Origin of the sequence: Castellaniella sp. (assembly GCF_036379515.1) — a bacterium.
In the GTDB taxonomy this organism is placed as follows: Bacteria; Pseudomonadota; Gammaproteobacteria; order Burkholderiales; family Burkholderiaceae_B; genus Castellaniella.
Window position 1 is genome coordinate 1 of record NZ_DASVGN010000036.1, and the last position, 115343, is coordinate 115343.

A 115343-nucleotide genomic window follows, 5' to 3' on the forward strand; every position below is an offset into this window, starting at 1 on the left:
TCCAACGCCATGATGGGCGCCAGCAAACAGCCCTGGTACAACTTCATGCCCTCAACCCGTGAAGTGCTCGTGAGTATCCTGGCCACGCTGGTGAGCTTCAGTTCCGCCATGGTGGGCAGCATCATCATGGTCATCATCGTCGTCTGCAAGGTAGGCATGGCACTCGTCGTGGCCGCTGGGCCCATCTTCATTGCGGCCACACTGTTTGAACCCACCAAACCACTGTTCAACAGCTGGGTGTCTCAGGCCTTGAACTTCGTGTTCCTGGCGCTCCTGGCCGGACTCATTTTCGGACTGCTGCTGCAGATGAATATCCAGCTGATCCGCATGATCGTCGATCAGATCAATGGCGGCGCCAAGGACATCCTGGGCCTGTACGGTGCCCAACTCTTGGTCGGCATCGCCAGCCTGGTTGTCATGATCATGCTGCCCGGCCTGGCTGCAGGGCTGTCCAACGGCTTCGGTGCCCGTCTGGGCATCGGCGCAGCCGCCCACGGAGCCTTCTCGGTGCTGCGCCTGCGCAGCATGTTGCGCCCCCGCGCCAAGTAATCCCTCTGCCGAATTCCTGATCGCATCAGATCGGGGCCCCGGCCCCCTCCCCCCATCCCTGATCCACCTGCCACACCCCGGCAGGCCAGGAGCCCTGTACCCATGAAATCCCTCATCGCCGCCCTGGCATTCACAGGGCTGCTGGCTGGTTGCGCCTTTCACGCGCCCCCGCCCCCGCAGCCCGCCGATTCTCCCCGCGTGCCGGTAAACGCCACGCGACCCACGCCTGAAGGACTCTGACCCATGGCCGATACCCTCAAATCCGAAGACATCGCGGCCTACCTGGAGCGATCCCGAGGCCTGGAGCGCGACCATCTGGGCGAACTCATCACGAGCCGCAGGCGCGCCTGGCAGGTGGCGCTCGCCGCTGGCACCCTGGCCCTGGCTGCCGTCGGTGCCGTGCTGGGCCTCACGCCCCTGAAGCAGCCGCCGGAAATGTATGTGGTGCGCGTGAACGATGCGACGGGCGCCATCGAGCATGTCAGCAGCCTGGGTGAGCCGCTGGAAGACTACGGCGAGCGCATCGCCAAGTATTTCCTGAACACCTATGTGCTCAACTGCGAAGGCTACAGCTGGCAGACCATCCAGGAGCAGTTCGATACCTGCGCACTGCTCTCATCGCCCCCCATCCAGACGGCCTATGGCAAGCGCTTTGAAGGCCTGGAGGCGGTCACCACCCGCCTGGGCACCCAGGGCACAGTGGACGTGCAGGTGCATTCCATCACCCTGGGGGCGAACCAGACCGCCATCGTGCGCTTTTCCAAGACCGAGCGCGACGTGACGACCGGTGACATCACCAAGGTGCGCCATCTGATCGCCACCATGGCCTACAAGTACGTCGATGTGCCGCTCACCGAATCCATCGCCCGGCGCAATCCGCTGGGCTTTCAGGTGATGCGCTACGACCTGGCCGCCGATCTCTCGCGTTGACGCCCATCGCATCAGAAGGAACCCAAATGTCAGACCACTTCCTCAGCCGTCAGGCGCTGGCCCTGATGCTGTGCCTCGCGCTTGCAGGCCCCGCCCTGGCCCTGGAAACCCCCAGGTCCTCACGCCTGGATCATCGCGTGCGCACCGTGAACTACAACGCGGCCGACGTGATCCAGCTGGATGCCGTGATCGGTGTGGCTACCCACATCGTGCTGGCCCCGGGCGAACGCTACGTCTACCACGTCTTCGGTGACAGCCAGGCCTACGCCTTCACCTACAAGGACAATCACCTGTTCTTCAAGCCCACGGCCAAGGACGCAAACACCAACCTGATCGTGGTAACCGACCAGCGAGACTACAGCTTTAGGCTTTCCTACCACGACGACCGCAACGCCCCGGCCCTCTACAAGCTCGTCATCAGGTACCCGGAGGTCGAATCCCAACGGCGCACCGAAGCGGCCCAGAAAGCTGCCATCGAACGGTCCCTGCAAGCGGTGGTCGACCCCATCAGCTGGCTTGCCTACACCCGAAGCGGCGATGCCGACATCGCCCCGGTGCATGCCTGGGACGACGGGCGCCAGACCTGGCTGCAGTTTGCGCCGGGCGCGGGCATCCCGGCGGCCTATCGCGTGACGCCCGACGGCCAGGAAGTCATCACCAACTTCCACATGGCAGACGACCGCACCATGGTGCTGCATCGAACGGCCGCCCTGTGGCACCTGCGCCTGGGCGAGCTGGTCCTTGCCATCCACAACGAGACCTATGGCTCAACGCCGCTACCGGCACATACCGGGACCACGTCGCCCGCCGTGCAACGCCGGGTAAGGGGCACTGGCGCTCGATCCCAGCCCACGAGGCTGCAGCCTGAAACCACCTCACCCACCAGCATGCCCGTGCCCTCCATTCGCATTCGGGAAGCACCCCCTGAAAGGATCACCCCATGAACGATGAACAGCACGACACATCACGCCTTGATGTGGCGAGCCACGCAGACGACCAGCAGCACCCAAACCTGGACCGCGAACCGCTAGATCTGGAGACCACCGGACGCAGCGCCCCGCGCGGCGCCCGCGCCTTTCTGTGGCTCACCATCCTCGTGGCCCTGGCGGTTGCCGCAGGCGTATTGGTCAAGGCCTGGAGCCGGAATGCTGGCGAAAAGGCCGCAAGCAGCCTGGAAGCAGACCGAAGCGGCATCACCAATCGCCTGAAAGCCCCCACCGTCACACGGCCCGCTGCGCCTCCCAGGCATGAACCAGCCACACTGGCTCCAGCCCCCAGTCACAGCACCTATGTATTGCCTCCCGTGCCCGCCGCACCGCCACCCGTGGACGAAGTGGCACAAAGGCGCCTGGCAAGTCCCCTGACTGCTGGAGCGAGCGATAACGGCCCAAGTAGCCAGGCCGCTGGCCCAGGCGGGCCAGTGGCCGACGCTGGCCCCCTCGCAGACAAGCTGCGCCCGCTGGAGCTGGCCCCATCAGTCGCGGGGCAACTGGGGGATCGCAATTTCCTTATCACCCAGGGAACGATGATCGACTGCACGCTGCAAACCAAGCTCGTCAGCACCCAGGCGGGATTTCTGACGTGTCTTGCAACACACGATGTGATGAGTGCCAACGGCAAGGTGAAGTTGATCGACGCCGGGACAAAGTTCACCGGCTATCAGTCGGGCGGCATCATCCAGGGTCAGGCCCGGGCCTTCGTCACCTGGAACCGGCTGGAAACGCCTGCAGGCGTCATCGTGAACCTCGGGTCACCTGGCACCGGCCCCCTGGGTGAAGCGGGTCTGGATGGCCACATCGACAACCACTTCTGGGAGCGCTTTGGCAACGCCATCCTGCTCTCGCTTGTGGGAGACTTTGGCAGTTGGGCGGCCAACCAGGGGCAGTCCGGCAGCAACAACATCCGGTTCGACAACACCCGCGAAGGCGGCCAGGAAGTTGTCGCCAAGATCCTGGAAAAGTCGCTCGACATTCCTCCCACTCTCTACAAGAACCAGGGCACGCGCATCGGCATCATGGTCGCGCGCGACCTGGACTTTGGCCAAGTCTATGACCTTGAACCCATCCCCTGAGCCGCTGCCCTTTGATCGGGCCATCGCGGTGAAAACCCTTTTGCGGCCGCTCGCCCCCCATCTGGCTGATCCTGCCGTTACGGAACTCGCCATCGTGCGAGCGGGCGAACTCTACACTTGCGTGCGCGGAGCCTGGGTGCTGCATGAGTGCGCGGCACTCACCTACCCGCATCTGGAGGCCCTGGCGACAGCCCTGGCGGCCTACAACCACATGGCCCGTGCGCCGATTCTGTCGGTGCTGCTGCCTGGGGGCGAACGTGGCCAGATCGTGCAGCCGCCGGCCTGCATCGACGAGACGATGGCCATCAACATCCGCAAGCACACGCAGGTGGCCTTCACGCTCGATGAACTGCAGGCCCAGGGGGCATTCGATGCCGTCGCGGACATCAAGGTGCAACGCGAAGCGGGCGGCCTGTCTGCCACCGACCAACAGCTCATGGCGCTCAAATCCGCAGGCAATATCCCCGCCTTCCTGCACACCGCTATTCAGGCGCGCAAAAACCTCATCGTCTCCGGGGCCACGGGATCGGGCAAGACGACATTTGCCCGCTCGCTCATCGACCGGGTTCCCGTCAACGAACGCCTCATCACCATAGAGGACGTGCATGAGTTGATCCTGCCACGCCACCGAAACCGTATCCACCTCATGTACGGCGGCACGCGCGGCCGCGTGTCGGCCACTGACAGCCTCGCCGCCTGCATGCGCCTGTCCCCGGACCGGATTTTTCTGGCTGAGCTTCGCGGGCCCGAGACCTGGGATTATCTGGCGGCGCTCAACACTGGCCACCCAGGGTCGGTGACCACCACACACGCGAACAGCGCGGCCGATACGTTCGACCGCCTGGCTGTGCTCATCAAACAGTCGCCCACGGGCGGTAACCTGGACCTCGCCACCATCCAGGCGTTCCTGCGCCAGACCGTGGACATCGTGCTGTATTTCGAGCGGTTCCGGCTGAAGGAACTGTGGTTCGAGCCGCGACGGCACGCACCGCGATAGAACAGAGTTTCGCGCCTACTTCCCATCACCCACGGCCCAGCAGCCTTCCTGCGGGCCATCACCCCCCTGTACCCGTGTGTGGCGCTGCACACGATCCGGCAGGCCATGCGCGGGCCTGTCTGGAGCATCCCCATGCTGACCCACGCAACCCAACTGATCAGAACGCCCTCCGCATCCGCCAGACGCCTGGAAGAAGCCATGCGCTTTGCGCACCGCAAGGCGGCCGAGGCCACAGCCCGGTCCCCCGCTGCTGGCCTGGACATCCGACCCTTTGTTGTCCCAGGGCTGTCAGTGGCCTCGCGCGCCATCCCGAACCACATCGCCCGTTCGGGGATCTTCGCCCCAATCCGACGCGGGGCGAGCATCATGCACAAGGAGACCGTGTTCCTTGCAGCACGCAACATCCAGATCAAGGGCAGCGGCGAACAGCTCTCGGAAGACCACGCCGACATCTGGATGCACGCCATGTACCTGCAAGCCACCTGCCCAGCGGGGCAGCGCCCGGTCGTGAACCGTGCAGATTTCCTGCGCGACATTGGCCGCAATACGAGCGGAGCGAGCTACCAGTGGCTGCACGACGGGATGAAGGATCTCGCACGCTTCACCCTGTGTATTGAGGCCAGGCGCCCAGACGGGTCGGCCAAATACAGCTTTGGCATGCACCCCGCCTGCCGGGTGTTGCCCATGATGGGAGGCTTCGACTACGCCGACGGTATCTATACCCTGGTCATTGACCCGCGCTGGGCACAGATCTTCGGCAACCGGGAATACGCCCTCATCGACTGGGAGGCCCGCCAGAAACTACGCGGCAACCTCGCACGCAGCCTGCAACGGCTCATCGCAACATCCGTCGACGCCCAGCAGCGCTACAGCCTGCAATGGCTAAAGGATCGGGCGCGCCATACCGGGCACCTGAGAAACTTTCGGGCCGCGCTCCTGAAAGCACTGGAAGAGCTGGCTGATCTGAACCTGGTCGCAGACCCCAAAATCGAGATCGAAAAAAGTCGTGAAGTGGCCAGCTGGATCCGCAACGGCGGCCGCACCGCATCGTAATAAGAAGGCGCCCTAGGGCGCCAATCCGACCCTCGGATTGAGGCCTCAAATCGCCTAAAAACCGGCCTGTGGATAACTCATCCAGGCCATCGTAATAAGAAGGCGGTGGCGTCGTAATAACAAGGCGCTTTATCGTAATAAGAAGGCGCTTTCGTCGTAATAAGAAGGCGGGCACGATCACTGAAATCTAGCAACCATGCGGGTTTCGAGTCATCGAAACCACGCTCTACCTTTCTTCTACCTTATCTCTACCAGAAGCTGTCTGTGGATAAGTCTGCCTGCCATCAGGCGTGATCGCCACTCCCCCAGACCCTCTCAACGCGCCATGCTGCACAGCCGCTTTGGCGGCTGCATCGGTCAGCAACGAAACTACATCGGCCCATTCGGGCTGTACCTCACCCCATCTGCCATCACTGCCCTCAAGCCATAGGGCAAAGGAGTTCTCATGTCCCAAAATCCGCACGCAAATCTCGACACCCGGATGCTTGCCATCGCCCAACGCGCCGCCCGCGAAGGGATTGGCGCCCTGAGCCTGGGCGAAGCGCTTACCGCCGCCCTGGTGCTAGATCGCAACGACTGGCTGCAGGAGCGCGGCTACGGCATCGCCGACGCCCTGGACCGCATCGGCCCGGACTGGGCCGCACGCATCCCGGTCGTCGCCCGGCAGTTCCAGACCGATCTGGCACAGGCCCAGTTGCGATTTTCCTTTGAAATCCTGCCACGCAAGAGCGAGGGCGAAGGCTACCTGCTCCGCCTGCTCGACCAGGGCCAGGAAGTCGGCTGCGGGCACTTTCCCGCCCGTGGCCAATCCGTGCGCTTTGCCGACGACCAGTGCGCCTACGACGAAGCCCATGCAGCGGGCCTTGCCTGGCTGGAAGGCAAGCAGGCAGCCGCCCTTCCCGCCCTGCACCACTGAACCCATCAACATTGCCCATGACCGATACCCCACCCGATACCGACCCCATCGCCCGGTACCGTGCCGTGCTGGAAGCCCTGGATCCGCGTCTGCGGATTGCCTCCAAATTGCGCGCGGTATTCCCCCTCATCGAAGCCCAGATCGACTCGGGCGTGCCACACGCCGCTGTGCTGGACGACCTGAAGGCTGCAGGCCTGCCGGTGCAAACCAGCACCTACACCACGACGCTCTACCGCTGGCGCAAGGCAAAGCGGCAGGCAGCCGATGAAACCGACCAACCGCGCGCATCCGTCGCCGAGCCCAGCGGCTCCCCCACTACCAAACCTTCGTCACCCCCGCTGCCAGCCATCCAGGGGCGCCCGAACGGTATCCAGACGCCCGGAGATCTACGCAAGATCCGCGACATGCGCATCGACCTGGACGCCCTGCGCCGCGAAGGCCTGGCGAACCGCGCCAAGACCTCGCAAGACACCAAAACCCAGAACGACAAGGAATGAACCCATGAAAGTCGCAGTCCTGAACTACACCGGATCGGTCGGCAAGACCGTCGTCGCCTCGCACCTGCTGGCCCCCCGCATGAACGGAGCCCAGATCTTTGCTGTGGAGTCCACCAACGAAACCGGCGCGGACCTCGGCCTGGCCGTCGATCAGTTGCGCGGTGAACACTTCGGGAGGCTCTTTCGGGAGCTGCTCACCCGTGACGACGCCATCGTGGACGTGGGGGCCAGCAACATCGAGGATTTTCTGACCCACATGATGCGCTACGAAGGAGCCCACGAGGAAATGAGCTGCTTCGTGCTGCCCGTCATCAACACCGGCAAGGCCCAGCGCGAAACCATCAAGACCGTGGCCGCCCTGGCCGAGCTGGGTGTGAATCCGGAGCGCGTGCGCATCCTGTTCAACAGGGTCGAGTCCAGTGTCGAGGATGAATTCCCCTCGATCCTGGCCTATGCCGCGAAGACCGGCGAAGTGCAGGCGAACCCCAAGGCCGCCGTCTACGAAAACGAAGTCTTCGAGCTGCTGGCCGATCTGCGCACCACGCTCGCCGACGTGCTGGCCGACCAGACAGACTACCGGGCACTCCTGAAAGCCGCCGACCGCAGCGACCATGCGCGGATTTCTCAGCTGAGTAACCGGCACGCCCTGCGCGCCCTGGCCCAGCCGGTGGACCGGCAGATGAATGCGGCCTTTGCTGCGCTCTTTGCATGAACCTCACGTCATGGACACTACGCCACAACCAGCCGCAGGCCTGGCTGCAAGTCCTGCTCGCACGAAGCTGGATCTGCTGTACCACGATGTGCTGGGCGAAGTTGCCAGCCTCGTGGATCGGCTCGAAACGGTCAACGCAAGCCTGGAGACCGTCCAACAGCAGATCCAGGTCGTGGCCGACACCCAGCAGGTCCTGCCCCAACAACTGGCCCGGCATCTGGCCACCACCCTGGAAGCCACCGCCAAGCCGATCCACCAGCAGCATCAACAGACCATCCAGGCCATGCTGGACTCTACCAGCACCCGGCTGGATCACCTGGCCCAGGAGGCGGCCCAGTGGGCCCGCATCACGCACCAGTCGGCCCGGCGCATAGCACTCATCGCCGCCGTCATTGGCGGTGCCGCCGGTGTGCTGGGCGGGCTGCTCGCTGGCCTGGCCCTGGGCCAGTGGCTCATCCCCTGATTGCACGAAGGCCCCCATGTCTACCCTGATCTCCCCCATCACCCGGCGGCGCATTGCTGCCTTTTCCCTAGCGCTTTTTCCCATTGCGGCCTGGATGACCGCCGCCACCTACGGCAGCGGCATCGCCTGGCAAGACTGGAATCGCCAGATGGCCTGGCATTTCGTGAAGCTCACCCCTGGCTACCCCTTGCTTTACGGGGCGCTGGGCGTGGGCCTGATGCTTGCCCTGGCCTTGATCCTCTTTATCGGCCGCACCGCGAAAACCGAGGGCTTCGAAGGCGCGGCCTACAAGCGTTTCGTGCGCGGCACCCGAATGACCACGGCAAAGCACCTGGCAAAGCTCTGCACGGAACCTGGCAAACAGCAGATTGACGTGGCTGGCATCCCCATGCCCACGGCGAACGAAAATCTGCACCTGCTGGTGAGCGGTGCCACGGGGTCGGGCAAGTCGGTACTGCTGCGCAACATGGCGGCGTCCGTCCTGGCGCGCTCCCGCTGCCATCGATCTCATCTGCCGGGCCAGACACCTAAGCGAAATGACCGCATGATTGTCATCGACCCCAATGGCGATCTGCTGAGCAAATTCTGGCAACCCGGCGACGTGATCCTCAACCCCTACGACGCCAGAACCCAGGGCTGGTCCTTCTTCAACGAAGTGCGTGCCGACTACGACTGGAAACGCCTGGCGCATTCCCTGGTGCCCATGAGCCAGGACAAGAACGCCGAGGAATGGAATGATTTCGGGCGGTTGCTGCTGCGCGAAACCGCAAAGAAGCTGCACCGGCTGCAAGGAACGGAAGCCAGCATCATGGATCTGTTCCGCCTCTGCACCATCGAAGACCCGAAGGTCTTGAAACAATTCCTGGATGGCACGCTGGCTGAATCCCTGTTCGTCGGCTCCAGCGAGGCCAGCAAGGCGCTGTCGTCCGCCCGATTCGTGCTCTCCAACAAGCTGTCGGAACACACCAGCATGAAGCCTGGCACCTTCTCCATCCGTGACTGGATGGACAGGCCGGACGGCGGAAACCTGTACATCAACTGGCGCGAAGACATGATGAGTTTCATGCGGCCACTCGTGTCCTCCTGGGCCGATGTCTTCATCACCTCGATTCTGTCCATGCCCGAAGGCACCGGCCGGCGCTGGTGGCTGTTCATCGACGAGCTGGCCAGCCTGGAAGCCCTACCGTCATTGGAGGCTGGCCTGACCAAGGGCCGCAAGAATGGGCTGCGCATCGTCGCAGGCCTGCAGAGCACATCCCAGCTGGAACACCTGTACGGCAGGACGATGGCCACCACCATCCGGGCGAGCTTTCGCAATCTGGTCGTGCTGGGTGGATCCCGCACCGATCCGCAGACTGCCCGCGATATGAGCGAAAGCCTTGGCAAACACGAGGTCGAGCGGCCAAAATACAGCGTTAGCCGCAGCGTCGATCATCGGAATACGTCGGATAACATGGATCGGACGGTGGAGGATGCGGTTACGGCAGCGCAGATTCAAGCGCTGCCGGTGTTGGAAGGGTATGTGGCTCTGGCGGGGGATTTGCCGGTTGCGAGGGTTAAGGTGCCAATTCAGCAATTTGATGGGAACGCAGCGCCATTCCAGGATGGGAAATGACTGCAATCGGCCAGAAGAAGAATTCCCGCTGATTGACCTCGACTCCGGTTTCAGGCTGGTAACGCTCAATGACTGGTATTGGTGATTCCTGCTGTTCGGGCACCGAGCCGTGAATGACTCAGATCAGCCTGGTGCGGCTGGTCAAATAGGTATTGTAGCCAGCCTGCGGTTAAGGGCGATGCACAATCATATGCAGCCGTTCAGCATATGATAAAAATAGACATAAAAAAACGTGGAAGGCCATGTATGCGTCAAAAGCTTAAGCTGAGCGTCTCACCAAGATCAGAATTTCTGACAAAATTTGGTTCGAGCATCAAGCAGGTGAAAGCCGCCGAGAAAAAAAATGGGACTCCTGCCTTACGCCTAGGTATCGATGAAAACGGCACTCAGCTCCTAATCAAGACTTGGCCGCACGTGCCGGGCGCAGGTGATACGGACCTGCGTGAAATTTGGCACCATGAAATTCGTCAACTAAACCGTATCTTGGGAACACGTGGCGTGGGCGACATCATCGCTGAGCTCGAGGAGTCCCATGTTGACGAGCAGGGCTATCACCTGACGATTCGAACGGAACAGCGCCAGCCACTTGAGTCGATCTTAAGAAAAAACGAGCGGCTGCAGCACGCGACTCGCTTCAGTGTCAACGGTAGGCATCTCCTGTGGGCGAACTTTCTCCGTCTCGCCAAAGGTTTGGATTTACTGCATCTGCAAGGTTTGCTGCACCGGAACCTCAATACTTGGTCAGTGCTGACCGCAGACACCAATGAACCCGATTTTCAGCTAACCGGGTTTGAGTGGTCCATGCGCATCGTCGGGCTGAACGCATCCGATAAAAGTTACGCACCAGGCACGCAAGGCAGTCACTACTCGTTTTCACGCGATTGGCACGCCTTGGGTGAGCTAGCAGTCAAACTGTTCGACATCAATCCAGCACGGATAACGAACACCACAATTCCCATCTATGAAGTTGCTGAAAATTTGACGGCGGCAGAGGCACGCCTAATTCGACAGTTGCTCCAAATACTGCCGACACAGCAACTCTATGGAAAGGTGGTCATTGCCGCCATCGAGAAAATCATCATGTCCTTGCAGGCCGCGATACAGCGTGAAGAACTGCTGTACCACCTTGTCGTCCCGGTCGTATCGAACAACACACTCGTGGACGATATCCGGGAAGCATCTGACTACCAGATCGAAGCCGGTGACGAGAACGCCCAGCTTGAATTTATTGAAAATGATCTTACAAATCCGACAGCCTTATTGCTGTCCGACGACCGACTCGCCATTCGTGGTTCCTTGCTCACATACTACCTCCAAGATTTTCGTCGCACACGCGAAAAGATTCCGTCGAATTGGGAGGTCGCTTACTGCGCATCGACCAGCATCACCCGTAACTCCAGCCCGAACCCCGTCAATGCACGTCCGTTGCTCGCGAATGCTCTTCAGCTGACACCGCTGTCAAAGAGCAAAACGATGTTTCGCGGACGTGCACGCGGTACCTCGTGGAGGACACTGAGGGCACAACTCAAACCGACCCGTCAGGCGGATGCAAGAGCATCCAACCTCTACAGGGCTTTGGCATTGACGCAGATGCTGGACTATGCGTTGGCGGCTAGCGATGTGTTTCCAGTCAAATTGGTGGGCAATTCGCGCATCGACAATCACAGTGGGCAGCATCAGATCACGCTGGAGTCGCGACACGACGATGAACTAGACAAACTGTCGCAGGCCTTGGAGTTAAAGGATCCACCAGCGACTCGCTTGCGCGAGATGCTTACGAGCGACAAAACAGCAGATGATCGTAAGACAAACTGGTGGTTAAGTTCAGTGCCAACGATTGGAGACCGGCAAGCTAATCCTAACGAGTGGCAATTTCGGCAGGAAGCCGCCGGGCCGCGCGGCGAACAGCAGTATCTCTTCATAGGCGAGAATCCTCCACCTGCTGGCCCGGAATTTTTCCTGGTCCCGAGCGATTCCACAGGCCGGGATTCTCAACTCGAACGACGCATCAAAAGCCTCGCCGTGCTCGGCGAGCATCGCGAACTCTCACGCATGCTGATCGACCCACGCCGCCGCGTGATCGATAGCAACGAAAGTGTTAATGTAGATGATGGCTTTTCGGAGCTGGACGCTTCCAAGCAAGTCGCACTCAGAAAGATCGTCGGGACCCTCCCACTTTTCATGCTGCAAGGCCCTCCCGGCGTCGGAAAGACGCGCCTAGTACGTGAGCTGGTGCGTCAACGCCTTGAAGTGGATCAGACGACACGCATGTTGCTAACTGCGCAAAGCCATCACGCAGTCGATCACCTGTTGCACGAGGTCGTGGGTGCCTTGAGCCAGGAGGTCAGCGAGGACGCGGTGGTCATTCGCTGCACGACCCCCGACAGGATGGACACGCACAACAGGTTCGATGTCTCCAATCAGACCAAGAATTTGTTGGCCGGATTGCGTACTAGCGCACTCTGCCGTGATGCGTCTGAAGCCCTGCAAAACAAAGTTCATTCATTGTGTGCGACGTTCGAACTGGAGGGCACGGAGGGCACCCAACAGGCAGCACCGAATGCCAAGCGTGCGCTGGAAAGTTTGATGCTGCAGTCGGCCAACCTGCTTTTTGCCACCGCCAACTCTGGCGATATCCAGGGACTAATCGAAGATCGAAGTCAATTCGATTGGACAATCGTGGAGGAGGCCGGCAAAGCTACCGGAATGGAGTTAATTGCCCCAATGCTTCTATCGCCACGTAGGTTGATGATCGGGGATCACCGGCAATTACCCCCATTTGGCGAAGAACGAACGCTTTCTCTGCTTGAACGCCCCACCGCCGTTAAAAAAGCGTTAGAGATGATCGACCCGATAGTTGGCCGTGCCTTGCGCGGCAGCATTGTGGATGAGGTATTCAACGACCTGCGTGTTCAAGATGATCAGTTTGATCAGAATGAATTCGTAAAACTTTGCCAAGATGCGGGAAATCTCTTTTCATTGTTCAGTTCGAGCATCCAGCAGGAATACAGTCGACTGGAAAGGAATCCAAAAAGCAGGCCAATTGCTGCCGCTTTGACACACCAGCATCGCATGCACCCGGCGATCGCAGCAGTGGTTTCGCATGCCTTTTATGAGGATAAGCTTCTCACCGATCCACAGGCAGCGGAGCGATTCACCCAGCAACCGAGTCTGCTTGCATGGGAAGAGAGTGCGAAGTTGCCCGATCAGCCGATAATATGGGTCGACGTGCCCTGGGTGCAAAAAACAAAACTAATGAAGAACGGAGAATCATTTCCCCGATTTACAAACCAACTGGAGTTACAAGCTTGTCGAAGAATTATTGAAGCAGCCCGTACAAGCACTTTTAATATGCCGACGATGGCCGTATTGTCACCCTACAGTCGCCAAGTGCGCGGGCTGGCGGAAAGCCTGGGAGAAGGTACGGCCCACTCTGAACTGTCGAAATTTCGGCTACCGCCTGGCCACAAGGCCTATTGCAATACTGTGGACTCGTTCCAGGGCAGCGAAGCCGACCTCGTGGTGATATCGCTAGTACGAAACAACGGCTATGGTGCCGTGCGCGCTGCGCTGGGGTTTTTAGCGGACGAACGTCGCATGAACGTATTATTGAGTCGCGCGCGTTATCGCATGATAATTGTCGGAAGCCTCGATTTTCTTCGAGGGATCAGTTCCAATCCGCAAGATCGCAAGGAAGACATTGGCTTCATCAATAGGATTCTCGAGTTCTTTGACGACAAAAACCCCAATGAATTTGTTACCGTTGTACCTGTCGATCAACTGGGAGTGACGCCATGAAAACCGTGAAAGTATTTCTTCCGGTCCTCAGAGGGCGGATTTCTTTTATTGTGGATCGAGGTCGCCAGTGGAGCGTGGTAGAGCACCTACTTCTGGACGCGCTCACGCGTCGCGAATGGTCCACAAGTGCGCTGGCAGAACACGGCAATTTGCCGCGGCGAGTCGTCATTGAAGCACTTGTGCGATTGATGCGTGCGGGGTGGGTCGAACTCAGCGTGGAAAAAGGCGACGTCAATTTTCGTGCGACCGAAATTGGCAAGGTGGCCGCTACGCACAATGAATTACCGAAGCTATCGGATCTTCAGAAGCGCCCAACCAACTATATTCTCGACATGGTATGTGGCGAGATTTTTCGCAACAGGGATTTGCTGACGCAATCCAAAGAGGAAATTAAGAAAATACACGATCCCGGGAATTGCGTGTGGGTAGAACCGCGTGATTGGCACACCGAGGTGGACGTCAATGAAGCTCTGCAGGTTCTGCTGGACAATGACGAAACTTTCGTGACCGGACAACCCGGCGGGATCTTTCGACGCTGGATCATGGTGGTAGTCCGCGGAGGTCGAGTCGTATCTGGTTTACCGGAAAATCGCACCCTGGACAAACTTCGTGCGGTCGTGCTGCAAGCAGCAGATGACGCAGAGGACGAAAACGCTGTTCATGTGACACCGACGGACGAACATGAACTCGAGCGCATCCAACTGCCCCAGGCAGCTGTCTGGGACATTGGCTTTAGCCTGAAGGATCTCGTGCTGGGCGGTCCGGCGCATCGCAAGAGCCTGCTGCATATGCTGGAGACTGCTAAGACGCACCTCTATATACATTCAACATTTATTAGCGCTGAACGAGTATTAAATCTCTTGACACCCATTCAGGATGCGATCAACCGTGGAGTGCATATTCATATCTTCTGGGGACAAAACGAGGAATTTGAAGAGCTCTCCACGACACGCACCGCTATCGGCAATCTTCGCAAACACCCTCAGATTCAGGCGCTGGCTGAGCACCTGACGTTTCACCCACATTCAACAGGATCGCATGCCAAATTATTGCTGGCCGATGCCGGAACCAACGGTGAATATATAGCGGTTTTGGGCTCGTGCAATTGGCTCACCAGTGGCTTCGAGTCCTATGAGGCGTCTGTGGTTCTGCGCGACCCTAGGATGGTGGACGAAGTCGTGCGCTGCTTTGGGCGCTTGGTTTGTATGCATGACGGGTTGTGGTCAGAGCTGGCGGGGGACGTCGTCCGGATCTCAGACAGTTTGAAGAATGCTCCTTTGCCCAGGGTGACTGGACAAGGTAGCATCATCTCCGGCGCCCAGCACAACCATCTGGTGCTATGCGCACGCGATGAGGCTCGCCAGTCCATCCTTCTTGCGAGCCACCGGCTTGGTGTGGCGGCAGGTCCCGGTATTCTCGCGCCGTTGCAGAGCGCGGCTGCTGCAATGCCACAGCTTGCAGTCGAAGTCTACTATTGTAGAAAAACTGCCCCCGTTCGCAAGAAAGATGAACGGCACCTCACGGAAGCGGCTTTAAGCTCAGGCGTAAGCTTGACGCCGATCCAGTCACCACGGGTTCATGCCAAGATACTGGTTTGGGACGACAATAATGCAGTGATTACTTCCTTGAACTGGCTCTCCGCCGATCAGACTCAAAGCTCGAGCCTTTCCGAAATCGGAGTTCATCTAAGGGTCGCGGGCATTGGCCGGTATATTTCGGAGCATCTGCGGGCCGAGATTCAATTAGCCGAAACCGCTGGGTCCTAGCCTGCCGTCCACCTACTGGCTAATGCTAAGCGTGAACCGGTCTGGCGACTGCGACCGGCCCTAGCGCCGCAAAACCGACGCCTGTGGGTGAAAGTAGAACGGCAACAATGGGTCGAAAACAGCCATCCACAATTCCTGTGGACAACTCTGTGTAGTCCCGCTTCCCTTCCCTCCCAACAGCCAGCACTAGCGCGCCTTTCGCGCCTGCTGGCTGATTTTTTACCATCCCCCACTTCCCGGAGCACCCATGATCTCGCATAGCCAGATCTATCGGGCCCGCGCGGCCCTTGCGACCCATTACTATGCCGACCAGGCCGACGACTACTACAGCCGCGATGGCAGCGCCGCAACCTGGCAGGGCGATGGTGCCCGGCGTCTGGGTGCCGTCGGCGCCATCGATCCCGCCCGGTTCAAAGCCATGCTTCAGGGCGATTTTGGCTACGGCATTACGGCCAGTCAATCCGTACGCAAGGACGCCAAGGCCCGCGCGGCGCTGGACCTGACCTTCGGCGCTCCCAAAAGCATCACGCTACAGGCACTGATAGGTGGCGACGAGCGCCTGATCCAGGCGAACGATGATGCCGTAACCACGGCCCTGACTTACGTTGAGCAGCACCTGGCCATGGGTCGCAGGAAGGAAAGCGGCAAGTCGCGGGTGGAGCACACGGGCAATCTCATCATCGCCAAGTTTCGCCACGAAACGGCCCGGCCCACCGAGGATGCCGCGCCGGACCCGCATCTGCACATCCACGCGCTGCTCATGAACCTGACGCAGCGAGCTGACGGTCAGTGGGTGGCACTCTCGAACGAACAGATCTTCCAGCTGCTGCGGGTGACAGACTCCATCTACCAGGCAACGCTAGAGCGCAACGTCCGGGCGCTGGGCTACGCCGTGCGCCACGAGAAGAACCATATTGAGCTTGCCCACATCAGCCGGGAGCAGATCGAATTCTTCAGCAAGCGCAGCGCGGGCATCACAGCGGAGCTCGCCGCACGCGGCACCAGCCGCGACCAGGCTCCGCACGCACTGCGCCAGGGCATCACCCTTGCCCACCGGCAGCAGAAGACTCAAGCCTACAGCCGGGCCGGGCTTCAACAGGAATGGCAGGCATCGGCCCAAGCCATCGGCATGCGGTTTGACCAGACGGGCCTGCAGGCGACCATCCAGCCTCAGCAGGACACCAGCAAAGATTCCGATCTGGTCGCCCAGGCATCGCTGGACTGGGCGATCCAGCATTTGGCCGAGCGTGAATCCGTCATGCCGCTGGCCGATCTGCTGCAAAGCGCCGTGCGCCACGCGGGTGGCCATACGGATGTCACCGCCATCCAGTCGGCCATCCACGCACGGGTACAGGCGGGGATTCTCATCCAGGAAGCCGCGCACTATCGCAGCACCCAGGACATGAAGGCCGCGCCCATGACCCGCGACGGTTGGGCGACTGAGGTCGTGCGCCTGCGCGGGGTCTCGCATGACGCCGCCCTGCAACTGGTTGATCAGGCCATCACCCAAGGACGGCTCTTGATGGAAAGCCCGCGCTACGCCACACGCAAGGCCTATGAGGCAGAATCCCGGATCCTGACTGCTGAAGCCAGCGGCCGCAGCACCTGGCAGGCCCCCATCACCAGCACCGTGGCCGAATCCGGGCTGGATGAACGCCTGACCCCAGGCCAGCGCGAAGCCGTGATGCTGATTGCCAGCGACACCGACCAGATCGTCGGCATCCAGGGCCTGGCCGGTACGGGCAAATCCTTTGCCCTGCAAAACGCCCAGGCCATCCTGCAGCAACAGGGCCACAGCCTGGTAGCGCTCGCCCCCTATGGTGGCATGGTACGGAATCTGCGCAAGGACGGCGTGCCCGCCAATACCGTGGCCTCGGTTCTGACTGCCCGTGACAAGCGCCCCTTCACCACCCAGCTGGGCCCGCAGACCGTGGTGGTGATCGACGAAGCCGGAGTCGTGCCCGTGCGCCAGATGGACAGACTGCTGGCGCTCATCCAGCCCACCGGCGCAAAGGTGGTACTGCTGGGCGACACGGCCCAGACCAAGGCCATCGAGGCCGGCCGCGCCTTTGCCATGCTGCAGGAACACGGCATGAAGACCGTGCTCATGGGCGACATCCAGCGCCAGCGCTCTGAACGGCTGCGCCAGGCCGTGCAGTTGGCCGCCCATGGCCATGCCAGCCGCTCCCTGCCCTTGCTGGATCGGGTGCTGACCATTCCAGATCAGTTCGCCGTCGATGAACATGGTCAGAAGGCGCGCGACAGCTCGGCCCGGTATGAGGCCATCGCCCAAGCCTATGTGGGGGTGCCCACCGATCAGCAGGCCGCCACCATCGTCGTGACCGGCACCAATGCCTCGCGCCAGGCGATCAATGCCCGTATCCACGCCCTGCGCGGCCTGGAAGGCAAGGGCCAGCACTGCCAGCTACTGTCCCGCCACGACACGACACGGGCCGAACGCAGTGTCGCCCGGTATTACACCGTGGGCGACATCGTCGTGCCGGAACGCGATTACCAGTGCGGCCTGAAGCGCGGCGAAATGTACCGGGTGACCAGCATCCCCCGTCATGACCGCATCACGGTGCAGGCGGTGGACTCCAGCACGTTGAAGCCTGAACTCATTGAAATCATCCCTCGGACCATGGGCAAGCTCTCGGTCTACCACCTGAACGAATCCGAGCTGTCCATGGGCGACCAGGTACGCATCACGCGCAACGATGCCCAGCATGACCTGGTTAACGGCCAACTGGCGAAGGTCGTCGCCATCGAGGCCGCCACCGTCACCATCGAGACAGGCGATCGCCACATCACCCTGCCTACCGACCGACCACTACATCTGGACTATGCGTACACCACCACGGCACACAGCGCTCAGGGTCTGACCTGCGACCGCGTGCTGTACAACGCGGAAAGTTTCAGCCGCACCACGGCCCAGGATACCTACTACGTCAGCATCTCGCGCGAGCGGCATAAGGTCATGGTGTTCACGGATGATGCCGACAAGCTGCCCGAACGGGTGGACCGACTGGGGTTCAAGGGGCTGGCGCATGACCTGGCCCAGGCGCACGTCGAAAGCCCTGCTCCACACCTGCACCGACCTGATGTGACACTGGAACGGGAGGCAGAATCCTCAATGGAGATCAGCTGACGCCATTCCGCAGCAAAACCGTCTGCCGGACGCCCGCCGGGTGTCCCCAAACTGCATCCGTCTTGTCGCTGATTTGCCCGGCAACTGTCACCATATCGTCTTGTCTCCGTATGCTGCCCGTATCCACAGCGTACCCAGCATGTCCCCAAGGTGAAATTTCCTGTCCTGGTCTGAATGTCTACGCGCCATTCGGCCACAGTCGTGGCCGCCATTCCTCCCGTCGGATCAATGGCTTGCGCCATTCCAGTGCCCTATCTGTCCTACATTACCAGAACCAGCCCGTTCCGGGCAAGCCATTGATCCGCAACGCCTTTCCTCACCCCGCCAGGGGTGCGTCATGTGTGGGACGTTTAAGGCCACAAATGAGCGGCAGTGAATTTGGGGACTGAACGGCCCAGCCTGGCCGGAAACCGGGCAGGCGGCGTCACAGCACAGGGCCCCAGGCGAAGCCTGGGAACGAACCAGGCATCAGCACCCGGTAGGCCACAGGACAGATCCAGGATGGCCAGCATCAGGCCCACCAGCAGCAGCCCGGAAAACGCAACAAGGCCCGGACAATGCCGGGCCAATGTGCAATGCAGGATCTGGACGGGATCACCCGGCCAGGATCACGCAGTTTCTCAAAACGAAATATCCGATATTTCCAGCGCTGCAGAGCCGGCCGTCGGGGTAGTGGCCGCAGTTCGGCCGCTGCACCCCTTCGTCCTACCTACCGCTGCCTTCGCCTCCCTCGCCTAGCCGCCAGGCAGGCCCCCACAGCCCATCGGGCAGCAGTCGGGCTCCAAGCCGTGGCTGCATAGCCCTTGGGACTTCAGCTCCCGGTCCAGCTGGGCCAGGCCGTCTCTATCCAGATACCCGGCATCCTCTGCCATTGAAATGGCCTCGGCCCTGAATTCGTGCGGTACATCGCCCAGTAAAACCTCTATGTCGAAGCTGAAATTACGCTGAAAAACTTCGTAGGCGCAGCCGCAGCGGGCAATATGGCGGTTGCTGGCTGCGGTCACCTTGGCACCCCATGCGGCCCCGAACTCGTCTTTCGTCATGACTATCTCCTGAGAATTTGAAGTGGCTTTCCTGCTAACCGGATTCGAAGATTCTTGAGCCGGCTGGTAAAACCGGTGCCCGGGGATTGACCCTGGCTCCCGGTGTTGCCGCCGTCTTTCGTGAGTTCCGTCGCCGTGCCGTCGAGGACCATGGAGCGCAGGTGCGGCGCGGGAGCGTGAAATAAATGGGGGGACCCGCTTGCGGGGGGAGGCCGTTTATGCCGCGAAAGCCCGCAGAGCGCCTGCGCGTAGTGGTACATGTCGGCGTCTTGGGCGGCGGGACTCACGAAAGACGGAGATCCGGCAGCTGCGAGGCTCTATCCCCGGATACCAGCCGCGCGGCGAGCGCCCCCAGCCGCAGCCAGGCTGCGGCTCAAACTCGGTGGCCAGCTGGCCTCATAGGATTGGCCGACGGCGCCATCTCCTCTGTCGCATGACATGTGGTGACCACAGCCCGGCCAGGCCTACGCGCCTGACCGGGTTCTCTGTCAGGCGTCTGCGGCGTCGAGGTGCGCAATAACCTGCTTGGCGGCCCACGTCGCATTTTCGGTCAGCTGACGCACCCAGGCGCTGCGCATCGGACTCCAGCGAAAGCCGCAACGCTTCAGCACGTCGCGGGTGTCCTTGGCCGGTTTGCCGTCAAACAGGAACATGGCGCGGTTTTCCTGCGGATCTTCGCGATAGGTGTAGCCGTCTCCTGCCTGCTCGGTCTCGGTGCGCTCAGCCACACGCTGCAACTCCTTGATGCGGGCCATGATGCGGTGGATGTTGGCGTTGTTGTTCTGCAGCTGGAACGGGACAAAGCCGATGCGGTTCATATAGTCCGGGGTCACGAGTTCGCGGGCGCGTTCCGCGTAGGTGAGGCCGGAATCCACCAGAGCGGCCACCTGGGCATCGGCCCCAGCCTTGGCATGGCGACGCAAAATGGCGTTGATGGCCTTCATCGTTTCCTGAATGGCCTGCAGGCCGGCCAGCTTCGCCTGCAGTTTCTCGATGGCAGCTGGGTCGTCGCTGGAAATCCCGCCTTTGCCCACGGCGGCGGCCTTGTCGGCATAGTGCTCAGCCTTCTTCTGCAACTCGAAGGACTTTTCAAAGCATTGGCTGATTCGTTCCCGGTACCGGCGGTCGGATCGTTCCGAATGATGCCCCACCAGGATGGGCTGGCCCATGGGGATGGCATCGGCCATGCGGCTGGCCTGGGACGCGACCGCATCAGATTGTGCATGTGCCTGCCCTGCTCGTTCTTCATAGCGGGCCTTGCGCGCTGCCTGCTTGGCTTCGTAGGTGTTCATGGTCTGATTCTCCAAAACAAGGGTTGAACTGCTTTTCAGCTGACCGGATCCGAAGATTCTTGAGCCGGAACGTAAATCCGCTGTGTGGGGTCTACGCTGGTTTCCCGGTCTTGCCGCCGTCTTCCGTGAGTTCCGTCGCCGTGCCGATCTGGACCACGCAGCGCCGAACGGAAAGGGGCAGGCACGCAAGCCGCAGCCCGAAGCCGCAGGTGCAGGGACCGGGTGAGCACCTGGCAAAGCGCACCCCTTGCAGAGAGAAGCGAAAGTGGTACACGTCGGTGGTTTAGGCGGCGGGAGTCACGCAAGACGAAATAGCGGCCCGATCCAGGCGATGACCCTGCACGGCAGCCGCGCGGCGAGCGCCCCTAGCCCCGCACCCTGGGGCTCTGACTGGGCCATGGCCCGTATTCCAGCAGTGACCTTTGCCAGCGGCACCAGACGACAAGGCCGACTGGGGCACCCTGACCCGGTCGGCCTTGTTGCTTCATCCGTATCTGGCAAAACCGACTTCTCCCGGCTCCTGCTTCATGATCAGCCGATCATGCTCACATCCCCGCCTGCAGTCGGGCGGGGCGGATCCCCCGCCCTGCCCTGGTTCCTCCTACACTTGCCCGCGTTCGGCCAGCGATGTGGTCTCTGTTGCACTCACCACGATATGGTCCAGTATCCGGACATCGATCAGAGCCAGCGCCTGTTTCAGTTGCCGTGTCAGATGCACGTCGGCAGCGCTGGGTTCCGCGATCCCTGATGGATGGTTATGTGCCATGAAAAGCGCAGCCGCATTCAGGCGGAGTGCCGTTTTGACGATCTCGCGCGGGTAGATGTTCGCCTGGCTCAGCGTCCCCATGGCCTGTTCGATGTAGCGGATAGGCCGCAGCTGTGCATCCAGGTATAGGAAAGCGGCGCATTCGTGGCCAAGCCCGGCCAGTTTGGACTGAAAAAATGACCTTACCCGCTGGGGGTTACCCAGTGCATTGTCCATGGAAATCAGGCTAACGGCGGCTTCGCGGCCTGCCGCCAGAATCTGGCTATCCGTGGCAGGCTTGTAGCGTCCGCTGGGGCTGCGCACATACAAAGGGTGTGCGTCGTTCATGTTGTCATAGCTCAGCGCGGCGGTGCTGTTCGTGTTCATGAGTGCTTTCTCCTTTCGGGGTTAACCGGCTACCGGGGCCGAAGATTCCGAGCCTTTCGTAGGTTTTGCGGTGTCCGCAGACCTACCTCTGGCCCGGAGTGCCACCGTTGCCGTGAGTTCGTCGCCTTGCCGCGCTGGATTACGAAGGGACGACCGGAAAGGGGCGGGCACGCAAGCCGCAGCCCGAAGGAGAACGAAGAGAAACGAAGAGAAACGAAGGGACCGGGTGAGTACCCGACAACGCGCACCCCTTGCAGAAAGGAGCACAGTGATACAGTCGGCGTTTTGGGCGGCGAGATCAGGGCAATGGCTGCCCGCGCCCGTGGGAATGGACTGCGGATGCCGGCCGCGCGGCGAGCGCTGCTACCGGACGAAGGACGGTCCGACTTAATGCGCTGTGATATGTGTCCCGCCGCTCACCTGGCATCTCCGTAGGAAGGCCAAGCAAGACACGAGCGAGAAAACCGACGACGGCTGACGATGAGAGTAAAGCTGCCTTACGTTTGCGCGCAACTACAACTATTGCGACTCGCCTGTATGGGCGGACAAGGCACATCCCCCCAAGAACAGAACACACAGCAGTCGCCCGGCTTGGGCCGCAGCAACGCCTCGCATTGACTGCACCGGTAGAAGAAGAGGCACGCATCGGTAGGCATAGTTTCCTTCTGACGGTGGCCGCAACGCGGACAGGCAAGGACGGATTCGAGGATCACGTTATTCATGGTGAGATCACTTCTTCTGCACTGTGGACGGGTAGCCCACGTTGGTCGTGGCAGTAGTCAGCGCCGCGAGTTGCGCCTTGTCCGGGTCGTAGGTGACGGTAGCGGTTTTCTTCGCATAGTCGACTTTGACAACACTCACCCCCGGCACCTTTTTCAACGCCGCCTTGACCGTGATCGGGCAGGTCTCGCAGGTCATGCGCTGCACATCAAGTGTTACCGTTTCGGGGGTAGCGGCGAGTGTCGTCGCAGACAGAGCCAAGAGCGCGACCAGCAGCAACTTGCGCATAGGAATCTCCTTTCAGTAGAACAGTGGAGCGAACCACGGAACGGCCAACAGGCCAAGCAGCAACGCGGTGACAAGCCAGAACACTCGCCGCTGCCGCAAGCGCACGTTCGGACTGCAGCAGGAGGCGCCCGGTGAGCAAACCGCCGGCAGCAGATAGAGTCTGCAAAACGCAAGCGCGAGAAACAGCAGCGTGAGGCCAATGAAGACGGGCCGGTACGGCTCCATCGCCGTAAGGTTTCCCACCCAGGCTCCCCCTGCGCCAAGTGCAAGCAGTATGAGCGGGCCCACGCAGCACACCGACGCGCCAACGGCCGCCAAAGTACCTGCCATCAGAGAACCTCTGCCAGTGAATCGTGCCATGCCATTTCCTTGCACCTATCTGCTCAGGTGCTACTCTAAATCCCGTACCGAGGTACGAAGTCAAGCGAGGGAGAAACGGATGGCGGCAGCACTGACAATCGGCAAGCTGGCAAAGGCGGCTGAGGTGAACGTGGAGACGATCCGCTACTACCAGCGGCGTGGCCTGCTGGATGAGCCTCCGAAACCACCCGGTGGCCAGCGACGCTACCCGGCCGAGCAGGTCAAGCGGGTGCGTTTCATCAAGCGCGCACAGGCGCTGGGGTTCACGCTATCGGAGATTGGCACACTGCTTGCGCTGGACGCAGCCCGCGTTTGCCACGACACGCGCGCACTCGCCGCTCACAAGCTCACGTCGATCGAGCAGAAGATGGCGGACCTCGCCGCTATGCGGCGAGTGCTGGACGATCTGGTGCAGCAGTGCGATGCGGGAGGTGGCGGAGCCGAGTGTCCGATTATCGACGCGCTGGCGGAAGAATCACAGCCACTGGAAAGAACGCAGGACTCGCAGGCCCTTGTTGACCTTCCCATTGTGAAAAGGTTTAAAGTGACGAGGTTGGGGTCAAGGTGATTTTCTTGCAATAACCCAGCCTCAAAGGGTCACCCACATGCTCACGAGAACAAGTCATACGAAGCGCCTTCTTATTGCCCTCGCGGCAATGCTGAGCCTGCTGTTCGTGCAGCTGGCTTCAGCAGCGTACGGATGTCCGCCGACGTTCACGGGTGACGCTGGGTCAATGCCCAACATGCAGACGGCGTACGCAGACTGCACACAGATTGATGCGGCACTGCCAAGTCTGTGCGCAGTGCAGGTGAGTGCCAGCAGCAACGTCCCTCTCGTTCACAAACTCAAGGCCTTCCCGCACGCCGCAGGCTTGTGGAGCATTGGCCTTCTTGGTGCCCCTTCTGGCGCCTTCGCTGCAACGCCATCCGTTCAGCCTCCCCCCGGCCTGTTCAGGGCCATTTCGCCGCCGCTGTCTATCCGCGACTGTCGTTTTCTGATCTGACAATCCGCCGCAACACCTAATCGGTAAGCGGTCACCCGTAGTCCGTCTCCTGCTGCGCGCGTGCCAGCCTAATCGGCTGCGCCCGTCCATGCGCGGGCCGCAGCGGGCTGCAATCAGACAACAGACCCCGAGGGCCCGTTTCGGCTGGCGCTCCCGGATCTCCAGATCACAAGAGGAACACATGATGAAAACATCTTCGACAACTATCTTCGACACACCCCAACGGGTTGCCTTCGGCAACTGGGCCGCTCGCCACAAGTTTTGGCTGGGTGCCGCATCCGGCGCATTTGTCGCAGTGGGCCTGACGGCTGGCTGGGACCGGCTGGCAACCCTTGGAGCGCTCTCCACACTTCTCGCGGTGCTGCCCTGCGCACTCATGATGGGCCTCTGCATGAAGATGATGAAGCACACGGACTCGAACGGCGCATCGTGCTCTGGCACTCAACCAGATCGGACGGCTGAGCCCGCCAGTCCTGACCAAACTGCCCTCCAGGCACCGCAAATAGAATTCTCACCGGCGCGAGTTTTGGAACAGGACCATGCGCCCATGAAAGCTCCAACTGCCCTGGCTGAACCCGGAGCGAATCAATGATGGGCAGCAGCGTGACGTGCGGCGGCATGATGGGGTTGATGGGTATCGGCGGGCTACTGGTGCTCGTCCTCCTCGTCCTTCTGATCGCGGTACTCGTCAAATATCTGTTCAAGAAATAGGCGGGTGCGGACGGCTGCTACGCCCGGCTTCCTCGCACCGTCTGGTAGCAATAGGCATTGATATAGAGGTCATCATGACAACACATCACTTCATCACCCGCCGCACCTTCCTGGGCTACGCCGGCACGAGCGCTGCAGCGCTTCTCGCCGGCCTGCCGCAGGTTGAAGCAACTCCTGTCACGAAAGCAGGAGGCGATGCCTTTGAACCCGACGTCGCGCTGGAGTTGACGGCCAGCCCTCAAAGCGTTGCACTGCGCTCGGGGCCCGCGACGCCCGTGTGGACCTACGAGGCGCAAGTGGTAAAAGGCGACCCGGCAAGCGTGCATGCATCTCCCGGCGGGTACCTCGGGCCCACCCTGCGCGTGCGACGCGGCCAGAAACTACGCGTCGACTTCGTGAACCACACCAATCAACCCAGCATCGTCAACTGGCACGGGCTGCATGTCCCAGCCGATATGATGGGGTTGCCGCGCTACGAGGTGAAGCCAGGCGAGCACTACCGCTACGAATTCGAGGTACTCGACCGCGCAGGTACCTACTGGTATCACGCGATGGCCGCCGGCCACACACCCGAGCAGGTGTACTTCGGGCTTGCCGGGCTCCTGCTCGTGACGGACGATGAAGAACAGGCTCTGGCGTTGCCCCGCGACGAATACGACTTGCCGCTCGTCATCCAAGACCGGACTTTTGGAGACAACAACCACCTGCACTACCTGCCTGGCACGGGCCCTGAAGCTGCGCCCGCGCACGGCTCCCCACCCCAGGCGCCCGGAATGGGGAGCAGCACGATGGGCGGCTCAGGCATGATGGGTGGCATGATGTCGGGCGGCATGAGCGGCATGATGACCCGCATGATGGGGTTCTTTGGCGACACCATCCTGGTGAATGGCAAGCCCGATGCCACGCTCAAAGTCGCCACGCACGCCTACCGCCTGCGCGTGCTCAACGCGTCGAACGCCCGCACCTACAAGCTGGGCTGGGAAGACGGCCGACCGCTTACGGTGATCGCCACCGGTGGCGGCCTGCTTGAACGCCCCGTACAGAAAGACTACGTAATGCTCACCCCCGGCCAGCGCATCGAGTTGTGGGCAGACTTCAGCAAAGACGCGGTGGGCACGCAGCTTACGCTCATGAGCCTCGCCTTCGATGGCATGGCGGGCATGATGGAAAGCACGATGGGCGAGGAGATGATGGGGGGCGGCATGATGGGGAACATGATGAGCCACATGATGAGCGGCTCATCCCTGGCCGACGGCGCGCGCTTTGCGATCCTCAAAGTGGCCGTGACACAAAAGGCAGACGAAGTACTCGAGCTGCCGCAGCGCCTTGCCACACTCACGCGGCTACGGGCCGAAGACGCGGTGAATCGTGATCGCCCCCGGATCTTCCGGGTTACCATGGGCCACATGCGGTGGGGCTTCAATGGCCGCAGCTTCCAGATGAACGAGGTCGCGCCCGACGAAATCGTGAAACTCGGCACGACCGAGGTCTGGGAGTTCGTCAACAACATGATGATGGCGCACGCCATTCACCTGCACGGCCTGCAGTTCCAGGTGCTGGAGCGGCACAATAGCCCGCAGGGTGCGGGCGTGGTCGAGGGCTGTGTCGACGACGGTTGGGAAGACACCGTGCTCCTGATGCCCAACGAGCGCGTGAGGCTTCTCATGCGTTTTGCAGACTTCACCGGAAGCTATGCCTACCAGTGCCACATGCTGGAGCACGCGGCGATGGGCCTCATGCGTGATTACGAGGTCCAGCCAGCGCAAACGCCAGCATGAGGCTCTGAAATGTCTTCCTGGCTTTTCACCCAGATTCTGCTCGCCATAGGCGCAGGGCTCCTCTTGAATCTGACGCCCTGCGTGCTACCCGCCGTCCCGCTGAAAGTCCGCGCGGTGCTGAACGCCACGGGCGACCACCTGAAGGTCCGCATCGCATCTGCCGCGCTCTTCACAGCAGGGTCGGTGCTGTTCTTCGCTGCACTGGGCATCGCCACCGCCCTGTTGCAGTGGCAATGGGGAGTGCTGTTTCAATCGCGCGCCCTGCTGATCGTTCTCGGTACTGTGTTGACGGCGTTTGCTGCGATGAACTTTCTCGGACGCGGCCTACCTGTCCCAAACGCCGTCGCCACTTTACGCGGGGGAAAATTCCTTGAACCTTTTTTCTCCGGCCTCATTTCAGCGCTACTTTCGACGCCCTGCACGGGTCCCCTCTTGGGCGGCGTCCTGGTATTTGCGCTTGCTCAGCCAACGGCCAATATCGTCGCCCTCTTCGTGTCGATCGGCCTCGGGCTTGCACTCCCCTATGTCGTGCTGCTCCTTCGCCCCGGCCTTTTGAAGCACCTGCCGCGTGCGGGAGCCTGGACGGAAGTCATTCGTCAGAGCTTTGGCTGGCTGCTGCTCGCTGCAGCACTTTTTTATCTCCAAAGCGCGATCCCGGCCTCGTGGGTGGCGCCTCTCTGGGCCGCCTTGTTCGCAGGGGTGCTCGCCTGGGCGGCCTACCGATTCTGGCGTGCGGTAGATCGTGGCTCACGTGCAGTGGCGCTCTTCGTGAGCGTCATCGCCCTGGCTTCCGCCTACGCCGGGGCAGGCCCCGAGAAGTCCCCCGGCCACATGATCGCCTGGCAACCGCTACGGGCGGCCGATGTTTCCGCACTGCCTACGCTCGGGCGCCCCGCCATCGTGGAATTCACGGCGCAGTGGTGCATCAATTGCAAGGTGCTCGAGAAAACCACTTACGAGGACAGCACCGTGGTTCAGGCCGTTGCCCGCTCGGGTGTTGTTGCGTTTCAGGCAGACCTGACACACCCCGATCTGGCGCTCGAGCACCTGCTCGCTTCCTATGGCGGCGTGGGCTTGCCGTTTCTCGCTGTTCTTGACCGCGAGGGGCGCAAAGTGCGGGATTTTTCCGGCTTGTTCACGGGCGCAAGTCTGGTGAAGGCATTGAAAGCAGTAGGACCTCAGGAGGATCTTGAATGAAAAGCAGCAACAGACGCAGCGTGGCAAACCTGGGCGCAGTCGTCGTCCTTGCAGGAACAGCGATACTTTTCGGCTGGCGTCAGTTCTCGGCAACCCATACCGAACCGGCCACAGACAACGCAACGGCAGCCAGCAGCGGCATCATGGACTCGTCGGCACACGTCACCGCCTCCGTCGCCCTCAAGGGTCAAGATGGCATCGTCACCCTGCATATCGGCAAGGACTGGCACGTCAACGCCAACCCCGCCTCGCTTGAGAACCTGATCGCCTCGACGGTCATGATCGAACATAACGGCTCGCAACGTGCGGCGCAGGCAATCTACCCGCCCGGAAAGAGCAGCGGCATCACGATCGATGGCACGGACATCCTGGTCTACGAAGACGGTACGGTCATCCCTGTGAAAAACCTGGACAGTACGCCAGGCGACCATATGCTGGTGCGCGTCCAGGCCTGCAACACGCAAGGCATCTGCCTTGCGCCTGCGATGATTGTCGCCACAGGTAGTCAGATTTAAATCTTTTATCGCAATCCCCTCTACAGGAGTATTCCATGCGTCACCTCAAAACACTGGTTCTCGCACTCGCCCTGGGCTTTCCACTCTCGGCAATGGCTGCCGGCATTCCGGTCAAAATGTACAAAAGCCCCAATTGCGGCTGCTGTGACCGATGGGCCCAGCATCTTGAAGCCAACGGCTTTACGGTGGAAACCATCAATACGCCAGCCCTTGCTTCAATCAAGGAGAAGTACCACATACCGACCAACCTGGCGGGTTGTCACACCGCGCTGGTGGAGGGGTACGTGGTGGAAGGCCTCGTGCCTGCCAAGTACATCAAGCAGATGCTGGCCGAGCATCTTCCCGTCAAAGGCCTCTCCATACCGGGGATGCCTGTGGGAGCCCCCGGTATGGCGGGCACCGCCGCCGGGCCGCTGAACGTTTACACGCTGGGCGCAGGATCAGCACCCAAAGTTTTTGCCACCTTTTGAGCCGGTTACCTCACGCGGGTACAGAAGTGCCGGCGCAATCCGCCTATTAGGGTCAGGGCTTATCGTGTTCTCGGGAAAGCCGAAGAGCAACATACACAAACAAACGAAGTTACCGTGCAATTCGCACAAATCAGTGGAGCCATCATGAACCCAAAAAAATACGTAGCCGTCGCATCACTTGGTCTCGCGATCGCGTTGGGCACCACGCCATTATCTGCCGTCGCTGCAGACGTCGCAGCCAATGGCGTGGCTGAGGTCTTCAATCACGCGATTACGAATATCCCTGGCAAATCCCTGATTGCAGTCGAGGTGAACTATAAGCCTGGCGAAAAATCGCCGGCCCACTGGCATGCAAAATCGGCATTCATCATGGCCTACGTGATATCGGGTTCGATCCGCAGCCAGGTCGAAGGCGAACCGGTGCATGTCTATAAAGCGGGCCAGACCTGGTATGAGAACCCAGGGGCGCATCATGTCGTGAGCGAGAACGCCAGCAAGACCGAACCCGCCAAGATGCTAGCCGTTCTTGTGGCTGATACAAAACACGGTGCTCTGACCACATTCGATAAATGAACGCAGCGCCATTCGCCAGCGGCTTTCAATCGCGGGCTCCTCGCAGTTTCAAGCTTGACCTCGCCATAAGGTCGAGCTTGAAACTGGGGGCAACGCAAGGAGATCGGCAATGACCGCGCCAGACCTAACCGCGATGCCCACTCGGCAAGCCGCGCGCATGGTGCACACGACCAGAGCGGCGCGCATTCACACACAGAGCGCAGCGCACCCACGAAGACGACTGCCACCGGTTACACCTGCTCCAGGTTCGACGCAGCCGCCATGAGCCTGAGCGCTGTCTCCGTCATTGCCAACGCACTCAGGCTGCGCAGGGCGAAGTCGTAACCACGTGCTTTGAAAGCAGTTCAGGCTATCAACACCACCGCATCCACCAACGACGTGATTCGATGATTCATAGAGGAATGGCAACATGCAAGCAGTGAAAACAGCTGACGGAATCTGGTCCAGATGCTACCGGTGGATAAGCTGGACGATTACGGGGCTTGCCGTGATAGCGTTGGGTTTGATGTTGCGTGGCGCATTCTTCGCAAAGACGCCATCAGTGGCATTTACTATCGCTTCGCCCGAAGACGGTGTCACGGTCAGCAGCCCGGTACAACTGGCGGTAACGCTGAAGGATACAGAGCTTGGCTGGCCTTTTACCGGCCGTGATCATTTGCACATATCGGTCGATGGCGGCCCGGCACAGGCCGTGTACGAGAGTCGCGTGTTGAGTATTCCGCTTGCGCCAGGCAAGCACGTCATCGGGGTCGATCTTGCTGGTCCCATCCATGCTTCGTTGCTGCCGCCGAAGTATGTTCATTTCACAGTGCGCTGAGGCCGATATCGTGACCCGCACAACTCTGGCAAGACACAGCCTCGGCGAACGCGTGCTGCATGTGATCAACGCACTGGCGGTCGCCGTGCTCATCACTACCGGGCTCGCTTTGGATGATCTTTTGACGGAACGCTTGGGGATGCTGCTCGGCGGCCATCTGCGGGTCAACGCGATACACCAATGGTTGGGGTTAGCTTTCGTCATTGCATGGGTGTTGCTGCTGTTATCAGGCCGGATTAGCCGCCTATTGCGCGACGTGATGTATTTCCGGCGCGACGAGCTTCGCCGACTGCTCGCATTTCTGTGCTTTTATTTACGCCCAAGTCATCATCCGGTTCCGTTCCATGACGGCCGGTTCGATCCCGCACAACGCATGATTTTCATCGCCATCATCGCCACAACGGTGTTGGCTGGTATCAGCGGGGCGTATCTCTACCTGATGCCGCCATTCGGAAGAGTGCTGCTGGTTTATGCCATCCGTATCCACATTATCGCTGTATGGCTGCTGCTTGCTTGCCTGTGCATTCATATTGCGGCAGGCATCGGGCTGCTACGCACCCACCGAGGCATTGCCACCGCAATGTTCGGTAATGGTCGGGTGACCATCACCCTGGCACGTACCCTGTGGCCCGGGTGGACTCGGCGCCAAAAAGGTGGGAACTCAGATATTTCGGTAAATCAACGGAGAACGAAACCATGAACCACACCACACAAGCAAAGCGTGCCGAAGCACTGCGCCAAATGCACGACCGCCGCAACATCCTGCTGCTGCCGAACGCCTGGGATGCCGGCAGCGCACGCTTATTCGCCACACGTGATTTTCGCGCAATCGCAACGACCAGCGGTGGTGTAGCCTGGGCACTCGGTTACGCCGACGGTGAGCAGGCGCCGCTCGATGAGATCCTGGCGGTAGTGCGGCGCATCATCCGCGCAGTTGATCTCCCGGTGACCGTGGATTTCGAGAGTGGGTACGGCATTACACCCGCCGACGTAGCAACATCGACCCGCGCCGTCATTGAAGCAGGGGCTGCCGGAATCAACCTTGAAGACGGTACACCCGGGCACGGCCCGCTACGCAAGGTGCAAGACGCTGCCGCACGTATTCGTGCCGCACGCGACGCGGCGACATCGTCTGGCGTGCCACTAGTGATCAACGCGCGAGTCGACAACTGGATGCATGCAGAAAAAGATCCCGCCGCACCGCTCACCGACGCCATCACGCGGGCACGTGCTTACCTGGCCGCTGGTGCGGATTGTGTCTACCCCATTGGACTGAGCGACCCGAAGACGATCAAAGCCTTTGTCCAGGCCATCGATGCGCCAGTCAATGTGATGGCGGGAGCGGGCACAGCACCGCTGGCTGAACTCGCCAAACTCGGTGTCGCACGTGTCAGCACGGCAACCTGGTTTGCGGCACTTGCCTTGGGACAGGTTGATCATGCCGCCCGCGCGGTGCTCGAAACTGGCAGGTTCGATTCCCTGGCGACCGATTTCAACTACATGGATGCACAGCGCCTGTTCACGGCTAATTGAGCGGACCGCCCTTCAGCTCTCTCACAATACCCGGCGGTTGGTGGCAGTGATCGATGTCGCGCACGTGTTTGCGTGAGTGCCTTCACATTGCACACACAACCGTACGGGCCGAGCAAGGCCGCTGTCGCGACACGACCCTGCGTTGATTCCGCTGCGAGGAAATGCCCCGCCAGCAACTGGGAGCAAACCGCCGCTGCAATAAGCTTCCAAGACGTCTACTCACCGCTTTCCACCTCAGAGCGCCTTTTGCCGCCAGAGGTACCCGCAGCAGCGGCGCCCGTTAGCGCGAACTTGAGAGGCGAGTCCGCTTGCGGCGCAGGAGCCCGGCTGCTAGGCACAGTGCGATCCAAGTGAGGACAGGAGTGTTACGCCAGCGCACGTAGGGCGTGAGGCCCTGGGTACCCTGAACTTCGACGTCCAGGACGCCTCGGCTGCCAGGTTCCAGCGCAGCTTGAATCTCCCCATGGAGGCCGATGGCAGCCGTGATGCCCGTGTTAGTGGCGCGGATGACCGGGCGGGCGGTTTCCAGCGCCCGCATACGTGCCATCTGAAGGTGCTGGCGCAGTGCCCAAGTGTTGCCGAACCACGCAAGGTTGCTGAGGTTCAGCAATATGCTGGCCCCCGGGGCTCCATTGACAGCAGGTGCAACGCGGGCGGCAATCTCTTCACCGAAAGTGTCTTCGTAGCAGATGTTGACCGAAATCACCTGCCCCGCTAACAGGAGTGGTGCCTGGATGAGTGGTCCGCGGTTGAAGTCCCCCAACGGAATCCGCAGCGCGTGGACAAACCACTGAAGGCCCGGCGGAATGAATTCTCCGAACGGCACCAGATGGCGTTTGTCGTAATGCCACTCCCCCGGCGAACCTGGCAGCTTCAGGTCATCTGGTCGCAATGCGATGGCGCTGTTTGTGTAGCGCTCGCCCGTGATGGTCCGTGTGTGTAGTGGAACCCCCATAACGATTGTGGCTTGTTCGCGCTGCGCCACATTTTGCCATTCCCGCCAGACGGCGGCCGATACCTGGTCCTGGAAGATAGGCATCACGGTTTCAGGCAGAACGATCAGGCTCGGGTGGCTGCTCTCACCCTCAGAAGGCAGGGCTGCGAGGTTCAGTCCGCGAGCTAGTATTTGTCCAAATAGCTGTGGATCAAATTTTTCTGACTGGGGAGTGGCAGGCTGAACCAGGCGCACTAGCAGCGGAGAACCTTTCGGACGCACCCAGTCGATCTGCGTGCCCAGAACGCCTAGCAGGCCAAAGCCAAGCGCAAGGACGACAACTGCAGCAGCGCTACGATTGTACGGTGGCGAGTCCTTGGCACGTGCCATCGAAGCCACCGCAGCGGCCGAGAACGCAGCAAGCCAGGCAAGCCCGTAGACGCCCACGACGGGCGCCCAGGCGGAGAACACGCCCTCGGCGTGGGCATAGCCGATGTTAAGCCACGTAAAACCCGTAAATAGCGTACCGCGCAGCCACTCAAACAAGGTCCAGGAGGATGCCCAGATCAGCGCGTTTAGTATCTGGCGCGAGGCATGCTGCCGAGTTGTGCGCCAGGCGCTGCAGAGCCAGGCACTCAAGGCGCAGGCGGCAGCTCCATAAAGCGCCATAGTGGCCGCAAAGACCAGCAGCGCCACGATGGCAAGCGGCAACGCCAAGCCTCCATAGGTGTGCATGCTAATAACCAGCCAGTAGACACCGATAGCGAACTGTGCCACACCGAAGATCCAGCCCTGCAAAGCCGCCCGCCAGGGACTCGGGGCGCTCCAGGTATGGGCGGCCAAGACGGAGAGCGCACCAATTTGGGCGAACGGCAGCACCCAGGCTGGCAGCGGGCCGGGCGCAAAGCATAGCGCCTGCAATGCACCGGCGAGCAGAACCCGGATCCAGGACTTTCCTATTTTCTGGCGCTCAGGCGGCATAGTCGTGTCGGCTGCGACGAGAGTTCTTAGCTGAATGTTCCGCAAGCTGCACTTTCCCGTGGTCGATCATCACCGGGGGGATGCCGTACTTCTGTGCAACCTGCGCAATCGCCATTTTCTCGCGCGTCGCGTGCGTTGCTTCCCTTACTTGAACTGTGCAACATATCGTTCGCATCTCGGGCGCATGGCCAGCCCCTTCTTTCACTGGGCAGATCCGCCAGGCGTCCAGACGAGCGATGGCAGCCGTAACCCATGCTATGTTGACGCAACTCCGATGGGAAGCGACTAGGAGGGTCAGCACGGCGCTAGCGGAATTAACATTTCAAACGTCGTTGCCTCAGATGTCGAACTTGCACCGACATGTCCACCGTGCGCCTCAACAATTGATTTGACGATGGCCAGACCAAGACCCGCACCTTCCCCGCTACGCCGCCGAGAAGCATCAGGTCGATAGAACCGGTCGAATATGTGGGCAACATGCTCGGCCGGTATGACCGGTCCTGGATTCTGCACCTGCACACAAGCATCGTGAGCCGTGGCCAGAAGCGTAACGACGACGCGATGCTTCGCTGGCACATAACGAATTGCATTCGATAAAAGGTTGCTCAACGCCCGACGGATCATCAGCCTGTCTCCGAGTATGCAGACTTGCTCGCCAGCAATGTCCAAACCCACCTCTCGTTCTTCGGCCCAAGCGCCGAAATAATCGAAGAGAATGCGCACTTCGGCTTGCAGGTCGATCGTCACCAGCTCAGGCTTGAGCAGATGGTTGTCCGTCTGTGCCAGAAACAGCATGTCACCCACCATCTTCGCCATGCGCTCGTACTCTTCCAGATTGGAATACAGGACCTCACGGTACTGCTCGGCGCTACGCGCCTGAGAAAGCGCCACTTCAGTCTGGGTCTTCAGGTTGGTGATCGGTGTGCGCAGTTCATGTGCGATGTCCCCCGAAAACTCTGACAAGCCGCGAAAGACCTCTTCAAGCCGGTCCAGCATCCCGTTAAAGGAGGTGGCAAGCTCTACCAGCTCTGTGGGGACAGTGTCCGGTGTCAGCCGTATCTGCAGTTGATCAGACCCAATCTTCCGCATTTCACGGCTGATGCGCCGCAGCGGCGCATGGCCTTGGTACACCGCGAACCAAATGGCGAGAATGGCAATCAGACAGGCAATCGTTGTAACGAGGCGCAGGTAGTTGCGCATGCTCTCGAGGTAATGCACATGAAAGTCGACATCGGTGGCCACAGCGATCGTGAGCCCACCCGATCCGGGCAGCGCACTGGACGCGAAGTGCAGCACAGCACCGCGTAGCGTCAGCCCATCACTTTGCCATAAGCTAACGGTGTTGATCGTGATCTTGTCAACGGGCGCAACGGTGCGGGCAAACGGTTCGAGGTCGGGACCTGGCGCTGCGTACACCTGGGTGCCGCCATCCCATGCAATGCGGTATTGAGCGTTATGGTGACCCGAGACGGCATCAGCAAACCGTGCCCTCAGTTTCTCTGGCCCCAAGTTGGGGGGGAGGGTCGAGAGTGTATGTTCTAGCGCCTGCGCAACCGCCTGGAGCTCGTCGACGTCCTGCTGGACGAAGTGAGCATTGATCGATCGTTCGATGATCCAGCCAAAGGTAAGCAGGATAACTGTGATGACGGTTCCAATGTAGACCGTCAGCCGCAATGCCAGGGATGCAGGTCGCCGCCTCATCAGTCAATCCGTCTGATTCACGTCCAGCATATAGCCCATGCCGCGCACCGTGTGAATAAGTTTGGGCTCGAAGTCGTCATCGATCTTCGCTCGCAGCCGGCGCACTGCCACATCGATGACGTTGGTATCGCTGTCGAAATTCATGTCCCACACCTGGGAAGCAATCAACGAACGGGGTAAGACCTCGCCCCGCCGACGCACTAAAAGCTCCAGCAGCGCGAATTCCTTGTTCGTCAGGTTGATGCGCACATTTTGGCGTTCAGCCCTGCGTCGGGGGATATCGAGGACGAGATCCGCGACCTGCAAGCGATCCAGGACCAGGACAGCGCTTCGCCGCAGCAAAGTGCGTACCCGGGCGAGAAGCTCGGAAAACGCGAAGGGCTTCACCAGGTAATCGTCAGCGCCAAGCTCTAGCCCCTTAACTCGATCCTCCACGCTATCCCGCGCGGTGAGAAAGAGCACCGGCGTGAGAGATTTTGCATCTCGCAGCGCCTGGACAATCCGCCAGCCGTCCACATCTGGCAGCATCACATCCAGGATGATGAGATCGTAGGACCCCGTCAGCGCAAAATGATGACCATCCAACCCAGAGCGCACCAGATCCACGACGAATCCCGACTCGGTCAACCCCTGCTTTAGATAATCCCCTGTCTTGGTCTCGTCTTCAACCACGAGCAGCTTCATGGGGCAACTCCTCAAAACCACCGGTTTTTGCCGCGACGCGATCCCCCTTGCTGGAGACATCGCCAGCGTGAAACCTTAGCGCAACGCCGCTGTCATTCGCATGACAGTTTGATTACAAATTTGTAATGCCCTGTTCTTACGTCGGTTATGCAAGATATGGATACCTGTCGTTTGTAAAATCAGCACGTCAAACCTTGAATAATGGAATCGGTACGATGCCTATTAAAGCCTCAACTTTCCTCGTTGCCCTGTCCTCATCAGCCCTGGCGCTGCTGGCCCTGCCCGCTGCCGCCTCCACGGGCACAGCGGTAAGCACCCCACCTGCGGTGACGCTGAGTGCGGGGGGCTCGGATTCGTTCAGCTACCGAGCATCGCCGGGCCCAGAAGTCGATCATCTGCACGTCTATGTGGATGGCGAACAGGTCGGGCAAACGCGCCAATTGCAGGGACACTTCACCCTCCAGGGGCTGGACCTTCCGGCGGGCCAGCACACGGTCTGCGTCGACGCAGCCAACCGGGCACACATCCAGACGGGTGCGAAGGCCTGCGTGAATGTGCACATCGGGTAGACACGATGAACGGGCAAGATCTCTTCTACGCGCTCACCCAAGTGGCGCACAACTTCGGCGCGGTACTTGTTCTTGCCAGCCCCCTCTACCCAATCGTTTCCGGACGCCTGTTGCTACGCAACGCCCTATGGTTTGCGCTTGTCGGCTGGTCCGTCCAGATTATAAGCGGCCTGTCATTCGGGCTTGTAAGTCTGCACTTTTACGGACAGCTTCCCGCTCTCCACGGCGTCGCGATTGTGGCACTCGCCATCAAGGTCATCTCTGCCTTAGGCGCTTGCGCGTTTATCATCTTCTCGCTTCGCGAAGGGGCAATTCGTGCAGGTTCGCGCGCGATACTCATCTGGAGGGTGCTGACAGGCCTCGCAATCGTGGCACTTTCGAGCGCCGCGTTTCTGCGCTGGTACTCTTGAGCGTGAAGACGACCCCCCACTATCTTAGGCAGCAAACTTTGGCTAGGAAAAGGTGGAATTGTGGGCAGGCCGCCTTGCCACCCGCGCGAACTCTCCCCCCATCTGTCTGGTCGCCAAAGCGTGGCGGTGAGGCGGATACGCTTCATTTCTGGGTGTAGGCGGCCAGTCGTCGTTCTTCTCGAATGGGGTCTACCGGTTGATTGTCGACCCGCAGCTCATAATGCAGGTGAGGTCCACTGGATATTCCGGTGGAGCCGACATAGCCGATAATTTGCCCCTTTTTGACCTCTACTCCTTTCTTTAGGCCACTTTTAAAGCGGCTCTGGTGAGCATAAACAGTGGAGTATGTATCGCCATGCTTTATATAAATAACTTTCCCATATCCGTTTTGGACACCAATAAAAGATATCTTGCCTTGAGCCGTTGCACGGATAGGGGTGCCTTTCGGAGCAGGATAATCAAGACCCTCATGGCCTGCCCACTCGCCCGAAGAAGGATTAAGCCGGTAACCAAACGCAGAACTGATACGTGTTCGCTCGTCAAGTGGTGTACCAAAGAATATCTTCTGCAGGTTTTCCAACCGGGAGGTCGCCTTATGCGAGTGCTGACCAATTATATAAGCAGGGTCGTGAATGATGGAGGTTTGTCTAACCCCCGATGCAACGGCATTGCCTACCAAGAGACAACTAGCGACAAGGAACAGGTTTTTTAATGTCTTATGCATGTCACTCCGAGTGGGTGAAACCGTATCTCAGAACCAATATGGCCTTGACTCAAGTCGGTGTGTACAGACGGCACTGGTTCACACTTCCGAGGCGGGTCTTGACATCGGGAAAGACCAAGAGGGTCGACAAAGCATCTCTGCTTCCCATTTGGTTCATTTTTAATCACTCGCGCCGCGATAGAGTAATACCTCGTGTTGTCCACAATGGTTGGACGCGATCCATTGGCACATCAAGGAACCCGCAAGGTCGATTCGACTTACGGGTTCTCTCATTTCAGCCACCTTGATCAGGCAGGGAAACCCGGATAATAGGGCAGTTCACCCGTTTGGAGCTCACCTGCTGCTTGTGCTACCCGCAACTCGGAGAGCACTTGCGCACGAGATTTCGTGCTGCGTGCAGCTTCCATCGGATAGTATGGCTGCTGACCGGCCTGAAGTTCGCCCGCCGCGTCTGCTACGCGCAACTCGGAGAGTACCTGTGCACGGGTCACGGTGCTGCTGGTGCTTGTTGCGCTGCCCATCGGATAGTATGGCTCTTCGGCATACGCCAAGCCAGCTGAGGCAAGGCCGAGTGTGAGGGTAGCGAGGGTGATTGCAACTTTCATGTGGACTTCCTTCATTCCTGGTTGATTAAAACTTAGCAGCAGAGCCGCTTGATCAACACTTTACCGTTTGGTGGGTTACCCACCGATGACCACACCATTACCTTTTTGTCATGCAATGGTAGCAACCCACTGTTCTCAACAGTGGCCTCAAACAAGGTGACTGGATGACTACCCAAGCGGCACCAAATCGCCCCAGTGGCAATATTTTCTGACCACCCCAAACACCGGACGCATCAAGATTTTATGAAAGACGAATCTGTGCAGAACAATCGGATCTGGGGCCTACCGGCCGAATCGCGACACGCCCGAGAGGCGATCAAGAATGCGAAAGGCAGCATACCCGCTGAGGATCCCGCCGTTAATTGAAGGCCCGGTTGTGTCCAGGTTTGCCAAAGTAGGTTGCAGGGTGCAGCGTCAGCGCCCACCCTGCTCACGTTCACAGCCCGCCGTAGGAGTGCAAGCCCGAAAGGAACATATTCACGCCCAGGAAGGCAAAGCTCGTGACCAACAGGCCCGCCAGCGCCCAATAGGCCGCCATCGAGCCGCGCAGCCCCTTCATGAGCCGCATGTGCAACCAAGCCGCGTAGTTCAGCCAGACAATGAGTGCCCAGGTTTCTTTAGGGTCCCACTGCCAGTAGGTGCCCCAGGCGTCGGCCGCCCACAGGGCTCCAAGGATGGTAGCCACCGTAAAGAACGCAAAGCCCACGGCAATGGCCCGGTACATGATGTCGTCGAGGACTTCAAGTGACGGCAGCCGGGCCGCAATCGGGGCCCGCATCGCGAGAATACCGCCTACGATCAGTGCGCCAATGCCAAAGTATCCCATCCAGACGGGAGACAGTTCGGGTGAGCTGAAAATGAACGGCTCGGCACACAAGGCCGCACCCAGCACAAAGACAGGAAGGACGGGCTTCACGCTGCGCGTCTGGCCATGCGCCTTGATCAAGTAGGCAAAGCCCGTCATGGCGGCAAGGCTGAAGGTGCCATAGCCGATGAAGTTGGCAGGCACGTGTAATTTCATCCACCAGCTTTTGAGGGCCGGCACCAGTGGCGCAATCTGGTAGGCGTCGCGGGTAAATGAATACCACAGCAGGAACACGACCAACGAGGTGACCACCAGCATGGCGAATCCGCCCAAGGCGCGGGTGGCATAGCGCCGCTCGTAGTACAGATAGAAGAGCGACATAATGAGCGCCAGCAGCACGAAAACCTCGTAGAGATTGCTGACGGGAATATGCCCGATATCAGGCCCCAGCAGATGGCCTTCGCGCCACCGCACCAGCAGGCCCGTCAGGCCAGCGTACACCGCCCCCCACGTCAGCACCGTACCCAGCCAGGCTGCCGTGTCGCTGACAAAGCCGATCCAGTAGCAGATCATTGCGATGAAGAACAGCGCACACATCCAGAGAATGGCAGACTGCGACGAAATAAGGTACTTCAGCAGAAAATTGGTATCGGCCCGAGTAAGGTCGCCCTGCATGAACGAACCGGTGGGGCTGTAGAGCCAGATCGCCAGCAAGGCAGTCAGGCCGCTGGCAATCATGAGTGTGCGGATGGGTCGCCACAGCCAGCCCAGCCAGCTGAACACCACAACCGCACCCACAAGAATCATTTTCTCGTAGTAACTCATGAAGCTGCCATACTGCGTGAGCACATAAGCGCCCCCCACCGCAAGCAGCAGGAAGAAACCTATGTCTGTCCAGTCGGGTCGTCCTCGTCGGCCGCGCTTATCGCCGCTGGTATTGACCCCCAACGCCCACAGCGTCATGGAATCTTGCGTCATGGTGTCAGACGTCATGGTCGGAGCCTCCGGCGGACAGGCGACGCAAAGCCTCGCGCAGCCGCTCAAATTCGTGATTGAAATCCAGGGTGCGGCGCTGCGTCGTCATCGCAGCCAGCCAGTTGCTGCCACGATTTGAAGGCCGGATCCACACCCATATCCGGCGTTCGCGAATGTAAAACATCGAAAACACGCCCAAGATCAGCAACAAACAGCCAATGTAGACCGTGGTCTTTCCAGGACTGCGGGCAATCTGGAAGACACTTGCTTGAACCTGATCAAAGCTCGAGAGCTGCAGCGCCACAGACGCGGGATAGTCTGGAAGCGAAGCCAGCGCCAGCACGGCCGACTGCATCCATTGAGACTCGTGTTCACCCTGGGCTCCGCCACGCGCCACCGGAGGCTCGTGATTGCGCTCGTGCACCAAGTCACGCAGTTCGACCAGGCTCAACTGGATCATGGGCACCGCAAAATTGAGGATCTTCTCGCGTTCAGCGGCAGGGGCCGAATTGATGATGCCGTTGAACCCCCCGCGCGAGAACGTGCGCAGAGCACCCCGCGCCGCCTGATACATGAGATTCTGCTGCTGGCCAGGCGCGGCGTTGTGATCAGCAAAGCGACGGGCAGCCTCGTCCCGCAACGCGGGGTCATCCAGGGCAGCGCGCAGCTGCATGAATTCGGTGAGCCCACCCTGATCGTCGGCCGGGATGCGTAAATAGCGGTACGGCTTCGAGGCGTTGTCCCGCGTGCCCATGAGGAACACCGGAAAGCCGTTGAGATTGACGGGCAGCATATACTGATCGAAGTCATGCCCCTGACCATCGCGGCCAAGTACACGGTATTGCACGCTGGGGCCTACATTGTGCAGACCCTTGTTGGGCGCACGCACTGCACTACCGGTGACGGCGGCGACTTCACGCACCACGCCCTTAGGCTGCGGTAACTTGTTCGCCTCAAGGTTCTCAACATTGATGACGCGCAAACCGGTGAAGTTCACCGCAAGGCCACTGCCTGGCACCTTGCTGGCCTGTCCCACTGTCCCGTCCACGTTCGTCGGCTGAAACTGAGTGCCCTGCAGTGGCCAGGCCTTCAGTTGCAGCTTGCTGCCGCCGTCGTCGAAGCTGGACTGATAGACCGTCACGCCATCGTAACGCAGGGGGTCGTTCACCAGAATCGTGCGATCAAACGACTTGCCACTGGCCAAATCGGTGACCGTGACGTCACTGCGGAAGTCGCTGGGCTGGCCGTTGCTGTAATAATCGATATGGAATTTTTTGAGGTGAAGGGTAAACGGCAGCGGCTGCAGCAACACGCCCCGGCCCTCGGTCACAATGCCCATGCTGCTCTGCTGGCCGTCAGGCAGCAGCATGTTCGCGCGGAAACTGGGGTTGCGCGCCGATAAGCGCCCAGACGGCGGCACATCCGAAATCAGCATATTGCCGACCACGGGCTGCTTGTCGAGTAGCCAAGTCTGCAGGCGCACGGGCAGCTCGCTATCCATGAGCCCCCCCAACAGAATCACCACGATGGCCGTGTGCGCGAAGATATATCCAAGCCGGTTTGCACTGCCCTTTTTTGCCGCGACCATTAAGCTATCGCCGTCTTCACGCACACGGTAACGATAACCCTGCGCCCGCAGAAGCCCGCCTACGGTTTCACAGGCCTGCGCAGGCGCCAAGGCGCTATCCAGCTCGACACGATGATGGAACGCCCGGAGACTGCTGCCACGAACGTATTCCCGGAACGAGCGTGCATCCCGCAACATCTTGGGCGCATTGCGAAAGATGCACAGCGTCGTGGACACCACCAGAAACGCCATAACGAGCAGAAACCACCGGCTGTTGTAGATCTGCCAGATGGAAAATTCGCTGAAGACCGCGTACCAGAAGGGACCGAACTGGTCGATGTAGGTATTGGCCGCCTGATTCTGCTGGACGATGGTGCCGATGAGGCTCGCCACGCAGATGAAGACCAGCAGACTGATGGCAAAGCGCATTGAGCCCAGCAGTTCCACCACGTCTGCGCCAAGCGCGCGAAAACGGGAAAGTGGCGTCATAACATCCTGGTTCTAAAAAAAAAGAGGTCCACTTGCGCGGGCCCCTTAATAGAATTTTTTAATGATCAACTCTACAGCGAGCCGGCACCCAGTCCCACAAAAATCCTAGGCACCACATGGAAATCTAGTACGAACCCACTGTGCAGCCCGCGACAACTGCCAGATCCAAGCCCGTCACGCGGCCCGCAATCGTGTGCACAGTGCTGCTCTTGCGATCACCTGCGCGAAGCAGCTCAAGCGGTTTCAAAACGTACCGCTAATTGCCGTCACGATGAAGGACACGAACTTTTACGGCATTGATAATAGTGCAAAGAAGACCGAATCCGAGGGCGCCTGGCATCAAAACGCCTCAGATTACAAAAATGTAATTCAGCCGTCATCTAACCGACAACCACCCCTGCGTAAAGTGTGGGACGCCGTGCTTGGACAGATTAAATCCAACCGAATAAATCCAGCCGGCGAACAGAGTTACTCGAATAATTCATTACAGGATTCTCTCGCGTGAAACGTCCACCTACGCTTGCTGTCCCCTTCCCCACTCTGCCTCGCCGCCGCTTTGTCCAGGGACTTGTAGCGGGCGGTGTGCTGCTGGGCCTATCACCTCTCACCCGGGCAGCCGCGCTGCGCTCGAATGAGACGAGCAGTGGTTCGGCACCGATACTCAAAGGCACCGAATTCAACCTGGAAATCAGCGAGTCGCCGGTGAACTTCACCGGACGCCCACGCACCGCCACCACAGTCAACGGATCGCTACCGGCGCCCACGCTGCGCTGGCGCGAGGGCGACACAGTGACCATTCGTGTTCGGAACCGCCTGAAAGAAGCCACATCGATTCATTGGCACGGGATCATTCTGCCTTTTCAAATGGATGGCGTGCCGGGCATCAGCTTTGCGGGGATCCCACCAGGTGCGACGTTCACCTACCGGTTCGAGGTGCAGCAAAGCGGCACATACTGGTATCACTCGCACTCGGGCATGCAGGAGGCAACGGGCGTCTATGGCGCAATCATCATTGACCCCGCTCAAGCCGACCCAATTCGCGCAGATCGCGAGTATGTCGTCCAAATTTCAGATTGGACCGACACAGATCCGATGCGAGTGCTCGCCAATCTCAAAACTCAGGGCGACTACTACAACTACAACCAACCCACCGCCGTGGACTTCTTTCGTGACGTGTCCCACACGAGCCTGAAGGCGGCGGTGGACAAGCGCAAGATGTGGAACGAGATGCGCATGAGTCCCACGGACCTGGCCGACTTGTCCGCAAACGTGCTGACCTACCTGATGAACGGCACAACGCCTGCGGGCAACTGGACGGGGCTCTTTCGGCCCGGAGAGCGGGTGCGGCTACGCTTTATCAACGGTGCGGCCAACACCTTCTATGATGTGCGCATCCCGGGCCTTGGCCTAACTGTGGTGCAGGCCGATGGTGTGAACGTGGAGCCGGTGACGGTCGACGAGTTCCGCTTCGGTCCGGGAGAAACCTACGACGTACTGGTGCAGCCCAAGGACGACGCGTACACCGTTTTTGCCCAGGCCATGGATCGCACCGGATATGCGCGTGGGACACTTGCCACACACGCCGGCCTCAAAGCACCCGTGCCTGCGCTCGATCCTGCGGAATGGCTCACCATGGCCGACATGATGGGTGCGATGGGCGGGGGCATGGCGGGGATGAACCATGGGGCAGCTGGCCAACCTTCCATGAGCGGCATGAACCATGACGGTATGGCCGCGATGGGCGGCAATATGGCCGAGATGAATCATGGCAGCATGCCCGGCATGCAGGGCATGAATCACGCAGGTATGGCAGGTATGGCCGGAATGGCTGGTATGGACCATGGCGCGATGCCTGCGGCAGGTGCAAGCACGCAGGTCCGCCATGCGAAGACCGAATACGGCGCAAGTACCGACATGCACGTGGATATGCCACGTACCAACCTGGACGATCCCGGAATCGGGCTACGCAATAACGGGCGGCGGGTGCTTACACTGTCCGACCTGCACACCGTGGACGGTCCGCTGGACCCGCGTGGTGCCGAGCGTGAGGTCGAGCTCCATCTAACCGGGAACATGGAACGCTACGCCTGGTCATTTGACGGCGTGGAGTACGGAAAATCGACGCCAGTTCACTTCCGTTACGGCGAGCGGGTCAGAGTCATCCTGCACAACGACACCATGATGACGCACCCTATGCACCTGCACGGCATGTGGAGTGAGCTGGAAGCGCCCGACGGGCAGTTCCAGGCCCGACGCCACACGATTCCCGTACAACCGGCACAGCGCATCAGCTTTTTAGTCACCGCCGACGCGCTGGGACGCTGGGCATGGCACTGCCATCTGATGCTGCACATGGATGCGGGAATGTTTCGCGAAGTGGTGGTGGCATGAAGAGCACAAACAACCCGTCAGGTACCCACGCCATGAGCCACCCATTGAAGAAAAAACTCTTCGCCGCCGCCATCGTCACTGCCGGTGCTATGCCCATGTTTGCCTATGCGCAGGCATCTATGGACCACGGTTCGATGGACATGTCCAACATGGACCATGGGGCAGGTACGGCGCAAGCGAAAGATCATGGCGCCACCCAACCATCTCAGAAGCAAACCAGCCCAGGCAAGGCGATGCCTGCCATGCAGGGCATGACGCACGACACCTCCCCTGCCACTGTGCCAGCATCTGCCCACAATATGGGTGCGATGAGCCAGGGCGGTGGCGAAATGGATCACGGCGCTATGCAGATGCAAGGTGGTTCGGCGCCACCCGATGCCCGCGATCCCAATGGCTACTCTGACGGTTACGTGCGTAACGCAGGCAAATATGCGCTGCCGCCTTCGGAGGCACTGGTCATGTCGGACATGCACAACTTCGGCTCAGTCACCTTCGACCGGCTGGAGTATGTCAGAGCCAGAGGCAACGAGTGGGCGGCCTATGAAGGCGAAGCCTGGTATGGCGGCACCTATAACCGGGCAGCGCTGAAGGCCGAAGGCGAGGTCGCAAGCGGCAAGCTGCGAGAATCGAAGACGCAACTGCTCTGGCGTCACGCGGTCGCCACCTTCTGGGATACGGAACTAGGGGTTCGCTTTGACCACGGGCAAGGGGAGCCGAACCGGAAATGGCTGGCGTTTGGCTTCAAGGGGCTTGCGCCCTACTGGTTTGACGTGGACGCCACCGCCTACGTCGGTCCGAGCGGGCGCACCGCACTGTGGCTAAAGGCCAGCTACGACATCTTGCTAACCCAGAAACTCTACCTTCAGCCGAGTGTGGAAGCCAACGTCTACGGCAAGGACGACGAGCGCAGGGGTATCGGCAGTGGCGTGAGCGACGGAACAGCGGGCTTGCGCCTGAAATACGAAGTCACGCGCCAGTTCGTTCCTTATGTCGGCGTTGAATGGTCCGGAAAGTTTGGAAAGACGGCGGACTATGCAAGGGCGGAAGGCGAGCCCAAGCAGGAAACCCGGTTCGTAGCCGGTTTGAGTTTCCGCTTCTGATTTTGCGTTTTTACGTAGGCGAGTTTAACCAGTCGCCTCATCCAACCCACTCCAAGAGAGTATTCATGATGAAAAAGACCTTATCCATCCTCGCCCTGAGCATACTGCCCGCACTTTCGCTGGCAGCCGGCAGTCACACCGGCGGACATGCAGCGCCAGAACACGGCATGCCGGGCCACGACATGTCCACCATGACTAAAGCAGCCTCGCCCATTGGCCAGCCTGGCGATTCTGCCAAAGTCACGCGTACGATTGAGCTCACGATGGATGACTCCATGCGGTTTACGCCAAGCGATATTCAGGTCAAGGCTGGCGAGACCGTCCGCTTCTTTATCAAGAACAAGGGGAAAATTGCCCATGAGATGGTGATCGGTTCCATAGCAGACCTGAAAGCGCACGCAACCCAAATGCAAAAAATGCCAGGCATGCAGCATGCCGAACCTAATATGATCACCCTTGGCCCGGGCAAGCGCGGCGGTCTGGTGTGGCAGTTCGACCAGGCCGGCACCGTTGACTTCGCCTGCCTCGCTCCCGGTCACATGGAGGCAGGAATGGTCGGCAAGGTGAAGGTCAGCTAATTCGCTATACAGAGATGCCAAAGAAAATATTGATCTTTGGGACGATCGGCGCCGTCGCAATCGGTGCCGTCGCTGCGCTATACAGCCTGACGCAGCCGTCTGGCCCCATATTCATCGAACCAACCAACCGGGCACTTGTCGTGCAGGGTAAGGCCATCTACGCGAATAATTGCGCGGCCTGCCACGGTGCATCACTTCAAGGGCAACCCAACTGGCGCGAACGCCTGCCTAACGGCAGGCTACCTGCGCCACCGCACGACAAGACAGGTCACACCTGGCACCATCCCGACGCGATCTTGACCGACATCGTCAAAAACGGCCTAGTTCCAGGAAGGACAGCACCTCCAGGATATGAGAGCGATATGCCAGCGTTTGGCAAGTCTCTATCCGATGAGGAGATCACAGCCGTACTCGCGTACATCAAGAGCACCTGGCCTTCCAAGGTATTGCAGTTGCAAAAGGAGGTTGACCTGCAGCAAAGAAAATGAACTGTTTGGCCGCCGTTATCATTTTGATTTTGTATTGTCCAACTGCTAGCCATCCTTTCATAATTCCACCATCAATATGTGGAAGACGCAGCGGTGTATATCCTATTTCGGGGACTCCAGCATAAGCCGCATTATCCGGTACCATCAAGCTCCCGGAAACCAGCATAAAACCTCGGAAGTTGTCGAGCGAATGCCGCTTAAGAGTACCGTGAGCTTCTGGATCTTAGTATTGGGCAAAGGTTGAATTCTGATCGAGGCTGCAGCAGCAAGGCTCAAAAATATTCAGTGCTTATTCCGCATGTCGACTACGACAACCGAGCAGCACCAATGATTGCACTGAAGATGCACAAGACCGGGTGCTCTGCAAAAACCGAATGGAACCAAGCACCCGCGCCACGGTCAAACCCCGTTCATTCCACACGGAGATTGGCCCATGAAATGCCCAGTATGTCAGGACACGGATCTCGCCATGTCCTCGCGCCAGAACATCGAAATCGACTACTGCCCAAAATGCCGCGGCGTCTGGCTTGATCGCGGTGAGCTCGACAAGCTGATCGAACGCAGTACCGAAGAAGCTGCCGCCCAGACACGCACGACAGCACCGCAAACACATCCCCGGCAGCACCACGACGATTCGCGCGGATACGACAGCCGACGCAAACACAAGTCATTCTGGCACGAGATTTTTGACTGACTCGTTTATAATTGTGCAGCAACAAGGGGAGTAGCTTACTTCCGAGGCGTCGTCAATACGGTCTCCTGTCTCTGGCAGGAATCCGGCGCCCGGGCAGCGATACGCTGCAAGCCAGGCCTTGCCTGTCAGGGCAAGGCACGTCCACTCTCCGCAACTGGCCTGACCCTTGAATGGTCCAGGCCTTTTGTTTTCGTGCCAAAGGCACACACCGGAAGCGGGTTGCACGGCACGAAGCGACAGCCGCGGACCAAGACAAGGTTTTCCGACCACACCTGCATCCGGAGAAACGAATGCTCGAATTCTTTCAAACGCTCAGTTGGGCCGCCGTCTTCCAGATCATCCTGATCGACATTCTGCTAGGCGGCGATAACGCGATCGTCATCGCACTGGCCTGTCGCAATCTGCAACCCCGACAACGCCTGCAGGGCATCCTGTGGGGCACGGTCGGCGCCATCGGACTGCGCGTCGTACTCATTGCCTTTGCGCTGACACTGCTGAGCATCCCATTTCTAAAGGTCGCAGGCGCGCTGCTACTGCTGTGGATCGGCGTGAAATTGCTGCTCCCGGATCCGGGAGCACACGACAAGGTTGCAGGAGGAGCGTCGATTCTGGCTGCTGTGAAGACCATCCTCGTCGCGGACGTGGTGATGAGTCTAGACAACGTCATCGCAATCGCTGGCGCCGCGCAGAGTGCGCATGCCGACCACCAGATCGGGCTGGTCGTCTTCGGGCTGCTCGCGAGCGTCCCCATCATCATCTGGGGCAGCACCCTGGTGCTCAAACTCATCGACCGCTATCCGCCGGTCGTGACCTTCGGAGCCGGGCTACTTGGCTGGATTGCGGGCGGCATGCTGGTGACCGACGTCTTTATCGTCAAATACCTGGGCGAACCCACCACAGCAGTGAAGCTCGCGGCGGAAGTCGCAGGCGCGCTGCTTGTTGTCGGCGTCGGTCGCTACCTCGCAGGTCGGCGTGGAGCATCCAGGAAGGCGGGAGCGGGTTCCGCAGGGACGTAGACGCACGACACAAAACCTGTAGAATCCCGCCTTACCGTCATAGGGGAGTAGCCGCGCTTTCTTCAAAGCGGCTTGCGTCAACATACTTGGCCGACAGGTCATGGCGCAAGCGGTTCTCGAACTTGGCAAGACCTTTGACTACGATGCTTCCGGTTGGGCCGGAGGGCGTCGCAGTCGAATGTCTGTCATCCGGCCCGGGAACCTGTCTCATGGAAGCTCTCCTCGTATCGATCGGCGTAGTGGCCCTTGCCGAAATCGGCGATAAAACTCAACTTTTGGCCTTCGTGCTTGCGGCGCGCTTCAAAAAGCCGCTGCCCATCATCCTCGGAATTCTCGCTGCCACCCTCGTCAATCATGGCCTGGCCGGCGCTCTGGGTGCGTGGATCACCACCGCCGTAAACCCCGAGGTCCTGCGCTGGGTGCTGGGATTCTCGTTCATCGGGATGGCCGTCTGGACGCTGATTCCAGACAAGATGGATGAGGAGGAGACCGCAACGGTCAAAAAATTCGGCGTTTTCGGCGCCACCCTGATTACTTTCTTTCTTGCGGAAATGGGCGATAAAACACAGATCGCAACGGTGGCCATGGCCGCGCACTTCGGGACCCCGATCCTTGTGGTTCTCGGTACGACGATCGGCATGCTGATCGCCGACGTGCCCGCTGTCTTCCTGGGCGGGAAGTTCGCCTCGAAGATTCCGATGAAGCTTGTGCACACGGTTGCCGCAATCGTCTTCGCGGTGCTGGGCGTCGTGACCCTGCTGGGTTCGGGCTCGATACTCAAGTTCTAACGGAACGTCGGCCCGCTAGGACGCGCTGAAAGCAGCTCGCAGCCGCCTGCGACGCGTCCCGCAGCCCGGCGAAATCCTCCGTTACGGATGCCGGTGCCGGTGATGGATATCGGGATAGTGCGGGTGGCTATGCGTGATGGGCGCGTGAGTGTGCTCATGCGTGTGCGGCTCACGCCCATCCCACGGAAAATCATGCGTGTGCTGATGATGAGCGTCATGCACATGGCGGTGAGTATGGGTGATTGCCTCGTGCGTGTGCATGTGCTCATGGCGTTCCGCAAGGTGGAGCCAGACGCCGCCCGCCATGAGGACGAACACCACCCAGAAGACTCCGCCAACCTGCTCGCCAAAAAACAGAATGGCGATCGCGGCTCCGATGAAAGGAGCCGTTGAAAAATACGCCCCCGTGCGGGCTGTCCCCAGCCCTCGTAGGGCCAGCACGAACAAGACCAGACTCACCCCGTAGCCCAGCAAGCCCACTGTCATGGCTTCGCCCACAGCCACAGTACCGGGAAGCGCAGCACCCAAAGCCAAAGCAATGCCCGTGTTCACGACCCCAGCCACCATCCCCTTGAGGCCTGCGAGGAACAGGGCATCCGAGGCTGATACCTTGCGGGTGAAGTTATTGTCCAGCGCCCAGCACAAGCAGGCACCAGCGATAAAGAGGCTTCCCCTGCTCCAGCCACTGGTGCTCTGCTGCGTATCCGGCCAAGCAAGCAGCACGGCGCCGACCACAATCACGATCATGCCCAGCACAACATTGCGGTCCGTATTTTCCCGAAATACCACCCAGGCAATGACAGCCGTGAGCACGGCTTCGAGGTTAAGGAGCAGTGAGGCTGCGGCCGCCGACGTCGTTGCAAGGCCCCACATCAGCAAGAGAGGCCCCGATACGCCACCAAGCCCGATAGCAAGGGCAAGCCACCCCCACTCGGATCGCGACAGCGACGGCATACGCCAGCCACGATCGCGCAGCAGCCGGATCAACCCAAGCCCGATGCCGCTACCAAGATAAAGAAGCCCGGCAAGCAGAACAGGTGAGGTGCCCTTCAGCAGCACTTTGGCAAACGGCGTGCTGGCACCAAAGAGCGCAGCCGCGCCCAACGCTGCATAGACCGACGGCGACCAGGAGACACGGGTTTTCATAAGATCTATACTATACCCCACTATCCTATAGAGCCATCCATCATCATGAGCCATACCATCCAGGGAAAAGCCAAGCTGCTTGCCCGTGTGCGCCGCATTCGAGGCCAGGTAGAGGCCATCGAAAGGGGGCTGGACGCTGAAAAGGAATGTGCAGACATCCTGCATCAGGTGGCGGCGGTACAGGGCGCCACACGGGGCCTGATGACCGAACTCATCGAAAGCCATATCAGAGGGCATGTCGCAAGCGCGGAGATTGCCAGCCAAGCCGACCGCGAGCAGGGTGCGAGTGAGCTCATTGATGCCATCCGAACTTATTTGAAGTAGGACAGGCTCAAATGAACGATTCGTACAAAGTAGCCAGCCAGTCGCATTCAAGGCTTTCTCAGAAAGCGCCGCCTGTCGCTAAAACAGCCACCCCTCAGGTGGGCCAACAAACAGCACCTGTAGATGACAATGATGCTCACGCAGAGCACCAAAACCCGCTGAGCTTGCTGGACGCCGCCCGCATTGCCGTGGTCTCCCTGGCAGCGCTGGCAGCCTGGTTTCATATAGGAGAGACGGCAGCGGGCTTTAGTGTGATCGGTGCCGCGGGTCTCGCAATAGGCGTGTGGCCGGTACTGAAGGAAGCCTTCGAAGGTCTCTCCTCACGGCGTATGACGATGGAACTCTCCATGGCCATCGCCATTATCGCCGCCGCCGCCATCTCGGAATTCTTCACGGCGCTCATCATCACGCTGTTCGTACTGGTCGCCGAAGTGCTGGAGAACATGACGGTCGCACGCGGCCGTCTGGCCATTCGGGAGCTCCTCGACTTCCTGCCACGCACCGTGTCGGTACGCAGCGCTCGCGGTGGTATTGCCGAAATCGAGGTCAAGCAGCTCGCCATAGGTGACGCCATACTGGTGAATCCGGGTGGACGCATCCCTGTCGATGGCGCGGTCACCGCAGGCCACTCATTCGTTGACCAATCGCGCATCACCGGCGAATCCATGCCGGCAGAAAAGACGATTGGCAGTCATGTCTTCGCAGGCTCCATCAATCAGTCGGGGGCACTCGAAGTCCAGGCTGAACACATCGGTCGCGATACAAGTTTTGGCAAGATCATCGAGGCTGTCGAGCAGGCCGAACGCTCACGCGCTCCAGTGCAACGCCTCGCTGACCGGCTCGCTGGCTACCTCGTGTATTTCGCACTGGGTGCCGCCGTACTGACTTACTTCGTGACACGCGACATCCGCTCCACAATCGCCGTCGTCATCGTTGCAGGTGCCTGTGGCATTGCAGCTGGTACTCCTCTCGCCGTGCTCGGTGCCATCGGCCGCGCCGCACGGGCGGGAGCTATCATTAAAGGCGGGCTTTATCTGGAGCAGCTTGGGCAAGTAGACACCGTCGTCGTGGACAAGACCGGCACGTTGACCTACGGGGAACCCCAAGTACAGGGACTTCTGCCCGCAGAAGGCGTGGCCACGGTAACACTGCTGGATGCTGCCGCTGCCGCAGAGCTGCGATCCGAACACCCTCTGGGCAAGACCATCGTCGCCCACGCCAAAGCGCTCGGGCGCACAATCGCTGAGCCCGACCTCTTCGACTACACCCCAGGCCGCGGCATCAAAGCGATGGTTTCAGGAGAACAGGTGCTCGCCGGAAACCTGAACCTTATGCGCGAGCAAGGCGTTTCAGTACCTGGGTCTTCGCTGACGAACGAGGCTACGGCCTCGCATATCTACGTTGCACGAGCGGGCGGCCTGCTGGGCGTCATCAGCGTTTCTGACCACGTACGAACGGAAGCCCCAGCGGCCATGGCTGCGATCCACGCACTGGGCGTGCAGACAGTGCTATTGACGGGCGACACCGAAGCCGTCGCGCAGGACGTCGCTTCGCATCTTGGCATCACAAACGTCAAGGCAAACCTGCTGCCCGATGATAAGCGCACGATCGTACAGCGCCTCGTCGAATCAGGGCGCGTAGTGGCCATGGTGGGCGACGGGATCAACGATGCACCCGCGCTCATGCAGGCTCAAGTCGGGATCGCGATGGGCTCCGGTACCGATGTAGCCCGCGAAAGTGCTGATGTCGTGCTTCTTGGCAACGACCTGCTGAAATTTGCTGAAACCCTGCACATCGCGCGACGCACCCGTCGGATCATCTGGGCCAATTTCGCAGGAACCATCGGAATCGACCTGCTGGGTATCGGCCTCGCAGCCTTTGGATTGCTCAGCCCACTGCTGGCTGCGTTCATCCACGTCACCTCGGAGATGGTGTTCATCCTTAACTCAGCCCGACTCTTACCGAGCAGAACAGGCCTGCGATAACACCGTGATCTGCCCCCGGCCTTTCACCTGGCAACTCAGATTCCGTGTGCTCCTGCTGATCATCTTGACGGCGAGGAACCACACTAGGCGCTACGCACCTCGATGGGAGTGCGGCGCTCACCCTCCCCCCTCCGCAGCCTACGCTGGAACGGGAACCGGCTGTGAAAGCTCCCCTCCCATGACAATTTTGTCACCGAAATGACACGCTGTTGACAGAACGCGAGCCCTAGGATGCAAGGCACGACACGCAACAAACCACGTTGAACGCGTCACGCCCTACCATTCTCAGGAGCAAATGAACGATGACATTGAGCAATCACCACCAGTTCCCACTCGCATGCCCACGCTGGTCCGCGTCTCGCCTCGCCCTGGTCGTCGCACTCTTCGCTGCCGCCCAGTGCGCACAGGCGACGGCGCCATCCGACCTTTTCCCACAGCCCGTCTACACCACGGTCACCAAGGCCAACGCCGTTGAGAACATGGGGGCCGCCAAGAATCTTGGCGACTTGCCCACTGCTCATTACGACGCCATCTCGGCCGACGGCAAACTGCTGATGGTGAGCAGCAGGGACCAGCCTGAAGCGTATCTGGTGGACGCACAGAGTGGGAAGAAGCTCGCTACCTACACGATCGGTAAAGTGCCTCAAGGCGTCGCAATCAGCCCCGACGGACGTTGGGGCATGGCGGTGGCAGCCGGTGAAGACACGGTGTCGGTCATCGACCTGAAGACCAGGGAGCTGATCAAAACGATCATGATTGGCAAAACTCCCCATAATGTTCGATTCACCCATGACAGCCAGACCGCTTACGTCACTCTGCAAGGGGGCGGCGTCGCAGTGGTGGACATGTCATCATTGAAAAAAGTAGACGAAATCCCCGTCCCTGGCGTCAAAGGCCCCCACAACCTCGATCTCTCGCCCGATGAAAAAACGCTCTGGGTAAGAGACTTCGTCGGCAAGGTAGCGGCGGTGGACATCGCTTCACGCAAGGTAAAGGCGGTCATCCCCGTCGGGCTGGGCCATGGTGGCATTGATGTCACACCCGGCGGCAAGTACGTGGTCACCGGAGCAATCGCGGATCACGTCGTCGACGTCATTGATCCCAAAACTATGAAGATCATCAAGCGTGTCGATGTCGGCCAGGGGCCACACGGTGTTCGAGCCAGTGCAGACGGACGCTGGATATACGCGTCCGTCACCGGCACGAATCGCATCGCCGTCATTGACGCCAACACACTGGATGTCGCCGAACAAGTCCCCACTAAAGGTGAAATTCCCTTCTGGCTCTCCGTCGTGGGCAACGACTGAGCTCCTCGACTTACTGGGTTGGCGCCTCGCAGCGCCAACCCTCTACTACGGTATGAACACCTCATGAAAAAACCCCACCCACACGTCATCCCACGCCGCCAAGCCTTACGTCAGCTTACTTTGATGGCAGGCACGGCAGCGGCGCTCCCACTGATGGGACTGCTCAGCTCCCGCTCTGCCGCGGCAGAAACCGCAGACAAAGCCAGCAAGACCGCCGTGAAGTATCAGGACCACCCTGACGGCACATCGTTTTGCGCCAACTGCGCCAACTTCATCTCTGGGGCAGTTGCTGGAGCACCAGGGACCTGTCTGGTCGTGGTGGGCGAAATCAGCCCTAAAGGATGGTGCCTTGCCTACGCTGCCGGGTGATAGTGGACACCCCGGGTTGCTAAGATAGGCTCTTCGTGATGAGGCTTTACGCATGACTATTCTCGTCATTGAAGACGATATAAAAACGGGCGACTACCTTCAGAAAGGCTTGTCTGAATCGGGCTACAGTGTGGATCTGGCTCGTAACGGCATCGATGGCCTGCATCTGGCCCGCGAGCAGCGTTACGAGCTACTGATTCTCGATGTCATGCTGCCTGGAAAAGACGGCTGGCAGGTCATGGAGGAAATACGGCAGTCATCAGACGTGCCCGTCATTTTTCTCTCCGCCCGAGACCAGGTCCAGGACCGTATCCACGGCCTGCGACTCGGTGCGGATGACTATCTGGTCAAACCATTTTCCTTCACCGAGTTGATCTTGCGGGTGCATACCTTGCTGCGTCGTGGCGTCACGCATGAACCCACGACATTGCGGTTGGCCGACCTGGAGCTGGACCCCATCCGGCGCAAAGTCACACGAAATGGTCTCACCATCCCACTGACGAACAAAGAATTCACGCTCCTGCACCTGCTCATGCGTCGACAGGGAGAAGCGCTGCCACGCACCGTCATCGCTTCGCAGGTTTGGGACATGAACTTCGACAGCGACACCAACGTCGTGGATGTCGCGATCAAGCGCCTGCGTGCAAAAGTCGATACCCCCTTCGAACAGAAATTGATTCACACGGTTCGCAGTATTGGCTACATGCTTGTGGAAGATCCATGAAGCGGCCTGTATTACGATCGCTCACGGCGCGCACCGCTACCCTCTTTGCCATTGTCTCCTGCCTAGTGGTTTCCGCGCTGGGGCTGTATTTGTACACCTCTGCAAAACAGGCCTTCGAAACTCGTGCGGATTACACGCTCGTTGGTCGCGTGGAGCGCTTTCGCACCCTGCTGCAGGATCTCTACAACGTCCGACAGATGGAAGAACGCCCCGCTCTTTTCGAGAGCATGCTGGGCAACGAACAGGATGTACGCATCTTCCAGCGTGTGGGAGACAAGCCGTTCATTGATGTGAATCCAGACCACATGGCGGTGCCCCCCCTGGCGCCCGTACCGGTAGATCAGAATGTGGGTATCGGGGCACTGCGTATCGAGACACGTGACGACGGTGTCGGTGTGCGCTGGGTTTCCGCCTTGGCCAAGGTAGGAGGCCAAGCGGGCACGGTCAAAATCACAGCGGCCTATGTCATGACGCAAGAGTCGCAAATGCTTGCGGCCTATCGGCTGCGCGTCATGGGCGCCATTGTGCTTGCCGCACTGTTGAGTACGCTGCTGGGTTTCCTGCTGCTGAAGCACGGCCTGAGCCCCCTGAAGGTGATGGAACGGCGCGCCAAACAGGTCTCCCCTACCAGGCTCGCCGTGCGTCTGCCCGAGGAAGGCATGCCCTCGGAGCTGCTCCAACTCGCCCGCTCGTGCAACGCCATGCTGGATCGCATCCAGTCGGGTTACGAGCACCTGCTGCAATTCTCGGCAGATCTCGCGCACGAAATACGGACCCCCATCAATATCCTGATGGGCCAAACCCAGGTGGCGCTCGCGCAGACTCGCAGCGCGGTCAATTACGAAACACTGCTCGCATCCAATCTGGAAGAGTTGACCCGCATTGCGCATATCGTGGAGAACATTCTCTTCCTGTCCCACGCCGACCGCGATGCCGTCGCACTAGAACGACAACCCATTCCGCTCTTGTCGGAGCTTGAGAAAATCGCAGATTACTTCGAGGGCTTGGCCGACGAACGGGGCATGTCCTTTACGGTCGAAGCAAGCGGTACAGGCTGCGCGAACGCCGTCATGTGCCGGCGTGCGGTCAACAATCTGGTAATCAATGCCATCCGATACGGAATCCCAAGCACCTGTATCCGGCTGACGGCACACCCCAGCTCGCAGGGGTTCATGGTCAGCGTCGAGAACCATTGCACGCCGGTGGCACAAGCCGAAGCCGAGCGAATGTTCAGGCGCTTCTACCGCGGTGACAGCTCACGCAACCTACCCACTGAATCCAACGGTCTGGGCCTGGCCATCGTCGCTGCCATTATGGATATCCACGGCGGCCACGCGCGGGTTCAAGCGTACGAAGAAGGTCGTATTCAGTTTATTCTGGAGTTCCCCATCTCATCGCCGTCAAAAATTTCTCCGTCGGTCGAATATATGTAACCCCCCCTTCTACCGCGTTGCTCCTGCGAGCCGACCACCCCCGCTACCGACCTAGAGCGGTCTTAACCCTCCGGGAACCAATCGCGTCAGCTGCTGTGCAGTTCGAAGGTAAAGCAGCTATCAGCGCGCGCTGCATCGTCGCCACTGCCAGGACAAAATCGTAAACGAAATCTGGCAGATCAATCCGAAGCCAGACACAGAAGCCAAATAACCCATGCACCCGCTTCGCAGCAGTGCTAACTGGACCTACGCTGGCGGGCCTGATACTGCGCCTGAGACAATATGTGCATGCAACCTCTCCACTCATTACAACCTGTGCGCGACATGCAGTTATGCCACTTCCACGCCAATCACAATTGCTACACCGTGATGTCGAAAAAGATCTGACCTTGATTCTCGTGGCCGCCGCTTGAAGTTAGTGCGGGTTACGATGTCGTTTCGAGCAAGATCCAGCTGTGCTCACCGTGCCATCGTAGACGCGAAAACGACATACCAGCCCTTGGCGAGCCCTTATTCTCGTATTCGATAAGAACGTCACAACCGTACCCATGTACACCGAGAATACTTGGCCTCCAAAAGTCCTGCAGCTTTAGATGGACGCCAACTTGCAGCAGCAGAAGTAAGCTGGCTCTGCCTATCCCACGGCAACTTTCGGACTGACTCTCGTCCCTCGAACACAACTGCGTATTTCGCAAATGGCTGGTGGCTCATCTCTGCCAGCATATATATTAATTCAACAATTGTTGTATCATAGAACCATGAACGAAACTCAGGTCATTTCTGCTCTCAGCGCGCTGGCCCACACCCAGCGTCTACGCACATTCCGCGCTCTGGTTGTCGCTGGCCCCGAGGGTCTAACACCCAGTGTCCTGGCCGAGCAGCTTGATGTCGCTCGCAACACGCTGTCCTTCCACCTGAAGGAACTGGCCCGCGCGGGGCTGGTCACCATCGAGCAACAGGGCCGCAACCTGATCTATCGCGCCGATTTCGCCCAGATGAACGATCTGCTGGGCTACATGACAGAACACTGTTGCCAAGGTAATGCATGTGAAGTCACTGAATCTTCTCCCCCTTGTCCCTGTACTACATCCTGCTGAAAGGAGCCTGTCATGAAGCGCTTCCACGTCCACCTGCACGTCGATGACTTGACGCGCAGCATTAGTTTTTACTCTCAGCTCTTTGCCGCGCAGCCAGCACGCATCGAAAGCGACTACGCCAAATGGATGCTCGAGGACCCTCCTGTCAATTTTGCCATTTCCACGCGCGGCGATACGCCGGGCATCGACCACTTGGGCATCCAGACTGACAATGCCGAAGAATTGGCCTCCCTGAAAGCGCGCGCACATGCTGCCGATATGGCGTTGCTCGACGAAGGCACCACGACCTGCTGTTATGCGCGCAGTGAGAAGCACTGGGTCACCGACCCACAAGGGATTGCCTGGGAGCACTTCCACACGCTGGGCAACATCCCTGTGTTCCATGAGGCGACCTCATCTGCGACACCAGCTAGCGCAACAGCTTGCTGTGCAGCAAGCTCCCGTTCCTGCTGCAGTTGAGAAGACACTCCATGGCTACAAACGTCCCGTACAACGTGTTGTTCATCTGCACGGGTAATTCCGCCCGATCCATCTTGGCTGAGGGCATCCTGAACGAATTGGGTGAAGGCCACTTTCACGCATATTCTGCAGGCAGCCAACCCAAGGGCGAAGTGCATCCGCTTGCACTCGCCACCTTGGAGAGGTTGCGCATGAAGGCGACCGGCTATCGCAGCAAGAGCTGGGACGAATTCGTTGCCCCTGGGGAGCCGGTATTCGACTTCGTTTTTACGGTTTGCGATAACGCCGCCGGCGAGACGTGTCCGTTCTGGCCGGGTAAGCCAGTCTCGGCGCACTGGGGCGTGCCCGACCCTGCGGTGGCCGAAGGCAGCGAAGAAGAGCGGCTCAAGGCATTCAAAGATGCTGCGCTGGCCTTGCGTCGGCGTATTGAGCTTTTCCTGTCGCTGTCGATCAAGCAGCTGGATGCTATGTCCTTGCAACGCGAGTTGCGCGACATCGGGAAGAAGTGAGGATGGGAATGTCTACACAAGCTACAACAGCCTGCCGCGGGCCAGTTCCTTTCGCTATGAATGCCTTTGAGCGCTACCTGACGTTGTGGGTCTTCCTGTGCATCGTGCTGGGCGTCGCCATGGGCCAGTTCGCGCCTGATGTGTTCCAGGCAATCGGGCGCTTGGAGATTGCTCAGGTCAATCTTCCAGTCGGTGCCCTGATCTGGGTGATGATAATTCCCATGCTGCTCAAGGTGGATTTCAGTGCATTGGGCCAAGTCAAGCGGCACTGGCGCGGCATCGGCGTGACACTTTTCATCAATTGGGCCATCAAGCCGTTCTCCATGGCCTTGTTAGGCTGGCTGTTTATCCGGCATGTCTTTGCTGCGTGGCTGCCTGCCGATCAATTGGATAGCTACATTGCCGGCCTGATCCTTCTGGCCGCTGCCCCCTGCACCGCAATGGTGTTCGTCTGGAGCCGTCTGGCGGGTGGTGATCCGGCGTTCACGCTGTCGCAGGTGGCCTTGAACGACACCATCATGGTGTTCGCCTTCGCCCCCATTGTCGGCCTGCTGCTGGGCCTGTCATCCATCTCCGTGCCCTGGGACACGCTGCTGGTGTCGGTCGGGCTGTACATCGTGATTCCGGTCATCCTTGCCCAGCTCTGGCGCCGCGCCCTACTGGGCAAGGGGCAAACCGCCTTCGAGGCTGCGTTGGCCCGCATCAGCCCGCTGTCTATGGCGGCGCTACTGCTGACACTGGTGCTGCTGTTCGCGTTCCAGGGCGAGGCCATCCTGCGCCAGCCGCTTGTGATCGCCATGCTGGCCGTTCCTATCCTGATCCAGGTGCTCTTCAATTCCGGCTTGGCCTATTACCTCAATCGCCGCGCGGGCGAGCAGCATAGCGTTGCCTGCCCCTCGGCCCTGATCGGCGCGAGCAACTTTTTCGAGCTGGCCGTGGCGGCTGCCATCAGCCTGTTTGGTTTCCAGTCCGGTGCGGCGCTGGCCACCGTGGTCGGCGTGCTGATCGAGGTGCCGGTGATGCTGCTGGTCGTGTGGATCGTCAACCAAAGCAAGGGCTGGTACGAGTCTGGTGCCCGCCGAGGCTGACTCATGGCGGGGGCACCAGTCCGGGTCGTTGGTTCGTTAGGTGTTGCTCAGACGCTGGCCTGGGGGTCTTCGTACTACCTGCCAGCCATACTGGCGGTACCCATGGCCCGAGAGCTAGCCGTAACCACGCCGACGGTGTATGCGGCATTCTCAGGCGCCCTGGTGGCCTCGGCGCTAGTCGGGCCTGTGGCCGGTCATGCGATTGATTGCCGTGGCGGCCGCATCGTCCTGGTTGGCACCAGTCTCCTGTTCGCTTTGGGCCTTGCCATGCTGGGCCTCGCCCCGGGGCTCTGGATGATGGTTGCCGCCTGGATGGTCATTGGCGTAGCGATGGGTTCGGGTTTGTATGAGGCCGCGTTCTCCAGCTTGGTCCGGCTCTATGGCCGCGATGCCCGGAGCGCAATCACCGGCATTACGCTGATCGCTGGTTTTGCCAGTACGGTGGGATGGCCACTGTCTGCCTGGATGGAGGCCCGATTCGGCTGGCGAGGAGCCTGCTTCGGCTGGGCAACCATCCATCTATTGCTTGGGTTGCCGTTGAATGCCTGGCTGCCGCGTGCACCGGTTGCGGCCAAGGCTGACGGGCTACAGGCCGAAGACCAGACACCTGCGGTTTCTGCCGAGCCTGCAACGCAAATCCACTCGGGGATGGTTACTGTCATCCTGGCTTTTGTCTTTGCTGCGACCTGGTTCGTCAGTACGGCCATTGCCACGCACTTACCCCGGATGCTGGAATCCACTGGCATGACGCTGGCGGCGGCAGTCGGTATCGGCGCACTGGTCGGCCCGGCGCAGGTGGCCGCCCGGATGCTGGAGTTTGGCTTTCTGCGCAATGTCCATCCGCTGCTGTCGGCACGCCTGGCTACGCTGGCCCATCCCATCGGCGCAGCGGTCTTGCTGGCCGCAGGGCCTGTGTTGGCCTCGGTGTTCGCCGTCCTGCATGGTGCGGGTAACGGCATTCTGACTATTGCCAAGGGCACCTTGCCGCTTGCGTTGTTCGGGGCGCAGGGCTATGGCGCTCGCCAAGGCTGGCTGATGCTACCGGCACGGGTAGCCCAAGCCCTCGCTCCGCTTCTGTTTGGGCTGGCCCTCAATGCGTGGGGAGCAAATGCCCTGTGGCTGTCTAGCGCCATCAGCATGGCTGCGTTTGGCGCCTTAATGCTGCTGCGAACGTCGCCGACGCCATCGCAGGTCCGGCAATCTAGCTGAATTTCGAGTTTTGTCTCTGGAGGCTTTATGAGTTCCATCACGATTTATCACAACCCCGCTTGCGGCACTTCGCGCAACGTGCTCGCGCTAATCCGAAATTGCGGCGAAGAGCCCACTGTCATCGAGTACCTGAAGATGCCACCCGACCGCGCTACGCTGACCGCGCTGATCGCAGCGATGGGAGTGCCGGTGCGCTCGGTGCTGCGCGAGAAGGGCACGCCTTATGCAGAGCTGGGCCTGGACGACCCGAAATGGAGCGACGAGCAATTGATCGATTTCATGCTTCAGCAGCCTATCCTGATGAACCGGCCTATCGTGGTGACCCCGCTGGGCACGCGCCTGTGCCGCCCTTCGGAAACCGTGCTGGACATCTTGCCGCGGCCGCAGCGCGGGGCATTCAACAAAGAGAATGGCGAAGCGGTCGTTGACGCGGAGGGCCGACGTGTCTGAGTCTCGACTGGATCTGCCCAACATTGACACTGCGTTGTTCCAGCAGCCGGATGAGCAGCAACTGCTGATGCCTGAACGGGCAACGCATGCCCCGCGTTTTTTGTTGCTCTACGGCTCGCTGCGCGAACGCTCGTTCAGCCGCCTGGCCGCCGAGGAGGCGGCGCGCATTCTGCGAGCACTGGGCGGTGAAACGCGAATGTTTAATCCTTCGGGACTGCCGCTGGTGGACGATGCTCCAGCCGACCACCCCAAGGTTAAGGAGCTGCGCGAACTGGTGCAATGGTCCGAGGGCATGGTGTGGAGCTCGCCCGAGCGCCACGGCGCCATGACCGGCCTGATGAAAACCCAGATCGACTGGATTCCGCTGTCCGTGGGCGCCGTGCGCCCGACCCAGGGCAAGACCCTGGCGATCATGGAGGTCTCAGGCGGTTCGCAATCCTTCAACGCGCTCAACCAGATGCGCGTGCTGGGTCGCTGGATGCGCATGCTGACCATCCCCAACCAGTCTTCGGTTGCCAAGGCCTACCAGGAGTTCGATGAAGCTGGTCGCATGAAGCCGTCCGCCTATTACAACCGCATCGTGGACGTGATGGAAGAACTGATGAAATTCACGCTGCTCACGCGCGACGTGGCGCCGTACCTGGTGGACCGCTACAGCGAACGCAAGGAAAGCGCCGAGGCTCTGAGCCAACGCATGCAGCAGGCAGCGATCTGAACCTTCAAAGGACCAAGTGGCTAAATAAGACGAAGCACTGTCCCCGCCTAAACGAAGCAGCCTGTCGCACGCCGAGTCTCAATATCGCCACCCTCCCCGAATCACACACAAGACAATTTCTCGTAGTTATATCGAACAGAGTTCCACACCATACGCAGCGGCTTAGTCACATAACCGAATCGTCAGCCCTCGCCCCGCAACTCCGGCCAAATCTTCCACCAGTCATCCGGGCGCAACTGCTTCCGGGTGACCTCCCCTCCGGTCAGCTCCTCAATCTCGACGCAGCGAATGATCGGCACCGGGCGACTGCCGGCCGCCCAGCCGCTGACGACAGGCACCGGCACGCCCAATTTGTTGGCGAGCTTGGTCATCCCGCCCATCACGGCACAGGCTTCACGGACAGGCTGAAAATCGGGCATATGCATCTATAACCACGTTAAGTATGTGGATACTATAAGATAAATCCGCTATATGGGAATTTCTGGAAACAGTAATTTGTACCGATCCGCGGCCAGAAAGTTCAGTGCTGCCGCCCAAACTTGTAACTGCAAGTCAAATACCCCTACAGTCGGCATGAAACAAGCTGAACCAACCTGAACCATGACGTGGCATCCGCCCCGTAGGGCAGGGGCAGATTACAAGATCAGCCGACCGCACGCCAGTGGTCACAAGCCCAAACAAATTGCCCTTCATGCGTAGCGCCCACGCATAGGGGGATCAGCTAAGCTCGTTTACACCTCAGTAGAGCCTTGAATTGATTGTAAAGACAACCAACAAATTTCCTATTGACAAGACTTATGCTGTTGGTAAGAATCTAGCCATCTGCTCCAAGCAGAATCGCTCTTTAACAAACCACAAGCGATGAATACTGCGCCCTGCCCGATCACGTGGCACGCGATTGCGCAGCAACCTGTAAGGCATCGGGGTTGAAGCAAAACCGATGAAATCCGCAATCCGCAGTCAGCCCCTTGCGTGGGGCGTAGATGGCCGCGGACGGCGGGGACTTCCTCGAGCGGAAGCGCCCGGAGCGTTCATCAGAATGCCCACCATCAGAAATGGCGACGTAATTTCATGACGACGGCAGGAAAGACTGCAGTTTCCAACAACTCGACGAGCCGCAGCGGCGGGAACAGCGTCGGGCACTGCTGGGAATGGTCAAAGCAAACGGCCCCCATCGCGGAATCTTGGCGGGCCGTTCTCTCAACGACGCAGAACGCGTCGGCTTTGGAAAGCATCTTAAGCCGTAGTTCGCAGGGTGCTTTCCAAGGTCACACGGAGGAAGTAATGAAGGAACAGGCACTGCCGAACATCTTCGGCTACCCGGCTACCCCACACCAACCCCCAAAGCATGCCAGCGATGCACTGCTGTACCGCATTCACACAGCAGAGGCCAAACTGGGAGTATCCCGATCCACGATATACCGGCTGGTTAACGATGGCGAGCTCGTGCTGATCAAGATAGGCAAGCGCTCCAGCGGCATCACCGCATCGAGCCTGCATGCCCTCATCGAACGCAACAAGGCAGTCGCGGGATAAATCAACACGTCAGAATCTCATCAGGTCGGGAGGGAATCGAACCATGGGACGTTTTCGGCCACTTGTGTTGCTTTTTTGCACTTGTACCCTGTCTTGTACCCTGAGGTTCGCATCTAATATGTGGAAGCGCAGCATTACTGGCCTTACAGCCTACGATTCGATTCCGCCCCGGGCCACCATCGTGCTGTTTCAGCACGGTTCAAAACATGTGCCGTTAAGCATAAAGTTGCCACATGGAAAGCTTATGCTTTATTTCACGTTCGGCCGCATTATGCTTTATCGTCTTTTCGCAGTAGTCTGATGAGTTTTGCTTCGGAAGCAAAGCCACCAGGACCCAAAAAAGCCAGTCAATAGACTGGCTTTTTTCGTTTCAGCGAGTCGCGCTACCCAGGCCCCGACCCGGGCTCATCACGAATGTCACGCAAGACGTCGAAGAGATGCTTGGCACCAGCCAGGTCTTCACGCGACATCCGCGACTGGAGTTCGCGCAGGTTCAACGCCCGCCCCTCCCCACGCAGCTTGTCACACATTGCCTGCACTTCCTCCCTGGCACGGGCCCGATTTTCTTCACCACGCAACTTCACATGCTCAGCCCAGCGCGCACCCACGATCCGAGCCTCTTTGTTCGCGCGCAAATAAAGATAGCTCGGATCAATCCCAAGCCGCCGAGCTGCCTCAGCCAGGCTCAATGGTTCGGCCCGCTCGGCAAATGCGAGCAGCTTCTCTCGAACCTTCAGCCAGTCGAACACGCGCGCCGGCTGCTCCCGCCCACGTGACCCGAGTTCCAGATCCAGATTGAGCTGGGTCACTTCTTTGGGTGGCACCCAGCCTTCGAGATCGCCCAATGCCAGGCTCACAAGCGGCAACCCCATCTTCGCCGCGATGCGCAGTGCCGCCTCCAGAGTTATCGCAGTCTTTCCCTGGATCCAGCAATGCACCGTGGACTTCGCCACCCCGATGCGCGCGCCAAACGCGGCCGCATTACCACCATCCATCCGCGCCACCAACTGGGTGATCGCCGCTTGCAAAGGCGCAAGGTGTGCCGGTTGCATGAGCGCGGATTGAACTCGAAGAAGTTTCCCGATCTCACTTGCAATCCACAACGCCTCAGGGGTTGCCTCAATGGCGGCGGCGCGTTCACCCAGGAATGCACCACAACCCGTGCACCAGCCCGGCACAACGTAAGCTGCGCGATGACGCACATGCTCGCGCCCACATTCAGAGCAGGCGCAGGAAAGCGGCGTGCCGTGGCGTTCGCAGACGGCCACCACTTTCAGGTCCCACGCCAGCCGGAAGTACGGCAAACGGCCCTCATCGCGATCCTCCCTGAAGCATTCTGGGCACCACCTCGCCGCTCCCTTGCGAAAGAGGCCGCGCGGGGCAAACACCTCAGCCCACGGCAAAAGTGTAGTCGCATCCAAGCCCGCAACCCCGGTGAGCGCAGACAAACCGCCCGCCCAAGCGCGAGCCGACGCCCCCACACCGCTCAGGCTGCGGTCTCGCCAGTCAAAGGCAGCCTCGAAGTCGCTGCCCATGGACCTTGTCACGAGTCCGGCCAACGCGGTGACCGAAGTGCTGTGCGAGACGGCAACACGGCAGAGGTAGCTGATGAGGCTCTCCACCTGCGCCGTACCCATTCCCATAGGCGCCACCGCGTGCAGCACAGAACGCGGGTTCTCTACGACCGTCTTCATGCCAACCCCCCAATCGCACGGGGTTTCCGCACAAGTTTCGGCAGGGTGCGGGTGAGCCCCGGATTGATGGCCGCCTCTCCTGTGTAGGTTTCCTCCAGGATCTGCTGACGCTGCACCTCAGCAAGAAGCGAACGATGCAAGGCGTCTGGCAGGAGCGCACCCAGCTCCATGCGCCGCGCCGTGCGCGTGAGCACCGCATTGAGCGTTCCCACGCAGCCCAACGTATTCTCGTGCAGCGCCTGCGCATAAGGCATGAGCTCCCCGGCCCAAAGGTGGGGAAGTGCTCCTTCGAATGCATACACACAGCCTGCGAAAGCCCGCACATCCTCCGGCCGATCCTCTCGGTAGCGCCCAAAGTGCAGCACATGGCTGCGCCTGGCCAATTGTGCCGAGAGGGACATCAGTTGGTACAGATCGTAAGACCCCACGAGCACCATCTGCATATTGCAACGGTTGGCGAGCGACTTCAGGGTATTGAGCTGAACCTCCAATTTTTTAGGGCTTGTCTGGTGGATGATGTGAGCCGCCTCATCCACGACCACGACCCGTGTGCCGCGGGCATCCAGCGCACGCTCGACCGCCGTGCGAAGCGCGGCAAGGCTGCCACTCGCCATACGAGCGGACCTCACCATTCGACCAGACTGAGTGTCAATCCCATACGAGGAAGGTGGCAACACGTCGGCTACATCACCGTCCAACTGATCCAGAATGCGACTGTAGAAAAGCCGCCACGAGAACTCGTGCTCACCAGACGATGGTGCCTCGATGTAGATCGCCGGAATTAACCCCGCATCGGCCTGCATTGCGGCCTGCGCATTGGCCACGATCGTATCGACCATATGGCGCACGAGCGCGCTCTTACCTACCCCTGTAGGGCCGCAAATCTCGATGAGGCTATCCTGACTGCCCCGGTAGATGAGCGCATCGATCTCGGCCATGATCGTCGCCACGCGCGAGTGCTTGATGCGTAGACTCACCAACGAGGCGGCACCACCGTCCTTGCAAGCTACGTCGGCTGGTGACTTGTCTTGTGGATGGGTGGAGGTGCCCGCCCCGGGTGCCTCTTTGCAGTGAATTGCTGTATCAGTCATGTCTGAAGCTCAGAAGGTATCGAATTTAGGAAGGTCCTCCAGCTCGACGCTTGAATGCGCAGGGCGAGAGCCGGTTGTTGTGGTTCTGTCCTCAATCCGTACTCGCGGGCGAGCACCCGATATGTCCTTGGAAACAGATGTGGCATTAGCTGGGGCTACTGGTGGGACGTGCGCGGGAGCAACCGGCGCAACACTTGCCAGGCCCAGCGCGTCGTACAGAGACTTGTTCTCTTGCTGGCGTGCGTGCTCAGCAGCCATAGCGCCTTCAGGTGTAAAGACTTGGATGAATTCACGCAGGCGCTGAGCGCTTTGCGGATCGTCGGTCGTCTTGCCGCCACGGCTCGCATACTCCTCAGTCAGTGCCCGGCGCTCGTACTCCGTCATCTGGCCAAGTCCGCCCAACGCGCGGCACGTGGCAGGTAGCCACTGATCGGCGAGCCAGATATAAACGGTTGCGGCATCCCACGGGTCGTAGCGCACGGCGACCTTCTTGCGGGCGTTTCGCGCATTCTGAAACGACGGATTCCAGTACCAACGATCGTGCACCTTAACGCCACGCTGGTAATCGATCACGCGTACGCCGCCGCGATCCGCAGGCGGGCATGTGGCAATGAGGAAATCTCGCGTAAAGAGAATTTCGCGGTGCGGACGGCCGCCCGCATCCCTCAGCCCTGCCTGGAATCTTGCGCGCGGGCTGCAGCCAAGGGCCGGATGTGGTTCGCAATCGTAGTAATCGAAGGCCCAATGCGAGAGCCCGTAGTACAGCGACTCCAGCGTCCACTGCGCGAAATTCACCGGCAGGTGTTTGCCCGTGGTCATGCGCACCTGCTTGGTGGCCTTGGTGTTGCCTGCCAGGTTGTGCACATACTGGGTGTTTACAGTCCCAAAGACGCGCTCCATGATGGCACCGGCACGTGGATGGCCAGCCGGGCGCATACGTAGATGTACCCCCATCAACTGCAAAAAAACAGTGAAGGACTGGGAGATGAGGTCCCGACCGTTATCGACCACGAAAAATTCGGGCAGACGGCCGTAGCGCTTTACCATGTCGCGCACGATCATCATGACCGAGTGATACGAAGGCGGATCAAAGGTAAGGTAGAGCGCAACAATTCGCCTCGAATAGGCATCAACAGCGAAGGTCAGCCACGGGCGCCCAAGAGGCTTATCGGTGGTGGCATCCAAGAGCTCGACATCTAGCTGCGTATGATCAATGTGCACATATTGAAAGGGCCGCGAGCCGTGCACCGGCGTCTCGTAGTAGAGAACGCTTGCGAATTCCCCCTTCTGGTACGCCATGCGCTTGCCCCACCGGGTTCGCACGTCCTGTTCCGTTTGCATCGCCTTGATGCGTGCAATGACGGTTGGATAGGAGGGGGCCTTCTCGCCCACCTCGTCGAAGGCGATGCAAACGAAGCGATAGCAGGCCTTAAAGTTGATTGCCTCGTGGCTCTTCCAGCGCTTATTGATCACCTGGCAAAGGAGTGTTTCTTGCGTATCGCTTAGGCGCGCCGTGCGATTGCCTCGCGCAGCCGTTTGGGGTACGAGTGCAAGCGCCTCATTGCCACCGTTACCGGCTACAGCCTGCTGGCGTGCGCGCCAACTCCTGAGTGTGCGTGCAGAAACTGAGGCCTCTAGAGAGGGCGCGGCCAGAATCTGCTGACGCTGTAGAGCACGACTCAAATCGGCCTCTGTGTAGCGCGCCAGATCCAGGCGCGGACGATCTGTATTCCGCACTGGGGTCAACTGCCCCTTGGCAAAGGCCCGAGTCACCCAGTCACGCTCAAGGGACAGGATCCTGCCCGAGTCATCCGCACAGACGAGCTCACGCTCGCCCACCATCGAAACCGTGTACGGCCGCCCGTCATAAGTGAAGACGGCGCCCTGCGCAACATCCAGCACGAAGTGATCTTCGCCAGGCAAGCTCTCCTGCAAGCCCTGATTCGCCATGAAGTCACGCAACGTCACATCGCGATACAGGCGTGCGCGGCGCGGCTGCGTAAGTGGTTCGCGGTCAAGATCAGCAGCCACCAAACCATCTGCCACCGCCTTGAAGAGGAAGTCCGGCGAAAACCCATGAGGCTCTGTCGTCAGCTCACTGAGATAAAGCGCCCCTTCGGCGGACAGGAGTTTTTCCAGGCGTAGAAGCTCCTGCGGATCACATGGATCCGCCGCCGGGTGAAAGTAATCAGCCAAGTGCAGCAGGTTCTCCACCCGATGGCGCGGGATCAGTTGGTCAGTGCACAGGTGATAGCCGATTCCATAGGCGGCCAGCTCGGCCTCGATCAATGGCGAGATCCAGCCACCGTCCTCGTTTTGCTGATATCGGTAGGGGTACTGCTGCGCCAAGCGCGCCAGCTTCTCGGCCGACTTACACTCTTCAAGAAGAATGCCATCTCGTCGGATCACCAGGAAGTCCGGCGTGTGGTGAATGTTGTGAACCTCACCGGTTGCCGGCTCAACCAACTCGAGTGCAAGCTTGCAGGGCTGTGGATAGAACTCCAGCACTGTAGGATCGAATTCATGGTCCACAGCTGCTGGAAACTCAATGTGCCGGCTCTCGGTTCTGATTTCGCAACCCATCTTGCGACTTGCAAGAACAGTCGTGACGTTGCTGCCCCGAGACTGTACTTGGCGCACCGGAGCATGGATGCGCGCCTCAAGCACGAGCTTACGTCCGGCAACAGGCGTGCCCAGGCGGTCAAAAAGTTCGATCAATTGTTCTTTGTTCAACACGGCACACTTACCTTCTGTCGTTTGTGTCGTGTAGGTACAATGACCGCGAATAATGGGAAATGTGACGCAATTGTCACGTTCCAGCCAACTGGCACCCCGAAAGCCCGATACGGGACTGCGATTTCGCTCCAAGTAATATGAAACCCGATACCTCGCCCATCCGGCAGTCTGAGACGCTCGCCGTGCTCAAACCCTACGTTCAAGCGTTGATTCGTGACGCCATGCGCCGGCGGAAGGTCACCTTCAAGGAGCTGTCTGTACGATTGGCTGGTCTCGGAATCCAAGCCTCCGAAAACACGCTGATTCAGAAAATACGCCGCGCGGAATTCCCGGCGCATTTCCTCATTGCTTGTCTGAGAGTGCTGGAGGTGAACAGCATCGACCTGCGAGAGCTCGACATTGCGCACACCATACGGAAAAAGCGCCCACCGATACTCAGCCGGTAGATCCACACAAAGCGTTCTGGAGTGAGTGGAAAACACGAGGCTGAGCGAACGCCCACCGGCAGAGAAGGCATCGCACGCGCCAACATCGCCGCCTTGCCGGTGGAATCGATCGCTCGCCAGCACGACACCTCCTCTCAGTACCCTCTCATAAATAGGGTGCCCGCGCCAGGAGGCGGGTTAGAGGTTGGCTTGCTCGAAGTTAGGCAGCAGTGGTGTCGCAGACGAAGAATAGGCGAAAGACAGTGCGGCCCAAATGGGGGTTTATCCTCGTTTAGGTGGAAACCGGGAGATTGTCAACTGGCGGGCCCGGCTCCCTGAGGGAGGGGCCTCCACCTCCCATCGCAGTTTCGTGCCGCGCCTCTTCAGCCTGCCTGCGGGGTGCCTTGCTCAACCAATCCTCCTTTCCGTAGGAATAGCCAGGAAATTCCCGTTCAAGGGTGGCCTCGAACCGCAACAGCCGCCGCACGAGGTCTGCTGCCTGCTGGATATCCTCCGGCCGCCGGATCTCTATAGGCGCACATAGCCCCACAAAGAGGGACCAGGAGGTGCGTTCTCGCTTCATGCTGGGGATGACCGTGTAATCAATCCCGTGGGCGTAAAGCCGTTGACGTTCCGCCTCGGTCGCGTCGGAACGTGCTTGTTCGTCTGCAGTTTTATCGCGCATCTCTCTGCCTACGAGTCGTTTGCGCGAACAGCCCACCTTTTTGTAGTGGCGTTTGCCCTCGAGCACGCTGAGCCAGGAAGACTCGTCTGGCGGGTCAACGACATCCCAGGAGCGTGAGCCAAGTTCGTCTTGGTAGGCTTGGCGTGGATGATGCCACCAGGTATTAATGCGGCGCCCAGACAGAATGAACTGGAAATCGTCCCACCAGGAGAGATCGTTGTCAGCCACTTCCTCGTAGGAGTGCGGGATATAAAGCCCGCCGTTCCCGTGCCAGGGAGCGCGCTGGTGATACAGGCGCTGCGAGCGCGCGAGAGCTTCCATGCGATGGTTTTTCACCGGGTGACCTCTTTTGGTGGTTCCTCGGGGGAGCCGGTTGAAGTGGATCTCGTAGCCTACCTGGGCGTGAGACAGTCACGCAAGAGGGGCGGCGACCTGCCTGGGGGCGGAGGTTGGATGCCATGGCTAGAGGAGGATAGAGAGGGGCAGCCCCCATTCGGCGGCTACCCTCGTAAAGCGGCCTGTACCTTCCGTATGTTGCGCGCCTTCGTTTCCGTTCCTCGATCTCATCCTCCGGGCGCAGGTGGAAGGGAAGAAAGGGGAGGCGGCCTTGAGCAGTGCGAAGCAGATGAGATGAGTAGCAGTTTCTGGATAATCGGAATGATTGACTCAAGGCTGCTGGCGCACGGCACCGAGAATCGTCCCTTTTTCGCCCCAGATAATATTCTCAGTTCCCTGGGCGGCTACGCCAGCCGCGCCCCCCATTGCCCCATTAACGTTAATGCAGCCTGCCCCTGTTCCTACCCCTCCTGGCAGTCCAGATTCGCCCAGCGCGCCGCCCCTTCCACCAGATCCTGCTGTGCAATACCAAGGGGCGCTGTATTGATTTGGGTAGTATCCAGAACTAGCGCCAGTCCCCCCAACGCCCGGCGCAGCTAGATTGCCTGAGTGCCCGGCACTCCCTGCGGGGTAGTATGCTCCTGAGTAGACTAGCCCGCCCGACCCTGGCGCAGAGGTCGTAAACCCTTGTCCCCCTCCTCCGCCACCCCCACCGGCAGCAACGTTAGGTTGGGTGTTGAATGCTCCGGCCCCGCCACCTCCACCGCCGCCTGCGATAAGGCCGTGGTTTTCCACCAGTAGGGGGGTTTGCACGTTTAAGGCACCACCTCCGGGGGAACCTGCGCTGATCCCATAAGGGAACTCTCCCCGACCGCCAGAGCCACCCATGCCAATAATGGCACCATAGTTGCGGAGAGTGAGCATAGACCCGGAGGGGAGGTCCGCCCCGGTGCTGAAGGCATACAAGGAGGTAGACGCCGAGCCAACTATCGCGTTTTCTTCGATTGTCACTTGTGCCTTGAGAGGCTGCACACCATCCCATCCAGACGCGAGCGCTGCTTGCTGCAAGTCGTAATTTGTGGCTGTGCCCGAGATGCTGTCTGTGAATTCGTAATACGTCTGGGCCACAGAGATTTCGTAGTCCTGCCTGGCTTCCAACCCTCGATAACTCACCACTACTGTGAGTTTTATGGGCGAGCTGCTGAGCTCTAGCGGGGTACCAAAGATCCTTCCAGCATCAAACAAGAGTCCAGCAGGAAGCGCGCCCATTTCGAGGCTCCATGTAGCGTCGGCAGGTGATGTGCCAGCTGGCCCGTCAAGGGTGAGGAGCGCGGCTATATTGAATTCATAGGCTACGCCAGTGTGCGCTGCCGGCGGCACCGCTCCCGCAAGCGCGATCTTCACTGGGCGAATTTGCCCGACCGCACCTGATCCGGAGACAGGCACGACCGCGAAATAAGAAGGCTCCGCAGCTTGTGCGCTCAGTGTGGAGAAAGCTCCTGCACAAGCGAGCGCACCTGCGGCGAGGCGGGAGGTGATGAGGCGGCGTGTTTGCATTTCTGGTTGATCCAAAAGGGGATATTCCCCGTATAGGTCATGGGCCTGCCGGACTGCGCTCATTTTCTGTGCGTCGCATTTTTGTCCCGCTCCGTGTGGCGTACTCTGCGCGGCCCAGACACACTGAGGCCTCCCAACTACTGCGAAACGCCCCTATGCCTCTACTCGTTGCTCTCGATGAATACGAAGCGGCGCTGCGCACTGTCTCCATCCACGCGCAGCTGGGCCTTACCTCGCGCTGCGGGTGTTGACTGTAGGGGGGTACTAGAGAGGAGCGGAAGAGGATGTAGGCATTGAACCCTCTTACTAACTCCTCTACGATGACATACAGTTCATTAAGATATTTTCATTTTGTCGCGCCTTTCTGAGCGTGACGTAAGCACGATCATGAGTAAACCGCGCACGCATGAAGGGTCTGTCTGGCGACTCTGGGACTTCCATTGTCATACCCCTGCTTCCTACCACTGGAAGGGCCAAAAGTTGCGTGGTTTGGCCGACGCAGATAGAGAGCAGCTAGTTGCTCAAACCGTCAGCGCAATGGCGAAGGCTACCCCTGATGTGTTCGTAACGATGGACTACTGGACCTTTGACGGGTACCTAGCCATTACTGAGTACGAAAAGGCGCATCCAGGTGCGCTTGCCGGCAAAGTCATCTTTCCAGGCATTGAGTTGCGTGTTGAGAGTTCGTTGGATCGGCGGCTAAACGTGCACTTGGTACTTGACCCTGAGGTGTCGCCGCAAACGCTGAAGGACGTCTTAGCTGTCCTCAAGATTAATTTGAAGGACAGCGATCGCTCCCTGAGTGACGAATGCCTGATCCAACATTCCCGCGAACTCGGCCCCGACCGGCTGGCGAAGGGCAGCTTCGACGCGGAGAAGGTGGCCGCCGACGAGGAATATGCGCTGGAGGTTGGTTGGCAGACCGCCATGGTCACCCAGGAGTCACTAAGAGAAGTTCTAAAGAGGATGGGTGATCGAGGTTTGCTCCTGATGCCGTGGGATACATACGGCGGCCTCTCGGACATCGACTGGGTGGCCCACTACGCAGAGGTGCGGCGGTTTCGGGCGTCTGCGGATATCTTTGAATGCAAGAATGAGGGCAACCGCCTGGCCTTTCACGGGATCAAGGACACGTTGAACGAAAAGTATTTCGACAGCTTCTGGGACTCCTTGGACAAGAAGGCGCGTCTTTGCGTTCGCGGCACCGATGCGCACAGCTTCGCCAACTATGGCGTATTCCCCAGCAACATGAAGACGTGGATCAAAACTGAGCCCACATTCCAGGGCCTGCGCCATGCCATCAAGGAGCCGGTGTTCCGCTCGTACATCGGGGACGTGCCACCAAAAAAGGCATTTGTTGATGCCAACGGACGCCTCTTCATGGACCGCCTGCAGATCTCTACAAAAACGGACATCAAGACGGACGAAAAGTGGTTTAGCGGTACCGATCTGAAACTGAACCCGGATTTGGTAGCCATCATCGGCAATAAGGGCTCTGGCAAGAGCGGCCTGGCCGAGGTACTCGCCCTGGCGGGTAACTCTAAGGCACACGACTTCTTCACCTTCCTTGTAGACAACCGTTTCAAGAGTGGCAACGGGCATCGCGCCGGCGCCTTCGAGGCGAAGTTGACCTGGTGCAACGGCGATGTAGGCCAAGTCACGTTGGATCAGCAGGCCAAAGCGGACCAGCCGGAACGAGTCAGGTACATTTCGCAAACATACTTTGAAGAGCTTTGCGAAGATCACATCGCCGGAAAGTCGGATCGCTTCAGCACCGAGATTCGCAAGGTTTTGTTCTCGCATCTGGACCAGGCAGACCGCGGCAGCCACCAGAACTTAGACGAATACCTTGCTGCCAAGGAGCAGCCTGCCCAGGAGCGGATCGAGAGCTACCGCCAGACGCTACGCAAGGTTAATGCCCAGCTCGCCGAGTTGGAGCGTCAGTCGGGAGCCGCCCATGAGAATGAGCTTAAGGAGAAACTTGCCTCCAAGAAGCTTGAGCTTGGTGACCTCCAGGCAAAAAAGCCCACTGAAGTCCCGAAGCCAGCAGATGCTGATGCCACCGCACCCTCAGCTGAGTCTCAACGCCTAGCAGCCATTGCACAGGAACTCGCCCAGTTGGAGGCAGCTACGACTGCAGCAGACACAGCCCGGCGGGAGTTGGTCGAGCGCAGGACCACGCTATCAAGCGTTGGTCAACGGCTATCGGCATTCGAACAGCAGGCAACCAAGACCAACGAGGAACTCCTCGCTGAGTTGCAGAAGGCCAACGTGACCTTTCAGCATGTGTTGAAGGTTGAGACACAGCGGGTTGCCATACAGGAAATCCTCAGTGCCACGGAGAGTGAGCTCGGCAACTTGGCTGCCGCGCAACTGGATTACGCCGCCAAGAATCAGGCTCTAGTGGCAGAGCGCACGCAGTTGCAGGAACAACTCGACCAGCCCAATAGACTCTACCAAGAGTATATGATCCAGCTCACCGCGTGGGACAAGGCTGTCAAGACTTTGATTGGTGCGGCTGACGAAACCGAGACGATGGCGTTCTACGAGGCGCGACTTACGGAACTGGCTCAGCTGCCTGGTCGCTGCAAGGTCCTGGAAGATGAACAGGACAAATTGGTGAAAGATATCCACGCAGAGCTGATGGTCATCGCGGAATCGCGCCGGCCGCTGTTTGCGGTCGTGGAGGAGTTGGTCGGGGGCGTTCCGGGCGTTGCGACCGAGCTCAAGGTGGAGTTCCAAAGTGGCCTTTTCTTCGACCGGCAAGCCTTCGTCGAGCAGTTCTTCTCACTGGTCAAACAGAACACTGGCGGCTTCCGAGGCGACGATGAAGGTCCAGCAAAACTCGTGGCTCTGCTCCGTGGCATTGACTTCAACGATGCCGAGAGCTTAGCCAAGGGGCTCAGAGATATCCGAGCAACGATTACCGCTGGTGCGGAACAGCCGGGCGCTGCATTACTGTCAATCCTTCGAACCAAGGTCACAGCAGAGCAACTATATGAACAACTTTTTAACCTGAAGCAGGTAGAAGCCAAGTTCTCACTCAGCCTGGCAGGAACCACTATCCAGCAGATGTCGCCAGGCCAACGCGGGGCTTTGCTGCTCATTTTCTATCTGCTGGTCGACACGGACCTAACCCCGCTCATCCTGGACCAGCCGGAAGAGAATCTGGATAACCAAACTGTTTACTCCATGCTGGTCCCCATCATCCAGCGCGCCAAAGAGCGCCGGCAGATTGTCATGGTCACTCATAACGCTAATTTGGCAGTGTGCTGCGACGCTGAGCAGATCATCCACGCTGAGTTCGATCGCAGCGACCAGTTCGCACTGGCATATGCATCCGGTGCCATCGAGAGCTCGGAGCTAAATCGCTTGGTCCTGGACGTCCTGGAAGGAACGACCCCGGCGTTCGACAACCGGCGAGATAAGTATTTTCACTGAATGGCAGTAGAAGCGGTTTAAAGCCGCCAGCGGCGCTAATAGTGAGTTATCTAACTCAGCGGGGAGTTATGCTTCACCATAGGTTGGGTCCCGTCGAGTCTAATTTCCTGTGAAAGGAAAAAAAGTGACAGAACCACCGACAATAATTGGGAGCAAGGGCACACATGTATCACTTCTTTGTCACGGGCCAGACAGATGGTTGGGAGCCCGGCTTCTATGTCTATGATCGTAGCCGTTTTCTCGAATACACAAACGACAAAATAGCAGAGGCGTTCGCGGTACTAACTGAGAGTCACATTCGGACGCTTCTTTCTTGGCCTTGCCTTTTCGCCTATGAAGGTGAGGATCAAGATATACGAGTCGGTACGCTAACTTCGATCAAGGAGGTAGGGCGTTCTGGCATTAGGATTGAGTTCGAATTTAATAACGAAATTCCACCAATCCCATACGCAGCAATCAAACCAATTACCCCGTTGCTAGACATCAGAAACTGGGAGATGAACCGCACTCACTGGGCTATCAAAGACGAAGATCTTTTTGAGCGGTTACGTCAGCGCAAACTACTTGGTGCTGGCAATATGGCGAAACCAAAGCAGGCGCCTGCCTCAGTTGAGGAGTTGCCGGAGACTCCCCAGCCATCCAAGGTGTCTACAGTGGGAGAGTTCGTCCAGAAGGTTCTGCAGGTTCAACCGGGCGGCAAAGAGGTTTTTTATCGCGGGCACTCGAACCGTGCAGGATATAAGTTAGAGCCATCTCTTTTCAGAAAGGATTCCCGGGGAAACTACCTATACTTGGACACTGAGCATATGCTATACCGCGAGCTCCTGGTTTCGAACTCGATCGATTTTTACGGGGACAACTACACTCTCGATCGACTGGTACGTATGCAGCATTACTCACTGCCCACCAGGCTTCTCGACATTACATCAAATCCGCTAATTGCGTTGTATTTTGCCTGTAAAACGAATCAAAATATTGACGGAGAAGTAATCGTCCTGACGGTGGACCGGGAGCAAATCCGGTACTTCGACTCTGATACAGCAAGTTGCATCGCGAACTTGGCCAGGCTGTCAAAGACCGATAAAGATGCGATTGATCACAGTATTGAAAATATTGAAAAATTCAATCATCAAGTACCTTTACAGCGACTGATCCACTTTGTTAAGGAAGAGAAGTCGTTCTTCGAGCCCCGTATTGAGAAGAAAGACCTACGAACTATTCTCTGTGTCAAGGGCAAGCGCAGCAACAACCGCATAACCTCTCAGTCTGGAGCATTTCTGCTCTTCGGATTAGATGCAGTACTAAACGAAGACGGTACCGATGAAATAAGTGTAATGCGAATTACCGTGTCGAATAAAGCTGAAATTCTGCGCCAGTTAGATCTGCTAAACATCAACGAAAGCACCGTTTTCCCATATATCGAAAACTCAGCAAAATACGTAGCACAAAAATACTCTTTCCATGAAATCTAGGCACCCCTCTTGGTTGACAATGCCAAATAAACAGGAGTCATCTTGGGGTATCAAAAACTCCAAATGCTACGGTACATAAAGCATCGTTTATCAGCTATATCGCCTGTGGCACTACCTCCGGATGCAAGAGTACGTCTCCCACACTAGCCCCTGCCTTCTCACGTTCGGACAAGCCATACGGCATGGACTCGCTATTGATTTGCAGAGCGAAAACGACAAGCTCTTTAGCCCATGGCGCAATCGCCAGTGACCGAGCCGAATCCCGAGCTGATAAATGCGCAACGTGGTTGCTGCGAGTGCCATTCTTGGTCGCACACATAGCTTTGGGCTGATCATTCCACAAGTATCCTCGTCGCGTGCAGTTAGTCACCAATTTCATCAAACTAGTGGCGCGAAGGTTCGCGGTTCAAATGCTTTGCGAAACCAGTTGGGGCTACGACCATGAAGTTCTGCGGCTTGAGGTCACACCAGTCCAGCACTTCTTCAGCTCTATAAATCAGGCAATCTTCTGGCTCTCCTGCTTTATCATATGTCACTAGATAGAAGAAGTAGTGCTTGCCATTCTCATCATCCTGCGCTTTGCGCAACTCATTAGCTGATAAAAAGAACCGTGAGCCGGTGAAAGTCTTGACCTCAATGTAGCGAGGTTGCTCTGGGCTTGAGAACGACTCGAAATCGTAGCCATACTTTGGCTTCTTCGTTCGGTCTTGAATCCTCGGGATGAGAGCCTCCAGCCCTCGAGACCGCAGTCGGGATTCTTCACACTGCCGTGCAAATTTTTCGCTCTTCTCGCCCTTTTCCCGGGCTTTCCTTTCCAACTCTTCGAAGTTAGGCTCGTAGTCGAGATTTGGAATGATTGGCTTCCTAGGAGGCCTTGCAGGTGCGTGCGGTCCATCTCCTTCAAAATCTCCCGATACCCGTTTTCGAAGGAAATAGGCTAGCTTGAAACTGCTCCAATCATGGAAGATGGAAGCTTTTTGCTTCAGAAGTAGCGCCTCGTGCTGAATCCTACTCAGTGAATCGCCTTCGAACTCGAGCATCTCGGCCATATCATTGAGGAGATCGCTGCTGCAAATAGGCAGGTAGTGGTCCCTGAAGTAGAGGCTGAGTATTTTCGCTTTCAGCATCTGAGACAGTGGATTCGAATCAATCGCCTGGAAATCGAGAGATTGGCCCTGCCGAACCAAACTCAGAAGTTGGGCGCGAATATTACGAAAGACTCTTTTCTGCTCGCCCTGAAGTGGTAGGTCTCCAGCAAATTTTTTCGTATATCTGTAGCGAACCTCAGGACTTTTTCCCTCATGACCAAAATAAACACCAAACTTGCTGGCAGTAGCGCCTGTGATGCGAGCCCATTTGTCAGTACCATGCTCCACCCAATGGCAAAAGGTCTCGCCCTTATTCTGCCCAATGGCGTACTTGCCAAGTGTCAACGATGGTAGCGACTCTATGGGGAAGCGCTTCAAAAACTCGCCACGCAGAATATCGGCCTCATCCTCCCTTTGTTGGTCGTAAATTCGATTGAATTTTTTCGCATCAATCACGAGCGACCTCAGCGTACTTGGCTCCACTTTTACCTCCTCTTGTAGATATTTGCTTCCCAAACGCCGCAATTCTTTCGCGCCACCTCACCCATACTCTCCGTGCGAAACTCTATCGCCGAGATCGTAACTGCTTATGTAAATGAAAGCGCCTCAAGCACCGATCCAGCCATGTAGAATCGGGATAAGGATCTGGTAGGTCACGAAAACGAGCATTGCCTGGAATTTGGAGGTCATCCAGATAGGTTCTCAGCCCGGTGTTGCCAGGGCGCGGGTCAGTCTCACTGAAGATACGGCAGAAATCCGCATGATCTATCGGGTCACGACGGCCCTGTGGCCACTTCGCGAACGCGTGAACAATGATTGCCGACCGTGGCTCAATCTGCTCAGCTCGGAGATCCTCATGAACTCTTCCCCACGGATAGTAATAAGAAGGCTGGTGGTGCGCAGGATGCTGCAGCGCTAGGTAGAAGCGATGCCGCCAGTACTCTTCGTGGTCATCGGCTATCAGGAGGTGCACCCCTACGCGAATCTTTCTTTTCAGTGCCTTATACGTCTCGATGTTGCGTGCCGCAGTCAGCCAGTTGAGCCGATTCGCTGGAACCGGAGATGTTTGGCTTCCATCAATGGTTAGTGCGCCGTAAGCACGTTCAAGCGAAAGCACCGCTTGTGCAAGTACTGCGGCACTTCTCTGATAACGAAGCGGCCAAATGAGTGCAAAGTATGCAATAACAACCGTTAGCAAACCGGTCAGCGCTCCAAAGACTGGGGAGACACCGCTCCAAGCCTGAGACAGCCAGGAAATCATCGTTAATGTACCCTCATCAGCCAAGTAACCATTTTGCTAAGAAATCCACAGCACCTCTGCAATCGCCCCTTCGCCTCGCAGTCCTTGATCAAGTTCCTCGCCCAGGCAATGGCAAAAGCTCCGGAAACTGAATCACCCGGGAGCAGGCTCGCGCCGATGTCTTCGACTACATCGAGATGTTCTACAACCCGAAGAGGCGGCACGACCACGACGAAGAGTTGTCTCCAGTAGAATTTGTGAGACGTTATTTTTTGAAAATCGGGACTGTCCAGAAAACCAGGGCCGATTCATAGCGCCTTAACCCACGCCTCCGGCACTAATCCCTTACCACGCCACTCTTCAACTAGGTGAACGTTCTCCAACCCTCCCCAAACTTCTTCGTTCGCATGATCGAGGACAATGATTTGGAGGCGTCCCTCTGTCTTCTCGGCGATCTTATCGAGCAACACAAAAACCTTCCTGACAGCGGCAACATCTTCGTTCTCCCAAGTCGGATCGAGTTCCTCCTCCGCTTCCTTGCGTGCGCGACGCACCGGCGCCGGGAAATAGACCTGACTCGGCTGGTCGTAGACCAGCAGCGCCGGAACAGGATGTTGAGGGAATCGCAAGAAGTACCCCTGTAGGGCTAGGCTGAGGGCCACGTGATACGCCAACCAGTTCGCGCCGCTGCCAATCTCCCAAAGGAAGTCGTCCCGCGTTTCTCGGATAACTCTCACTGTAAGGTCTTTGATGACAAGTCGAATTGGTGCGTCAGGCCACTCACCGTCAAGCTGCGGAATTAGCCTGCTACAGATGTTCTGGATGGTGTTGAGCGCGTTCTCCAATTTCCGCCCAATCTCACGCTCAGACACCAGCTTGGCTAGATTTTCTACCTCCAACCTTAAAGCTGAAATCTCTTGGTTCAGTTCCGAGGAAGTGTCAGCGGCCTCGTATAGTCTGAGAGCCTCTTGCAACCGCCCTAGAAACCTAGAAACTTCCTCACCTCGCGTGGTGACTTTCCGTGCCTCATCAGACTGCCCCTCTAAGGTGCGAATCTCCGCCCGTACGCCAGTCAAGTCGCTAAGCAAGTTGCCCACCAACTCTCGCTGACGCAGGGTCTCCTTTCCGAGCGATTCGGTAACTTCGGGATAAGACCGAAGCCGCAACTCGATTCCTTCTAGCGCTTGGCACAATTGATCGATTCGCTCACGACCTGCTTTACTGGGCTCAAGAACCGCCGCAGGATGTTCAGAGGCAAGGTCTCGAATCCAGGTGGACAGGCCCAAACGATCACGTTGAATACGAAGGCCATCGCGGTATTCATCTCCACTTTCCTCAAGACGATGCAGTTCATGAAGACGTTGACGTGACTGATTTAACGCCATCGCCAGCTTCGACTCATCCGCCCGCAACTCGGTGATTCTGGTCATAATGACATCCATCGCCTCTAACGAGGGCGCCGCAGACCGCACGTCACTGCGTAGCGCTTCTCGTAGCAGGTCGACTGCCGAAGGCCAATCATCCGGTACAACCGTATGTGCAGGCAGAAGTCCATATTCAATCGCCAGGCGAACCCAAGCAAACCCTTCCCGCTGCCACGCTGCGCCTGTGTCCTGACGCGCCTTCAACTCCCCTTCCTTGCGACGGAGAAGACGCGATAACCGGTCGAGTTCATGCCGCGCCTGCAGCAATTCTGGGCTCACCGCGCCGAGAACATAAGGAAAAATAGTCTTCAGCTTCTCCCGATGCTCAGTAGTGTCCGCCTTGAAAAACAGCACATCAGGATTTGCAACAATGTTCTGTGGCTGGAAAAGGAAGGCCATCAAGTCGCGGAAGCTCACGCGTGACTTGAACCTCTCATCCGTTCCGGGTTCGAATTGCAGATTCGACAGACCTGCGAGCCTGTTCAAGACGGCTTTCACATAGTCAACATTCTGATTCTTTCCAGCGATCTCAGAAGGAATTTCAACAACAGGGCCCTCCAGAAGCATCATCTCACCAGACGCTTTGAGGCCGCCAGGCTCCCGTCGAGCAAGCAGTTTTTGTCCTTCAAGTGTGTCAACCAGAATGCCAAACCAGGAGCATGTATCTCTAATAACACCAACGGGAATTGCACACTTCTCCGACCCCAAGCAGTAATCAATGATCGGAATGACAGACGATTTTCCAGTCTTCGAAGCGCCGCTGATGACATTTACCTTGTTAGCCTCAAATTTGACTACCCTCGGCTCACCACCGCTGTATGGCCACAGGATGACCTTCAATAATTGGAAGTGCATTAGAACCCTACTCTCAATGTGTGAGCGACCTGTTGATCCGTCAAGCCGGAAAACCAATATCCAACCTTTTCGCAGGCTGGCAAAATACGGCGGATTCGCTCAGGAGGCGTCGGAACACGCAGCCCAGTGTGCGGGCTAAATGCCCAAACTGCTGTCGTGCTTGGTTCGATATGAATCAGCTGCGATTGCTCTGCAGCTATGAGCGATCTGAGAGTCAGCTGCCGGAGTGCTAAAGCACGACCGTGGACCGTCAACAGATCTTCGCGCTGTGCACCAAGCTTGCCGGCCAAAAGATGCAAACCAGAAGTCTTCTGTGTTCCAAGTACCACAGCCAAGGTTGGGGCATGCAGCACAAGCGGTAAGAGCAAAAACACTAGAGGTAGAGTTACCGCCCGTTCATCACGCTCCTGAAACCCAAGGCAGAATCGCCAGATAGCGTATGCGCCAAGCGATTCGTTCTGGACAATCGCTGCTTCGCTGAGGCGTCCCGTATAAACACTATCCGTCACTTCTTGTCCTCCTCACCCAGAAGAGTCTGGTACTCCGGATGCCACCCTAGCTTTCGTCTATCAGCCAAATCGTTGAATCCCCCGTGGGTGAAATGACCGGGTACTGCACGACTGTCTAACGGCACGTCCATAGCAGCACAGCGCCCGTAGACAATCCGCCCCTGCGCTTCTTTGGACTTCCCCGAATAGACTTCTTGGACCTCACTGTGCGTTGCATCATGTTTGCGTATCAAAGCATCTTCCCAATCCTCGAAGGTGCCATCGAAGACAAGGCCTTGATCCGCCCATTTCACCTTGTCACCAGACGTGCGCAACAGATCACTGACCGCCCGAAGCTGCTGCTCCTCTGACGCTCTTATTAATTGCAGTTGCCGTATGAAGACAGGACGGTTGATCAATAGCGCCTTTGCTACATCCTGAGATGGGGCCGCTGTGAACGTCGGGAGATAGCCTGCCATGTTGTTTTGCTTGATAAAGGCATGGAAGTTCTTTCGGAACTCCGCGACGCCTATCAGCGCGGGAGCCTTCCGACGGATGCACTTATCGGCAGCCTCCTTGGCTTGGCCAATTGCCGAAGCACAGATAACATCTAGTGAAGCCTCTGGGACCGTAGGCCTCAACAGTTCACGAAGAGGTTCCACTGGGTCTGCATCAGCGGCAACAAAGGTCGTTTTGCTGACAACGACCAAGCGTAGCGCGTTCGCCGCTTCGAGGAATCTCTGCACGCTCACAATGCACTTGGGTGCAGAAACCCTTTTCTTTAGCTTGTCTTTAACCTGCTTGATAAGTGCCTCGATCTCCTCAGCGTCAGTTGCAGCATGTATCGCCTCACTCAGTTTGCCAAGCTTCGGCGGCGTCACATAGATCTGAAAGGAGGTCTTCGATCCGTCAACCTTCTGAGTCTCCACCGCGTCCAGCCAATTAGCAACTGTCTTCCAAAGATCATCGGACCAATCAGAAAGCGGATTATGCGCCAAAGCACTTTTACATTGCTCCAGTAGCAGGGTGCCATCTGCATAGTGGACGGCAACATCATCAAGATATTCGAGCGACACACTTGAATCACACGGGCTGCTCAGTAAGTGATAGCACAACCTGACCGGCTGCAACGAAAATCCAAGATACGGCCCAGGGGCAGCGTGCTTGACGAGCGAAGATGCTGTCCGACTCATGCTACAGACCTCGAAATCAGCTTAGGCGACGAGCCTGCTCTACGAATAGTGGGCCACATGTCCTCTCCTATTGCTTAGCGTTGCTAATCGTAAGACATAGTTTAATTCATATTTTGTTACCAGCGAACTGCACCTGCATGCAGAAAATTTCCTGCGCTCACGATGGCCTAGCGACGAACGTTGAGCTCGAGCGGATGCCCAAAGCACAAGCTAGCTACTGATCCCACCACGAGGAGACATAAGCGGCGGCGCTTCGCTGGCCTTACCGACTGCGAGCTTCGCCCAGTACCCTCGCTCTGGTCGCGGCACCTGTAGTGCGGTGCAGATCCGGGCCAAATAGCTGCCAGATACCTGGAACTTCCCAGCGACCTTGATCATGGGCATTGCCCATACGAACTCGTAGAGTTCTTCCCGGGCTATCGACCCCGCTTCCATCGCCGTGGCTCCCTTTCCATACGAAACGCCGAATCTAAGGCAAACTACGATAACTGACTCGCAAGACTTTGCGACCAGCATCCCCCACGCCGACTGTTTCCTAAGCTCCAACCATGCGTCTTACAAAGCTTCAATCACCTATCGCGATCCGAAAGGCCATCGAAGAGTTTGACCGTGTTGGTCGCGTCTACTTTCTCGAGAAATATGGCTTCGGAAAAGCCCGCGAATACATGCTGCGAGAGCCTGCTACGGGGAAGCTCTACGACTCAAAAGCCATCGTTGGCGCGGCCTATGGCTATGCTTTTCCGGATGAGGGTCCTCTCACATCAGCAGATTTTTCAGGCGGCGAGGCAACCGTCGAGCACCTGCTGACAGAGCTTGGCTTTCAAGTCGTACGCATCGGACAGGACTGGACAACAGAAGAGGTTGAGGCAACCGTCAGCGATTATTTTGACATGCTCCGTCAAGAAGCCGCAGGCCTGCCCTACAGCAAAGTGGAGCACAACGAACACCTCCGTACCAAGCTCATTACGCGGAGCAAGGCATCGATCGAACTGAAGCACCAAAATATCTCAGCCGTTCTGGATCAGTTAGGTCTTCCCTACATCCGGGGTTACAAACCTCGATCCAATCTCCAGGAGCTATTGCGCCAAGTAGTTGTCGCCTATATTGGCCAGCATCAAACCAAGCTGGCCAGCGTCATGGACGACCTGGACGCACACACATCCGCCGGTGGGCAGAAATTCCTCGGTGCACTTGTCACGCCTCCCACGATGGAAGCGCTATCGATAAAGGGCAAGCGCCAACGCCTTGCCCGTAAATTCGATTATGCCCAGAGAGACGAGCACAACCGCCGCCTAGGCCACAATGGAGAAGCTTGGGCGCTGAGCTTTGAAAGAGAAAGGCTCATGCAAGCCACAAGGCTTGATCTTGCTGAAAAAATTGACTGGATATCGGATCGGTTGGGGGATGGCGCTGGCTACGACATCCTGTCATTCGAAGACGACGAGCAGGCACGGTTCATCGAAGTCAAAACCACCAATGGCGGTAGCTTGACTCCATTCGTGGTCACCAGGAATGAACTGGAGTTTTCAGAAGAAACTGAAGATGCCTTCTGCTTGTACCGACTCTTTGAATTTTCCAGCAAGCCGCAGTTGTTCATCCTCAGAGGGGCTCTCTCGTCGAACCTGGAGTTGGAGGCTTTGGACTATCGTGCGCGACTGAGAACTCTCAGCTAAACCGACCAGCAATCCGCTCAACTCTTGGGCGTGGAGCACCCATCGCCAGCACTACCTCAGCAGGGCATCAACTCCGTCCCTTCTATCATCCTGAATGACCGGCATCTGATCCAGGGCGGCCAGGCCCCCGAGACGTTCGAGCAAGCGTTGCGGCAGGTTGCGGCTGCCCTGTGAATCGACCTCAAGCCTCTAGTCTGCCGGGGGAGCTCGCCTGTCTCGCCGCCGCTTGACCCACTGCGCGGTAAGGTTGGCGCTACACCGCCGGAGGCGACCACCCATCGTCCCCGTGGTGAAGGTGCTTTCCCTGCTCGTGGGGCGCATCGCCATCCAAAAGGCGCCGCCCGCCAAGCAAGCGAGGAAGACATTCAAAAGCAGGAATCCCATACTGCTCCTCAAGGTTTGATCTACCGGCTGCCTCGCGCATTTGCGCCCCAGCTACCGTGTGGGGCCAGCCGTTGCCCCTGCCTCAGGCAGCTCCAGCAGCGAGATCAACCGCTGCATTACCCATTCTTGCTCGTCTGGGGTGAAATCCCACTCCCTGATGCGCACTTTTTCGGCAATCCCATCCCGGATCCGCTGCAGATTGAACTCCCTCGTCCAAGCATTTTCCCGTTCTTTCCGCCGGGCATACCCGACGAGCTGCGCGGCGAGATCCTCGGCATTTTCGTATGCCTCCTGATGCTCTTCGTCCGGCACAAGCGCCGAGAAGCCGCCGCCTTTCAACTCCCTGGCTGAGAATTTCGGGACTGCCCCGTCTAGGCCGGATGCCATTGTCCTACGGGGGAAATCTGCTGGTGGTACTGGTGGCATGGCGCTCTCCTTATCCTATGAACGCGTACAGTATGCCGTTGTGAGGATCGCTGGAATTGTGGTTTGTCCTCGTGTAGCGAAACAGGCCAAATTGTCAACAACGCAGGGCCACCTCGCGCTGCCAATCGGTAGCCGGAATAGCCTGCCTCGGGCACTGGACAGCTCACGTTACGTGACCCTGTGTCCTTCGGCCAGCCGGCCACGGGCGCAGCCATTGAAAAAGCGCCTGTAATCACTGCAACTTTTTCTTCAGCACGATTGGCAGCGTTATGCTTTATTTCGTGATGATTGGCAAAGTTATGCTTTACCGGAGGTTCCCAGTGCTTTGACCCTCCCAAGGGAGAGAACTGGCCGTGCGGCACGGTTATGCTTTATTTCGCGGCAAGGATATGCCTAACGGCACAAAACATCCCAAAACCCCAAAAAATCAATCTCTTAGGCACAATTCGCTGCCCTAGACGTGTCACTGCGCGTCGCTACATCCCGAGCTTGTCTGGCCCTACCCCATAAACGGGGGTAGGTTATGCATCCGCATGATCGGCCTGCACCAGCAACCGTACCCCTAGGGCTTTACAGACTTTTGCGATGGTATCGAACCGTGGGCTGGCGTCAGCACGCAATGCCTTATACAGGGATTCTCGACCAATACCCGCCGCCTGGGCGATCTGGGTCATGCCACGGGCACGAGCCGCAACCCCCAGGGCCTGTGCCAGCTCTCCGGCATTCCCTTCTTCGATCACTTGAGTTAGGTAAGCAGCAATATCCTGATCATCACGCAGATATCGGGCGGGATCAAAGGTCGGTAGATCGGACACATTGATTTTTTTGCTCATGGCGGATCCTCCATCCCAGTTTGCAAGGTACTCGCCAGTTCCTTTGCTCGTCTGATGTCACGGCTTTGCGTGGATTTATTGCCCCCGCCCAGCATGACGATGAGCACATCGCCCTGTTGCGTGTAGTACATCCTCCAGCCCGGGCCGAAAAACTCTCGCATATCGAAAACGCCTTCGCCAACTGGCTCGACATCCCCGAGTAAACCACGTGCCGCCTTTTCCAATCGGCGAATCAGACGCGCCCTCGTGGAGGGATCCTTCAGACTGGCAAACCAATCATCGAATTCGGGCGGGGGCTTGATCGTGTACATGTTCTATCGTATTCGATAGGATACACATGTGCAAGAAATTACCGGCCATTCTTTGCTCAAGCGCCCAAACTACGCCCATCCCGCGCGGAGAACGAGTTGTACCTGGGTTCCCGACTCCACCACCAGTTTCTCGTTCGATCTGGAGAAGCGCCACATGCGCACGATGGGCTCCAGCCACGATGTTAACGTAGCGGCCAACGCCCTGGCCGGGCTGCGCTCGAACTGGCCGATGAGCGCCAGGAATTTCGGCAGCATCTTCTTGGCCCGCTTGGCAGTAAGCGTCTTGAGCACCAGAAAGCCGTTGAGCTGCTGCCTGGCGAAGTACAGCGCCCGTAGCACGGGGAACAGCGCCAGGTACTGGTGCAGACGCGCCTGCTGCACCGTCAAGAGCTTCCAGTGGTGGCGGCGCACCAGGCTGACGAGCCCCCGGTTCTTGCGGCCCTCGGGGTCGTGGCTTTGCCAGAGCTTCATGAAGTGTCGGTTGACCAGCCGCACGACGTGGAAGCGGTCGGGACTGTCAAAGCGCTGCTGCGAGCACGCACGCAACGGCCGTGCTGGCGTTGTCCTGGTCGGAGTCGGGTCGTGCGGTCATGTGTTCCGCCTAAAAAGTGGCTTCCTCGACACCTTCGTGCACCAAAAAATCCCGGATGGTCGAACCGCTCTTTGTTTGTGATGCAAAGGCGCACTCTGGGCTGAAACCCGTGCCGCCGGTGCAGTCCCTCATCCGGGGGCACTTCTGGAACAGCTCGCTGACCCAGTCCACGAATACGCGTACCCTGGGTGAAAGGTGCCGGTTGTACAGGTATGCCACGGAGATTGGCATAGGGGCGGGTGCCCATGGCGTCAACACCTCGCGCAGCTCGCCTGTTTGCAGATAGGGTGTGACCATATAGCGCGGCAACTGGATCAAGCCGAAGCCTTGCAGCCCGCATGTCAGATATGCCTCCGAGTCATTGACCGAAATGATGCCGTTGACGCTCACTTCGACAGGCTTATCGTCCACCGAGAAGCTCCAATCCTGGACCCCCGTGCCGGTGGCCCTGGAGAAATAATGCACGGCCTGGTGCTGATCCAGATCCTGGATCGTCTTCGGTTCGCCGCGGCGCTCGATATACGAAGGGGCGGCGCAGGTCACGATCTCCAGGGTACCAATGCGCCTGCCGACCAGCGTAGGCCCCTTCAGCTCTCCGACGCGGACCACGCAGTCCACAGCGTCCTGCACAAGGTCGATCGGGCGGTCGCTCATGCCTATTGCCAGTTCGATGTCGGGGTAGCGCGTATGAAAGTCGCACAGCGCGGGAATCAGGATCAGCCGACCCATCGAGGGTAGCGTATCAATACGCAGGCGGCCGCGCGGGCTCTGCGTGGTGTCACGCAGTGAGGCCTCGGCGTCTTCAACGTCGGCCAGGATGCGCACGCAACGTTCGTAATAGGACGCGCCGTCCGGGGTCAGGCTCAGGCGCCGAGTCGTGCGGTTCAGCAGCCTGGATCGTAGCTGGCGCTCCAGGGCCTGAATCGTGGTCGTAATGGTCGAGCGCGGCAGCCCGAGCGTATCTGCGGCCATCGTGAAGCTGTTGGCTTCGACGACGCGGGTGAAAACCTGCATGGCTTGAAAGCGATCCATTATTTGCTTATTCCGAATAAGGTTGTCTGAAAACAGATATTTATCTGTCTATTCAAACAATCAATAATACGCCGACTCTTCTGTACTGCATACGGTGTGCTTTTCGACGCGCCGCCCGAGGACCATCATGTTGTCAAAAACCAATCGATACGCTGCAGCGTTCATCGCTGTGGCTCTTGCCGCTATCGGCGTTGCCGTATTCCACCTGCGGGCCGGGACGGCCCGGGCCGCGATACCCCCACCCGTCGCGGCCGTAGCGGTCGACGTCGCTACCGTTCGCAGCCGGATGATGACCGATTGGCACGATTATTCCGGTCGGCTCGAAGCGGTCCAACGCGTGGACATCCGCCCGCTCGTGTCGGGCACCTTGACCGCCGTGCACTTTACCGACGGCAGCTTCGTGCACAAGGGCGATCCGCTATTCACGATCGATCCACGCCCTTACCAGGCTGCGGTGGATCACGCGCAGGCCCAGCTGGCTGCGGCGCGCGCGCAGGCCGCCTACACGGCCTCCGACCTGGCACGGGGCAAGCGCCTGCTGGCAGACAACGCGATCGCGAAACGGGACTATGAGGAAAAGCGCAACGCGTCGAGCGAGGCAGCGGCCAATCTGCTGGCGGCGCGCGCAGTGCTCGAGTCGGCTGAACTGGATCTGGGGCACACCCGAATCGTCGCGCCCATTTCGGGCCGGGTATCGCGCGCGGCGCTGACCGTCGGGAATGTAGTGACGGCGGGAGCTGGGGCCGCGCCATTGACTTCACTGGTGTCGATGTCTCGCATGTATGCCGCCTTTGACGTGGACGAACAAAGCTTCCTGAAGGTCGTCAATCCTGCACGCCAGTCTGGAATGCAGTCAATACCGATCCGGATGGGCCTGACCGGGGAGAACGGTTATCCGCGCGAAGGCACGCTGGTGTCGATTGACAACCATCTGGACGTCTCATCGGGCACGATCCGCGTACGGGCGGTGTTCGACAACGCAGATGGCACGTTGGTGCCGGGCTTATATGCGCGTATCGAGCTCGGGAGTGGCGCGCCCCATTCGGCCCTGTTGATTGATGAGCGAGCGGTTGGCACCGACCAGGACAAGCGTTTCGTGCTGGTGGTCGACAAGCATGACAAGACGGCTTACCGCGAAGTGCGGTTGGGCGCGGACAACGGCGGCCTGAGAGTCGTCGAATCGGGATTGAAGGCCGGCGAGCGCATCGTCATCAACGGTCTGCAGCGCGTCCGGCCGGGAGACCTCGTGACACCGCAACCGGCGTCGGCCTCCAGCGAGGCGGATCTTGCGCTGTCGGAGCCTGCCGCGCCAGCGGCGGGCTCCGCGGACCACTCCTGAGCACAGGGTTGACAACTGATGAATATTTCAAAATTCTTTATTGATCGGCCGATATTCGCCGGGGTGCTGTCGGTCCTGATTCTGCTGGCCGGCGGCTTGGCGATGTTTCAATTGCCAATTTCCGAATATCCCGAAGTGGTGCCACCCTCGGTCGTCGTGCACGCCCAGTATCCCGGAGCCAACCCCAAGGTGATCGCGGAGACGGTCGCTGCGCCCCTTGAAGAATCCATCAACGGTGTAGAGCACATGCTCTACATGCAGTCGCAGGCCAATAGCGATGGCAATCTGACGCTCACGGTGAATTTCCAGCTCGGCACCGACCCGGACAAGGCCCAACAGCTGGTGCAGAACCGGGTCTCCCAGGCACTGCCCCGACTGCCTGAGGAGGTGCAGAAGCTGGGCGTGACGACGGTCAAGAGTTCACCCACGCTGACGATGGTGGTCCATCTGCTCTCGACCGACAATCGTTACGACGTCACTTATCTGCGCAATTACGCGGTCCTTAACATCAAGGACAGACTGGCACGCATCCCCGGTGTGGGCGAGGTGCAGATATGGGGGTCGGGCGACTACGCAATGCGCGTCTGGTTGAACCCACGAAAAGTCGCACAGCGCGGGCTGACTGCGAGCGACGTCGTTGCGGCCATCCGTGAGCAGAATGTACAGGTGGCGGCAGGCACTATCGGTGCATCGCCCAACTTGGCCGACGTGCCCCTGCAGCTGTCGGTCAATGCACACGGCCGCTTGCAGACCGCAGCGGAATTCTCCAACATCATCCTCAAGACCTCGGCAGACGGTGGGGTGACGCGTCTCGGAGACGTGGCACGTGTGGAGCTTGGCGCAGCCCAGTACAGTTTGCGTTCTTTGCTGAACAACAAGCCTGCTGTCGGGATGGCCATCATGCAGTCGCCAGGCGCCAATGCGCTGGCTGTCTCGGATCAGGTGCGCGCGACCATGAAGGAGCTGTCGGCTGATTTTCCGGCGTCGGTCAAGAGCAGCATCGTCTACGACCCCACGCAGTTTGTGCGCTCGAGCATCGAGGCCGTCATCGAGACTCTGTTGGAGGCAATCGCCCTGGTGGTCCTGGTGGTGATCGTTTTTCTGCAAACCTGGCGCGCATCCATTATCCCGCTTCTGGCGGTGCCCATCTCCATCGTGGGAACGTTCTCGCTGCTGCTGGCATTCGGCTATACCATCAATGCCCTGTCGCTGTTCGGGCTGGTGCTCGCTATCGGGATCGTGGTCGACGACGCCATCGTGGTGGTCGAAAACGTCGAGCGCAATATCGCCGAGGGCTTGTCCGCGCGCGATGCCACCTATCGCGCCATGCGCGAGGTCAGTGGTCCCATCATCGCGATCGCCTTGACGCTGGTCGCCGTCTTCGTACCCCTGGCTTTCATGACGGGGCTCAGCGGTCAGTTCTTCAAGCAGTTCGCCATGACGATCGCCATCTCGACGGTGATCTCGGCGTTCAACTCGCTCACGCTTTCGCCCGCGCTGGCCGCTTTGCTGCTCAAGGGGCATGGCGAGCCGCCTGACTGGCTCACGCGCACGATGAACCGGCTGCTAGGCGGTTTTTTCGGGCGGTTCAATCGCTTCTTCGGCCGTACTTCCGATCGCTATGCGGGTGGCGTGTCAGGCGTGGTGACCCGCAAGGCGTCTTTCATGGGCGTCTATGTGGTCCTGCTGGCGATGACGCTCGGGGTTGCATATATCGTGCCAGGCGGATTTGTGCCGGCTCAAGACAAACAGTACCTGATCGGTTTCACCCAGCTTCCCAACGGGGCGTCCCTGGATCGTACCGAGAAGGTGATTCGTCGCATGGGCGCGATCGCCCTGAAGCAGCCCGGTGTCGAGGACGCCATTGCGTTCCCGGGGTTGTCCATCAACGGCTTTACCAACAGTTCGAGCGCGGGGATCGTCTTCGTGACCTTGGCGCCATTCAAGAAGCGTCGCGGTGCCGCACTGTCGGCCAACGCCATCGCGGCGAGCCTGAACCGACAGTTCTCGGGAATCAAGGACGCGTTCATCGCCGTCTTTCCACCGCCGCCCGTTATGGGTCTGGGCACGGTCGGCGGGTTCAAGCTGCAGATCGAGGATCGTGCCGGGGTGGGCTACGCAAAACTTGATGCAGCCGCACAGGCGTTTCTCGCGCGGGCACGTCAGACGCCCGAGCTGGGGCCGACCTTTTCCAGCTATCAGATCAATGTGCCGCAACTCGATGTGAATCTGGACCGCGTCAGGGCCAAGCAGTTGGGTGTGCCGATCACGGATGTGTTCGACACGATGCAGATTTACCTGGGGTCGCTGTATGTAAATGATTTCAACCGGTTCGGACGTGTGTATCAGGTCAGGGCGCAGGCCGATGCACAGTACCGCTCGCGGCCTGAAGACATTCTGAACCTCAAAACGCGCAGCCGTTCAGGCGAGATGGTGCCGCTCTCGTCGCTGGTCGAGGTGACACCCAGCTTCGGGCCCGAGATGGTGGTGCGCTATAACGGCTATACCGCCGCCGACATCAACAGCGGACCCGCGCCGGGCTATTCGTCGGGTCAGGCGCAGGCCGCGGCTGAACGCATTGCTGCAGAGACGCTGCCCGCTGGCGTCAAGTTCGAGTGGACGGACCTGACGTATCAACAGATCCTGGCAGGCAATGCAGGCATCTGGGTGTTTCCTATCAGCGTGCTGCTGGTATTTCTGGTCCTGGCTGCCTTGTACGAGAGCCTGATCCTCCCGCTGGCGGTCATCCTTATCGTGCCCATGAGCATTCTGGCGGCCTTGACCGGCGTGTGGCTTACAGGGGGCGACAACAATATCTTTACGCAGATCGGCCTGATGGTTTTGGTCGGCCTGGCCTGCAAGAACGCCATCCTGATCGTGGAATTCGCACGTGAGCTGGAATTGCAGGGTGTGCCGACCCTCAAGGCTGCGATCGAAGCATGCCGCCTGCGGTTGCGTCCCATTCTGATGACCTCCATCGCATTCATCATGGGCGTCGTGCCGCTGGTGACATCGGTGGGCGCTGGCTCCGAGATGCGCCAGGCAATGGGGATCGCTGTGTTCTTCGGCATGCTGGGCGTCACCTTGTTCGGCTTGTTCCTGACACCTGTGTTTTATGTCTTGCTGCGCTCACTGGGACGCCGCCGCCTGCATTCGGCCTCGGCGCATGAGGCACCCACGCTGACCGTTCATGCGAAGTAATCGAGAGTTGGCTATGACGACATACTTACGAAGCGTTCTTGTACCCGCCCTCCTGGCGGGGCTGCTGGCGGGTTGTGCGGTGGGACCGGATTATCAACGACCATCGGTTGAGATTCCCAAGACGTTCAAAGAGGCCACACTATCGCCCGAGGCTGCTCAGCGCTGGAAGGACGCGCAGCCTTCCGACGCGATGAAGCGCGGCAAATGGTGGACGATATTCAAGGATGCCAAGCTGGACGCCTTGGAAGACCAGGCCTTGAAGGCAAATCAGAATTTGAAGGCTGCTGCCGCTCGTGTGGCGCAGGCGCGTGCCTTGCAGAGGGGTGCGAGCTCAGAGCGGATGCCCCAGGTGGATGCTGGTTTTGGCGTGACCCGCCAGCGGGCCTCGAACGTTTCGCAGGGTTTGCCTGCAGGGGCGCCCAATCCGCCAGTCACCGCATGGCGTGCGCAGGCGGGCGTTTCCTACGAAGCAGATCTGTTCGGACGTGTCGCTGCCACCGTCGATGGGGCCACCGCCGATGCGCAACAAAGCGAGGCCTTGTTCCGGTCCGTGCAGCTCGCTTTGCAAGCGGATGTCGCCCAGACTTATTTTCTGATCCGTGAGCTGGACTCTGAGCAGGCGCTCTATCGGGGTACTGTCGATTTGCGTGGCAAGTCCTTGAACCTGGTGGAGCACCGTTACGCGCAGGGTGATATAGGGGAACTGGACGTGGCGCGCGCTAAATCCGAACTGGCGGCGGCCCGCTCGGAGTCCATGGGTATCGCGCGCCAACGTTTGGTAGCTGAGCACGCCTTGGCCGTCCTGCTGGGCGAGCCGCCCGCCGACTTCAAGTTGCCGCCCCATACGCTGGATCGTGTGGCGGTCAGGATACCTGCAGGGCTTCCTTCATCTTTGCTCGAGCGCCGACCCGATATCGCGGCAGCCGAGCGTGCCATGGCGGCGGCCAATGCGCGTATCGGCGCAGCGCGCGCCGCGTTTTTCCCGCGCTTGAGTCTGACAGGTGCTCTGGGATATGAGTCCTCCGAGTTGGGTGATCTATTCCAATGGTCCAGCCGGACGTTCCTGTTAGGGCCGCTGGTCGGGACCATGCTGTCGCTTCCGATCTTCGATGGGGGCCGGCGACAGGCCGGCGTGGATTTCGCGCGGGCTCACTACAAAGAGGAAGTCGCTGCGTATCGCCAGACGGTGTTGGGCGCATTCCGGGATGTAGAGGACGGTTTGTCGAGCCTGCGCATCCTGGGCGAGCAGACCGACATGCAAGATGCCGCAGTGAAATCTGCAGCCCGGGCGGCGCGCCTGTCGCAGATTCAGTATCGCGAGGGATCGGTGAGCTATCTGGATGTGATCGACGCGGATCGTGTGGTTTTGCAGCAGCAACGCGCGGCCGTACAGCTTGATGGCGATCGCGCCCGGACTGTGGTCCAACTCATCCGTGCAATCGGCGGGGGGTGGGGTGCCTAGAGACACGGATCGATGCCCGCTACCCTCCAGCTGACGCTCATATTCGGGGTCTATGCCGTATCCATGTGGATATTTTTGACTGCAGCGGCTGTCCCGGCACTGATTGTGGCCCGGCTTTTGCAGGGCTTGGCCACGGGGATCGGGCTCACGCTGGGCAGCATCGCAGTGGGCTCGGACTTGTTGCTCTTCGTGGGCACCGTCTTGGCCGGTACTGGTTTCGGGCTGGGATTTCTGGGCGCCCTGAGGACCAGCCGCACGGCGCATTCGCGCACTTCCGGGGAAAACCTGGTCTGGCTCGCCATGACTCATTCTTCCAAGGTTTGGAGCCTCCCCAGAACTCGGTGTGATCCATCCTGGGCTTTTTAAACACCCACGACGCTGTAGCGATCTATCCGCACATCGACTATCTTTCAAATAAGATTCATGTATGTATCTTGACTAATCATGAACATCTGGTTAGGATGCGGTCCTGTTTCTTAAGATTGAGTCTCTTCCATGTCCTTCCGTTCGCACCGCTACTCTTCTCCCTCCATCCACCATCCTCTGCGCCAGGGGTTGGCCCTGGCCTTGCTGGGGCTGGCGCTCTCTGGCACTGCTCAGGCAGATAGCAGCATTACCCTGGGAGCCGGGGTCGGAGCCATCCCGCGCTACGAGGGATCCAGCGAATACAAGGGCACAGAGATCCCCATCGTCAATGCACGGATCGGACCTTTTTATGCCCGTACCGACCATGGCGTCGGCATCAATCTGATTGAAACCCCCACAGTGACACTGAGCGCCGGGGTCAACATGATGTGGGGTTATGACAGCGGCGATATGCCGCACGGCATCGACGGCCTGTCCGACGAGGTCGGCGCCCGTCTGGGCCTGTCCACACGCTTCGCCGGCGCGATTTTCCGTGTTGCGGCCACTCAGGCTCTCAAGGACAGCGACCGGGGTCTGCGCCTGGATGCCCGGATCGCCTATCCCTTCGCGCTGACCGACCGCGTCCGGCTGGTGCCCAGTGTGGCCACCAGTTGGGCCAGCGAGAAGTACATGGACAGCTACTTCGGCATCACGGCCGACGAATCCCGCCGCTCCGGCCTGGCGCAGTACCAGCCAACATCAGGGTTCAAGGATGTGTCGGCCCGCATGGCGGTGAACTTCGCGCTCACGGAACGGTTCAACCTGACCGGTACGGTCAACATCAGCCGGCTGGTCGGCGAAGCCGCCGGCAGCCCCCTGGTTGAACAGAAAAACCAGGTCAGCACGGTCGTAGGCGCCAGCTATACCTTCTGATTGGGCACCGCGCCCACCAGCGGCAGAAATATTTCGTCCACCCAGGCTGCGCACAATGTCGGGTCGGGCGGCGTGCGATGCAGCAGTACGTAGTGGCCCATCAAGTCATTGAGCAGCGGCACGACCGTGCCGGTCAGCCGGGCGGGGTTCAGTTCACCCCGCCGTGCAGCGCGCGCCATCAAGGTGGCGAATACATTCTGCCGCCCTCCCATCAGCACGTCACGCAAGGCCTGGGGCGACGTGTAGGTTTCCCGAAACGACGCGTCCAGCAGCATTGAAAAGGTCAGGTCGATCACATCGGCCAGACCGCCCAACCGCTGCAGATAATCCAGCAGTTCCGCCCGAAGATTGCCCAGATCAGGCGAACCGAATGGGCGTTGATCCAGTTCGTATTGCACGGCGGCCACCGCCAGGTCTGCCTTGCCGGCCCAGCGCCGGGCGAGGACCGTCCGGCTAGTGCCGGCTCTGGATGCCACCCCCGCCAGGGTCAGGCCCGCATAGCCATGATCCAGCAGCTCGGCCCAGGCAACGCCCAGGATGGCCTGTTCCAACGCTGCATTGCGGCGTCGGCGTTTAACGGGAGAAGCGTCCATCATCGCGCGAGGTCTTTTGTGCCATTTCCGAACGATCCCATAATCCAGACCGAACGGCAAGCGTCCGACTGCGCCGCATGACGCGCATGAAGAGGCCCCCAGAACAACGAACCCAGCCGGTTTCAGCTGGGTTTTTTGCTGTCTGAAAGCGCCATGAAATCAACGGCTGGCTTCGTCGAGCACGCTCCGTTGCTCGGCGGTCAATGTCAGTTCAGTGGCGCGCACCAGACTCTGCAATTGATCCAGGTTCGTGGCACTGGCAATGGGTGCCGTGATTCCGTCTTGTGCCATGATCCAGGCCAGGGCAACTTCGGCGGGTTTGGCACGTTGTACTCCGGCAACCTGATCCAATGCCGCCAGGATGCGCTTGCCACGCTCGTTCAGGTATTTAGCAACACCCTGGCCACGCGGGCTTTTGTTCAGATCGGCCTGCGACCGATATTTGCCCGACAGAAAGCCCGACGCCAGGCTGTAATAGGTGATGACGCCGAGGTTCTCGCGCGTGGTCAACTCGCGCAATGCACCGTCGAACTTGGACCGGTCGTACAGGTTGTATTCGGGTTGCAACACGTCATAGCGCGGCAGGCCATGCGCTTTGGCCGCGTCCAGCGCCTGCGTCAGCTGGCCCGCATCCAGATTGGAGGCGCCCACTGCGCGGATCTTTCCCGCCTTGAGCAGCATCTGGAAGGCGCTCAGCGTCTCTTCGTAGGAAGTATCCGGATCTGGCCAGTGCGATAGGTACAAGTCGATGTAGTCGGTCTGGAGCCGGCGCAGCGAGTCTTCGACAGCCGCGGTGATCCAGCGTTTCGACAAGCCCTTCCTCATCGGCCCAAGGTCCGATCCCACCTTGGTGATCAACACGAGCTGATCGCGCTTGCCCGGATGGCGTTGCAGCCAACGGCCGATGAGGGTTTCAGATTCTCCACCCTGATGGCCGTTGACCCAACGTGAATAGCTGTCGGCCGTATCCACCGCATTCAGCCCAGCGTCCGTCAGCGCATCGAGCAGCCGGAAGGAAGTGGCCTCGTCAGCCGTCCAGCCGAATACGTTTCCGCCAAACACCAGCGGCGTGATGTTCAGGCCGGTTTTTCCAAGGGCTCGTGTGTTCATTCTGAAATTCCCTGCAAAAAAGGACAGGCCGGGGGCAACCCGACAATAGAAAATGACGCGTGATGCATCCAATAGTATCCCTGACGAGTTGATGGCCGCTATTCAACACTCGGGATCCGTTGAGGGTATTCTCTGGAAGCTGAAAGTGGCCTTCCAGCGCCAGGCAGTTCACCTGGCAAACATACCCACCCATATGCTCAAGAACCTTTTTGCAGCCATCCCCGTTGACCCAAGCTGCGAGGCATTCGACGATCTGCTGAACGTCCCCGGCCTGCGCATCGAGCGCATTGTGTCTCATGGGCAAAAAAGCCCTCCTGGCTTCTGGTACGAACAGGACGAAGATGAATGGGTCATCGTTCTGCAAGGCTCAGCCACGCTCCGGGTTGAAGGCCGCGATACCCTCATACATCTGGAACTGGGCGACCATTACTGGATACCCGCAGGCCTCAGGCATCGTGTGGATTCGACGGCACCGGACGGCCCCACGATCTGGCTGGCCGTCCATCGCTGATGGTTCGAGTATCGAGCACGCGCCGGGCGCCATCCGCTGAAGCGGCCGGCCTCGGATCAGCGTTCAGTGGCGGACACGCGCACTGAGACTTCACCGCTGTAAAGAGGGGCAATCTTTCCGTCTGCCTCCACGAGCAGCGCACCCACTTCGTTGATGCCGCGCGCAATGCCCTGCTGCACGCCACGCGGCGCATCGATCTGCAAGGTCTTTCCGCGCAGGGAGTCCAACGCCGCAAACTCCTCTAGGAACGGGTCCAGCCCATCCTCCTCGAAACGCAAAAGTCCGTCGCGCAGCGCCCGGATCAGTGAGGCCGCCACCACATTACGGTCCGGCGGCACACCGCCCTCACACAACTGAGCCAGATCTGCTGCCGGCTGGTTCAGCGCATTCCGTAGTTGCGCGGGCAGCCGGATATTCAGCCCGATGCCGATGCGCGCCACGCAGGGTCCTTCGGCTTCCCCGTTTACCTCGATCAGAATGCCGCACAGCTTTCCCGCGTCCACCACGACATCGTTGGGCCACTTCAGCCGCAACCCAAGAATCCCCAGCTGGGAAAGAGCCCGGACCACGCACACCCCCACGGCTATCGACAGGCCCGACAAAGTCGCCGGGCCGCCCGGGAATCGCTTCAGGCACGACAGGCAAATGTTCAATGCAGGTGGCACCAGCCACGCGCGCCCGCGCCGCCCGCGCCCGCCGGTCTGGCGCTCGCACAACACCACGGACAGGTCCGGCCGCTCGCCTTGATGGCGCGCCAACTCGTCCTGCGTAGAGTCCAGCTGCCAGCAGACATGGACAGGCGCCTGCGGGAGAGGGCCCAGCGCCTGCGCGATAACGTCTACATCCAGCAGCTGGATGGGCCAAGGCAGGCAATAACCCACGCGAGTGCGAGCCTCGATGGGCAGCCCGGACGCGCGCAGATCCGCCACATGCTTCCACAGCGCGGCTCGTGTGACGCCGAGACACTGGGCCAACTGTGCTCCCGAGACGGGAGTTCCGGACGCCAGTGCGCCCAGCAACGCCTGATCCAGGGACACGCGGTCCAGCGACGCCTCATCCGGCGATGCTGTCGTCATGGCGCGTCAGCCGCGCCAGACAGGCACGCCTCTCTTGCCATGTCCACTATCATCGCCCTCATGGTAAACATTCTATTTTATAAAAAGTTGACAATAAAGCACCGCACCACCAGAATGAGCGGCGTATCCACGAGCCCCCAAGGAGAAGTCCATGTCGTCGAGAAGTTCTGCCATCTCATCCACCATCGCCAGCGGGCGCCTGGCACCCACACGATTGAGGCAGGCCGGCCTGGTCCTGATAGGGTCACTGCTACTGGCCGTATCGGCGCAAATCAGTATACCCATGTGGCCCGTCCCGCTGACGCTGGAGCTCTACGCCATCTTCCTGATCGGCGCCTTCTACGGATGGCGGCTGGGTGCGGTGACCATCGCCGCCTGGCTGCTGCAGGGCGCGCTGGGCTTGCCCGTCTTTGCTCACGGCACAGGGGGGCTCGCAAGCTTCACCGGCCCGACGGCGGGCTATCTGCTGTCCTTCCCCTTGGTAGGCGCCCTGGCAAGTCTCGCGGCCGTGCGCAGCGGTCAGGCATTCCGGCCGTTGCGCGTCTTCACTCTACTGTGGCTCGCCGGCGTGGTCTGCCTGCTGGCGGGCTGGGCCTGGTTAAGCACCCTCATGGGAGCCAAAGCCGCCTGGGCCGCAGGCTTCGTGCCCTTCCTGCTGTGCGATGCGATCAAGGCGGCGCTGGCTACGGCGACGCTGGCCGTCTGGCACAGCCGGAAACCTCAACGCCCCGAGCTCCGATAGCACGGGCGCGGGCAGCCACGATCTCGCAATCGCCCCCGCAGGACGACCGGTCGGGCGATCGACCTACACTGAGCGGTATGAAACACACGTTGATCGACGCAGTGTGGAGTCGGCTGCCTCACATTGCCCGCCTGGAATTCCAGGCGTCGCCAGGGACGGCATCCGACACGCAGTGGCAGGGGCACGGCATGGCCGACGTCCGGGTCGAAAGCACGGCGAGCGCCATCCGCTTCATCGAATCAGGGCAATTCTGGCCGCACGCTTCCTCCCCTGCGGTATCCATCCGCAACGCCTACCTATGGCAACGAGACGGGCAAGCGCTGCTGCTGTCGCATGAACGCCTGGGGCGGGAGTCCGAAGTATTCCTGCTGCGCTTCACGCCCATAGCCCCGGACACGATGGAAGGCGGCGAACCTCATCTGTGCGGGCAGGATCAATACCGCGCCACCCTGTGCCTGACAAGCGAGGGCATCCGCCTGGTCTGGGCCGTGACGGGCCCCCACAAGGACGAGCACCTGGTCCAGACTTACAGCGCGTAGGGCACTCGAAACGACGCATTCAAGCTGGCGAGTGTTTGAGCTGCCCTCAGGCAGTGCTGCCAAATCGGCGCCCCACGAACACCGTTGCGACCACCGCCAGCGCAAAGCCCAGCGACAGCGCGTCAATCCGCTCGCCCAGCAGCGGCACTGCAAAAAACATCGCCAGAAACGGTTGCAGCAGCAACACCTGGCTCATCCGCAGCGCGCCACCCCAATCCATGCCGCGGAACCACGCGAAGAAACCAGACCACATGGAGACGGCACCCACGTAGGCCACTCCCACCCAGGCTGATGCATGCACGTGCGCCAACTCGGCGGGATCGGGCCAGAACCAGAGCGCCAACGGCAGGGACAGCGGCAACGCCACGGCGCACATCCAGCAAATCACCTGCTCGGCACCAAGAGCGGCCGTGACTTCGGCACCTGCGGTGTAGCCAACCGCCGTGAGCAGCACTGCCAAAATCAGCAACAGGTCGGCCCAGTGAAACGCAAAGCCACCGCCATCGTACGCTCGCAGCAGGGAAAAGACGATGACCAGCGCAGCGCCCAGGATGGCACAAAGCCAGAAGCCCAGGGTTTCGCGCTCGCGCAGTATCAGCGCGGCGCAGGCCGCCGTTGCCAGTGGCACGATAGCGACGATGACCGCCGCATGAACCGCCGTGACGCTACGCATCGCCAGAGCCAGCAGCAACGGCCAACCGATTACATTGCCAGCGATGGCGAGTGAAAGCGATTTCCAGTGGCGACGCTCGGGCCAGGCTGCGCGGGTCAGCAGCAGATAGGCAGCCGACAGCAGCCCGGCCAGCGCCGCGCGAGCCGCCGTCACGAACAAGGGCGAGAGCTGCGGGTCCTGATCGGAACCGGTGGCCATGCGCGTGGCCGGCAGCGTCACCGCAAACAGCACCATGGCCAGAACACTGAGCCAGAGACCGATACGGGCGCGGCGCGCATCCCGAACCGGCATGATATGGGGTGCTCGGCTCGCGTGAGTACTGCCGGTGATATCAATGGGAGGAACCGGGTGATATTTTTGCGGAGGATCGGTCAGCATGAACGGGACTCGGGCCAGGAGCAGCAATAGTAGCAGCCATTGCTCACGGCCAGACCGGGTCGCCCGGGCCAGGTCGCTGCGCCAGCGCCCAGGCCACGTGCTCGCGCACCATCGCGCTTTCATGGTGAGCACGGCTCAACAACGCGGTACGCAATTCTGCAGCCTGAGTCTCGTCGGCATCCCGCAGGGCGTTACCCAGCGCCACCGCAATATTGCGCAGCCAGCGCACATGGTCGATGCGCCGGATCGGCCCGCCTTCCGTATTTTTCAGGAAGGTCGCCTCATCCCAGGCAAACAGATCCACCAACTGCTGTCCTACAAGCGGGGACCGCTCGTCAAAGTCGGGGATCTCGGTCTTCTGCGCGTACTTGTTCCAGGGACAGATGGTCTGACAGTCGTCGCAGCCGTAGATATGATTGCCCATGAGGGCGCGCAGCTCTACGGGGATGGGGTCATGACTTTCAATGGTCAGGTAAGAAATGCAGCGGCGCGCATCGACAACCCCTGGCGCGATGATGGCCCCGGTGGGACACACGTCGATGCAGGCCGTACAGGTACCGCAGTGCTCACTGACGGGTTCGGTGGGCTCCATCGGGAAATCGACAAAGATTTCGCCCAAAAAGAACATGGAACCCGCATCGCGCGACAAGACCATGGAGTGCTTGCCACGCCAGCCCTGTCCGCTGCGGCTGGCGAGTTCTTTTTCCCACACAGGCGCCGAATCCGAAAAGACGCGGTAGCCAAACGGTCCTACCAAGGTCTCGATGCGGTCGCACAGCTTGCGCAGGCGCCCGCGCACCACCTTGTGATAATCACGCCCCCGTGCGTAAAGCGACACCACGCCTTCGGTCGGTGCGTCCAGGCGCGCCCGTTCAAGTGCCTGCCAATCGGGCGACGTGCTGCGTGGCAGATAGGGCATGCGTGCCGTGATCACGCTGACGGTGCCAGGGAGCAATTCAGCAGGACGCGCCCGCTTGAGGCCATAGCGCTCCATGTACTGCAGATTGCCGTGATAGCCCAAGGCCAACCACTCCAGCAGTCGTGGCTCAGCCGACGACAAATCCACTCCCGAGACACCAATGTGCGAAAACCCCAGCTCGTGCGCCCAGGTGCGGATCTTCTCGAGCCACTGAGCGCTGTCGGGCTTGACGGGCAGCACCGTCGGAGAAGACGTCGACATCGTGTTTCATTTCCCCTGATTTGCTGAGCGACTCAAGTAGAGGTAGAGGTGCGGATTGCGCCACTCAGCAATCACATCTTCAAAAGTACCAAAAAAACACACACATTATCCTCTCGTGCATCTGATCAGCCAGCGAGAGAGGTCCTTGAAGAACGCACCAACAACTGCAACTTCCGCCTCGATGCTCATCGCATGTACAGCTCCGGCCATCGAGGACTCGACAATCGCATCAGGTGAAAGTACTAGCGCCGAACGCGACGTTAAAGCATAAAATTCCAAGATCGCCCGATACTTGGAGCGGCAACTCTGATGTCGGAGGATCTATGGACGCATCACTTGCGAAAACCTTGGGATCGCAGCCAGTGCTCGTTCGGTGGCACTACCTTGGGTACGTTGCGGCCGCGCTGATTGTTCTGGTGGTTGCCATTCTCGCCAGGAATGCCTGGTTTCTCAATTGGGTCCACGTAATGAGCGGCGTGCTGTGGACCGGCATCGACCTGTTCATGGGGTTTGTCATCGGGCCGATCATCCGCAGCGTGTCGGTTCCCGTGCGCAAGGAAATCATTATTCGGCTGACGCCCGTCACGCTGTTCCTGATGCCTACCTTATCCATCATGACGGGGACCGCAGGCTGGTTTCTGGCGGTTCAGCTGGGATTCACCCAGCTGCCATGGCCGCAGCTTGGCTGGATCGTTGCCGCGCTGGTGCTGGTGACCCTGATGACGATCCAGGGCCTGGGGTACCTGCTGCCGACCAGCGTGCGGGTCTGTCTCGAACTACAAAAACCCAACCCCGACGGACCCAAGATCGGGCGCATGATGAGCCGGTTCTATTACGTGGTCGCCAGCCAGGGCGTCATGCAGATCGCCATCATCGTGGTGATGGCGAAGCTGGTCACGGGGGTGTAGAGGCGGCCGCCAAGGGCGCTACATCGTTAGCGCCGGAAATCCGCATGAATACTAGTGGTGCCCGGGGCCGGAATCGAACCGGCACGCCTTGCGGCGGGGGATTTTGAGTCCCCTGCGTCTACCAATTTCACCACCCGGGCGGGGTCGGAGCTGCAGAGCACTGCTCCGGAAATGGATCGCCATTATACGGTGTTTTCTGGATCGGGCACGTCGGGCAAGACAACGGCCGACTGTTGTCGACGCCAGACCCCAGGCGGAGTGCCATGAGCAGCATGAAAGGCACGGCTCATGTGTGCCGCATCGGCAAAGCCACAATCGGAGGCAATGGCTGCCAGGCTTTTGTCGGAGTGCACGAGCATCCATCTCACCAACCGCAAACGGATCCGGCGAGCATAGGCCTGAGGGGTGGTAGCAAGGTAGCGGCTGAACAGCCGTTGCAACTGCCGAGACGACAGGCCCAGTTTGTCAGCCAAATCGTCCACAGCCAGCGTATTGCCAGCGTACTGCTCGATGAGCAGCACAGCCCGCTGCAGGGCGGCAGGACAGCCAGCCGGTAGCCCTGCGGGTGGTGGCTGAATGGGATGAGTGGATTCCGTGGCGGGCAGCTGCAAGCGGCGGAGCGCGCGTTGGACATCAGCCCGAGGCACATGGCGGCACAGCACCCTGGAGGCCAGGTCAGAGACCGCGGCACCGCCCGCGCAGGTGATGCGGCGGCGATCGAACACCATGGTTCGATCCACCACCAGCTGGTCAGGCAAGAACGACGGAAATCGCCGCTCGAATTCCCACAGCAAGTCGCCCGGCACACAGAGTCGGTACCCAGCCAACACCCCCGCTTGGGCGAGGGCAAACACGCCGTTGCACAGGCCCAGCAGGTGGCAACCGCATCGAGCGGCCTCTTTGAGCCAGGGTGACAGGGCCGCCGTATCGGCTTCACGTGGCGACAGAGGCCCACCGACGACAACCACATAATCGAAACGCTGCGGGTCGCCCAGCAAGTGAGTGGGCACGACCTGCACGCCGCTGGCAGAACGCACGGGGATGAGGGTTTGGGCGACAACTTCCCAGTCGCACGAACCTGGCGCCTCGGTCTCGACACCCAGCAAGGCCAGAAGGTCCGCAAAGCTGGAAAACGCGTTCAACGCAAATTGCGGCAGGAGGACAAATCCCAACCTGATCTTTATGTCGTCTTTATTCATTTCAACTAAAACAGTCGTTATTATTCATTTTCTACAAAAATGAAAGCCTTGAAAATAATGGAGCCGACCGTATTCAAAGCTACAAAAAGTTCATGTTCACATTGTATGTCGTATTCATTCAATCAATATTTCAGCCAATCGATAGAATTCTTCTCAAGGGGTCCGAATACGGCGCAAGGCCACGGGTCAGCAGCCCGCGCCACCTCGTCGGCGTACACCCTCACTGATACAGGAGAACGGTCATGGCTCTGTCGGTATTCGATATCTTCAAGATCGGCATCGGGCCTTCAAGCTCGCACACGGTGGGCCCCATGCGGGCAGCCCGCAACTTCGCGCGCAATCTTGACGCGCGCGGCCTGCTGCCTCAAGTGACGCGGCTGGCGGTGCATCTGTACGGCTCTCTGGCCGAGACCGGAGCCGGACACCGCACCGACATGGGCATCATGCTGGGGCTCATGGGTGAAGCCCCCGATACGGTAGACCCCGCCGCCATCGAAGGGCTCATGGAGGGCGTCAGCCGGGACCACCGCCTGATGCTCTGGCGCAAACACCGCATCGCATTCGATCCAAAACACGTTTTTTCAGGGCGCGTGCGCCCCATGCCCGAGCACCCCAACGGCATGCGGTTCATTGCCTACGACGCACAGGACGCGGTGCTGCTCGACGAGCGCTATCTTTCCATCGGTGGTGGCTTCATCCGCGCACTCGACAGCATCGAAACGGATGAAACCGTGCCTGAGCACGAACCCATGCCTTATCCGTTTTCTTCGGGTGACGAGCTCGTGGCCGCCTGCCTTGGCCACCACCTGACCATTCCGCAGCTGATGATGGCCAACGAATCCACCCTGCGCCCTGCCGCCGAGGTCCGCAAGGGGGTACTGCATATCGCTCAGGTGATGGACGATGCGATCGACCGGGGCTGCGGCCTGACCAGCACCATCACGGACCCCATCCTGCCCGGCGGGCTGAAGGTCCGCCGCCGCGCCCCCGCCCTGTATGAAGAACTCAAGGCCAAGTCCGCTCGAACGGCCCCGCCCTTCCCGGCCAATCCAGACGACGTGATGTTCGCCATGGACTGGGTCAATCTCTACGCCATGGCCGTCAACGAAGAAAACGCCGCCAGCGGGCGCGTCGTCACTGCGCCGACCAACGGCGCGTCGGGTCTGTTGCCGGCAGTTCTGCGGTATTACCGCACCTTCATCCCGGGCTGGTCCGAAGACGGTGTCGTGGATTTCCTGCTCACGGCGGCCGCGATTGGCTTCCTATACAAAGAGAACGCCTCCATTTCCGGGGCTGAAGTCGGCTGCCAGGGGGAGGTAGGCGTAGCCTGTTCCATGGCCGCGGCAGGACTCACAGCCGTCATGGGGGGCACCGTTACCCAAATCGAAAATGCAGCCGAAATCGGCATGGAGCATAACCTGGGCCTGACCTGCGACCCTGTCGGCGGCCTGGTGCAGATCCCGTGCATCGAACGCAATGCCATGGGGGGCAACAAGGCGATCAACGCCTCGCGCCTGGCACTGCACGGCGACGGCACGCACCACGTATCACTCGACACCGTCATCGAAACCATGCGCCAGACGGGGGCCGACATGAAGTCCAAGTACAAAGAAACCTCGCGCGGCGGCCTGGCAGTCAACGTCGTCGAATGCTGAGCCTGCGGCAGGCGCCCAACCCGCCGTGAAACGAGGTATGGTATGCATTGATTGACCTCGTTTGTTGATTCAGAACACCATGCCATCCGCCGCATCCCAAGCGCCTGACCCTCTCGCCGCCAGCTACGTACAACAAGACTTTGACCATTCCGGCCTCATGCAGAGGCTGGGTGCCCAGCTGACTCAAGTGCTGCCCGGAGAAGTCCACATCACACTGCCGTACTCCGAACACTTGACGCAGCATCTGGGGTACTTCCATGCAGGAGCGACCTCGGCCATTGCCGACGCGGCCGGCAGCATGGCGGCACGCAGCTTGCTGCCGGCAGACCAGACCGTCGTGTCAGTGGAATTCAAGATCAACCTGATGGCCCCTGCCGTAGGAGAAGCACTGGAAGCAGTGGGCAGAGTCGTGCGCCAAGGGCGTACGCTCACCGTGACACAAGTCGACGTCTACGCGCTGAAAGGCTCTGAGCGAAAGCCCGTCGCCCTGATGCAACAGACCTTATTCAACTTGCCGCAGCCCTGACATGCCCTCCCCCATTTCATTTTCTGTGCTGGACCTCGCCCCCATCAACGAAGACGGGAGCGCTCGAGAATCGTTTGCCCATTCCGTCGATCTCGCACAGCACGCGGAAGCCTGGGGTTTCGAGCGCTACTGGATGGCCGAGCACCATGGCATGCCGGGGATCGCGAGCGCCGCGACCTCGGTGCTGATCGGTCATGTGGCAGGTGCCACTTCACGCATTCGGGTGGGTGCCGGTGGCATCATGCTGCCCAACCACTCCCCTATGGTGATCGCCGAACAATTCGGCACTCTGGACGCGCTCTATCCCGGGCGCATCGACCTGGGGCTGGGGCGCGCTCCCGGGTCGGATCAGATCACTTCACGCGCGCTGCGTCGGTCGCTGGACTCAGACCCGGACGCCTTTCCCAGAGACGTGGCCGAGCTCATGGACTACTTCGAGGGCTGCGGGCCAGTGCCCGCAGTCCCGTGCGCCGGGGCCAAGGTGGAAGTCTGGGTGCTGGGGTCCAGCCTGTTCGGTGCACAGCTGGCGGCCTACCTGGGCCTGCCCTATGCCTTCGCTTCGCACTTTGCGCCGGCACGGATGATGGATGCCATCGCGCTCTATCGAGCACGCTTCAGGCCGTCACGCCATCTGGACAAACCGCACGTCATGCTGGGATTCAACGTCTTTGCTGCCGACACAGATGACGAAGCGTACTATCTGGCGACCTCGTGGCAGCAATCCTTCATCAACCTGCGCACGGGGCGGCCCAGTCGACTGCCACGCCCCCTGAAGGGCTACGCGGAATCCTTGCCGCCGGTGGCACGAGATCTGCTGGATCACATCCTGGCCTGCACGGCCATCGGCGGACCCGATACCGTCACGACCAAGATTCAGGCATTTCTCGACCAGACTCAGGCGGACGAGCTCATCATCACCAGCAACATGCATGACCATGCTGCTCGGGTGCATTCATACGAAATCGTGGCGCAGGTGCACGAGCGTCTTCGCGAGCCCACCCCAGCCAAGTCGTAGTTCAGGGCGCGATGGGCAGCGCACGCTTGTGGGCGCTTTTGCGCCAGGTGCGGACGATGACATCAAAGGCCTCTTGCGAGACGTCCTTGCCTTCCAGGAAGTCGTCGATCTGCGCGTATGTGACCCCGAAAGCATCTTCGTCGGGTTTGAGGGGCTTCAGCAGTTCAAGGTCCGCCGTGGGTACTTTGTAAACCAGCGCATCCGGGGCTCCCATCAGCGCTGCAAGCGCGCGGACCCGCCGCTTGTTCAACCCGGCAAGCGGCGTCGTATCGGCCGCGCCATCGCCAAATTTGGTGAAAAACCCCATGAGCGATTCAGCTGCATGGTCAGTGCCCACCACCAGACCGCCCCGGCTACCGGCCACGGCGTACTGGGCTACCATGCGGGCACGCGCCTTGATGTTGCCGTGGATGAAATCTTGCTGGGCAGCGTCCCTGAACACCTGCCCCGCCGCCTGCACCGAGGCCAGCATGGCATCGGATGCGGGCTTCACGTCGACCGTCATGAGCTCGTCGGGCTGGATCACCTGCAGACACGCCTGGGCGTCTGCTTCGTCAAGCTGAGTGCCGTAAGGCAGGCGCATGGCCACGAAGCGGGCATCGCCACCTGAGTCCCTGACCTGCTGCACGGCGCGTTGCGACAGACAGCCTGCCGTCATGGAATCGACCCCTCCGCTGATACCCAGCACCAAGGCGCGCGCGCCGCTGCTGCGCAGCAGTTCGGCCAGAAAATCCACGCGACGCGTGAGTTCAGCCTGTGCTTCGAAGGCGTCAGTCACCCCCAACGCCAACCGGATCTGCATCTGCAAGGCTTTCTGTTCGGGATTGAGCAAGAAAATCTCCTGATGAAAAGGCCCCGCCACTTCTCCACGAAGCAACGGGGCCCGACGCTGACGGATCAGCGGCGATCTTCGAAGCGATCCAGCACGGCCCCCGTGCTGGCATCGGAACAATTGAAGGCAAACTTGGCCTGCACGCCCCGGGTGTAACGGGGAGCAGGGGCCTTCCAGGCCGCACGACGTTTGGCGATGATGTCCTCGGGCACATTCAGTTGCAGCAGTTGAGTATGCGCATCGATGGTGATGGAATCACCGTCTTCCACTAGCGCGATCGTGCCGCCCGTGGCCGCTTCGGGTGCCACGTGGCCCACGACCATGCCCCAGGTGCCACCCGAGAAACGGCCATCGGTAATGAGGCCCACGGAATCGCCCAGCCCCTCACCCACCAGGGCACTGGTCGGCGCCAGCATCTCTGGCATGCCTGGCCCACCCTTGGGGCCCAGGTAGCGCAGCACCATGACGTCACCTTTGTGAATCTTGCCGCCCAGAATCGCGTCCATGGCCGATTGCTCGTCGTCGAAGACACGCGCCGGCCCTGTCATGACGGGATTCTTCAGGCCCGTAATCTTGGCGACGGCACCGCGCTCGGCCAGATTGCCCTTCAGAATCGCCAGGTGGCCCTGTTTGTACATGGGTCGGTCGATCGGGTGAATGACGTCCTGATCCGCACTGGGCGCATCCGGCACATCGGCCAGCACCTCGGCAATCGTCTGCCCGGTGATCGTGATGCAGTCGCCATGCAGCAGACCCGCCTTCAGCAGGATCTTCATGACTTGAGGAATGCCGCCTGCCTTGTGAAAATCGACCACCAGATATTTGCCGCTGGGCTTGAGGTCGCACAACACGGGCACGTTGCGACGCACACGTTCAAAATCGTCGATGGTCCATTCGACCCCTGCGGCATGGGCAATGGCGAGGAAGTGCAAGACCGCATTGGTGGAGCCACCCACTGCCATGATGACGGCCACGGCGTTTTCAATGGACCTGCGGGTCACGATGTCGCGCGGCTTGAGGTCGAGTTCGACCGCCTTGAGCAGCACACGTGCAGATTCAGCCGCAGAATCGATTTTTTCCTGGTGCACGTTGGCCATGGTCGAGGAATACGGCAGGCTCATGCCCATCGCCTCGAAGGCGGAACTCATGGTGTTGGCCGTGTACATGCCGCCACAGGAACCGCTGCAGGGGATGGCGTGCGTTTCGATTTCGTGCAGGTTTTCCATGGACATGCGCCCGGCGGCATGTTCGCCCACCGCTTCGAACACGCTGACGATGTTCAGATCCTGGCCGCAATATTGGCCCGGCAAAATAGTGCCACCATAGACATAAATGGACGGCACGTTGGCGCGCAGCATGCCCATCATCCCGCCCGGCATGTTCTTGTCGCAGCCGCCAATGACGAGCGCGCCATCCATCCATTGGCCCTGCACACAGGTTTCAACACAATCGGCGATGACTTCGCGCGAAACCAGCGAATACTTCATGCCTTCGGTGCCCATGGCCATGCCGTCGGAGATCGTGGGCACGCCAAACACCTGCGGGTTGCCGCCGCTTGCTTTCACAGCCTCGGTGGCCGCATCGGCCAGTGGCTGCAAACCACTGTTGCAGGGCGTGATCGTGCTTTGTCCGTTGGCAATGCCGATCATGGGCTTGTCAAAATCGCCTTCGGTATAGCCCAGGGCGTAATACATGGAACGATTGGGCGCACGGGCCACACCCTGCGTGATATGAGAAGAGCGCAACGGCTTCTTGGACATGGTTTCTCTCTAGGATCTCAGCAACGAATCTTTGAGTTTAAAGCCTGCTGCCGGCCAGCGAAACCAGAGCCCCTAAAAGTTGCGACGCACCGATTGTGCGAGTGTGCCCAGAAAGGTCGGGTTCAGAATGGCCCAGTCGCGGCGCGCACCCGAAATGGCCCCTCGCTCGACCCAATCGGCCAGCAAACGGCTGAGAGTTTCGGCACGCACCCCCAAATGCAGCGCAAGCTGGCGCTGAGTAAGCAGCAGGTGCACCCGCCCCCCATGTTGCGGATCAGCATGACGCAGCAGGTAATCGGCCAGCCGCTGCGCCGCCGTGCTGTCACTGAACCACTCAACCTCGTTGACACGGTGATAGACGCGATCGCTCAGGCGCACCAGCATTCTCATCGACAATTCGGGCCAGAAACGGCAGGCATCCAGCAGCCCCTGGCGCTTGAGGCACAGCACCACGGTGTTGCCACGCGCGCGGGCCTGCATGGGGTAGCGCCCATGACTCATGAACATGGCCGCCTCGGCAAGGATCTGCCCGGGCGAGAAAATATGAAAGACACGATCCTGCTGGTCGCGCGTGTGTCGCAGGACTTCGACTCCGCCCGCAAGCACGTAGAGGTATTCGATGGCATCCGCGCCTTCACGAAACAGAACCTCGCCATCTGGTCTATGCAAAATGGCAGCGTCACGCAGCAAAAGCGCCGAGACCTCGGCCGAGGCACCTGCAAACAGCGGGTGCCCCAGGACCTGCGCAGGTGAAGTCTCGTTCAATCGAGGTTTGTTCATGGCTCCATCATACAAAAAGGCCCCTTGGGAAGTCGTCTTATGATGAAGGAACACCCGTGCAAAAATGGAGCACGCCCCTGTCGCCCCTCCGAAGGAGACCTTGTGAAATCACAGCCCCAGCTGCCCCCCGAAGCCATGCCACCCTTGCGCCAGGACATCCGGCTGCTGGGGCGAACGCTGGGTCAAGTCATCCAGGCCAGCGAAGGGCGCGAGGTGTTCGACGTGATCGAGAAGCTGCGCCGCGCGGCGGTCAAGTTTCGCCGCGAAGGCCTGGAACGAGACGGCCGCATGATGGAGCGGCAGATCCGGCGCCTGGCCGATGGCGAGGCCAATTCCGTCGCCCGTGCCTTTGGCTATTTTCTGCACCTGTCGAACATTGCCGAAGACCGCGACCTGACGCGCCGCCAACACGAACAGGCGTACGAAGCGGCACCGGCGGGCACATTGCAACACGCGATTGAACAGCTCCAGGCCAACGGCATGACGGGCGCCCGTATCCGCCAGCACCTGGCCACGGCCAGCATCGTGCCCGTCTTGACGGCTCATCCCACCGAGGTGCAGCGCAAAAGCACGCTGGACCTGCATCGCGCCATCGCGCTTACGCTGCGCCAACAGGACGTGCCGGGGACCCCGCTGGGGGGGCAACGCCAGCAACTGCGGCTGACGGGCCTGATCGCCACCCTGTGGCAGACCCGCATGCTGCGCCAGACCAAATTGACGGTTCTGGACGAGATCGACAATGCACTGAGCTATTACACCAGCACCTTCTTCAGCACGCTGCCGCAGTTGCACCTGGACATGGACACGCTGTTGCGCAAGCCCGCGCGCACCGCCTTCGATACGTCCAACACCCCCCTCCCACCCTTTGCCCGCATGGGCAGCTGGATCGGAGGAGACCGGGACGGCAACCCGAACGTCAATGCCGCGACCCTGCAAGAGGCGCTGCTCAGACAATGCAGCCATGTGCTGCGCCACTATCTGGACGAAGTACAGGCCCTGGGCGCCGAATTGTCAGTCTCGCAGTCGCTCTGTGCCGTGAGTCCTGCCCTGGCCACGCTCTCGGCCCAGAGCCAGGACCCGTCGGGCCACCGCGAGGACGAACCCTACCGCCGCGCTTGCATCCACGTCTATGCGCGACTGGCCGCTACCGGTCGAACCCTGACGGGCCGGGCTCTCGCACGTCGAACCACCTACGAAGCCCCCGCCTACGCCAGCGCGCAGGACCTGGCCACAGACCTGCAGGTAATGGCCGAATCGCTGGACGCGCATCACGGGGGGCTCATTGCGCATCTTCGGCTGGCCCACCTGCGACAGGCCGTCGCCATTTTTGGCTTTCACTTGGCGACGGTCGACTTGCGGCAGAGTTCTGACGTGCACGAGCGCGTGCTCGATGAGCTCATGAGCGCCGCGCAGGTCATGCAAGACGGCAAACCCGTGCGCTACACCCGTCTGTCAGAAGAAGACCGGGTTCGAGTACTGCGCCAGGAGCTGCGAGAGCCGCGTCCGCTGGTCTCGCCATGGATCCATTATTCGGCCGAGACCACCAAAGAGCTGGAAATCCTCCGGATGGCGGCCGACTGCCGCCGGCGTTTCGGAGACGCCGCCATTGGCCAATCCATCGTCTCGCATACCGAAACGCTCAGCGACCTGCTCGAAGCCCTGCTGCTGCAGCAGGAAACCGGCCTGATCGTTCCGGAACCCGAAGGCGCCTCTTCCAGCGGCCTGATGGTGGTCCCCCTCTTCGAAACCATCCCCGACCTGGAACGCGGACCCGAAATCATGGATGCATGGCTGTCTCTTCCCGAAGTGGCCACACGAGTCCGGCAGGTGCATCAAGGAATTCAGGAAGTCATGCTCGGGTACTCGGACAGCAACAAGGATGGCGGCTATCTGACATCGAACTGGTCTCTCTACCAGGCCGAACGCCGTCTGGTACCGGTCTTCCGCGCGCACCGCACGCGCCTGCGGCTGTTTCATGGCCGCGGCGGCTCAGTGGGGCGCGGTGGCGGCCCCAGCTATGACTCCATCCTGGCCCAGCCTCCCGGAACCGTGAACAATCAGATCCGCCTCACTGAACAAGGCGAGATCATCCAAGGACGCTACAAGGATGCCGAAGTGGGCCGCTCGCATCTGGAACTTTTCGTGGCAGCCACCCTGGAAGCCAGCCTGGCGCCCGCTGAGGCCGCACGAGCAGAAGACGAACGGGCAGCGCGCTACGGGGAGGCCATGGCCTGGATGTCCGATGTGGCGCGGGCTGCCTATCGCCAGTTGATCTACGACACCCCGGGCTTCACGGACTACTTCTTTGCATCCACCCCCATCCGCGAGATCGCGGGCTTGAACATCGGTTCACGCCCCTCGTCGCGCAAGACACTGCAGCGCATTGAAGACCTGCGTGCGATCCCCTGGTCATTTTCGTGGGCCCAATGCCGCCTGCCCCTGCCGGGTTGGTACGGCATGGGAAGCGCACTGTCGCGCTACCTGGACGAAGGCGGCCCCGACCATGCGCAGACGCGGGCTCAGCGTCTGGCAAACCTGCAGGCAATGGCACACGACTGGCCTTTCTTCAAGACCTTGCTCTCGAACATGGAACAGGTGCTCGCCAAGACTGATCTTGCCATCGGTCGACGCTACGCCGGATTGGTCCGCAGCACGGCGTTGCGCCAGCGTATATTCGGCTGCATCGAGGCAGAGTTTCAGCAAACGGTTGCGCGCTTTCGCGAGATCACAGGGCACGAACTGCTGGCGCACGACGCGCCGTTGCGAGCCGCATTGGCCGAGCGCTTTGCCTACATAGACCCGCTCAACCACCTGCAAGTGGAGCTGTTGCGTCGCCTGCGTTCGGGCCAGATCTCGACACGGCCAAGCAACGAGCAGGAATCCCGCGATCAACGCGCCATTCACACCACGCTCAACGGCATCGCCGCCGGCTTGAGAAATTCGGGATGATTTCAGACACAGGACAGTCCCCGCGGACTGTCCTGTGCAGAAATCATCGGAGCGGCCTGCAGGCCGCGAGGTGGGTGCTTTGGGGAGCGGCCTGCAGGCCGCGAGGTGGGTGCCTTTGGAAACCCTTTGCAAGAGCAAGGCGGGGGCCTTTGGAACCCTCCTTGCAAGAGCAAGGCGGGTGCCTCTACCGCCTTTTGCGGTGCAGAAGCTACTCTGAATACCCAGGCTCTTCCAACCCCACCACCCCAGGCTGCAGTGCAAACACCGAACCGTCCAAGGCATCCGGGGCAGCCGTCGGCTGCCGGATCGTCGTCACAAAGAGCGTGTCCAGACGCGGGCCACCAAAGGCACACATCGAAGGTTTGGCCACCGGCACCTTCAGCGTGCGGTCGAGCCGGCCTTCAGGCGTATAGCGATGCACCACACCGGCGTCGTTGCCCGTGATCCAGTAGCAACCCTCGGCATCAACAGCCGCCCCATCGGGGCGCCCGGCGGGCAGCCTGTCGATGAACACCCGGCGGCGACTGGGCACGCCCGCATCGGGGTCGTAGTCGAAGGCCCAGACGCACTGGCGCTGTGGATGCGAATCCGACACATAGAGCGTGCGGCCATCCGGGCTGAATCCCAAGCCATTGAGCGTGAGGAAATCATCCAGGATTTTGTCGAGGCGAATGCCAGACCCTGATCCTTGCAGGCGGTACAAGGCACCCGCAGGGCTCGCAAGGCCCATGTCCATGACCATGGACCCGACCCAGAAGCGTCCCTGCCGGTCGCAACGACCGTCGTTGAAGCGCATGCCGGCCTGAGGATGGTCTACGGCAACCAGCCGCGTGGCAGACACCGGCTCGCCAGCGGCGAGCCCG

The 115343-nt window shown here is 59.6% G+C and carries 104 protein-coding genes, 1 tRNA gene, 1 pseudogene and 1 riboswitch (1 of these 107 running past the window's edge); of the genes and pseudogenes, 66 read left to right on the forward strand and 40 right to left on the reverse strand.

Translation table 11 applies throughout. The annotated features are described in order from the left end of the window. The 15 genes from VF285_RS12410 to mobF all read left to right on the forward strand — a co-directional run. The coding region (locus VF285_RS12410; RefSeq protein ID WP_346952947.1) for a type IV secretion system protein at positions 1-549 on the forward strand (549 nt) is incomplete at its 5' end. 102 nt (positions 550-651) lie between these two features. After that, the gene (locus VF285_RS12415; protein WP_346952948.1) at positions 652-789 is read left to right on the forward strand and encodes a conjugal transfer protein; all 138 of its coding nucleotides are present in this window, start codon (positions 652-654) and stop codon (positions 787-789) included. A 3-nt stretch (positions 790-792) separates the two neighbouring features. Then, positions 793-1479 (forward strand): type IV secretion system protein, encoded by a 687-nt coding sequence (locus VF285_RS12420; RefSeq protein WP_346952949.1) that lies wholly within the window; start codon positions 793-795, stop codon positions 1477-1479. A gap of 26 nt (positions 1480-1505) precedes the next feature. Continuing rightward, positions 1506-2423: a TrbG/VirB9 family P-type conjugative transfer protein gene (locus tag VF285_RS12425; RefSeq protein WP_346952950.1), complete on the forward strand. Its 918-nt coding sequence runs from the start codon at positions 1506-1508 to the stop codon at positions 2421-2423. Beyond that, positions 2420-3550, forward strand: coding sequence for a type IV secretion system protein VirB10 (gene virB10, locus VF285_RS12430; RefSeq protein WP_346952951.1), 1131 nt, complete (start codon positions 2420-2422; stop codon positions 3548-3550). The genes VF285_RS12425 and virB10 overlap by 4 nt, the downstream gene beginning before the upstream one ends. Then, complete coding sequence (virB11, locus tag VF285_RS12435; protein WP_346952952.1) at positions 3528-4547, forward strand: P-type DNA transfer ATPase VirB11; 1020 nt, start codon at positions 3528-3530, stop codon at positions 4545-4547. Before virB10 ends, virB11 begins: the two co-directional genes overlap by 23 nt. A 132-nt stretch (positions 4548-4679) precedes the next feature. Further along, the gene (locus VF285_RS12440) at positions 4680-5600 is read left to right on the forward strand and encodes a TrfA (protein ID WP_346952953.1); all 921 of its coding nucleotides are present in this window, start codon (positions 4680-4682) and stop codon (positions 5598-5600) included. A 445-nt stretch (positions 5601-6045) separates the two neighbouring features. Beyond that, on the forward strand, positions 6046-6516 hold the full coding sequence (locus tag VF285_RS12445) for a hypothetical protein (protein ID WP_346952954.1): 471 nt from the start codon (positions 6046-6048) through the stop codon (positions 6514-6516). A 17-nt stretch (positions 6517-6533) separates the two neighbouring features. Beyond that, positions 6534-7013 carry a hypothetical protein gene (locus tag VF285_RS12450; RefSeq protein ID WP_346952955.1) on the forward strand — a complete coding sequence of 160 codons (480 nt, stop codon included), beginning with the start codon at positions 6534-6536 and terminating at the stop codon, positions 7011-7013. A gap of 4 nt (positions 7014-7017) precedes the next feature. Beyond that, a complete protein-coding gene (stbB, locus tag VF285_RS12455; RefSeq protein WP_346952956.1) occupies positions 7018-7725 on the forward strand; it encodes a StbB family protein in 708 nt (235 codons plus the stop codon). Between the two features lie 10 nt (positions 7726-7735). Continuing rightward, positions 7736-8188, forward strand: coding sequence for a hypothetical protein (locus VF285_RS12460; protein WP_346952957.1), 453 nt, complete (start codon positions 7736-7738; stop codon positions 8186-8188). Between the two features lie 16 nt (positions 8189-8204). Further along, on the forward strand, positions 8205-9803 hold the full coding sequence (locus VF285_RS12465) for a type IV secretion system DNA-binding domain-containing protein (protein WP_346952958.1): 1599 nt from the start codon (positions 8205-8207) through the stop codon (positions 9801-9803). A 246-nt stretch (positions 9804-10049) separates the two neighbouring features. Then, a complete protein-coding gene (locus VF285_RS12470; protein ID WP_346952959.1) occupies positions 10050-13601 on the forward strand; it encodes a DEAD/DEAH box helicase in 3552 nt (1183 codons plus the stop codon). Beyond that, positions 13598-15367, forward strand: a complete 1770-nt coding sequence (locus tag VF285_RS12475; RefSeq protein ID WP_346952960.1) for a phospholipase D-like domain-containing protein — start codon at positions 13598-13600, stop codon at positions 15365-15367. The genes VF285_RS12470 and VF285_RS12475 overlap by 4 nt, the downstream gene beginning before the upstream one ends. A gap of 247 nt (positions 15368-15614) precedes the next feature. Next, positions 15615-18515 carry a MobF family relaxase gene (mobF, locus tag VF285_RS12480; protein WP_346952961.1) on the forward strand — a complete coding sequence of 967 codons (2901 nt, stop codon included), beginning with the start codon at positions 15615-15617 and terminating at the stop codon, positions 18513-18515. Between the two features lie 734 nt (positions 18516-19249). Here the strand turns inward: mobF and VF285_RS12485 are convergent. The 6 genes from VF285_RS12485 to VF285_RS12510 form a co-directional block, all read right to left on the reverse strand. Next, positions 19250-19558 (reverse strand): hypothetical protein, encoded by a 309-nt coding sequence (locus VF285_RS12485; RefSeq protein ID WP_346952962.1) that lies wholly within the window; start codon positions 19556-19558, stop codon positions 19250-19252. Between the two features lie 488 nt (positions 19559-20046). Then, positions 20047-20850, reverse strand: a complete 804-nt coding sequence (locus VF285_RS12490; protein WP_346952963.1) for a DUF3560 domain-containing protein — start codon at positions 20848-20850, stop codon at positions 20047-20049. Between the two features lie 601 nt (positions 20851-21451). Beyond that, complete coding sequence (locus VF285_RS12495; protein ID WP_346952964.1) at positions 21452-21982, reverse strand: JAB domain-containing protein; 531 nt, start codon at positions 21980-21982, stop codon at positions 21452-21454. Positions 21983-22479: 497 nt separating this feature from the next. Continuing rightward, positions 22480-22704 carry a GDCCVxC domain-containing (seleno)protein gene (locus tag VF285_RS12500; protein ID WP_346952965.1) on the reverse strand — a complete coding sequence of 75 codons (225 nt, stop codon included), beginning with the start codon at positions 22702-22704 and terminating at the stop codon, positions 22480-22482. 7 nt (positions 22705-22711) lie between these two features. Then, complete coding sequence (merP, locus tag VF285_RS12505) at positions 22712-22990, reverse strand: mercury resistance system periplasmic binding protein MerP (RefSeq protein ID WP_346952966.1); 279 nt, start codon at positions 22988-22990, stop codon at positions 22712-22714. Positions 22991-23002: 12 nt separating this feature from the next. Beyond that, complete coding sequence (locus tag VF285_RS12510) at positions 23003-23350, reverse strand: mercuric transporter MerT family protein (protein WP_346952967.1); 348 nt, start codon at positions 23348-23350, stop codon at positions 23003-23005. A 79-nt stretch (positions 23351-23429) separates the two neighbouring features. On the opposite strand from VF285_RS12510, the gene merR reads away from it, so the two are divergent. The 10 genes from merR to VF285_RS12560 all read left to right on the forward strand — a co-directional run bounded on the left by merR (position 23430) and on the right by VF285_RS12560 (position 31948). After that, positions 23430-23918 (forward strand): Hg(II)-responsive transcriptional regulator, encoded by a 489-nt coding sequence (gene merR, locus VF285_RS12515; RefSeq protein ID WP_346952968.1) that lies wholly within the window; start codon positions 23430-23432, stop codon positions 23916-23918. Positions 23919-24942: 1024 nt separating this feature from the next. Then, positions 24943-25065: an archaellin/type IV pilin N-terminal domain-containing protein gene (locus VF285_RS12520; protein ID WP_346952969.1), complete on the forward strand. Its 123-nt coding sequence runs from the start codon at positions 24943-24945 to the stop codon at positions 25063-25065. Positions 25066-25139: 74 nt separating this feature from the next. Continuing rightward, positions 25140-26843, forward strand: coding sequence for a multicopper oxidase family protein (locus VF285_RS12525; RefSeq protein ID WP_346952970.1), 1704 nt, complete (start codon positions 25140-25142; stop codon positions 26841-26843). A gap of 9 nt (positions 26844-26852) precedes the next feature. Further along, a complete protein-coding gene (locus VF285_RS12530) occupies positions 26853-28040 on the forward strand; it encodes a protein-disulfide reductase DsbD family protein (RefSeq protein WP_346952971.1) in 1188 nt (395 codons plus the stop codon). Beyond that, positions 28037-28555, forward strand: coding sequence for a disulfide bond formation protein DsbD (locus tag VF285_RS12535; protein WP_346952972.1), 519 nt, complete (start codon positions 28037-28039; stop codon positions 28553-28555). The genes VF285_RS12530 and VF285_RS12535 overlap by 4 nt, the downstream gene beginning before the upstream one ends. A 35-nt stretch (positions 28556-28590) precedes the next feature. Next, positions 28591-29025, forward strand: coding sequence for a DUF411 domain-containing protein (locus VF285_RS12540; protein ID WP_346952973.1), 435 nt, complete (start codon positions 28591-28593; stop codon positions 29023-29025). 144 nt (positions 29026-29169) lie between these two features. Beyond that, the gene (locus tag VF285_RS12545; protein ID WP_346952974.1) at positions 29170-29598 is read left to right on the forward strand and encodes a cupin domain-containing protein; all 429 of its coding nucleotides are present in this window, start codon (positions 29170-29172) and stop codon (positions 29596-29598) included. A 409-nt stretch (positions 29599-30007) separates the two neighbouring features. Continuing rightward, positions 30008-30415, forward strand: a complete 408-nt coding sequence (locus VF285_RS12550) for a hypothetical protein (RefSeq protein ID WP_346952975.1) — start codon at positions 30008-30010, stop codon at positions 30413-30415. Then, on the forward strand, positions 30393-31115 hold the full coding sequence (locus tag VF285_RS12555) for a cytochrome b/b6 domain-containing protein (RefSeq protein ID WP_346952976.1): 723 nt from the start codon (positions 30393-30395) through the stop codon (positions 31113-31115). The genes VF285_RS12550 and VF285_RS12555 overlap by 23 nt, the downstream gene beginning before the upstream one ends. Then, the gene (locus VF285_RS12560) at positions 31112-31948 is read left to right on the forward strand and encodes an isocitrate lyase/phosphoenolpyruvate mutase family protein (RefSeq protein WP_346952977.1); all 837 of its coding nucleotides are present in this window, start codon (positions 31112-31114) and stop codon (positions 31946-31948) included. Before VF285_RS12555 ends, VF285_RS12560 begins: the two co-directional genes overlap by 4 nt. A gap of 280 nt (positions 31949-32228) precedes the next feature. Here the strand turns inward: VF285_RS12560 and lnt are convergent, their stop codons facing one another. The 3 genes from lnt to VF285_RS12575 all read right to left on the reverse strand — a co-directional run bounded on the left by lnt (position 32229) and on the right by VF285_RS12575 (position 36248). After that, complete coding sequence (gene lnt, locus VF285_RS12565) at positions 32229-33863, reverse strand: apolipoprotein N-acyltransferase (protein WP_346952978.1); 1635 nt, start codon at positions 33861-33863, stop codon at positions 32229-32231. A gap of 294 nt (positions 33864-34157) precedes the next feature. After that, on the reverse strand, positions 34158-35564 hold the full coding sequence (locus tag VF285_RS12570) for a Cu(+)/Ag(+) sensor histidine kinase (protein ID WP_346952979.1): 1407 nt from the start codon (positions 35562-35564) through the stop codon (positions 34158-34160). Positions 35565-35567: 3 nt separating this feature from the next. Next, entirely contained in the window at positions 35568-36248 is a 681-nt protein-coding gene (locus VF285_RS12575; RefSeq protein ID WP_346952980.1) for a heavy metal response regulator transcription factor, read from the reverse strand. Between the two features lie 215 nt (positions 36249-36463). Here VF285_RS12575 and VF285_RS12580 point away from each other — a divergent pair, with 215 nt between their 5' ends. Continuing rightward, positions 36464-36817, forward strand: coding sequence for a hypothetical protein (locus tag VF285_RS12580; protein ID WP_346952981.1), 354 nt, complete (start codon positions 36464-36466; stop codon positions 36815-36817). Between the two features lie 5 nt (positions 36818-36822). Next, a complete protein-coding gene (locus tag VF285_RS12585; protein WP_346952982.1) occupies positions 36823-37227 on the forward strand; it encodes a hypothetical protein in 405 nt (134 codons plus the stop codon). A gap of 142 nt (positions 37228-37369) precedes the next feature. On the opposite strand, the gene VF285_RS12590 is transcribed toward VF285_RS12585, so the two are convergent. From VF285_RS12590 to VF285_RS12605, 4 genes are all read right to left on the reverse strand, one after another. Next, the gene (locus VF285_RS12590; protein ID WP_346952983.1) at positions 37370-37951 is read right to left on the reverse strand and encodes a M23 family metallopeptidase; all 582 of its coding nucleotides are present in this window, start codon (positions 37949-37951) and stop codon (positions 37370-37372) included. A gap of 287 nt (positions 37952-38238) precedes the next feature. Next, the gene (locus tag VF285_RS12595; protein WP_346952984.1) at positions 38239-38556 is read right to left on the reverse strand and encodes a DUF4148 domain-containing protein; all 318 of its coding nucleotides are present in this window, start codon (positions 38554-38556) and stop codon (positions 38239-38241) included. 436 nt (positions 38557-38992) lie between these two features. Beyond that, positions 38993-40339 carry a c-type cytochrome biogenesis protein CcsB gene (ccsB, locus tag VF285_RS12600; protein WP_414648149.1) on the reverse strand — a complete coding sequence of 449 codons (1347 nt, stop codon included), beginning with the start codon at positions 40337-40339 and terminating at the stop codon, positions 38993-38995. 4 nt (positions 40340-40343) lie between these two features. After that, positions 40344-42392 (reverse strand): cytochrome c biogenesis protein ResB, encoded by a 2049-nt coding sequence (locus VF285_RS12605; RefSeq protein WP_346952986.1) that lies wholly within the window; start codon positions 42390-42392, stop codon positions 40344-40346. Positions 42393-42893: 501 nt separating this feature from the next. On the opposite strand from VF285_RS12605, the gene VF285_RS12610 reads away from it, so the two are divergent. From VF285_RS12610 to VF285_RS12640, 7 genes are all read left to right on the forward strand, one after another. After that, positions 42894-44783: a copper resistance system multicopper oxidase gene (locus VF285_RS12610; protein WP_346952987.1), complete on the forward strand. Its 1890-nt coding sequence runs from the start codon at positions 42894-42896 to the stop codon at positions 44781-44783. A gap of 32 nt (positions 44784-44815) precedes the next feature. Further along, entirely contained in the window at positions 44816-45883 is a 1068-nt protein-coding gene (locus tag VF285_RS12615) for a copper resistance protein B (RefSeq protein WP_346952988.1), read from the forward strand. Positions 45884-45951: 68 nt separating this feature from the next. Further along, positions 45952-46461 (forward strand): cupredoxin family protein, encoded by a 510-nt coding sequence (locus VF285_RS12620; protein ID WP_346953056.1) that lies wholly within the window; start codon positions 45952-45954, stop codon positions 46459-46461. A gap of 14 nt (positions 46462-46475) precedes the next feature. Next, on the forward strand, positions 46476-46949 hold the full coding sequence (locus tag VF285_RS12625) for a cytochrome c (protein WP_346952989.1): 474 nt from the start codon (positions 46476-46478) through the stop codon (positions 46947-46949). A 433-nt stretch (positions 46950-47382) separates the two neighbouring features. Continuing rightward, on the forward strand, positions 47383-47643 hold the full coding sequence (locus tag VF285_RS12630; RefSeq protein ID WP_346952990.1) for a zf-TFIIB domain-containing protein: 261 nt from the start codon (positions 47383-47385) through the stop codon (positions 47641-47643). Positions 47644-47933: 290 nt separating this feature from the next. Next, positions 47934-48659 (forward strand): TerC family protein, encoded by a 726-nt coding sequence (locus tag VF285_RS12635; protein WP_346952991.1) that lies wholly within the window; start codon positions 47934-47936, stop codon positions 48657-48659. Positions 48660-48689: 30 nt separating this feature from the next. Further along, positions 48690-48863, forward strand: a riboswitch (yybP-ykoY riboswitch). A 5-nt stretch (positions 48864-48868) separates the two neighbouring features. Next, complete coding sequence (locus tag VF285_RS12640) at positions 48869-49447, forward strand: TMEM165/GDT1 family protein (RefSeq protein ID WP_346952992.1); 579 nt, start codon at positions 48869-48871, stop codon at positions 49445-49447. 81 nt (positions 49448-49528) lie between these two features. On the opposite strand, the gene VF285_RS12645 is transcribed toward VF285_RS12640, so the two are convergent. Continuing rightward, entirely contained in the window at positions 49529-50593 is a 1065-nt protein-coding gene (locus VF285_RS12645; RefSeq protein ID WP_346952993.1) for a DMT family transporter, read from the reverse strand. Between the two features lie 45 nt (positions 50594-50638). Here VF285_RS12645 and VF285_RS12650 point away from each other — a divergent pair, with 45 nt between their 5' ends. The 13 genes from VF285_RS12650 to arsH all read left to right on the forward strand — a co-directional run bounded on the left by VF285_RS12650 (position 50639) and on the right by arsH (position 62262). Continuing rightward, positions 50639-50917, forward strand: a complete 279-nt coding sequence (locus VF285_RS12650; RefSeq protein WP_346952994.1) for a metal/formaldehyde-sensitive transcriptional repressor — start codon at positions 50639-50641, stop codon at positions 50915-50917. An 11-nt stretch (positions 50918-50928) separates the two neighbouring features. Then, positions 50929-52902 carry a cation-translocating P-type ATPase gene (locus VF285_RS12655; RefSeq protein ID WP_346952995.1) on the forward strand — a complete coding sequence of 658 codons (1974 nt, stop codon included), beginning with the start codon at positions 50929-50931 and terminating at the stop codon, positions 52900-52902. 302 nt (positions 52903-53204) lie between these two features. Continuing rightward, on the forward strand, positions 53205-54209 hold the full coding sequence (locus tag VF285_RS12660) for a YncE family protein (protein ID WP_346952996.1): 1005 nt from the start codon (positions 53205-53207) through the stop codon (positions 54207-54209). 63 nt (positions 54210-54272) lie between these two features. Then, positions 54273-54578 (forward strand): high-potential iron-sulfur protein, encoded by a 306-nt coding sequence (locus VF285_RS12665; protein WP_346952997.1) that lies wholly within the window; start codon positions 54273-54275, stop codon positions 54576-54578. 52 nt (positions 54579-54630) lie between these two features. Further along, a complete protein-coding gene (locus tag VF285_RS12670) occupies positions 54631-55302 on the forward strand; it encodes a heavy metal response regulator transcription factor (protein WP_346952998.1) in 672 nt (223 codons plus the stop codon). Next, the gene (locus VF285_RS12675; RefSeq protein WP_346952999.1) at positions 55299-56735 is read left to right on the forward strand and encodes a heavy metal sensor histidine kinase; all 1437 of its coding nucleotides are present in this window, start codon (positions 55299-55301) and stop codon (positions 56733-56735) included. Before VF285_RS12670 ends, VF285_RS12675 begins: the two co-directional genes overlap by 4 nt. 758 nt (positions 56736-57493) lie before the next feature. Next, positions 57494-57832, forward strand: coding sequence for a helix-turn-helix transcriptional regulator (locus tag VF285_RS12680; protein ID WP_346953000.1), 339 nt, complete (start codon positions 57494-57496; stop codon positions 57830-57832). Between the two features lie 12 nt (positions 57833-57844). Next, the gene (locus tag VF285_RS12685) at positions 57845-58291 is read left to right on the forward strand and encodes an ArsI/CadI family heavy metal resistance metalloenzyme (RefSeq protein WP_346953001.1); all 447 of its coding nucleotides are present in this window, start codon (positions 57845-57847) and stop codon (positions 58289-58291) included. 11 nt (positions 58292-58302) lie between these two features. Continuing rightward, positions 58303-58800, forward strand: coding sequence for an arsenate reductase ArsC (locus tag VF285_RS12690; protein WP_346953002.1), 498 nt, complete (start codon positions 58303-58305; stop codon positions 58798-58800). A 56-nt stretch (positions 58801-58856) separates the two neighbouring features. Then, the gene (gene arsB, locus VF285_RS12695; protein ID WP_346953003.1) at positions 58857-59888 is read left to right on the forward strand and encodes an ACR3 family arsenite efflux transporter; all 1032 of its coding nucleotides are present in this window, start codon (positions 58857-58859) and stop codon (positions 59886-59888) included. Between the two features lie 3 nt (positions 59889-59891). Continuing rightward, positions 59892-61097: an MFS transporter gene (locus tag VF285_RS12700; protein WP_346953004.1), complete on the forward strand. Its 1206-nt coding sequence runs from the start codon at positions 59892-59894 to the stop codon at positions 61095-61097. A 27-nt stretch (positions 61098-61124) separates the two neighbouring features. Further along, the gene (gene arsC / locus VF285_RS12705) at positions 61125-61547 is read left to right on the forward strand and encodes an arsenate reductase (glutaredoxin) (RefSeq protein ID WP_346953005.1); all 423 of its coding nucleotides are present in this window, start codon (positions 61125-61127) and stop codon (positions 61545-61547) included. Then, the gene (arsH, locus tag VF285_RS12710) at positions 61540-62262 is read left to right on the forward strand and encodes an arsenical resistance protein ArsH (protein WP_346953006.1); all 723 of its coding nucleotides are present in this window, start codon (positions 61540-61542) and stop codon (positions 62260-62262) included. The genes arsC and arsH overlap by 8 nt, the downstream gene beginning before the upstream one ends. A gap of 182 nt (positions 62263-62444) precedes the next feature. Here arsH and VF285_RS12715 read toward each other — a convergent pair whose 3' ends face one another. Continuing rightward, entirely contained in the window at positions 62445-62681 is a 237-nt protein-coding gene (locus tag VF285_RS12715) for a transcriptional regulator (protein ID WP_346953007.1), read from the reverse strand. An 865-nt stretch (positions 62682-63546) separates the two neighbouring features. On the opposite strand from VF285_RS12715, the gene VF285_RS12720 reads away from it, so the two are divergent. Continuing rightward, complete coding sequence (locus tag VF285_RS12720) at positions 63547-63798, forward strand: helix-turn-helix transcriptional regulator (protein WP_346953008.1); 252 nt, start codon at positions 63547-63549, stop codon at positions 63796-63798. A gap of 383 nt (positions 63799-64181) precedes the next feature. Here VF285_RS12720 and VF285_RS12725 read toward each other — a convergent pair whose 3' ends face one another. The 3 genes from VF285_RS12725 to VF285_RS12735 are packed head-to-tail and all read right to left on the reverse strand — an operon-like array spanning position 64182 to position 69319. Beyond that, a complete protein-coding gene (locus VF285_RS12725) occupies positions 64182-65492 on the reverse strand; it encodes a helix-turn-helix domain-containing protein (protein WP_346953009.1) in 1311 nt (436 codons plus the stop codon). Beyond that, a complete protein-coding gene (locus tag VF285_RS12730) occupies positions 65489-66583 on the reverse strand; it encodes an AAA family ATPase (RefSeq protein WP_346953010.1) in 1095 nt (364 codons plus the stop codon). The genes VF285_RS12725 and VF285_RS12730 overlap by 4 nt, the downstream gene beginning before the upstream one ends. Positions 66584-66592: 9 nt before the next feature. Beyond that, entirely contained in the window at positions 66593-69319 is a 2727-nt protein-coding gene (locus VF285_RS12735) for a DDE-type integrase/transposase/recombinase (RefSeq protein WP_346953011.1), read from the reverse strand. Between the two features lie 137 nt (positions 69320-69456). On the opposite strand from VF285_RS12735, the gene VF285_RS12740 reads away from it, so the two are divergent. Next, the gene (locus tag VF285_RS12740) at positions 69457-69765 is read left to right on the forward strand and encodes a DUF6471 domain-containing protein (RefSeq protein ID WP_346953012.1); all 309 of its coding nucleotides are present in this window, start codon (positions 69457-69459) and stop codon (positions 69763-69765) included. A 271-nt stretch (positions 69766-70036) separates the two neighbouring features. Here VF285_RS12740 and VF285_RS12745 read toward each other — a convergent pair whose 3' ends face one another. Next, positions 70037-70750 (reverse strand): hypothetical protein, encoded by a 714-nt coding sequence (locus tag VF285_RS12745; RefSeq protein WP_346953013.1) that lies wholly within the window; start codon positions 70748-70750, stop codon positions 70037-70039. A 345-nt stretch (positions 70751-71095) separates the two neighbouring features. After that, positions 71096-72385, reverse strand: a complete 1290-nt coding sequence (locus VF285_RS14490; protein WP_414648148.1) for a putative Ig domain-containing protein — start codon at positions 72383-72385, stop codon at positions 71096-71098. 324 nt (positions 72386-72709) lie between these two features. Here VF285_RS14490 and VF285_RS12750 point away from each other — a divergent pair, with 324 nt between their 5' ends. Together VF285_RS12750 and VF285_RS12755 are read left to right on the forward strand one after the other, a co-directional pair. Beyond that, on the forward strand, positions 72710-75763 hold the full coding sequence (locus tag VF285_RS12750) for a TrlF family AAA-like ATPase (RefSeq protein WP_346953014.1): 3054 nt from the start codon (positions 72710-72712) through the stop codon (positions 75761-75763). A gap of 164 nt (positions 75764-75927) precedes the next feature. After that, positions 75928-77235 (forward strand): FRG domain-containing protein, encoded by a 1308-nt coding sequence (locus tag VF285_RS12755; protein WP_346953015.1) that lies wholly within the window; start codon positions 75928-75930, stop codon positions 77233-77235. Between the two features lie 383 nt (positions 77236-77618). Here the strand turns inward: VF285_RS12755 and VF285_RS12760 are convergent, their stop codons facing one another. After that, positions 77619-78779: a DUF3883 domain-containing protein gene (locus VF285_RS12760; RefSeq protein WP_346953016.1), complete on the reverse strand. Its 1161-nt coding sequence runs from the start codon at positions 78777-78779 to the stop codon at positions 77619-77621. Between the two features lie 939 nt (positions 78780-79718). Here VF285_RS12760 and VF285_RS12765 point away from each other — a divergent pair. Further along, positions 79719-79877, forward strand: a pseudogene (locus VF285_RS12765) (IS3 family transposase); the annotation flags it as partial. On the opposite strand, the gene VF285_RS12770 reads toward VF285_RS12765, so the two are convergent. Genes VF285_RS12770 through VF285_RS12780 form a run of 3 tightly spaced genes read right to left on the reverse strand, consistent with a single transcriptional unit; the run spans position 79872 to position 83406 of the window. Then, positions 79872-81827, reverse strand: coding sequence for a DUF3732 domain-containing protein (locus VF285_RS12770; RefSeq protein ID WP_346953017.1), 1956 nt, complete (start codon positions 81825-81827; stop codon positions 79872-79874). The pseudogene VF285_RS12765 and the gene VF285_RS12770 sit on opposite strands and share 6 nt — an antisense overlap. 14 nt (positions 81828-81841) lie before the next feature. Next, the gene (locus VF285_RS12775) at positions 81842-82351 is read right to left on the reverse strand and encodes a three component ABC system middle component (RefSeq protein WP_346953018.1); all 510 of its coding nucleotides are present in this window, start codon (positions 82349-82351) and stop codon (positions 81842-81844) included. After that, positions 82348-83406 (reverse strand): ABC-three component system protein, encoded by a 1059-nt coding sequence (locus VF285_RS12780; RefSeq protein ID WP_346953019.1) that lies wholly within the window; start codon positions 83404-83406, stop codon positions 82348-82350. Before VF285_RS12780 ends, VF285_RS12775 begins: the two co-directional genes overlap by 4 nt. Positions 83407-84071: 665 nt before the next feature. Between VF285_RS12780 and VF285_RS12785 the strand changes: the two genes are divergently transcribed. After that, positions 84072-85196 carry a DUF3883 domain-containing protein gene (locus VF285_RS12785; protein WP_346953020.1) on the forward strand — a complete coding sequence of 375 codons (1125 nt, stop codon included), beginning with the start codon at positions 84072-84074 and terminating at the stop codon, positions 85194-85196. Positions 85197-85631: 435 nt separating this feature from the next. On the opposite strand, the gene VF285_RS12790 is transcribed toward VF285_RS12785, so the two are convergent. The 5 genes from VF285_RS12790 to VF285_RS12810 form a co-directional block, all read right to left on the reverse strand. Continuing rightward, on the reverse strand, positions 85632-86006 hold the full coding sequence (locus tag VF285_RS12790; protein WP_346953021.1) for a hypothetical protein: 375 nt from the start codon (positions 86004-86006) through the stop codon (positions 85632-85634). Between the two features lie 521 nt (positions 86007-86527). Further along, positions 86528-86839 carry an addiction module antidote protein gene (locus tag VF285_RS12795; RefSeq protein WP_346953022.1) on the reverse strand — a complete coding sequence of 104 codons (312 nt, stop codon included), beginning with the start codon at positions 86837-86839 and terminating at the stop codon, positions 86528-86530. Beyond that, the gene (locus tag VF285_RS12800; protein ID WP_346953023.1) at positions 86836-87150 is read right to left on the reverse strand and encodes a type II toxin-antitoxin system RelE/ParE family toxin; all 315 of its coding nucleotides are present in this window, start codon (positions 87148-87150) and stop codon (positions 86836-86838) included. The genes VF285_RS12795 and VF285_RS12800 overlap by 4 nt, the downstream gene beginning before the upstream one ends. Positions 87151-87219: 69 nt before the next feature. Then, entirely contained in the window at positions 87220-87696 is a 477-nt protein-coding gene (locus VF285_RS12805; RefSeq protein ID WP_346953024.1) for a transposase, read from the reverse strand. A gap of 55 nt (positions 87697-87751) precedes the next feature. Further along, on the reverse strand, positions 87752-88774 hold the full coding sequence (locus VF285_RS12810; protein ID WP_346953025.1) for a LysR family transcriptional regulator: 1023 nt from the start codon (positions 88772-88774) through the stop codon (positions 87752-87754). A gap of 127 nt (positions 88775-88901) precedes the next feature. Between VF285_RS12810 and VF285_RS12815 the strand changes: the two genes are divergently transcribed. The 5 genes from VF285_RS12815 (at position 88902) to VF285_RS12835 (ending at position 96054) form a co-directional block, all read left to right on the forward strand. Then, entirely contained in the window at positions 88902-90113 is a 1212-nt protein-coding gene (locus VF285_RS12815; protein WP_346953026.1) for an efflux RND transporter periplasmic adaptor subunit, read from the forward strand. Between the two features lie 18 nt (positions 90114-90131). Further along, positions 90132-93314, forward strand: a complete 3183-nt coding sequence (locus VF285_RS12820; RefSeq protein ID WP_346953027.1) for a multidrug efflux RND transporter permease subunit — start codon at positions 90132-90134, stop codon at positions 93312-93314. Between the two features lie 13 nt (positions 93315-93327). Next, on the forward strand, positions 93328-94776 hold the full coding sequence (locus tag VF285_RS12825; protein ID WP_346953028.1) for an efflux transporter outer membrane subunit: 1449 nt from the start codon (positions 93328-93330) through the stop codon (positions 94774-94776). A gap of 12 nt (positions 94777-94788) precedes the next feature. Continuing rightward, the gene (locus VF285_RS12830) at positions 94789-95142 is read left to right on the forward strand and encodes a hypothetical protein (protein WP_346953029.1); all 354 of its coding nucleotides are present in this window, start codon (positions 94789-94791) and stop codon (positions 95140-95142) included. Positions 95143-95271: 129 nt separating this feature from the next. Then, the gene (locus VF285_RS12835) at positions 95272-96054 is read left to right on the forward strand and encodes a MipA/OmpV family protein (RefSeq protein ID WP_346953030.1); all 783 of its coding nucleotides are present in this window, start codon (positions 95272-95274) and stop codon (positions 96052-96054) included. On the opposite strand, the gene VF285_RS12840 is transcribed toward VF285_RS12835, so the two are convergent. Continuing rightward, positions 96042-96650 carry a TetR/AcrR family transcriptional regulator gene (locus VF285_RS12840; RefSeq protein ID WP_346953031.1) on the reverse strand — a complete coding sequence of 203 codons (609 nt, stop codon included), beginning with the start codon at positions 96648-96650 and terminating at the stop codon, positions 96042-96044. The genes VF285_RS12835 and VF285_RS12840 overlap by 13 nt on opposite strands. Before the next feature lie 156 nt (positions 96651-96806). After that, complete coding sequence (locus tag VF285_RS12845) at positions 96807-97757, reverse strand: aldo/keto reductase (RefSeq protein ID WP_346953032.1); 951 nt, start codon at positions 97755-97757, stop codon at positions 96807-96809. A 91-nt stretch (positions 97758-97848) separates the two neighbouring features. On the opposite strand from VF285_RS12845, the gene VF285_RS12850 reads away from it, so the two are divergent. After that, the gene (locus VF285_RS12850; protein ID WP_346953033.1) at positions 97849-98268 is read left to right on the forward strand and encodes a cupin domain-containing protein; all 420 of its coding nucleotides are present in this window, start codon (positions 97849-97851) and stop codon (positions 98266-98268) included. Between the two features lie 56 nt (positions 98269-98324). Here the strand turns inward: VF285_RS12850 and VF285_RS12855 are convergent, their stop codons facing one another. Continuing rightward, on the reverse strand, positions 98325-99344 hold the full coding sequence (locus VF285_RS12855) for a biotin--[acetyl-CoA-carboxylase] ligase (RefSeq protein ID WP_346953034.1): 1020 nt from the start codon (positions 99342-99344) through the stop codon (positions 98325-98327). Positions 99345-99495: 151 nt separating this feature from the next. Between VF285_RS12855 and VF285_RS12860 the strand changes: the two genes are divergently transcribed. Together VF285_RS12860 and VF285_RS12865 are read left to right on the forward strand one after the other, a co-directional pair. Further along, positions 99496-100086 (forward strand): biotin transporter BioY, encoded by a 591-nt coding sequence (locus tag VF285_RS12860; RefSeq protein WP_346953035.1) that lies wholly within the window; start codon positions 99496-99498, stop codon positions 100084-100086. Between the two features lie 77 nt (positions 100087-100163). Continuing rightward, positions 100164-100625, forward strand: a complete 462-nt coding sequence (locus VF285_RS12865; protein WP_346953036.1) for a DUF6314 family protein — start codon at positions 100164-100166, stop codon at positions 100623-100625. A 46-nt stretch (positions 100626-100671) separates the two neighbouring features. Here the strand turns inward: VF285_RS12865 and VF285_RS12870 are convergent, their stop codons facing one another. Both VF285_RS12870 and queG read right to left on the reverse strand, forming a co-directional pair. Further along, on the reverse strand, positions 100672-101799 hold the full coding sequence (locus tag VF285_RS12870; protein ID WP_346953037.1) for a DMT family transporter: 1128 nt from the start codon (positions 101797-101799) through the stop codon (positions 100672-100674). Next, positions 101720-102793, reverse strand: coding sequence for a tRNA epoxyqueuosine(34) reductase QueG (queG, locus tag VF285_RS12875; RefSeq protein ID WP_346953057.1), 1074 nt, complete (start codon positions 102791-102793; stop codon positions 101720-101722). The genes VF285_RS12870 and queG overlap by 80 nt, the downstream gene beginning before the upstream one ends. A gap of 386 nt (positions 102794-103179) precedes the next feature. Here queG and VF285_RS12880 point away from each other — a divergent pair, with 386 nt between their 5' ends. Continuing rightward, on the forward strand, positions 103180-103764 hold the full coding sequence (locus VF285_RS12880; protein ID WP_346953038.1) for a hypothetical protein: 585 nt from the start codon (positions 103180-103182) through the stop codon (positions 103762-103764). Between the two features lie 55 nt (positions 103765-103819). Here VF285_RS12880 and VF285_RS12885 read toward each other — a convergent pair. Then, positions 103820-103904: transfer RNA gene (locus VF285_RS12885), tRNA-Leu, on the reverse strand. Positions 103905-103946: 42 nt separating this feature from the next. Further along, complete coding sequence (locus tag VF285_RS12890) at positions 103947-104936, reverse strand: GlxA family transcriptional regulator (protein WP_346953039.1); 990 nt, start codon at positions 104934-104936, stop codon at positions 103947-103949. Between the two features lie 269 nt (positions 104937-105205). On the opposite strand from VF285_RS12890, the gene VF285_RS12895 reads away from it, so the two are divergent. The 3 genes from VF285_RS12895 (at position 105206) to VF285_RS12905 (ending at position 108159) form a co-directional block, all read left to right on the forward strand. Beyond that, entirely contained in the window at positions 105206-106618 is a 1413-nt protein-coding gene (locus VF285_RS12895) for an L-serine ammonia-lyase (RefSeq protein WP_346953040.1), read from the forward strand. 79 nt (positions 106619-106697) lie between these two features. Beyond that, complete coding sequence (locus tag VF285_RS12900; RefSeq protein WP_346953041.1) at positions 106698-107144, forward strand: PaaI family thioesterase; 447 nt, start codon at positions 106698-106700, stop codon at positions 107142-107144. A gap of 1 nt (position 107145) precedes the next feature. Beyond that, a complete protein-coding gene (locus VF285_RS12905; RefSeq protein WP_346953042.1) occupies positions 107146-108159 on the forward strand; it encodes an LLM class flavin-dependent oxidoreductase in 1014 nt (337 codons plus the stop codon). Position 108160: 1 nt separating this feature from the next. Here VF285_RS12905 and nadE read toward each other — a convergent pair whose 3' ends face one another. The 3 genes from nadE to VF285_RS12920 form a co-directional block, all read right to left on the reverse strand. Beyond that, positions 108161-108961, reverse strand: a complete 801-nt coding sequence (gene nadE / locus VF285_RS12910) for an ammonia-dependent NAD(+) synthetase (protein WP_346953058.1) — start codon at positions 108959-108961, stop codon at positions 108161-108163. A gap of 95 nt (positions 108962-109056) precedes the next feature. Further along, on the reverse strand, positions 109057-110751 hold the full coding sequence (gene ilvD / locus VF285_RS12915; RefSeq protein ID WP_346953043.1) for a dihydroxy-acid dehydratase: 1695 nt from the start codon (positions 110749-110751) through the stop codon (positions 109057-109059). A gap of 72 nt (positions 110752-110823) precedes the next feature. Further along, the gene (locus VF285_RS12920; RefSeq protein WP_346953044.1) at positions 110824-111531 is read right to left on the reverse strand and encodes a Crp/Fnr family transcriptional regulator; all 708 of its coding nucleotides are present in this window, start codon (positions 111529-111531) and stop codon (positions 110824-110826) included. A gap of 39 nt (positions 111532-111570) precedes the next feature. Between VF285_RS12920 and ppc the strand changes: the two genes are divergently transcribed. After that, on the forward strand, positions 111571-114480 hold the full coding sequence (gene ppc, locus VF285_RS12925) for a phosphoenolpyruvate carboxylase (protein WP_346953045.1): 2910 nt from the start codon (positions 111571-111573) through the stop codon (positions 114478-114480). A gap of 208 nt (positions 114481-114688) precedes the next feature. Here the strand turns inward: ppc and VF285_RS12930 are convergent, their stop codons facing one another. Beyond that, on the reverse strand, positions 114689-115343 hold the 3' portion of the coding sequence (locus VF285_RS12930; RefSeq protein WP_346953046.1) for an SMP-30/gluconolactonase/LRE family protein. 245 nt of this gene lie beyond the right edge of the window; the window shows 655 of its 900 coding nt (coding positions 246-900); its start codon lies off the right edge, out of view; it ends in the stop codon at positions 114689-114691.

Excerpts from the sequence above, each read along its gene's own strand:
- VF285_RS12855 (WP_346953034.1), bottom strand. The coding sequence starts at position 99,344 with ATGACGACAGCATCGCCGGATGAGGCGTCGCTGGACCGCGTGTCCCTG.
- VF285_RS12420 (WP_346952949.1), top strand. The coding sequence starts at position 793 with ATGGCCGATACCCTCAAATCCGAAGACATCGCGGCCTACCTGGAGCGA.
- VF285_RS12845 (WP_346953032.1), bottom strand. The coding sequence starts at position 97,757 with ATGAACACACGAGCCCTTGGAAAAACCGGCCTGAACATCACGCCGCTG.
- VF285_RS12635 (WP_346952991.1), top strand. The coding sequence starts at position 47,934 with ATGCTCGAATTCTTTCAAACGCTCAGTTGGGCCGCCGTCTTCCAGATC.
- VF285_RS12625 (WP_346952989.1), top strand. The coding sequence starts at position 46,476 with ATGCCAAAGAAAATATTGATCTTTGGGACGATCGGCGCCGTCGCAATC.
- VF285_RS12545 (WP_346952974.1), top strand. The coding sequence starts at position 29,170 with ATGAACCCAAAAAAATACGTAGCCGTCGCATCACTTGGTCTCGCGATC.
- VF285_RS12445 (WP_346952954.1), top strand. The coding sequence starts at position 6,046 with ATGTCCCAAAATCCGCACGCAAATCTCGACACCCGGATGCTTGCCATC.
- merR (WP_346952968.1), top strand. The coding sequence starts at position 23,430 with ATGGCGGCAGCACTGACAATCGGCAAGCTGGCAAAGGCGGCTGAGGTG.
- VF285_RS12520 (WP_346952969.1), top strand. The coding sequence starts at position 24,943 with ATGATGGGCAGCAGCGTGACGTGCGGCGGCATGATGGGGTTGATGGGT.
- VF285_RS12550 (WP_346952975.1), top strand. The coding sequence starts at position 30,008 with ATGCAAGCAGTGAAAACAGCTGACGGAATCTGGTCCAGATGCTACCGG.
- VF285_RS12715 (WP_346953007.1), bottom strand. The coding sequence starts at position 62,681 with ATGCCCGATTTTCAGCCTGTCCGTGAAGCCTGTGCCGTGATGGGCGGG.
- VF285_RS12730 (WP_346953010.1), bottom strand. The coding sequence starts at position 66,583 with ATGACTGATACAGCAATTCACTGCAAAGAGGCACCCGGGGCGGGCACC.
- VF285_RS12465 (WP_346952958.1), top strand. The coding sequence starts at position 8,205 with ATGTCTACCCTGATCTCCCCCATCACCCGGCGGCGCATTGCTGCCTTT.
- VF285_RS12725 (WP_346953009.1), bottom strand. The coding sequence starts at position 65,492 with ATGAAGACGGTCGTAGAGAACCCGCGTTCTGTGCTGCACGCGGTGGCG.
- VF285_RS12825 (WP_346953028.1), top strand. The coding sequence starts at position 93,328 with ATGACGACATACTTACGAAGCGTTCTTGTACCCGCCCTCCTGGCGGGG.
- stbB (WP_346952956.1), top strand. The coding sequence starts at position 7,018 with ATGAAAGTCGCAGTCCTGAACTACACCGGATCGGTCGGCAAGACCGTC.
- VF285_RS12620 (WP_346953056.1), top strand. The coding sequence starts at position 45,952 with ATGAAAAAGACCTTATCCATCCTCGCCCTGAGCATACTGCCCGCACTT.
- VF285_RS12475 (WP_346952960.1), top strand. The coding sequence starts at position 13,598 with ATGAAAACCGTGAAAGTATTTCTTCCGGTCCTCAGAGGGCGGATTTCT.
- VF285_RS12850 (WP_346953033.1), top strand. The coding sequence starts at position 97,849 with ATGGCCGCTATTCAACACTCGGGATCCGTTGAGGGTATTCTCTGGAAG.
- ccsB (WP_414648149.1), bottom strand. The coding sequence starts at position 40,339 with ATGACGCAAGATTCCATGACGCTGTGGGCGTTGGGGGTCAATACCAGC.
- VF285_RS12685 (WP_346953001.1), top strand. The coding sequence starts at position 57,845 with ATGAAGCGCTTCCACGTCCACCTGCACGTCGATGACTTGACGCGCAGC.
- VF285_RS12870 (WP_346953037.1), bottom strand. The coding sequence starts at position 101,799 with ATGAAAGCGCGATGGTGCGCGAGCACGTGGCCTGGGCGCTGGCGCAGC.
- VF285_RS12535 (WP_346952972.1), top strand. The coding sequence starts at position 28,037 with ATGAAAAGCAGCAACAGACGCAGCGTGGCAAACCTGGGCGCAGTCGTC.
- lnt (WP_346952978.1), bottom strand. The coding sequence starts at position 33,863 with ATGCCGCCTGAGCGCCAGAAAATAGGAAAGTCCTGGATCCGGGTTCTG.
- VF285_RS12595 (WP_346952984.1), bottom strand. The coding sequence starts at position 38,556 with ATGAAAGTTGCAATCACCCTCGCTACCCTCACACTCGGCCTTGCCTCA.
- ppc (WP_346953045.1), top strand. The coding sequence starts at position 111,571 with ATGATGAAGGAACACCCGTGCAAAAATGGAGCACGCCCCTGTCGCCCC.
- merP (WP_346952966.1), bottom strand. The coding sequence starts at position 22,990 with ATGCGCAAGTTGCTGCTGGTCGCGCTCTTGGCTCTGTCTGCGACGACA.
- VF285_RS12585 (WP_346952982.1), top strand. The coding sequence starts at position 36,823 with ATGAACGGGCAAGATCTCTTCTACGCGCTCACCCAAGTGGCGCACAAC.
- nadE (WP_346953058.1), bottom strand. The coding sequence starts at position 108,961 with ATGCAGATCCGGTTGGCGTTGGGGGTGACTGACGCCTTCGAAGCACAG.
- VF285_RS12640 (WP_346952992.1), top strand. The coding sequence starts at position 48,869 with ATGGAAGCTCTCCTCGTATCGATCGGCGTAGTGGCCCTTGCCGAAATC.
- VF285_RS12645 (WP_346952993.1), bottom strand. The coding sequence starts at position 50,593 with ATGAAAACCCGTGTCTCCTGGTCGCCGTCGGTCTATGCAGCGTTGGGC.
- VF285_RS14490 (WP_414648148.1), bottom strand. The coding sequence starts at position 72,385 with ATGAGCGCAGTCCGGCAGGCCCATGACCTATACGGGGAATATCCCCTT.
- VF285_RS12720 (WP_346953008.1), top strand. The coding sequence starts at position 63,547 with ATGAAGGAACAGGCACTGCCGAACATCTTCGGCTACCCGGCTACCCCA.
- VF285_RS12895 (WP_346953040.1), top strand. The coding sequence starts at position 105,206 with ATGGCTCTGTCGGTATTCGATATCTTCAAGATCGGCATCGGGCCTTCA.
- VF285_RS12485 (WP_346952962.1), bottom strand. The coding sequence starts at position 19,558 with ATGACGAAAGACGAGTTCGGGGCCGCATGGGGTGCCAAGGTGACCGCA.
- VF285_RS12820 (WP_346953027.1), top strand. The coding sequence starts at position 90,132 with ATGAATATTTCAAAATTCTTTATTGATCGGCCGATATTCGCCGGGGTG.
- VF285_RS12460 (WP_346952957.1), top strand. The coding sequence starts at position 7,736 with ATGGACACTACGCCACAACCAGCCGCAGGCCTGGCTGCAAGTCCTGCT.
- VF285_RS12425 (WP_346952950.1), top strand. The coding sequence starts at position 1,506 with ATGTCAGACCACTTCCTCAGCCGTCAGGCGCTGGCCCTGATGCTGTGC.
- VF285_RS12615 (WP_346952988.1), top strand. The coding sequence starts at position 44,816 with ATGAGCCACCCATTGAAGAAAAAACTCTTCGCCGCCGCCATCGTCACT.
- VF285_RS12570 (WP_346952979.1), bottom strand. The coding sequence starts at position 35,564 with ATGAGGCGGCGACCTGCATCCCTGGCATTGCGGCTGACGGTCTACATT.
- VF285_RS12440 (WP_346952953.1), top strand. The coding sequence starts at position 4,680 with ATGCTGACCCACGCAACCCAACTGATCAGAACGCCCTCCGCATCCGCC.
- VF285_RS12670 (WP_346952998.1), top strand. The coding sequence starts at position 54,631 with ATGACTATTCTCGTCATTGAAGACGATATAAAAACGGGCGACTACCTT.
- VF285_RS12815 (WP_346953026.1), top strand. The coding sequence starts at position 88,902 with ATGTTGTCAAAAACCAATCGATACGCTGCAGCGTTCATCGCTGTGGCT.
- arsC (WP_346953005.1), top strand. The coding sequence starts at position 61,125 with ATGAGTTCCATCACGATTTATCACAACCCCGCTTGCGGCACTTCGCGC.
- VF285_RS12680 (WP_346953000.1), top strand. The coding sequence starts at position 57,494 with ATGAACGAAACTCAGGTCATTTCTGCTCTCAGCGCGCTGGCCCACACC.
- VF285_RS12575 (WP_346952980.1), bottom strand. The coding sequence starts at position 36,248 with ATGAAGCTGCTCGTGGTTGAAGACGAGACCAAGACAGGGGATTATCTA.
- VF285_RS12700 (WP_346953004.1), top strand. The coding sequence starts at position 59,892 with ATGGCGGGGGCACCAGTCCGGGTCGTTGGTTCGTTAGGTGTTGCTCAG.
- VF285_RS12500 (WP_346952965.1), bottom strand. The coding sequence starts at position 22,704 with ATGAATAACGTGATCCTCGAATCCGTCCTTGCCTGTCCGCGTTGCGGC.
- VF285_RS12795 (WP_346953022.1), bottom strand. The coding sequence starts at position 86,839 with ATGAGCAAAAAAATCAATGTGTCCGATCTACCGACCTTTGATCCCGCC.
- VF285_RS12495 (WP_346952964.1), bottom strand. The coding sequence starts at position 21,982 with ATGAACACGAACAGCACCGCCGCGCTGAGCTATGACAACATGAACGAC.
- VF285_RS12750 (WP_346953014.1), top strand. The coding sequence starts at position 72,710 with ATGAGTAAACCGCGCACGCATGAAGGGTCTGTCTGGCGACTCTGGGAC.
- VF285_RS12660 (WP_346952996.1), top strand. The coding sequence starts at position 53,205 with ATGACATTGAGCAATCACCACCAGTTCCCACTCGCATGCCCACGCTGG.
- VF285_RS12630 (WP_346952990.1), top strand. The coding sequence starts at position 47,383 with ATGAAATGCCCAGTATGTCAGGACACGGATCTCGCCATGTCCTCGCGC.
- virB11 (WP_346952952.1), top strand. The coding sequence starts at position 3,528 with ATGACCTTGAACCCATCCCCTGAGCCGCTGCCCTTTGATCGGGCCATC.
- virB10 (WP_346952951.1), top strand. The coding sequence starts at position 2,420 with ATGAACGATGAACAGCACGACACATCACGCCTTGATGTGGCGAGCCAC.
- VF285_RS12580 (WP_346952981.1), top strand. The coding sequence starts at position 36,464 with ATGCCTATTAAAGCCTCAACTTTCCTCGTTGCCCTGTCCTCATCAGCC.
- VF285_RS12605 (WP_346952986.1), bottom strand. The coding sequence starts at position 42,392 with ATGACGCCACTTTCCCGTTTTCGCGCGCTTGGCGCAGACGTGGTGGAA.
- VF285_RS12800 (WP_346953023.1), bottom strand. The coding sequence starts at position 87,150 with ATGTACACGATCAAGCCCCCGCCCGAATTCGATGATTGGTTTGCCAGT.
- VF285_RS12530 (WP_346952971.1), top strand. The coding sequence starts at position 26,853 with ATGTCTTCCTGGCTTTTCACCCAGATTCTGCTCGCCATAGGCGCAGGG.
- VF285_RS12835 (WP_346953030.1), top strand. The coding sequence starts at position 95,272 with ATGTCCTTCCGTTCGCACCGCTACTCTTCTCCCTCCATCCACCATCCT.
- VF285_RS12525 (WP_346952970.1), top strand. The coding sequence starts at position 25,140 with ATGACAACACATCACTTCATCACCCGCCGCACCTTCCTGGGCTACGCC.
- arsB (WP_346953003.1), top strand. The coding sequence starts at position 58,857 with ATGAATGCCTTTGAGCGCTACCTGACGTTGTGGGTCTTCCTGTGCATC.
- VF285_RS12920 (WP_346953044.1), bottom strand. The coding sequence starts at position 111,531 with ATGAACAAACCTCGATTGAACGAGACTTCACCTGCGCAGGTCCTGGGG.
- VF285_RS12690 (WP_346953002.1), top strand. The coding sequence starts at position 58,303 with ATGGCTACAAACGTCCCGTACAACGTGTTGTTCATCTGCACGGGTAAT.
- VF285_RS12830 (WP_346953029.1), top strand. The coding sequence starts at position 94,789 with ATGCCCGCTACCCTCCAGCTGACGCTCATATTCGGGGTCTATGCCGTA.
- VF285_RS12755 (WP_346953015.1), top strand. The coding sequence starts at position 75,928 with ATGTATCACTTCTTTGTCACGGGCCAGACAGATGGTTGGGAGCCCGGC.
- VF285_RS12555 (WP_346952976.1), top strand. The coding sequence starts at position 30,393 with ATGTTCATTTCACAGTGCGCTGAGGCCGATATCGTGACCCGCACAACT.
- VF285_RS12490 (WP_346952963.1), bottom strand. The coding sequence starts at position 20,850 with ATGAACACCTACGAAGCCAAGCAGGCAGCGCGCAAGGCCCGCTATGAA.
- VF285_RS12650 (WP_346952994.1), top strand. The coding sequence starts at position 50,639 with ATGAGCCATACCATCCAGGGAAAAGCCAAGCTGCTTGCCCGTGTGCGC.
- VF285_RS12810 (WP_346953025.1), bottom strand. The coding sequence starts at position 88,774 with ATGGATCGCTTTCAAGCCATGCAGGTTTTCACCCGCGTCGTCGAAGCC.
- VF285_RS12860 (WP_346953035.1), top strand. The coding sequence starts at position 99,496 with ATGTCGTCGAGAAGTTCTGCCATCTCATCCACCATCGCCAGCGGGCGC.
- VF285_RS12470 (WP_346952959.1), top strand. The coding sequence starts at position 10,050 with ATGCGTCAAAAGCTTAAGCTGAGCGTCTCACCAAGATCAGAATTTCTG.
- VF285_RS12745 (WP_346953013.1), bottom strand. The coding sequence starts at position 70,750 with ATGGAAGCTCTCGCGCGCTCGCAGCGCCTGTATCACCAGCGCGCTCCC.
- VF285_RS12785 (WP_346953020.1), top strand. The coding sequence starts at position 84,072 with ATGCGTCTTACAAAGCTTCAATCACCTATCGCGATCCGAAAGGCCATC.
- VF285_RS12880 (WP_346953038.1), top strand. The coding sequence starts at position 103,180 with ATGGACGCATCACTTGCGAAAACCTTGGGATCGCAGCCAGTGCTCGTT.
- VF285_RS12900 (WP_346953041.1), top strand. The coding sequence starts at position 106,698 with ATGCCATCCGCCGCATCCCAAGCGCCTGACCCTCTCGCCGCCAGCTAC.
- VF285_RS12450 (WP_346952955.1), top strand. The coding sequence starts at position 6,534 with ATGACCGATACCCCACCCGATACCGACCCCATCGCCCGGTACCGTGCC.
- mobF (WP_346952961.1), top strand. The coding sequence starts at position 15,615 with ATGATCTCGCATAGCCAGATCTATCGGGCCCGCGCGGCCCTTGCGACC.
- ilvD (WP_346953043.1), bottom strand. The coding sequence starts at position 110,751 with ATGTCCAAGAAGCCGTTGCGCTCTTCTCATATCACGCAGGGTGTGGCC.
- VF285_RS12665 (WP_346952997.1), top strand. The coding sequence starts at position 54,273 with ATGAAAAAACCCCACCCACACGTCATCCCACGCCGCCAAGCCTTACGT.
- VF285_RS12590 (WP_346952983.1), bottom strand. The coding sequence starts at position 37,951 with ATGCATAAGACATTAAAAAACCTGTTCCTTGTCGCTAGTTGTCTCTTG.
- VF285_RS12905 (WP_346953042.1), top strand. The coding sequence starts at position 107,146 with ATGCCCTCCCCCATTTCATTTTCTGTGCTGGACCTCGCCCCCATCAAC.
- VF285_RS12740 (WP_346953012.1), top strand. The coding sequence starts at position 69,457 with ATGAAACCCGATACCTCGCCCATCCGGCAGTCTGAGACGCTCGCCGTG.
- VF285_RS12865 (WP_346953036.1), top strand. The coding sequence starts at position 100,164 with ATGAAACACACGTTGATCGACGCAGTGTGGAGTCGGCTGCCTCACATT.
- VF285_RS12540 (WP_346952973.1), top strand. The coding sequence starts at position 28,591 with ATGCGTCACCTCAAAACACTGGTTCTCGCACTCGCCCTGGGCTTTCCA.
- VF285_RS12675 (WP_346952999.1), top strand. The coding sequence starts at position 55,299 with ATGAAGCGGCCTGTATTACGATCGCTCACGGCGCGCACCGCTACCCTC.
- VF285_RS12790 (WP_346953021.1), bottom strand. The coding sequence starts at position 86,006 with ATGCCACCAGTACCACCAGCAGATTTCCCCCGTAGGACAATGGCATCC.
- VF285_RS12510 (WP_346952967.1), bottom strand. The coding sequence starts at position 23,350 with ATGGCACGATTCACTGGCAGAGGTTCTCTGATGGCAGGTACTTTGGCG.
- VF285_RS12655 (WP_346952995.1), top strand. The coding sequence starts at position 50,929 with ATGAACGATTCGTACAAAGTAGCCAGCCAGTCGCATTCAAGGCTTTCT.
- VF285_RS12840 (WP_346953031.1), bottom strand. The coding sequence starts at position 96,650 with ATGATGGACGCTTCTCCCGTTAAACGCCGACGCCGCAATGCAGCGTTG.
- VF285_RS12415 (WP_346952948.1), top strand. The coding sequence starts at position 652 with ATGAAATCCCTCATCGCCGCCCTGGCATTCACAGGGCTGCTGGCTGGT.
- VF285_RS12560 (WP_346952977.1), top strand. The coding sequence starts at position 31,112 with ATGAACCACACCACACAAGCAAAGCGTGCCGAAGCACTGCGCCAAATG.